The organism is Ferrimonas gelatinilytica, assembly GCF_039544205.1.
In the GTDB taxonomy this organism is placed as follows: Bacteria; Pseudomonadota; Gammaproteobacteria; order Enterobacterales; family Shewanellaceae; genus Ferrimonas; species Ferrimonas gelatinilytica.
This window is the reverse complement of sequence record NZ_BAABLF010000009.1, coordinates 1-113,654: the sequence shown is the minus strand read 5'-3', so window position 1 is coordinate 113,654 and position 113,654 is coordinate 1. Positions and strand designations below refer to the sequence as shown.

General features: G+C 58.7%; 97 protein-coding genes, 3 tRNA genes and 1 riboswitch. Of the genes, 32 read left to right on the top strand and 68 right to left on the bottom strand.

All coding sequences use genetic code 11. The features are described from left to right. The first annotated feature begins 416 nt into the window (after positions 1-416). From ABD997_RS09015 to ABD997_RS09000, 4 genes are all read left to right on the top strand, one after another. Entirely contained in the window at positions 417-1,382 is a 966-nt protein-coding gene (locus ABD997_RS09015; RefSeq protein WP_345316680.1) for an integron integrase, read from the top strand. A 101-nt stretch (positions 1,383-1,483) separates the two neighbouring features. Then, positions 1,484-2,794 carry a DASH family cryptochrome gene (locus tag ABD997_RS09010; protein ID WP_345316679.1) on the top strand — a complete coding sequence of 437 codons (1,311 nt, stop codon included), beginning with the start codon at positions 1,484-1,486 and terminating at the stop codon, positions 2,792-2,794. Next, positions 2,791-4,335, top strand: a complete 1,545-nt coding sequence (locus ABD997_RS09005) for a cryptochrome/photolyase family protein (protein ID WP_345316678.1) — start codon at positions 2,791-2,793, stop codon at positions 4,333-4,335. Before ABD997_RS09010 ends, ABD997_RS09005 begins: the two co-directional genes overlap by 4 nt. Positions 4,336-4,739: 404 nt before the next feature. Then, complete coding sequence (locus ABD997_RS09000; RefSeq protein WP_345316683.1) at positions 4,740-5,624, top strand: LysR family transcriptional regulator; 885 nt, start codon at positions 4,740-4,742, stop codon at positions 5,622-5,624. Positions 5,625-5,796: 172 nt separating this feature from the next. On the opposite strand, the gene ABD997_RS08995 is transcribed toward ABD997_RS09000, so the two are convergent. Next, positions 5,797-6,318: a DUF3087 family protein gene (locus ABD997_RS08995; protein ID WP_345316677.1), complete on the bottom strand. Its 522-nt coding sequence runs from the start codon at positions 6,316-6,318 to the stop codon at positions 5,797-5,799. 158 nt (positions 6,319-6,476) lie between these two features. Next, positions 6,477-6,576, top strand: a riboswitch (purine riboswitch). A gap of 63 nt (positions 6,577-6,639) precedes the next feature. Between ABD997_RS08995 and ABD997_RS08990 the strand changes: the two genes are divergently transcribed. Both ABD997_RS08990 and ABD997_RS08985 read left to right on the top strand, forming a co-directional pair. Continuing rightward, a complete protein-coding gene (locus ABD997_RS08990) occupies positions 6,640-8,010 on the top strand; it encodes an NCS2 family permease (protein ID WP_345316676.1) in 1,371 nt (456 codons plus the stop codon). A gap of 19 nt (positions 8,011-8,029) precedes the next feature. Next, positions 8,030-8,599, top strand: coding sequence for a xanthine phosphoribosyltransferase (locus ABD997_RS08985; RefSeq protein WP_345316675.1), 570 nt, complete (start codon positions 8,030-8,032; stop codon positions 8,597-8,599). Between the two features lie 218 nt (positions 8,600-8,817). On the opposite strand, the gene ABD997_RS08980 is transcribed toward ABD997_RS08985, so the two are convergent. The 3 genes from ABD997_RS08980 to ABD997_RS08970 form a co-directional block, all read right to left on the bottom strand. After that, positions 8,818-9,201 carry a VOC family protein gene (locus ABD997_RS08980; protein WP_345316674.1) on the bottom strand — a complete coding sequence of 128 codons (384 nt, stop codon included), beginning with the start codon at positions 9,199-9,201 and terminating at the stop codon, positions 8,818-8,820. A 189-nt stretch (positions 9,202-9,390) separates the two neighbouring features. After that, entirely contained in the window at positions 9,391-9,819 is a 429-nt protein-coding gene (locus ABD997_RS08975; protein ID WP_345316673.1) for a DsrE family protein, read from the bottom strand. A 164-nt stretch (positions 9,820-9,983) separates the two neighbouring features. Then, the gene (locus tag ABD997_RS08970) at positions 9,984-10,595 is read right to left on the bottom strand and encodes a YitT family protein (RefSeq protein ID WP_345316672.1); all 612 of its coding nucleotides are present in this window, start codon (positions 10,593-10,595) and stop codon (positions 9,984-9,986) included. Between the two features lie 443 nt (positions 10,596-11,038). Here ABD997_RS08970 and ABD997_RS08965 point away from each other — a divergent pair, with 443 nt between their 5' ends. The 5 genes from ABD997_RS08965 (at position 11,039) to ABD997_RS08945 (ending at position 17,776) form a co-directional block, all read left to right on the top strand. Further along, entirely contained in the window at positions 11,039-11,860 is an 822-nt protein-coding gene (locus ABD997_RS08965) for an alpha/beta hydrolase (protein WP_345316671.1), read from the top strand. Positions 11,861-12,064: 204 nt separating this feature from the next. Beyond that, on the top strand, positions 12,065-13,708 hold the full coding sequence (locus ABD997_RS08960; protein WP_345316670.1) for an amidohydrolase family protein: 1,644 nt from the start codon (positions 12,065-12,067) through the stop codon (positions 13,706-13,708). Positions 13,709-14,083: 375 nt separating this feature from the next. Then, positions 14,084-14,320, top strand: a complete 237-nt coding sequence (locus tag ABD997_RS08955) for a hypothetical protein (protein ID WP_345316669.1) — start codon at positions 14,084-14,086, stop codon at positions 14,318-14,320. A gap of 556 nt (positions 14,321-14,876) precedes the next feature. After that, positions 14,877-15,692, top strand: a complete 816-nt coding sequence (locus tag ABD997_RS08950) for a right-handed parallel beta-helix repeat-containing protein (protein ID WP_345316668.1) — start codon at positions 14,877-14,879, stop codon at positions 15,690-15,692. Between the two features lie 626 nt (positions 15,693-16,318). Next, positions 16,319-17,776 (top strand): YfcC family protein, encoded by a 1,458-nt coding sequence (locus ABD997_RS08945; protein ID WP_345316667.1) that lies wholly within the window; start codon positions 16,319-16,321, stop codon positions 17,774-17,776. 186 nt (positions 17,777-17,962) lie between these two features. On the opposite strand, the gene guaA is transcribed toward ABD997_RS08945, so the two are convergent. Next, the gene (guaA, locus tag ABD997_RS08940; RefSeq protein WP_345316666.1) at positions 17,963-19,537 is read right to left on the bottom strand and encodes a glutamine-hydrolyzing GMP synthase; all 1,575 of its coding nucleotides are present in this window, start codon (positions 19,535-19,537) and stop codon (positions 17,963-17,965) included. Positions 19,538-19,611: 74 nt separating this feature from the next. Beyond that, on the bottom strand, positions 19,612-21,075 hold the full coding sequence (guaB, locus tag ABD997_RS08935; protein ID WP_345316665.1) for an IMP dehydrogenase: 1,464 nt from the start codon (positions 21,073-21,075) through the stop codon (positions 19,612-19,614). A gap of 127 nt (positions 21,076-21,202) precedes the next feature. Between guaB and xseA the strand changes: the two genes are divergently transcribed. Continuing rightward, on the top strand, positions 21,203-22,558 hold the full coding sequence (xseA, locus tag ABD997_RS08930; protein WP_425557063.1) for an exodeoxyribonuclease VII large subunit: 1,356 nt from the start codon (positions 21,203-21,205) through the stop codon (positions 22,556-22,558). 98 nt (positions 22,559-22,656) lie between these two features. On the opposite strand, the gene ABD997_RS08925 is transcribed toward xseA, so the two are convergent. The 9 genes from ABD997_RS08925 to rlmN all read right to left on the bottom strand — a co-directional run bounded on the left by ABD997_RS08925 (position 22,657) and on the right by rlmN (position 33,068). Then, positions 22,657-24,042, bottom strand: a complete 1,386-nt coding sequence (locus tag ABD997_RS08925; RefSeq protein ID WP_345316663.1) for an FAD-binding oxidoreductase — start codon at positions 24,040-24,042, stop codon at positions 22,657-22,659. A gap of 253 nt (positions 24,043-24,295) precedes the next feature. Then, the gene (gene der, locus ABD997_RS08920) at positions 24,296-25,780 is read right to left on the bottom strand and encodes a ribosome biogenesis GTPase Der (RefSeq protein ID WP_345316662.1); all 1,485 of its coding nucleotides are present in this window, start codon (positions 25,778-25,780) and stop codon (positions 24,296-24,298) included. Between the two features lie 70 nt (positions 25,781-25,850). After that, complete coding sequence (bamB, locus tag ABD997_RS08915) at positions 25,851-27,038, bottom strand: outer membrane protein assembly factor BamB (protein WP_345316661.1); 1,188 nt, start codon at positions 27,036-27,038, stop codon at positions 25,851-25,853. An 11-nt stretch (positions 27,039-27,049) separates the two neighbouring features. Continuing rightward, complete coding sequence (locus ABD997_RS08910) at positions 27,050-27,670, bottom strand: YfgM family protein (RefSeq protein WP_345316660.1); 621 nt, start codon at positions 27,668-27,670, stop codon at positions 27,050-27,052. Between the two features lie 10 nt (positions 27,671-27,680). After that, on the bottom strand, positions 27,681-28,958 hold the full coding sequence (hisS, locus tag ABD997_RS08905) for a histidine--tRNA ligase (RefSeq protein WP_345316659.1): 1,278 nt from the start codon (positions 28,956-28,958) through the stop codon (positions 27,681-27,683). Between the two features lie 68 nt (positions 28,959-29,026). Beyond that, positions 29,027-30,142, bottom strand: coding sequence for a flavodoxin-dependent (E)-4-hydroxy-3-methylbut-2-enyl-diphosphate synthase (ispG, locus tag ABD997_RS08900; protein WP_345316658.1), 1,116 nt, complete (start codon positions 30,140-30,142; stop codon positions 29,027-29,029). A gap of 5 nt (positions 30,143-30,147) precedes the next feature. After that, the gene (locus ABD997_RS08895; protein ID WP_345316657.1) at positions 30,148-31,149 is read right to left on the bottom strand and encodes a RodZ domain-containing protein; all 1,002 of its coding nucleotides are present in this window, start codon (positions 31,147-31,149) and stop codon (positions 30,148-30,150) included. Further along, positions 31,149-31,922: a type IV pilus biogenesis/stability protein PilW gene (pilW, locus tag ABD997_RS08890; protein ID WP_345316656.1), complete on the bottom strand. Its 774-nt coding sequence runs from the start codon at positions 31,920-31,922 to the stop codon at positions 31,149-31,151. Before pilW ends, ABD997_RS08895 begins: the two co-directional genes overlap by 1 nt. Positions 31,923-31,949: 27 nt before the next feature. Continuing rightward, positions 31,950-33,068 (bottom strand): dual-specificity RNA methyltransferase RlmN, encoded by a 1,119-nt coding sequence (gene rlmN / locus ABD997_RS08885; RefSeq protein ID WP_345316655.1) that lies wholly within the window; start codon positions 33,066-33,068, stop codon positions 31,950-31,952. Positions 33,069-33,225: 157 nt separating this feature from the next. Here rlmN and ABD997_RS08880 point away from each other — a divergent pair, with 157 nt between their 5' ends. Further along, complete coding sequence (locus ABD997_RS08880) at positions 33,226-34,290, top strand: CNNM domain-containing protein (protein ID WP_345316654.1); 1,065 nt, start codon at positions 33,226-33,228, stop codon at positions 34,288-34,290. 126 nt (positions 34,291-34,416) lie between these two features. Here ABD997_RS08880 and ndk read toward each other — a convergent pair whose 3' ends face one another. From ndk to trmJ, 11 genes are all read right to left on the bottom strand, one after another. Next, positions 34,417-34,848: a nucleoside-diphosphate kinase gene (gene ndk / locus ABD997_RS08875; protein WP_345316653.1), complete on the bottom strand. Its 432-nt coding sequence runs from the start codon at positions 34,846-34,848 to the stop codon at positions 34,417-34,419. A gap of 149 nt (positions 34,849-34,997) precedes the next feature. Continuing rightward, a complete protein-coding gene (locus ABD997_RS08870) occupies positions 34,998-35,540 on the bottom strand; it encodes a hypothetical protein (RefSeq protein ID WP_345316652.1) in 543 nt (180 codons plus the stop codon). Positions 35,541-35,794: 254 nt separating this feature from the next. After that, positions 35,795-35,989: a Fe-S cluster assembly protein IscX gene (iscX, locus tag ABD997_RS08865; protein WP_345316651.1), complete on the bottom strand. Its 195-nt coding sequence runs from the start codon at positions 35,987-35,989 to the stop codon at positions 35,795-35,797. Between the two features lie 33 nt (positions 35,990-36,022). After that, positions 36,023-36,364 (bottom strand): ISC system 2Fe-2S type ferredoxin, encoded by a 342-nt coding sequence (gene fdx / locus ABD997_RS08860; RefSeq protein WP_345316650.1) that lies wholly within the window; start codon positions 36,362-36,364, stop codon positions 36,023-36,025. Positions 36,365-36,373: 9 nt separating this feature from the next. Beyond that, on the bottom strand, positions 36,374-38,224 hold the full coding sequence (gene hscA / locus ABD997_RS08855) for a Fe-S protein assembly chaperone HscA (RefSeq protein WP_345316649.1): 1,851 nt from the start codon (positions 38,222-38,224) through the stop codon (positions 36,374-36,376). Between the two features lie 17 nt (positions 38,225-38,241). Further along, positions 38,242-38,757, bottom strand: a complete 516-nt coding sequence (gene hscB, locus ABD997_RS08850) for a co-chaperone HscB (RefSeq protein ID WP_345316648.1) — start codon at positions 38,755-38,757, stop codon at positions 38,242-38,244. Between the two features lie 10 nt (positions 38,758-38,767). Continuing rightward, entirely contained in the window at positions 38,768-39,091 is a 324-nt protein-coding gene (gene iscA / locus ABD997_RS08845) for an iron-sulfur cluster assembly protein IscA (protein WP_345316647.1), read from the bottom strand. 12 nt (positions 39,092-39,103) lie between these two features. Continuing rightward, the gene (iscU, locus tag ABD997_RS08840) at positions 39,104-39,484 is read right to left on the bottom strand and encodes a Fe-S cluster assembly scaffold IscU (protein ID WP_345316646.1); all 381 of its coding nucleotides are present in this window, start codon (positions 39,482-39,484) and stop codon (positions 39,104-39,106) included. A 74-nt stretch (positions 39,485-39,558) separates the two neighbouring features. Beyond that, positions 39,559-40,773, bottom strand: a complete 1,215-nt coding sequence (locus ABD997_RS08835; RefSeq protein WP_345316645.1) for an IscS subfamily cysteine desulfurase — start codon at positions 40,771-40,773, stop codon at positions 39,559-39,561. 66 nt (positions 40,774-40,839) lie between these two features. Next, positions 40,840-41,307: a Fe-S cluster assembly transcriptional regulator IscR gene (gene iscR / locus ABD997_RS08830; protein ID WP_345316644.1), complete on the bottom strand. Its 468-nt coding sequence runs from the start codon at positions 41,305-41,307 to the stop codon at positions 40,840-40,842. 333 nt (positions 41,308-41,640) lie between these two features. Continuing rightward, positions 41,641-42,393 carry a tRNA (cytosine(32)/uridine(32)-2'-O)-methyltransferase TrmJ gene (gene trmJ / locus ABD997_RS08825; RefSeq protein WP_345316643.1) on the bottom strand — a complete coding sequence of 251 codons (753 nt, stop codon included), beginning with the start codon at positions 42,391-42,393 and terminating at the stop codon, positions 41,641-41,643. Between the two features lie 214 nt (positions 42,394-42,607). On the opposite strand from trmJ, the gene suhB reads away from it, so the two are divergent. Both suhB and ABD997_RS08815 read left to right on the top strand, forming a co-directional pair. Continuing rightward, positions 42,608-43,411 carry an inositol-1-monophosphatase gene (suhB, locus tag ABD997_RS08820; RefSeq protein WP_345316682.1) on the top strand — a complete coding sequence of 268 codons (804 nt, stop codon included), beginning with the start codon at positions 42,608-42,610 and terminating at the stop codon, positions 43,409-43,411. Between the two features lie 396 nt (positions 43,412-43,807). Beyond that, positions 43,808-44,227, top strand: coding sequence for a phosphate-starvation-inducible protein PsiE (locus tag ABD997_RS08815; protein ID WP_345316642.1), 420 nt, complete (start codon positions 43,808-43,810; stop codon positions 44,225-44,227). Here the strand turns inward: ABD997_RS08815 and ABD997_RS08810 are convergent. Next, on the bottom strand, positions 44,224-44,463 hold the full coding sequence (locus ABD997_RS08810) for a YecH family metal-binding protein (protein ID WP_345316641.1): 240 nt from the start codon (positions 44,461-44,463) through the stop codon (positions 44,224-44,226). The two genes, ABD997_RS08815 and ABD997_RS08810, sit on opposite strands and share 4 nt — an antisense overlap. A 115-nt stretch (positions 44,464-44,578) precedes the next feature. Between ABD997_RS08810 and ABD997_RS08805 the strand changes: the two genes are divergently transcribed. The 4 genes from ABD997_RS08805 to ABD997_RS08790 all read left to right on the top strand — a co-directional run bounded on the left by ABD997_RS08805 (position 44,579) and on the right by ABD997_RS08790 (position 49,244). Continuing rightward, positions 44,579-46,276, top strand: a complete 1,698-nt coding sequence (locus ABD997_RS08805; RefSeq protein ID WP_345316640.1) for a LytS/YhcK type 5TM receptor domain-containing protein — start codon at positions 44,579-44,581, stop codon at positions 46,274-46,276. Beyond that, on the top strand, positions 46,273-46,989 hold the full coding sequence (btsR, locus tag ABD997_RS08800; protein WP_345316639.1) for a two-component system response regulator BtsR: 717 nt from the start codon (positions 46,273-46,275) through the stop codon (positions 46,987-46,989). The genes ABD997_RS08805 and btsR overlap by 4 nt, the downstream gene beginning before the upstream one ends. Before the next feature lie 93 nt (positions 46,990-47,082). After that, positions 47,083-47,373: an integration host factor subunit alpha gene (locus ABD997_RS08795; protein ID WP_345316638.1), complete on the top strand. Its 291-nt coding sequence runs from the start codon at positions 47,083-47,085 to the stop codon at positions 47,371-47,373. Between the two features lie 416 nt (positions 47,374-47,789). Beyond that, entirely contained in the window at positions 47,790-49,244 is a 1,455-nt protein-coding gene (locus ABD997_RS08790) for a carbon starvation CstA family protein (protein WP_345316637.1), read from the top strand. A 71-nt stretch (positions 49,245-49,315) separates the two neighbouring features. Here ABD997_RS08790 and ABD997_RS08785 read toward each other — a convergent pair whose 3' ends face one another. The 8 genes from ABD997_RS08785 to ABD997_RS08750 form a co-directional block, all read right to left on the bottom strand. Next, a complete protein-coding gene (locus ABD997_RS08785; protein WP_345316636.1) occupies positions 49,316-50,254 on the bottom strand; it encodes a precorrin-2 dehydrogenase/sirohydrochlorin ferrochelatase family protein in 939 nt (312 codons plus the stop codon). After that, the gene (locus ABD997_RS08780) at positions 50,254-50,562 is read right to left on the bottom strand and encodes a putative signal transducing protein (RefSeq protein WP_345316635.1); all 309 of its coding nucleotides are present in this window, start codon (positions 50,560-50,562) and stop codon (positions 50,254-50,256) included. The genes ABD997_RS08785 and ABD997_RS08780 overlap by 1 nt, the downstream gene beginning before the upstream one ends. Positions 50,563-50,701: 139 nt before the next feature. Further along, positions 50,702-51,646 (bottom strand): protein translocase subunit SecF, encoded by a 945-nt coding sequence (secF, locus tag ABD997_RS08775; RefSeq protein WP_345316634.1) that lies wholly within the window; start codon positions 51,644-51,646, stop codon positions 50,702-50,704. Between the two features lie 11 nt (positions 51,647-51,657). Then, on the bottom strand, positions 51,658-53,502 hold the full coding sequence (gene secD / locus ABD997_RS08770) for a protein translocase subunit SecD (RefSeq protein WP_345316633.1): 1,845 nt from the start codon (positions 53,500-53,502) through the stop codon (positions 51,658-51,660). A 63-nt stretch (positions 53,503-53,565) separates the two neighbouring features. Continuing rightward, entirely contained in the window at positions 53,566-53,889 is a 324-nt protein-coding gene (gene yajC, locus ABD997_RS08765) for a preprotein translocase subunit YajC (protein ID WP_345316632.1), read from the bottom strand. A 33-nt stretch (positions 53,890-53,922) separates the two neighbouring features. Beyond that, the gene (tgt, locus tag ABD997_RS08760; RefSeq protein WP_345316631.1) at positions 53,923-55,047 is read right to left on the bottom strand and encodes a tRNA guanosine(34) transglycosylase Tgt; all 1,125 of its coding nucleotides are present in this window, start codon (positions 55,045-55,047) and stop codon (positions 53,923-53,925) included. Between the two features lie 152 nt (positions 55,048-55,199). After that, positions 55,200-56,264: a tRNA preQ1(34) S-adenosylmethionine ribosyltransferase-isomerase QueA gene (gene queA / locus ABD997_RS08755; RefSeq protein ID WP_345316630.1), complete on the bottom strand. Its 1,065-nt coding sequence runs from the start codon at positions 56,262-56,264 to the stop codon at positions 55,200-55,202. Between the two features lie 96 nt (positions 56,265-56,360). After that, complete coding sequence (locus tag ABD997_RS08750) at positions 56,361-56,549, bottom strand: hypothetical protein (protein ID WP_345316629.1); 189 nt, start codon at positions 56,547-56,549, stop codon at positions 56,361-56,363. Positions 56,550-56,646: 97 nt separating this feature from the next. Here ABD997_RS08750 and ABD997_RS08745 point away from each other — a divergent pair, with 97 nt between their 5' ends. Further along, a complete protein-coding gene (locus ABD997_RS08745) occupies positions 56,647-57,249 on the top strand; it encodes an acyl carrier protein phosphodiesterase (RefSeq protein ID WP_345316628.1) in 603 nt (200 codons plus the stop codon). A 128-nt stretch (positions 57,250-57,377) separates the two neighbouring features. Here ABD997_RS08745 and ABD997_RS08740 read toward each other — a convergent pair whose 3' ends face one another. The 5 genes from ABD997_RS08740 to ABD997_RS08720 form a co-directional block, all read right to left on the bottom strand. Continuing rightward, on the bottom strand, positions 57,378-60,512 hold the full coding sequence (locus tag ABD997_RS08740; protein WP_345316627.1) for an efflux RND transporter permease subunit: 3,135 nt from the start codon (positions 60,510-60,512) through the stop codon (positions 57,378-57,380). Beyond that, on the bottom strand, positions 60,509-61,615 hold the full coding sequence (locus tag ABD997_RS08735; protein WP_345316626.1) for an efflux RND transporter periplasmic adaptor subunit: 1,107 nt from the start codon (positions 61,613-61,615) through the stop codon (positions 60,509-60,511). Before ABD997_RS08735 ends, ABD997_RS08740 begins: the two co-directional genes overlap by 4 nt. A gap of 680 nt (positions 61,616-62,295) precedes the next feature. Continuing rightward, the gene (locus tag ABD997_RS08730; RefSeq protein WP_345316625.1) at positions 62,296-63,891 is read right to left on the bottom strand and encodes an isocitrate lyase; all 1,596 of its coding nucleotides are present in this window, start codon (positions 63,889-63,891) and stop codon (positions 62,296-62,298) included. A gap of 10 nt (positions 63,892-63,901) precedes the next feature. Next, the gene (aceB, locus tag ABD997_RS08725) at positions 63,902-65,533 is read right to left on the bottom strand and encodes a malate synthase A (RefSeq protein ID WP_345316624.1); all 1,632 of its coding nucleotides are present in this window, start codon (positions 65,531-65,533) and stop codon (positions 63,902-63,904) included. Positions 65,534-66,376: 843 nt separating this feature from the next. Beyond that, the gene (locus ABD997_RS08720) at positions 66,377-66,634 is read right to left on the bottom strand and encodes a DUF3081 family protein (RefSeq protein ID WP_345316623.1); all 258 of its coding nucleotides are present in this window, start codon (positions 66,632-66,634) and stop codon (positions 66,377-66,379) included. 208 nt (positions 66,635-66,842) lie between these two features. Between ABD997_RS08720 and ABD997_RS08715 the strand changes: the two genes are divergently transcribed. The 3 genes from ABD997_RS08715 to ABD997_RS08705 are packed head-to-tail and all read left to right on the top strand — an operon-like array spanning position 66,843 to position 69,795. Next, positions 66,843-67,700, top strand: a complete 858-nt coding sequence (locus tag ABD997_RS08715; protein WP_345316622.1) for a putative selenate ABC transporter substrate-binding protein — start codon at positions 66,843-66,845, stop codon at positions 67,698-67,700. Then, complete coding sequence (locus ABD997_RS08710) at positions 67,700-68,353, top strand: ATP-binding cassette domain-containing protein (protein WP_345316621.1); 654 nt, start codon at positions 67,700-67,702, stop codon at positions 68,351-68,353. The genes ABD997_RS08715 and ABD997_RS08710 overlap by 1 nt, the downstream gene beginning before the upstream one ends. Continuing rightward, entirely contained in the window at positions 68,350-69,795 is a 1,446-nt protein-coding gene (locus tag ABD997_RS08705) for a PhnE/PtxC family ABC transporter permease (protein ID WP_345316620.1), read from the top strand. Before ABD997_RS08710 ends, ABD997_RS08705 begins: the two co-directional genes overlap by 4 nt. A gap of 81 nt (positions 69,796-69,876) precedes the next feature. Here the strand turns inward: ABD997_RS08705 and fabV are convergent, their stop codons facing one another. From fabV to ABD997_RS08655, 10 genes are all read right to left on the bottom strand, one after another. Next, on the bottom strand, positions 69,877-71,076 hold the full coding sequence (gene fabV, locus ABD997_RS08700) for an enoyl-ACP reductase FabV (protein WP_345316619.1): 1,200 nt from the start codon (positions 71,074-71,076) through the stop codon (positions 69,877-69,879). A gap of 177 nt (positions 71,077-71,253) precedes the next feature. Beyond that, entirely contained in the window at positions 71,254-73,113 is a 1,860-nt protein-coding gene (locus tag ABD997_RS08695; RefSeq protein WP_345316618.1) for a SurA N-terminal domain-containing protein, read from the bottom strand. 170 nt (positions 73,114-73,283) lie between these two features. Beyond that, complete coding sequence (gene hupB, locus ABD997_RS08690) at positions 73,284-73,556, bottom strand: nucleoid-associated protein HU-beta (RefSeq protein WP_298441218.1); 273 nt, start codon at positions 73,554-73,556, stop codon at positions 73,284-73,286. Positions 73,557-73,832: 276 nt separating this feature from the next. Further along, positions 73,833-76,190: an endopeptidase La gene (gene lon / locus ABD997_RS08685; protein ID WP_345316617.1), complete on the bottom strand. Its 2,358-nt coding sequence runs from the start codon at positions 76,188-76,190 to the stop codon at positions 73,833-73,835. A gap of 125 nt (positions 76,191-76,315) precedes the next feature. Continuing rightward, entirely contained in the window at positions 76,316-77,596 is a 1,281-nt protein-coding gene (gene clpX / locus ABD997_RS08680) for an ATP-dependent protease ATP-binding subunit ClpX (RefSeq protein ID WP_345316616.1), read from the bottom strand. Between the two features lie 67 nt (positions 77,597-77,663). Next, the gene (gene clpP / locus ABD997_RS08675) at positions 77,664-78,281 is read right to left on the bottom strand and encodes an ATP-dependent Clp endopeptidase proteolytic subunit ClpP (RefSeq protein ID WP_345316615.1); all 618 of its coding nucleotides are present in this window, start codon (positions 78,279-78,281) and stop codon (positions 77,664-77,666) included. 96 nt (positions 78,282-78,377) lie between these two features. Then, on the bottom strand, positions 78,378-79,679 hold the full coding sequence (gene tig / locus ABD997_RS08670; protein ID WP_345316614.1) for a trigger factor: 1,302 nt from the start codon (positions 79,677-79,679) through the stop codon (positions 78,378-78,380). A 243-nt stretch (positions 79,680-79,922) separates the two neighbouring features. Next, positions 79,923-79,998 (bottom strand) — tRNA-His (locus ABD997_RS08665). Positions 79,999-80,009: 11 nt separating this feature from the next. Next, positions 80,010-80,086, bottom strand: a tRNA-Arg gene (locus ABD997_RS08660). Between the two features lie 96 nt (positions 80,087-80,182). Next, a tRNA-Pro gene (locus tag ABD997_RS08655) sits at positions 80,183-80,259 on the bottom strand. 502 nt (positions 80,260-80,761) lie between these two features. On the opposite strand from ABD997_RS08655, the gene folD reads away from it, so the two are divergent. After that, positions 80,762-81,625 (top strand): bifunctional methylenetetrahydrofolate dehydrogenase/methenyltetrahydrofolate cyclohydrolase FolD, encoded by an 864-nt coding sequence (gene folD / locus ABD997_RS08650; protein WP_345316613.1) that lies wholly within the window; start codon positions 80,762-80,764, stop codon positions 81,623-81,625. 235 nt (positions 81,626-81,860) lie between these two features. On the opposite strand, the gene cysS is transcribed toward folD, so the two are convergent. Continuing rightward, the gene (gene cysS / locus ABD997_RS08645) at positions 81,861-83,246 is read right to left on the bottom strand and encodes a cysteine--tRNA ligase (protein ID WP_345316612.1); all 1,386 of its coding nucleotides are present in this window, start codon (positions 83,244-83,246) and stop codon (positions 81,861-81,863) included. 142 nt (positions 83,247-83,388) lie between these two features. On the opposite strand from cysS, the gene ABD997_RS08640 reads away from it, so the two are divergent. After that, the gene (locus ABD997_RS08640) at positions 83,389-83,883 is read left to right on the top strand and encodes a peptidylprolyl isomerase (RefSeq protein ID WP_345316611.1); all 495 of its coding nucleotides are present in this window, start codon (positions 83,389-83,391) and stop codon (positions 83,881-83,883) included. 7 nt (positions 83,884-83,890) lie between these two features. After that, complete coding sequence (locus ABD997_RS08635) at positions 83,891-84,640, top strand: UDP-2,3-diacylglucosamine diphosphatase (RefSeq protein WP_345316610.1); 750 nt, start codon at positions 83,891-83,893, stop codon at positions 84,638-84,640. Between the two features lie 57 nt (positions 84,641-84,697). Here ABD997_RS08635 and ABD997_RS08630 read toward each other — a convergent pair whose 3' ends face one another. Next, positions 84,698-85,432: a MiaE family protein gene (locus tag ABD997_RS08630; protein WP_345316609.1), complete on the bottom strand. Its 735-nt coding sequence runs from the start codon at positions 85,430-85,432 to the stop codon at positions 84,698-84,700. 229 nt (positions 85,433-85,661) lie between these two features. On the opposite strand from ABD997_RS08630, the gene ABD997_RS08625 reads away from it, so the two are divergent. Beyond that, complete coding sequence (locus ABD997_RS08625; protein ID WP_345316608.1) at positions 85,662-86,261, top strand: Yip1 family protein; 600 nt, start codon at positions 85,662-85,664, stop codon at positions 86,259-86,261. 88 nt (positions 86,262-86,349) lie between these two features. On the opposite strand, the gene purF is transcribed toward ABD997_RS08625, so the two are convergent. The 10 genes from purF to fabB form a co-directional block, all read right to left on the bottom strand. Further along, positions 86,350-87,864 (bottom strand): amidophosphoribosyltransferase, encoded by a 1,515-nt coding sequence (gene purF, locus ABD997_RS08620; RefSeq protein WP_345316607.1) that lies wholly within the window; start codon positions 87,862-87,864, stop codon positions 86,350-86,352. A 41-nt stretch (positions 87,865-87,905) separates the two neighbouring features. Beyond that, positions 87,906-88,394 carry a CvpA family protein gene (locus ABD997_RS08615; protein WP_345316681.1) on the bottom strand — a complete coding sequence of 163 codons (489 nt, stop codon included), beginning with the start codon at positions 88,392-88,394 and terminating at the stop codon, positions 87,906-87,908. A gap of 138 nt (positions 88,395-88,532) precedes the next feature. Beyond that, the gene (locus ABD997_RS08610; RefSeq protein WP_345316606.1) at positions 88,533-89,102 is read right to left on the bottom strand and encodes an SPOR domain-containing protein; all 570 of its coding nucleotides are present in this window, start codon (positions 89,100-89,102) and stop codon (positions 88,533-88,535) included. A gap of 14 nt (positions 89,103-89,116) precedes the next feature. Next, entirely contained in the window at positions 89,117-90,388 is a 1,272-nt protein-coding gene (gene folC / locus ABD997_RS08605) for a bifunctional tetrahydrofolate synthase/dihydrofolate synthase (RefSeq protein ID WP_345316605.1), read from the bottom strand. Continuing rightward, complete coding sequence (accD, locus tag ABD997_RS08600; protein ID WP_345316604.1) at positions 90,385-91,275, bottom strand: acetyl-CoA carboxylase, carboxyltransferase subunit beta; 891 nt, start codon at positions 91,273-91,275, stop codon at positions 90,385-90,387. The genes folC and accD overlap by 4 nt, the downstream gene beginning before the upstream one ends. A 222-nt stretch (positions 91,276-91,497) precedes the next feature. After that, on the bottom strand, positions 91,498-92,289 hold the full coding sequence (truA, locus tag ABD997_RS08595; RefSeq protein ID WP_345316603.1) for a tRNA pseudouridine(38-40) synthase TruA: 792 nt from the start codon (positions 92,287-92,289) through the stop codon (positions 91,498-91,500). Between the two features lie 190 nt (positions 92,290-92,479). Next, entirely contained in the window at positions 92,480-94,246 is a 1,767-nt protein-coding gene (locus tag ABD997_RS08590) for a FimV/HubP family polar landmark protein (protein WP_345316602.1), read from the bottom strand. A 62-nt stretch (positions 94,247-94,308) separates the two neighbouring features. Continuing rightward, positions 94,309-95,316, bottom strand: coding sequence for an aspartate-semialdehyde dehydrogenase (locus ABD997_RS08585; protein ID WP_345316601.1), 1,008 nt, complete (start codon positions 95,314-95,316; stop codon positions 94,309-94,311). A 22-nt stretch (positions 95,317-95,338) separates the two neighbouring features. After that, positions 95,339-96,454 carry a 4-phosphoerythronate dehydrogenase gene (locus ABD997_RS08580; protein WP_345316600.1) on the bottom strand — a complete coding sequence of 372 codons (1,116 nt, stop codon included), beginning with the start codon at positions 96,452-96,454 and terminating at the stop codon, positions 95,339-95,341. 177 nt (positions 96,455-96,631) lie between these two features. Then, a complete protein-coding gene (gene fabB, locus ABD997_RS08575) occupies positions 96,632-97,855 on the bottom strand; it encodes a beta-ketoacyl-ACP synthase I (protein ID WP_345316599.1) in 1,224 nt (407 codons plus the stop codon). Between the two features lie 125 nt (positions 97,856-97,980). On the opposite strand from fabB, the gene mnmC reads away from it, so the two are divergent. Next, positions 97,981-99,999: a bifunctional tRNA (5-methylaminomethyl-2-thiouridine)(34)-methyltransferase MnmC2/FAD-dependent 5-carboxymethylaminomethyl-2-thiouridine(34) oxidoreductase MnmC1 gene (gene mnmC, locus ABD997_RS08570; RefSeq protein WP_345316598.1), complete on the top strand. Its 2,019-nt coding sequence runs from the start codon at positions 97,981-97,983 to the stop codon at positions 99,997-99,999. Between the two features lie 96 nt (positions 100,000-100,095). Here mnmC and ABD997_RS08565 read toward each other — a convergent pair whose 3' ends face one another. The 5 genes from ABD997_RS08565 to prmB all read right to left on the bottom strand — a co-directional run bounded on the left by ABD997_RS08565 (position 100,096) and on the right by prmB (position 104,213). Next, positions 100,096-100,365 (bottom strand): YfcL family protein, encoded by a 270-nt coding sequence (locus ABD997_RS08565; protein WP_345316597.1) that lies wholly within the window; start codon positions 100,363-100,365, stop codon positions 100,096-100,098. Positions 100,366-100,376: 11 nt separating this feature from the next. Further along, on the bottom strand, positions 100,377-101,534 hold the full coding sequence (locus ABD997_RS08560) for an ATP-NAD kinase family protein (protein WP_345316596.1): 1,158 nt from the start codon (positions 101,532-101,534) through the stop codon (positions 100,377-100,379). Beyond that, positions 101,516-102,064: an elongation factor P hydroxylase gene (locus ABD997_RS08555; protein WP_345316595.1), complete on the bottom strand. Its 549-nt coding sequence runs from the start codon at positions 102,062-102,064 to the stop codon at positions 101,516-101,518. Before ABD997_RS08555 ends, ABD997_RS08560 begins: the two co-directional genes overlap by 19 nt. Positions 102,065-102,137: 73 nt before the next feature. After that, positions 102,138-103,238 (bottom strand): chorismate synthase, encoded by a 1,101-nt coding sequence (gene aroC, locus ABD997_RS08550; protein ID WP_345316594.1) that lies wholly within the window; start codon positions 103,236-103,238, stop codon positions 102,138-102,140. A 42-nt stretch (positions 103,239-103,280) separates the two neighbouring features. Beyond that, the gene (gene prmB / locus ABD997_RS08545) at positions 103,281-104,213 is read right to left on the bottom strand and encodes a 50S ribosomal protein L3 N(5)-glutamine methyltransferase (protein ID WP_345316593.1); all 933 of its coding nucleotides are present in this window, start codon (positions 104,211-104,213) and stop codon (positions 103,281-103,283) included. 93 nt (positions 104,214-104,306) lie between these two features. On the opposite strand from prmB, the gene smrB reads away from it, so the two are divergent. Continuing rightward, the gene (gene smrB / locus ABD997_RS08540) at positions 104,307-104,840 is read left to right on the top strand and encodes an endonuclease SmrB (protein WP_345316592.1); all 534 of its coding nucleotides are present in this window, start codon (positions 104,307-104,309) and stop codon (positions 104,838-104,840) included. 96 nt (positions 104,841-104,936) lie between these two features. Here smrB and sixA read toward each other — a convergent pair whose 3' ends face one another. After that, positions 104,937-105,419, bottom strand: coding sequence for a phosphohistidine phosphatase SixA (sixA, locus tag ABD997_RS08535; protein WP_345316591.1), 483 nt, complete (start codon positions 105,417-105,419; stop codon positions 104,937-104,939). Positions 105,420-105,607: 188 nt separating this feature from the next. Here sixA and ABD997_RS08530 point away from each other — a divergent pair, with 188 nt between their 5' ends. The 3 genes from ABD997_RS08530 to ABD997_RS08520 form a co-directional block, all read left to right on the top strand. Then, positions 105,608-108,394: an insulinase family protein gene (locus tag ABD997_RS08530; protein WP_345316590.1), complete on the top strand. Its 2,787-nt coding sequence runs from the start codon at positions 105,608-105,610 to the stop codon at positions 108,392-108,394. Positions 108,395-108,494: 100 nt separating this feature from the next. Then, positions 108,495-112,835 (top strand): EAL domain-containing protein, encoded by a 4,341-nt coding sequence (locus ABD997_RS08525; protein WP_345316589.1) that lies wholly within the window; start codon positions 108,495-108,497, stop codon positions 112,833-112,835. A gap of 62 nt (positions 112,836-112,897) precedes the next feature. Then, positions 112,898-113,654, top strand: a 757-nt coding sequence (locus ABD997_RS08520) for a hypothetical protein (protein ID WP_345316588.1), incomplete at its 3' end; no start/stop codon positions are given.

Below are 113,654 nucleotides of genomic sequence, written 5' to 3'. Positions count from 1 at the left end.
CTCCCTGCTTGTCGATGCTGGCATGCCAATCCGGATAAATGAGGTGGTAAAACGGTGATAACCCGTCGTAGAAGTCTTGCACTTAACTTTCCAAATCTGCCTAACAGTATATTACTTTGAATTCCGAATAAGTCCGGCAGGCTCATTCAGAGCACTATGCCCAACTCTCTGTGATCCCACATGAAAACGCTTTTCTTATGCCGCACTCATTGGCCAAAGTCGGAACGGTGGCGAAACCTATCCACATTCGATAGTGGATACTTACGTTTAACCTAATGAAAAAGATAGCTTTTATGTTTAAGCGCGCCGTTTTGGTGGCAAGCTAAGCCCGACACGGGACGTGCGCAACGCCTTGATCTTTTCCGGAAGCCACTTATAACTGTATATACATACAGCCTTATGGCGACGAGGGGAACATGAGTTCGAGCCCTTTCATCCAGACGGTGCGGCAAGCGCTTCGTGTGCGCCATTACGCTCTTCAGACCGAGAAAAGTTACCTGTACTGGATACGGTATTTCATCCGTTTCAACAACTTACGGCATCCAAATACGCTTAGCAACCCTGAGATTGAAGGCTTTCTGACGCATCTGGCCAATGAACGACGTGTGAGTGCCGCCACCCAGAACCAGGCACTCTGTGCGCTGATTTTTATGTATCGTCACGTGTTGAATCAGCCTATTGAGGGGCTGAAGTTTGGCATGGCCAGTCGCCCGAAGTGTTTGCCAACGGTGTTGTCGATGGCCGAGGTTGAGCGCGTGTTGTCTTGTCTCCACGGGGACTACTGGCTCATTACCTGTTTACTCTACGGCGCAGGACTTCGCATCCACGAAGCGCTGCGCTTGAGATTAAAAGACGTGGATCTCGACGGTCGCTCGTTGTTTATTTTTCGCAGTAAACGGCAAAAAGATCGCTATACCTTGCTGCCCCACTGCACGCTCAAGCCATTGCAGGCGCAAATTGAAAGTGTCAAAGCACTGCACCAGGATGACCTGGATAATGGCGAGGGGATGAGTTCGGTGCCGCCAGCACTCTACCGCAAATATCGTGGCACGCTAAAAAGCCCGGCATGGCAATACCTGTTTCCCTCAAGCACGCTCTGCATCCACCCCTACGATGGGTATCTCTGTCGGCATCACAAGCACCACTCCGCCTATGCCAAACAGCTTCGCAAAGCGGTATTGGCGTCCGGCGTATGCAAACGGGTTACGGCGCACACGTTTCGCCACTCCTTCGCCACCCACCTGCTGGCCAACGGAACGGATATTCGTACCGTTCAGACCCTGCTCGGGCACAGTGATCTTCGCACTACGGAGATCTACACTCACGTCGCCGGGCAGCGACATGCCGGGATGCTTAGCCCGGTTGATCGCCTGCTTAGTTAGCGTCCCCATCCAACGGGGGGGCTTATCCCCTCCGCTGGCCGCCGGTGAGCCTATCGGCCCGTCACTCCGTATTGAGACGAAATCATCAACAAGAGATTGTTATGACCCGTACCCTCCTCTGGTTTCAGCAGGACCTCAGGCTCATGGACAACCCCGCCCTGCGCGAAGCGGTTAAGGGCACCCATGAGCTCACCTGCCTGTACTGTGCCGATCCCGCCTTACGCCGCCCGGGGCGTTACCACTGTAAACCGGTAGGGGACTTGCCCTGGCGCTTCATCCTCGATAGCCTCGATGACCTTGCCCGTAGCCTGGTGCAATTCGGGCAGCGTCTGTGGCTCCGCCAGGGCGATCCACTGACGGTCTTGCCGGAGATCATCAAGCAGCGCCAGATTGATCGGGTGGTGGTTTCCGCACCCATCGGCCTTGATGAACGCCGACAGTGGCAAACGCTCATGGAGCGCCACCCCGACGTCGTCTTCGAGGCAGTTCAATCCCACACCCTGTTTCGACTTGACCAACTGCCCTTCTCCCTCGATAACCTGCCTGGCACCTTCAGCCAGTTTCGCAAGGCCATGGAGGCTGTGCCGGTCCGTCCCCACTGCCGGCCGCCGACCGTCCTGCCGCCACCGCCAGGCCGATTGCGTAATGACCCTCTCATCCCGCCCCGTGCTCCCTCCAACAGCCCCTTTCGAGGCGGCGAGAGGCCGGGACGGCGGCACCTCAACCGCTATTTTGCTGGTAGCGCACCGCAAAGTTACAAACAAACCCGAAACGCGCTGGATGACTGGCGGAGTTCGACCAAATTCTCGCCCTGGCTCGCCCGGGGCTGCCTGTCCGCAAGACAGGTCTGGGCGGCACTGTCCCGGCACGAGCACTACCGGGGAGCCAATGAGTCCACGGCGTGGATCCGTTTCGAGCTGCTGTGGCGGGAGTACTTCCAGTGGTACGCCCTGGCCCACGGCAGCAAGCTGTTCGCCTTTACCGGAATACAGAACATCCGCAGACCCACCACCTTTTACGCCGAACGGTTCAGCAAGTGGTGTCGGGGCCAGACCCCTTTCCCCATCGTCAATGCGGCCATGAGCCAGCTCAATGCGACCGGCTATCTCTCCAACCGGGCCCGGCAGATCGTCGCCAGCGCCTTTGTTCACGAACTGGGGTTGGACTGGCGCTACGGAGCGGCCTACTTCCAGCAACAGTTGCTGGATTACGACGTCGCCAGCAACTGGGGAAACTGGCAATACCTGGCAGGCGTCGGCGCAGATCCCCGCGGTTGGCGTCACTTTGACCTCGCCAAGCAGACGGAAATCTACGATCCGGACGGGGCGTTTATCCGCCGCTGGGCACCAACCCAACCGTCTGCGCCACTGGACAGCCATGACGAGGCAGATTGGCCAAGGCGGGCGCCATGAGCCAGGTTCACACCCTGAGGCTGATACTGGGTGACCAGCTCAACGCCCACCACAGCTGGTTTCGCCAACAGGATGACGGCGTGCTCTACCTGATCGCAGAGCTTAAGCAGGAGACAGGGTACGTGCGCCACCACATCCAAAAGCTCTGTGCCTTCTTCGCCGCCATGAAGGGTTTTGCCGATGCGCTGGAAGCCGCAGGGCACAGGGTGCGACACCTCACCCTGGATGACAGCGCCCAGTATGAGGATCTCCCCGCGCTTATCCGTGCCCAGTTACAGGAGAGCGGTGCGCAGCGCTTCGAGTATCAGCGTCCCGATGAATACCGCCTTCTGGCCCAGCTGAGCGATCTCGACCTGCCGGTGGCGGTCCGGCAGGTCGACAGTGAACACTTCCTGCTCCCTTTCGATGAGATCGATGCCCATTTTGAGCGGGGCAAAGCCCACCGGATGGAGCCCTTCTATCGCAAGATGCGAGTTCGCTTTAACCTCCTGATGGCCGATGGTAAGCCCCTGGGGGGCCAGTGGAACTACGACAAGGAGAACCGCCACCGACTACGGGAAGTGGACTGGGCCTCGGTGCCGGAGCCGCTCTGCTTCGCCAACTCGGTCGACGACATCCTGGCACGGCTTGAGCGACACCAGGTCACCTCTATCGGCACCCTGGAGGGCCCGCTACTGTGGCCGGTGAGTCGGGCCCAGGCCCGGGAGCTGCTTGGCCACTTCTGCCGCCACTGCCTGGTGCACTTTGGTCGCTTCCAGGATGCACTCTCCAACCAGGCACCCCATCACTGGAGCCTGTTCCATGCCCGCCTGAGTTTCGCCCTCAATACCAAGATGCTCCATCCGCTGGAGGTGATGGAGGCAGCCATCGACGCATACCAGGAGAACGACGACGTGGACCTGGCCCAGATCGAGGGGTTCGTACGCCAAATTCTCGGCTGGCGCGAGTATATCCGGGGGATCTACTGGGCCAACATGCCCGGCTACGAGCAGCACAACCATTTCGATGCCCGGCGTCCATTGCCCCCCTGGTTCTGGAGCGGTGAGACCCGCATGGCCTGCCTGAAGGATGCCATCGACCAGTCACTTCAATACGCCTACGCCCACCATATCCAGCGGCTGATGATCACCGGCACCTTTGCCCTGCTGTTCGGCGCCGACCCCGACGAGGTGGATGCCTGGTACCTGGGGATCTATATCGATGCCATCGAGTGGGTGGAGCTGCCCAATACCCGGGGGATGAGCCAGTACGGCGATGGTGGCCTGCTGGCGTCCAAGCCCTACGCCGCCAGCGGCAACTACATCAACAAGATGAGTGATTACTGCGCCAGCTGTCACTACGAGGTCGGGGAGAAAGTGGGTGAGCGCGCTTGTCCCTTTAACAGCCTCTATTGGCACTTCATGGAGCGCCACCGCGAGCAACTGGCCAACAATCCTAGGGTCGGGGTGGTCTACCGCAACTGGGACAACCGCGGTGATGAAGAGAGAGACGCCGTGCTGGAACGCGCCCAGTGGTGCCTGGATCACGCCGAGAAACTCTGACCGGCAGAGCCCTGCCCTGCGCGAGGTGCCTCGTTCCGGGGGTCGGCCCCCTATCTATGGCCGCGCTTATCGACAGTCCGGTTTGGTGCCCAGGAACACAACAGCCGGTCCTGGATAGGCTCCCAGTTTGTATAAGCCCAGAACGATCTGGCTTGGCTCCGGCTCTTAGGAACCAGATCCTAGAGCCTCGTTGCTAGCTCCTAGCTCCTAGTTCCTAGTTCCTGGTTCCTGGTTCCTAAGAGCGCCGTGCCCCACTGCGCCCGCTTATCCCCAAAACAGGCGGGGTGAAGCACAATTCGGAACAGTAAGTTAAGAAGTCGAAACCCGGCTTGCGCTCTCGCCTCGGGCAGCGGAAACTGGCAACAGAAACTTATCCAATGCTCTGATAATGATTAAAGGTGGTTATGGTTAACCTCGGCTGGCTGCAAACCTTCTGCACTCTGGTGGAAACGGGCCACTTTACCCGTACGGCGGAGAAACTGGCGATGACGCAGCCCGGCGTCAGCCAGCAGATCCGTAAACTGGAGCGGCACTTCGGCCAGAACCTGCTGCAGCGGGAGGGCAAGGGGTTCACTCTCACCGAGGCGGGAGAACGGGTCTACCAGCAAGCCCAGCAAACCCTGTTTCAACTGGATGCGCTGGAGCAGGGGCTAAAGAGGGACAGTGATATCGAGGGGCGCTGCCGCCTGGCCAGCCCCGGCAGCCTGGGGCTGCGTCTCTACCCGGGGCTGCTGGATCTCCAGGTCGCCCATCCCGGCCTCTGCATCGAGTACGCCTTCGCCCCCAACCACAGCATCGAAACCCAGCTGGCCGGTCGCCAGCTGGACCTTGGGCTGATCACCCGCCCGGCGCAGCTCCCAGAGCTGGCCAGCCGTCCCTTCGCCGAGGAGCCGCTCTACCTGGTGACACCCGCCGATCTGGAACGCCCGGACTGGCTGACCCTGATGGATCTCGGTTACATCGACCACCCGGACGGCGCCCACCACGCCAGCCTGTTGCTAAGCGACAACTTTCCAGAGTTTGAGCAGGTCAGCCAACTGCCCCGTCGGGGCTTCTCCAACCAGATCGGCCTGATTTTGGAGCCGGTGGCCAGGGGACTGGGCTTTACCGTGCTGCCGGCTTACGCGGTAGCGGCCTTTGCCCATCAAGAGGGGATCCGTCATCACCGTCTGACCAACCCGGTATCGGAAACCATCTACCTGGTTCAGCGTCGCCACCAACGCCTGCCCAAGCGCTTCGACCGCATTATCAATACCATGACCCAGCTGCTGGGGGACCACATCCAGTAACCCGGCTCTTAGGAACTAAATAACTGTTCCGAATTGTGCTACACCCTACCGTTCGCGAGGGCAACCTGATGCAGTGGAGCACAAAGCTCTTAGGAACTCGGTTTTAGGCCCTCGTTCCTAAGAGCCGGAGAAAAGCCCAGGGAGCCAAAGCTTTCACGAAAGTGGAGCATATTTAGGAGGTCAGCATTTTGGGTTCAAACGCCGCGGCCATCTCCTCCACAGTGCGTGGTGCCACCTGCTTTTCCAGGCGCTGGATACGCTGCTCCACCTCGCTGAGGGTGAGGGTATTGTCGTCGAGCTGATAGACCTGTTTCTGTGCCAGCGCATAGAAACAGAGCACCTTCAATGCCTCCTCGCTCCCCTTTTCTGCCCGCGCCTCCAAGGATTTGTACTGGCGATAGATGCGATTCATCATCTGCTTGAGCCGCCAGACGTAAAACACCTCGGTCAGGTAGGGGTGGTGACGAAAACGGTGAAGCACAGCACTGCACAGGGCCAGTGCCAGCAACACGCCGATCAGGTTGAGCCCGAAGTTGCCGGTGGAGCCATCAGCCCGGGGCGCGTCATAGCCAAACAGGGTGATCAACAAGCTTCCCAAGGCCACCGAGAGCACAGCCAGGCTAACCACGAAAAGGGTGATTACCCGGTTGACCCGTTGACGATAGCGTCTCTTGTCCACCTCCATTAACTGCATCTCGCGTCTCTCCTCTATCCCGAAAAAAGGCGAGTATACGTCACTACTGCGCCCGGGGCGCCGTTACCCTCGCCAGCGTTTAAAAACACCAGTGAATGTGACCGAACCGGGCATAAATGCGCTTTGCGGTTGCGATCAATGGTGCTGCTGATAGAATCCGCGACCAACATTTATTGAGCTGTATATCTCCGGTGATTTGGACCGGAAGTTTCTACCGCGGGACCTAATCCTGCGACTACAGTCCAATCCCCCTGCCTGGCAGGGCGCCCCGTATGCGGTTCAGTAAATATCCGATGATCAACCGAACAAACAGGTTACGCTGTGAACATCACCACCTTACTGAAACGCGCCGAAAACGGCACGGTGCTCGAATCCACCTTTAAGATCCAGCAACGGGGTTCCACCCTGGGCACCGAGATCTACGCTGGCTTTATCACCTTCCTGGCCATGAGCTACATCCTCGCGGTCAACCCCGCCATTCTCGGTGGCATTGAGGGAATGGACAAAGGCGCGATCTTCAGCGCCACCGCCATCGCCGCCGCCTTCGCCACCCTGGTGATGGGGCTATTCGGCAACTACCCGGTGATGCTCGCCCCGGGCATGAGCATGAACGGCTTTTTCAAGGGGATGCTGCTTTCCGGCTCCGTGGCCCTGGTGTGGCACGAGGCGCTGTTTGGGATCTTCCTCTCCGGACTCATCTACGTGGCGTTCTCCCTTACTCAGGTGCGCAAAACCATGATCGAGGCGATCCCGGAAGATCTGAAGCTCTCCATCACCGTATCGCTGGGCTTTTTCATCTCTTTCCTGGGACTGAAAAACGCAGGGATCGTCGTAGACAACCCCTTCGTCCTGGTGGGCATGGGCGATATCACTCAGCCCCAGGTAGCGATCGCCATGATCAGCCTTCTGGTGGCCCTGGCCTGCATGGTGCGAAACATCAAACTAGCCACTTTCATCGCCTTCCTGGTCTCCTTGCTGCTCTCGCTGACCAGTGATGCCCTGTTGGGAACCCAGTTTGCGCCGCTGCCGGAGCAGTGGATGGCTGCCCCGCCGAGCCTGGCCCCCTCTTTCGGCCAGATCTTCAACTTCGATTCATTCAGCGCTGACAAGCTGCTGGACCTGATGTTTATCGTCATCATCTTCTTTATCATCGACTTCTTCGATGGCCTCTCCACCATCGTCGGCGTAGGCCGCGACGCGGGGATCATCGACAAGGATGGTAAAGTGCCCAACGCCCGCTCAGCCCTGATGGCCGACGCCGGCGGCACCGTGGTCGGAACCGTCCTGGGGACCACCTCCATCACCGCCTACTCCGAGTCCGGCATCGCCTCCTCCCAGGGTGCGCGTACCGGTTTGGCTGCGGTGGTGGTGGCGGGACTCTTCCTGCTGTCCCTGTTCCTCTACCCGGTCTTTTCCCTGTTCTCCACCGCCATCGTCGCCCCTGCGATGATCGTCGTGGGGATCTACATGGTGGGCCACCTCGGTAAAATCCAGTGGGAGAAGCCTGAATCGCGCATCGCCGCCTTCTTTACCCTGATCTTCACCGTGCTCACCTTCTCACCGGCCAACGGCATGGCGATGGGGTTCATTAGCTACGCCTTTACCATGGTGGTGTCCGGTCGTGGCCGCGACGTTCACCCGCTCATTTATGCCCTGTCGGTCATCTTTCTGGCCTACCTGCTGATGCTGTAAACCCTCAAGGAGAATCAAGATGAACCCATTACAACAACGGATTTTGAAAGATGGGGTGGTCAAGAGCGCCAGTGCTCTGGATGCCAGCGGCTTTCTGACCAAGCAGGTGGACGTGGCACTGCTCAATTGGTGCGCCCAGGCCATCGCCGAGCACTACCGGGATGCCGGCATCGACAAGGTGATCACCATCGAGGCCGGCGGGATCGCCATCGGTACCCTGACCGCCCTGGCGCTGAACCTGCCTCTGGTGGTGTGCAAAAAAGCCGCCAGCATCCTCGATAACGACGAGCTCTACACCGAAAGCGTGCAGAGCTTCACCAAGAACACCCAGTACACCCTGACCTGCGATAAGCGCCATCTGCAGGGTGGGGAGCGGGTCCTGTTCGTGGACGATTTTCTCGCCCACGGCCAGGCGTTGCTGGGGATGAAGAGCCTCTGTGATCAGTCCGGCGCCACGCTGGCAGGCCTTGGGATCGTGGTGGAAAAATCGTTCCAGGACGGCCGCGGCATCGCCGACCAACTGGGCCTGCCGCTGCACTCGCTGGCCCGCCTTCATTCCCTGGAAGGGGGGATCTCCTTCGCGGACTGACCCCCGCGGCGAAGGATAAAAAACGCCACGGTGGGGATACTCGCCGTGGCGTTTTTGCATCATTTCGGGCTAGGTTCTAGGTTCTAGGTTCTAAGTTCTAAGTTCTAAGTTCTAGTTGCCGGTTGCCAAGTTCTCGGCTCTGAGCTCCTGCTCTTAGTGCCTAGTACCTAGGCTCTAAGGAACTCGATACTCTCGACCCAGGAACCCCCTCCCCCGCTTTACTGCTTCGAATGCAGGCCGATGGTGTTGCCGTCGGGATCCGTCACCAGGCTAATGAAACCGTACTCCCCGATGGCGATCTTCGGGCGGACTACCTTGCCCCCTGCATCGTTCACCCTGCCCTGCTCCACCGCGCAATCTTCGCACCTGAAGTAAACCATCACGCTGTTGCCACCGGGGGACACGCCCGCCATCTTGCAGATGGCCCCGCCGGCCCCATACGCCTCGTCCACCCAGGGGAAGGCCCACATCTCGGGACTCTGGTCATCCCCGGCGCTGAGCTGCTCCAGGGTGGTCTCAAACACGGTCTGGTAGAAATGTTTGGCCCGCACCATATCGGTAACGTAAATTTCAAACCAGCCCACGGCATTGCTGTTCGCCATCTTCTCTCCTCAACTTCTGCTGACGTAAGACGCCTTTGAGCTTAGCCGAGCCCGATGGGGCGGAGGCGAACGGGGAAGAGTAGGTTCCAGCCACAGGTGCAGGTAGCCTCAGGTGACCGTCACGCAGCGCGGTGATGAAGACGAAGACCGCCCCGGTCCAGTGCGTTTCTCGCCATATGCTGAGGCTACTCAGGGCTTGAGGTAGGCGTAATGCTCCTGCGTTTGAAGACGGATAATTTCGAATGTCCCGGAGGGCACGAGCACGACCCCGGGCAGCACTTGCCCTTTATCGATCTCGCGATATCTCAAGGTGGCGGCACAAACCCGAAACTGGACACCTCGCGCCATCAACGCCTGCACGTCCGAGGCGTAAAGCCGCTGCTGGCGATCCTGCTCACCCTGCAGAAGAAAATCCACACCGGCGGCGTAGGCCACCACCGTGATGGCGATCTGGGGATCCAACTCCAGGTGATCCGCAGCCAGGTGCAGCGCAAAGCGCCCCATGCGGGCATCGTCGATGTGGTACAGGACCCGGTTTTCTGACTCGAAGGTCTCCGCCAGGATCGGCGGCGGCAAAAATCCTGCGATCAGTATCAAGGTAAAGAGAACGGGTTTCATAACAACCTCCACGGCGTATTCAGCCATAGGTAACCATAGTGCCCTATGACCGCGGCTTGGCCGCGCAATGGTTGCAAAGCGTGTCGGTCGAGGATGCCCCTGCGTGGAGAGGAAAAACGTCAAAACCGGGGACAGATCGCCCCCGGTTTTGACCAGGGAGAAACTCAGGAGAACAGGGGTGGCTGAGCCTGGTAACGGCCGGGACGGTGATTGAAACCCAGCACCAGGTTGGTCAGGATCACGCAGAGTGTCGACGCCAACAGGGTCTCGACACTGAACAGTAGCGCGGTGATCAACAGGATAAGCAGGTCCAGACCCATCTGCAGGTAACCGGCACGCAGGCCAAACCTTTCCTGGCCATAGAGCGCCAGCACATTGAAGCCGCCGGCACTGGCATTATGGCGAAACAGCGCCAGCAGCCCCATGCCACAGAAGATCCCACCGATGGCGCCAGCCATCATCGGGGTCAGCCCCTGGAACTCGATGCTGTGGTTGAGAAAGTCCGTCAACCAGGATATCAGGGCTACTGCCACCAGGCTTTTGAGCGTAAACATCCGGCTCATGCGGAACCAGGCCATCAGGTAAAAGGGGGCACTGATGGCGAAAAAGAGCAGGCCAAATCCCAGATCCGTTAATCGATGTACCAGCAGGGCCACACCCGCCACGCCCCCCACCAGGACACCAGTCTGTTTCAACATCACCAGAGCAAAGGAGAGCAACAGGATGCCGATACTCAGGGAAAACAGGTCTTCATACAGCGAGTGGGAGGTGTTCAATGGAGGCCTCAATAAACAGCAGGGCGGATTTTGGCGCCGATCCTAGTGATCCTGGGACAAATAACAATTACGCAAAAAAGCGAATTACTCTGGATAGCACCAACAAAAATCGCAATAACCCCAGACCGAACCAGTCAGGAAGCGGGCGCAGGTGAATGCAGCACCCAAAGCGGCAGATCGTTCCGAATTGATGATTGAAGACAGCTTTCACCTCCACTGTGTCAAGCCAGTGTTCAGCGAGGTTGACAGGCACCCGGTTCTGCCCGCTGCAAGGCCCACTTCAGGCGGACAGCGAGAACCAACGGGCTAATGCGGTACCGGGTAATCCAGCTACAACAACCCGATAACGCTGAGTACACTGTTAAAAAGTCCTGGCAAGGAGTGCCTGGACAGCGCAGGGCCGAGGCCTGCGCCCGCACGGAGCAAGATTGCAGGAGGCAAAGATGAGCGTGATCCCGATGATCAGCAGCCGGCAGGGGTTCTACCAGCCCAGCTGGCAAAGCAAAATGGACAGGATCCGGGCCGTCGACCTGATCGACAGCCGACCCACCCACACCCTCCTCATGAGCCGGGAAACCCTGGCCCGGCAGATCCAGGGCAAACACCTGGTGCTGCTGATTCACGGCTACAACAACAGTTACCGACGGGTCTGTGCCGCCTACCAGAGGATCATCGACCTGATGGCGCAGGCCAACGTCGAGCACGATGCCGTGGTCGGCTACCTCTGGCCCGGTGGGGATAAAGAGCTGGGTTACTGGTCCGCGCGCAGTCGTGCCCGCAGGATCTCACGGCGTATGGGGGACCAACTGGCCTTCTTGACCGCCCACGCGGCCCGGGTGGATATCATGGCTCACAGCATGGGGTGCTACCTGGCCCTGCGTGGGCTGCAAAAAGCCCGTCTGTCGGACCCGGCCAAGCTGGGCAACCTCTACCTGATGGCCGCCGCCGTCAAACGCAACCGGCTCAGCGACGCCCGAGGTTTTGCCCTTCCGGCACAACGGGCCCGGGGAATCTACATATTTCATTCCAAAGAGGACGAAGTGCTCAGGTTCGCCTTTTTCATCGCCGCCGGGGGTGAGAAAGCCCTGGGCTACAGCGGTCCCAAACCCTTCGACACCCTGGTGAGCAATGCCAGGGTGATCGACTGTACCGCTGCGGACTTTGACCACGGCAGTTACTCCAAGCGCAAGGTCACCTTCGAGTTTATCGCCGCCAACCAGGCGCCAGTCACCACCGCGCAACGACACACCTTGAAGGACGACTGAACGGCGCCGCCGCTCTACCGGCGTCACCATGGCAGAACCGACCTGGTGGCGGGCCGAGAGGAGGGCCTTCCGGCAACGGTCCGGTGGCCAAGCGAGTGCCTCCACCTCTGTACTTGGCAGCCTAGATCCTGCACTCGGTGCTGAATATTTCAACGGAACTGGCTTAGGATGGCAACTGCAGGAAAGCCACTTCAAAGAGTACTTATGGATATGTTTAATCACCGTTTTCGTTCGGCGTGCAAAGGACTGACGCTTGGCCTGGTCTCCCTTTTAATCACCGGCACCGTCTCCGCCAGGATATTACCCGGCGAGGAGGCCCGCTTCGTGGTAGGGGACTCCATCTACCACCAGCCGACCATTCTGCCGGAGTCGCAGCGCCGCCCGGATAAAGGGCTGCTGATTCGGAACATCTACATCATCGACGGCACAGGGTCCCCCCCATATGGGCCGGTAGATATCCGGGTCGACAACGACCGTATCACGGCCATCAAATCGGCGCTGGCCGGTGCGGGCGTGGGCGTCTCCCTCGGAGGCGACAGCAATGACGAGGGGATCCGAGTCATTGATGGCAGCGGCAAGTATGTGATGCCGGGCTTCATCGATGCCCACGTCCACACCGATGTTGCCCACCACAGCGACTTCGGCGAAGTGCCGACGGTGGATTACGTCTTCAAGCTGTGGCTGGGCCACGGCATTACCACCGTCCGGGATGTGGGCGCCTTTGGCGGCCTCGGCCAGTACATGGAGTACAAGGAGCTCAGCGAGCAAAACGCCATCATCGCTCCCCGGATGAAGATCTACCCCGCCTACCCCATGGGGATGATCCCCAACCCGGAAACTGCGGCCAACTGGGTCAAGGCGATCAGAAAACGCGGTGCCGATGGGGTGAAACTCTTAGGAGGCCGCGCGGACAACCTGAAAGCGGTGATCGAGACCGCCAACAGCCTGGGGATGAAAACCGCCTTCCACCACCCCCAGGTGGGGGTCAACCAGGCCAACGCCCTGGACTCCGCGCTGTGGGGCAACGCCAGCATTGAGCACTGGTACGGCATTCCCGAGGCGATGTTCGAGGATAAGCGTATCCAGCGCTACTCCCTGGATTACAACTACTCCAACGAGCAGGATCGCTTCGGTGAGGCCGGAACCCTGTGGGCGCAAACTGCCAAGCCCGGTTCCGAGCGCTGGAATGCGCTGATCGACAAGTTCATCGAGCTTAACGTCACCCTGGACCCCACCCTCTCCGTCTACGAAGCCAACCGGGATCTGATGGCGGTCAGCCGCCGGGAGTGGTTCGACGAATTCGTCATTCCCGCCATCGAAGAGGCGTTCCAGCCCAACTACAAGATCCACGGCTCCTACTTCTTCGACTGGACCACCCAGGATGAGATCAACTGGAAAAACAACTTCAACCTCTGGATGGCCTTCGTCAACGACTTCAAGAACCGGGGCGGCCGGGTCACCGTCGGCAGTGACGCCGGCTTCATCTACAACCTGTTCGGCTTTGGCTATGTCCGCGGCCTGGAGATGCTGCAGGAAGCCGGTTTCCACCCACTGGAGGTGATGCAGGCCGCGACCCTAAACGGCGCCGAACTGCTGGGCATGGCCGACGAGGTCGGAACCCTGGCGGTGGGCAAGAAAGCGGACATGGTGATCGTCGAAGAGAACCCGCTGACCAACTTCAAGCTGCTCTACGGCACCGGGCACACCCGACTGAACCTGGAAACCCACCAGCGAGAAAAGGTTGGCGGCGTTCTCTACACCATCAAGGATGGCGTGGTCTACGACGCCAAAGCCCTGCTGGAAGAGGTCAAAGCCACGGTGCGGAAGTTGCGGGCAAAACAGGCCTAGGGCAGCTCACTCGTGGTCTCCAGTAATCCCTTTACACACTGGTCCCTTAGGCTCAGGCCAGATCCATTTTCGGCGTGCTGTTGAAGTAATTACGATACGCCCGGGTAAAACTGGGCTGATCGCGAACATCCACCACCGCTGCAGCAGCCCACAGATCCCGAAGCCCCACCACTTCTGCTCTTCGCCGACTCGGCAGGCCCGAAGCAGAAAAGGCCCGAAGCAAGATTCAGCGCCATCGGTGGCGCGAATGACCAGAGAACACAAACACGGGTGCCGCGATTTGGGGCTTTCCTCCTGCGCATTGTTGTTCATAGTGAAGAGAATGGAACAAAGGGGTTAGAGTGGGTTGGAGCCCGTGCCCAAAGGAGTGCAAAAGTGACAGACGCCAAGCTTGTTGTGATCCTCAAGTGCTGCATCGCCTCAGGTCTTCTCTTGATCCTGCTCGGGATCTACCTCCACAACTTCAGTGACTCGATCGACGCAATGGGCGTCACTGGGATCATCATCAGCGCCGTATGCGTCGCTGTCGGTATGGCCCTGTCGCTGCCAACAAAGATGTACTTAACCTTTATCCTGGTAAAGCGCGAAGCGGACAAAAAACAGACAAAATAATCGTCTGGGGCCTGCCACTGCCAGCGCGATAACCCTCCAAAATAATCTCCGGGCCAGCGACCTTTAGAACTGCTTCACCGTTAACCGTAAAGGGCTCTCTCACCAGTACAGTGGGCAACCGGCATGGTCTACAGAGAGCCAAAGTTCAGGATCGGATTACAGAGGCCAGGGATTTTGCTCATGAATAACCTAAATTTTTTCATCAGTATAGGAGTGGACACATAAATCTCCTGCCGATTGAATAACCTGAATTTTATTTTAATCAGACTTTAAGAACTTGATGCATGTCAAAGAGACAAGGGTAGAGCTGCTATCTTGATGCACGCTTTACTATTATTTGTAGAGGCGCTCGATAGGGAGGCGCGAGACAGGTGTACCACTGTCCGGGAGGGATGTGTGCGCATGTAATCCCGCCAAGCGGAAATCATGCGCTGCAAAATTATCAACCGGGGGTTAAGATGAAAAGTATAACCACTCACTGATATATGCATGTCTATTTGGCACATTGAGCATACACACTCAAGCGCTCTGTGCAGAATCTTTGGAATGTGGCACCGTGGTCACAGATGACATCACTCTCACAGGAGATTTGCTAGGTTGCAATATTGGGCTGGTTGTAGGCAAGAGCAATATAACCATTGATGGGGCAGGCCATACCCTTAGCGGTAATTGCGCAAACCCGGCTAACTGCGGTGCAACCTATGGATACGGAGTACAACTGTACAACTACGATGGCGTTACAATTAAAAACTTGGTGATCAAAGGGTTTGGCGGAGGCGTAAGCCTGTATCAAACCGAAGGGAGCACTATCAGAGACAATGCTATTATCGATTCTAATATCGCTGTGCGCGTGGCTGGTGCGGAGTCCGAAAAGAATATTATAATAAATAACGATTTCAAACATAACCACCAAGCGATAAGATTAGTATTCGACACTCATGACAACACCATTATCTCTAACAATATATATGACACTATCGCAAATGCGATAAATATAGATTCAAATGGGAATCAGATAGAAAAAAACTATCTTTCAGGGAATGCATGGGGAATTTCGCTTTATGATTCGGATGACAACCTTATTCTGAACAACAGAATACTCAACACAAGGGGAGACGCGATAAAATTAACTAACCATTCATCTACAAACACCATTTTGAGGAATACGGTGAAGTACAGCAGGAATGGCTACTACACTGATTTTCTCAGCGAGAGTAACCATTTCATTAATAACAAATCATTTTATAGTGATGAGTATGGGATGTGGGATGAGACTGGCGGAGGCACGGGTACGGCAGGTACGGATAACTTCTACAGCAACAACAAGTGCAAGTCTGATGTAGATTCAATGCCTGCAGGCCTGTGTAAATAATGCACCGCCCGCCCTTTCGCCGACTCGGTGGGCCCGCAGCGCAGAGGCCTTAAACCGGAGTGAGCGCCATGGATGGCGCGAATGGCCAGTCGAGCAGGGGTTAACGCCGTAAGGCGTAAACGCGAAGTCAAGGATGACTAAGCCGGGCTTTTGAACGAAGCATGGACGGCACAGTGAAAAAGCGAGTCTAGCTTGTCCCGCCGCGTAGGCCTTGAAAGCACAGGCGCTTGCCCACCGCCGGTGGCATAGGTTGTTGGGAAGCCCCTGACCGGGCACCGGGCCGCGCCCGGCCAGTCAATTGACGGGCCACCACAAATCCGCCACTGCGCCAGCGGCCCGGCAAACTCAAAGCCCCACCGTTTTTTCGCTTCGCCGAGTCGGAGTTGCGCAACGAAGCACTGAGGCCAAATTCGTGCGTTCCAAAGAGACCTGTGATCACTTATTGAGCAGCAGATATCCAATAGCAGCGCACTTTTTGAACCGACCGATGGTTTTGTGTTCAACGCAGGTGAGTTTTATATGATTTTGCTAATACTTGATAAAACGCTCGTTAAGAAAAAGCCTTTTTTTTATCTTTTGGATGATTAGACTAGAGAGTCGCGTTAAAGGTTATTTGCGGACAAAAAATGGAAAACATAATAAGAACAACAGAAGCAACAAAAACAACAAAAATTCCACATACCCTTATTTTACTCCTAGGCATGATGCTAGTGGCGTATATCGCCACATGGTTAGTGCCTCAGGGGGCGTTCGAGATGGTGGCTAACGATTCCGGTCGCCTGTCGGTTGTGCCAGGGACCTACCAGATCGTTGAAAGCACCGCCAACCTGACTCCATGGGACCTGTTGCAGGTGATCCCAAGGGCCTTTGCAGCGGCGCAAGACGTGATCTTCTTTGTTTTGATCGTCGGTGGGGTGTTGGCGGTGGCGCGGGCCACCGGCACCGTGGATGCCTTGATCGGCCGTATGTTGGAGCGTTTTGGTGACTCGCCGCAAAAGCTGATCTTCGCGGTGGTGTTTGTCTTTGCAATGGCCTCCAGCAGCATCGGCACTGCTGGGGAGTACATTCCCTTTGTGCTGATCTTGGTGGCCTTGTGTAAAGCGATGAAACTGGACGCCATGACCGCGGTAGGGATGATCGTCGCCGGTTATGGGATCGGCTACGGTGTATCGGCGTTTAACCCCTTTACTGTCCTGATCGCCCAGCAGATCGCCGAGATCCCGGTGTACTCTGGGATCTGGCTGCGCTTCGCTATTTTCCTCCCCTTTGTGTTGATCGGCTTTCACCACGTTTGGCAATACACCCAACGGGTTCAGAAAGCGCCACACACCTCTATGATGGCCGGGATCCCCTGTCCACTGGATAACAAGCCAGTGCACACCTACCCGCAGTTAAACGGCCGCCATAAACTGATTTTGGCCAGTTTTGTCGCGGCCCTGGCCATTGCCGTGACCGGGATCGCCACTCAAGGCTGGTATCTGTACGAGCTGGGTGCGGTGTTTATTGCCTGGGGGATCGTAACCGCCGTTATCGGTGGTCTGGGGGCCGATAAAGCGGCCAACAAATTCATCGAAGGGACGTCCGAGTTGGTGATGACGGCGGTGCTGATCGGGGTGGCCCGCGGCATTGCCCTGGTGATGGAGGATGGCCAGATCCTGCACACCTTGGTGCACGCCATGAGCATGCCGTTGTCTCACGTCAGTGCCGAGCTGTCGGCGGTGGGGATGCTGGTGATCCAAACCGTGCTTAACACCTTTATCCCCTCTGGCTCCGGCCAAGCTTACGTCACCATGCCCCTGATGGCGCCGCTGGGCGATCTGGTTGGTGTGCCTCGCCAAGTCGCCGTATTGGCTTACCAGTTTGGTGATGGCTTCTCCAATATGATCATTCCGACCAATGCTGTATTGATGGGGATCATCGGTATGGCGGGCGTACCCTACAGCCAGTGGTTTAAATTCTGCCTGCCCCTGCTGGCCAAGCTGATGCTGGCCTCCGCCCTGGTGCTGGTGGCCGCGACCCTGTTTGGCTATGGCCTGGACGTTCAACCGCAGATCAGTGCGGTGGTAGAGGCGGCCAACGGCTAACCCAAAGCCCGGGAGCGGCTATCAGTGCCGCTCCCGACTCACTCTGGCAGCCCCTTAAACCACACCCACGGCGCCAGCCATCCCCTACTCTCAACCAACGCACATTAAAAAAGCCCTGAGCTCAATGCTCAGGGCTTTTTCCTTTGGCCGTTAGGCCGCTAAATCAACTGGACTCACTCGACGAGCTTATTCCCACTCGATGGTCGCCGGCGGCTTGCCGGAGATGTCGTAAACCACCCGGGAGATCCCGTCGACCTCGTTGATGATGCGGTTGGAGACCCGGCCCAGGAACTCGTAGGGCAGATGGGCCCATACGGCAGTCATGAAATCGATGGTTTCCACCGCACGCAGGCTCACCACCCAGTCGTACTTGCGGCCATCGCCCATTACGCCCACAGAGCGTACCGGCAGGAAGACGGTAAAGGCCTGGGACACCTTGTCGTAGAGCTGCGCCTTGTGCAGCTCTTCGATGAAGATGGCGTCGGCACGGCGCAACAGGTCGCAGTACTCCTTCTTCACCTCGCCGAGGACGCGCACACCCAGACCCGGCCCCGGGAAGGGGTGACGGTAGAGCATGTTGTAGGGCAGACCCAGTTCCAGGCCGATCTTGCGCACCTCGTCCTTGAACAGCTCGGTGAGCGGCTCCACCAGACCCAGCTCCATATCTTCCGGCAGGCCACCCACGTTGTGGTGCGACTTGATCACATGGGCCTTGCCAGTGGCGGCGCCAGCGGATTCGATCACATCCGGATAGATGGTGCCTTGGGCCAGCCACTTCACGTCCTGGATCTTGGATGCTTCTTCGTCGAATACCTCGATGAAGGTGTGGCCGATCGCCTTACGCTTGGCTTCCGGGTCAGCCACCCCTTCCAGGGCAGCCAGGAAGCGCTGCTCCGCATCGACGCGAACGATGTTGAGGCCGAAGTGATCACCGAACATCTCCATCACCTGGTCGCCCTCGTTGAGGCGCAGCAGGCCGTTGTCAACGAAGACGCAGGTGAGCTGGTCACCGATGGCACGGTGCAGCAGCATCGCCACCACGGAGGAGTCGACACCACCGGAGAGGCCCAGGATCACCTTGTCCTGGCCCACTTTGTCCTTGATGCGGGCGATGGCGTCATCGATGATCGCCTCGGAGGTCCACTTGGCTTCGCAGCCACAAATGGTCAGCACGAAGTGCTCCAGCATCCGCTTGCCCTGCTTGGTGTGGGTCACTTCCGGGTGGAACTGCACACCGTAGAAGCGGCGGGATTCATCCGCCATGGCGGCGAAGGGACAGGTTTCGGTCTTGGCCACCTGCACGAACCCCTCGGGGAGGGTGGTCACCTTGTCACCGTGGCTCATCCACACGTCCAGCAACGCGTTGCCATCTTCGGCAATGGCGTCCTCGATGTTGGCGAACAGCTGGGTCGCTTCCAGCACCTCGACCTGGGCGTAACCGAACTCCTTCTTGTCAGAGCAGGAAACCTTGCCACCGAGCTGTTCGGCCATGGTCTGCATGCCGTAACAGACACCCAGTACCGGCACGCCGGCGTTGAACACGTACTCCGGTGCCCGGGGGGAGTTGGCTTCGGCCACGGACTCCGGGCCGCCCGAGAGGATGATCCCGGTGGGGTTGAACTCACGGATCTGCGCTTCGGTGACATCCCAGCCCCAAAGTTCACAGTAGACGCCGATCTCCCGGGTACGTCGGGCCACCAGCTGGGTGTACTGGGAGCCGAAGTCCAGGATCAGGATGCGGTGGTCATGAATGTTGCTCATGAGGGTACTTCTCTTGTTATCAGATATTAAACAGGCATGAGCTGTGCTCATGCCTGTCGTAGGATTGGAAGGGCTTAGCCCAGACGATAGTTCGGGGCTTCCTTGGTGATGGTCACGTCATGGACGTGACTCTCCTTGATGCCGGCCCCGGAGATGCGAACAAACTCCGCCTTGGTACGCAGCTCCTCGATGGTGGCACAACCGGTCAGCCCCATGCAGGAGCGCAGGCCGCCCATCTGCTGGTGGATGATGGACTTGAGGTGCCCCTTGTAGGGGATCCGCCCTTCGATCCCTTCCGGCACCATCTTGTCTGCGGCGTTATCGCTCTGGAAGTAGCGGTCTGAGGAACCCTTGCTCATGGCGGCGACGGAGCCCATGCCACGGTAGGATTTGAATGCCCGGCCCTGGTAGAGCTCGGTTTCCCCAGGGGACTCCTCGGTACCGGCGAACATGCCACCGGCCATGATGCAGGAAGCGCCGGCCGCCAAGGCCTTGGCGATATCACCGGAGAAGCGGATGCCGCCGTCGGCGATCACCGGAATGCCGTACTGGTCCGCTACCGAGGCGGCCTCATTGACCGCGGTGATCTGCGGGACGCCCACACCGGTAACGATTCGGGTGGTGCAGATGGAGCCCGGGCCGATCCCCACCTTGACGGCATCCACGCCGGCGTCGATCAGCGCCTTGGCACCTTCGGCGGTCGCCACGTTACCGCCGATGATCTGCACCTGGGGGAAGGCGGCGCGGGTTTCGCGGATCCGCTGCAGGACCCCTTCGGAGTGACCGTGGGAGGAGTCGATCAGGATAACATCGGCACCGGCCGCCACCAGGGCAGCAACCCGCTCCTCGTTGCCGGCACCGGCCCCGACGGCCGCGCCACAGCGCAGGCGGCCCAGTTCATCCTTACAGGCGTTGGGCTTCTCTTCCGCTTTTTGGAAGTCCTTGACGGTGATCATCCCCTTGAGCTTGTAGGCCTCATCCACCACCAGCACCTTCTCGATGCGGTTCTTGTGCATCAGGGCCTGGGCTTCGATAAGGGGGGAACCTTCGATAACAGTCACCAGACGCGCCTTGGGGGTCATCATCTCGGCAACCACTGCATCCGGGTTGGTGGCGAAGCGCACGTCACGACCGGTGATGATCCCAACCAGCTCCTGCTCATGGGTTACCACCGGGAAACCGGCGAAGCCGTGCTGTTCATGCATCTCACGCAGCTCGCGCATGGTCACATCCGGGGTTACAGTCACCGGATCCTGCACGATACCTGCCTCGTACTTCTTCACTTTACGAACCTCGGCAGCCTGCTGCTCGATGCTCATGTTCTTGTGAATAAAGCCCATCCCCCCCTCCTGGGCCATGGCGATCGCCAGGCGCGCTTCGGTCACTGTGTCCATGGCGGCGGACAGCAGGGGCACATTGAGGCGGATGGTTTTGGTCAGTTGGGTGCCAAGGTTGGCGGTGTTAGGCAGAACGGTCGAGTGGGCAGGGACGAGCAATACATCGTCGAAGGTCAGGGCTTCTTGCTTGATACGTAGCATGGCAACATTCCACCTAAGAGGTTAGCGTGTGAGGATTGAAATATTGCGGTCGGATTATAACGATGTGGCCTTGCTTCCACAACTGGAAATTGATACCAATACCCCACTCTTTTTGGCCGCTTCAGGGATCCCTGTGAACCCACCCGTTTTTACCGTTTCCACCCTCAATCGCCAGGTCAAAGCGCTGCTGGAGCAGAACTGGAGCCAGATCTGGCTCTCGGGGGAGATCAGCAACCTCGCCACCCCCGCCTCCGGCCATCTTTACTTTACCCTCAAGGACGATCGCAGCCAGATCCGTTGCGCCATGTTTCGCAGCCGCGCCACCCGGGTGACCTTCCGCCCCGAGCATGGCATGCAGGTGCTGGTGCGGGCTAACCTGACCCTCTACGAGCCCCGGGGCGACATCCAGATGGTGGTGGAATCGATGCAACTGGCGGGAGATGGCCTGCTGCAGCAGCGGTTCGAGGCCCTGAAGATGCAACTGGCCGCCGAGGGGCTGTTCGCCACCGAGGCGAAGCAACCCCTGCCGGATACCATACGTCGGTTGGGGGTGATCACCTCCCCCTCTGGGGCCGCCATTCGGGATGTCCTCTCGGTACTGAAGCGCCGTGACCCGACCCTGGAGGTGGTGATCTACCCCTCCCCGGTCCAGGGCAGCGAGGCGGTGCCGCAGTTGATACGGATGATCCGGACCGCCGACGAGCGGGACGAAGTGGACTGCCTGCTGCTGACCCGGGGCGGCGGCTCGCTGGAGGACCTTTGGTGCTTCAACGATGAGCGCCTCGCCCGCGCGGTGTACGCCGCCCGCCTGCCGATCGTCAGTGCCGTTGGCCACGAGGTGGACACCACCATCTCCGATTACGTCGCCGACCTGCGGGCCCCGACCCCCTCTGCAGCGGCGGAGCTGCTCTCCACCGACAGCAGCCACCATCGGCGGCAGCTGGCCCAGCAGAAGCAGCGACTGCAGCAGGCCTGGCAGCAGCATCGCCGCCATCAGTCCAGCGCCATCGCCCTACTGGCGGCCCGGCTCCGTGCCTGCGATCCCAAGGCGCAGCTGGCAACCCACAGCCAACGACTGGATGAGCTGGCCCTACGTCTCACCCGGGCCGCTGATGGCCAGCAGCGAAGCAAACTGCATGCGCTGGCACAGCTCCAGCAGCGTCTGGCCAGTCAGCATCCGGACCGGCAACTGGCCATCCTTCGCCAACGCGTCGCGGATCTTCAACACCGGCTGACGAGGGCCTCCCGGGCCGGCATCGATAATGCGCGACTTCGCCAGCGGGCCCAGACCCAGGCGCTCGACGCGGTAAGCCCCCTGGCGGTGCTGTCCCGGGGCTACAGCATCCTGCAGGATCCGCAGGGACATACCATCAAGGACAGCGACCAGGTAGAGATCGGCGAGCGACTGGAAGCCCGCCTGCACCGGGGGACCCTGGCATTGGCGGTAACGGCAATCGACCCCACCAAGGAGAGCTTGGAATAAAAGTCCCCCCGGACCACAGCAAGCAATAAAAAAAGCGCCCCGGCCATCACCGGAGCGCTTTTTCATTTCACCCTACCATCGCCGTGTTGGGGGGACGCTCAATCCGGCTGGATATTCTGGTTCAGGTGCAAACGATTGTGGGGGTCGAAGCGGCGCTTCACCGCCTTGAGTCGCGCATAGTTTTCCCGGTAGGCATCCTCGACCCGCCCCCCTTCATCGTCGGTCATGAAGTTCACGTAGGCGCCGCCGGAAGCATAGGGCTCACTGGCCCGAAACAGCGCCCGGGCCCAATCGATGCATGAGCCATCGTGAGTCGGCTCCTGCCAACGGGCATGGACGTTCATCACCACCTTGGCGTCCCGGCAGGGCCAGGCGGTGGCATCGGTGGCGACGGTATTGGCCTTGCCGGCAATCAGTCCAAAAAACACTTCGCACTCTGGCCCCGGTAACTGCTCGGCAAAATCTACGGCCACGGTGATCATCTCATCACTCAGTTCGGTAAAATTGTGGGTTTTCCAGTAGTTGCGGGCACCTGGGGCCAGCAGAGGGTCAAACGCCTGTTGCCACTGGTCAAAGGGCATGGGGCCGACGTGGGTACCGACCGGGGAGCCGAAAGCCTCCAGCTTGGCCGCCCAAGCTTTGCCCTCCTCGATGTCGCCGGTACAGCACAGTGCCAGGATCACCACCTTAGTACCATGCACGGACTCCTCCAGGAATGGCAGTGGCGGTGCATGGCGCATGACCACCCAGGCATTGCACTCCAGCGGGCTGTCGATCACCTGTTCACGGTACTGCTTCAATATGGACTCCGCCTGTTCCAGCGGGAACACCAGCAGACCGGCCAACACCTGGTCGGCCAGGGGATAGGCTTCGAAATCGAAGCGGGTCACTATGCCGAAATTGCCGCCACCGCCTCTCAGGGCCCAGAAAAGATCCGGCTCTTCGTCGGCACTGGCGTAGACGATGCCCCCCTCCACGGTCACCACTTCGGCGCCGACCAGAGAATCTACCGTCATACCGAAACGTCGGGTCAGCCAGCCGAATCCGCCCCCGAGAGTCAGGCCGGCGATCCCGGTGGTGGAGTTGATCCCGGTGGGCACCACCAGGCCATGCTTGGCGGTGGCGGCATCCAACCCACCCAAGGTGACACCGGGCTGGACGTAGACCCGCCGCGCGCCTGCATCCACCTCCACATCGGTCATCAGGGAGAGATCGATCATGATGCCACCGTCGCAACTGGCGTTACCGGCGATGTTGTGGCCGGCGCCGCGGACGGCGATCTCCATCTGGTAGTGGTTGGCAAAGTTCAGGGAGGCCAGCACATCGGCGCGATCCTGGCAGCGTACGATGTACGCAGGGCGCTTATCGGCCATGGCGTTCCAGAGTTGTCGAACCTCATCGTAATCAGCGCTTTCTGGGGTAAGGAGGGGGCCGGAAAGGGAATCTTCAAACTGCTTTAGCTGTTCGGGGTCGGGTTGCTGCATAGGAAAATCCTCAGGGCAAAGTTCGGGACGCTGAGACGCACCTCCCTTCCACCATGAAGAACTCGCTATCCGCTTTGAACACCCGTCTCAACGCCTGGGACAACATTTCCCGGCAAGCCTAGTCCAGTGGCGCAATTTTGCACAGCCATGATCCCACCGGTTGACACCTCGGCCCCGCGAGTACGCGCACTCCATGCACGGTAAACCAAAACAAAAGGAGGCCCGAGGGCCTCCTTTTGTTTATCCATGGTCCTTAACGGCTGCCACGGTTCTTGATGTGGCTCAGGACCCTGCGCCGCTTGCGCTGCTGCAGCGGGGTCAGCTTTTCGCGCTTGCCGTCGAAGGGGTTCGCCCCCTCCTGGAACATCACCTTGATCGGCGTTCCCACCACCTTGAGGGCACGACGATAGTAGTTCATCAGGTAGCGTTTGTAGGAGTCCGGCAGGTCCCGCACCTGGTTGCCATGCACCACCACGATAGGGGGATTGTAGCCACCAGCGTGGGCGTACTTAAGCTTGACGCGACGCCCACGCACCATCGGCGGCTGGTGATCATCCTGGGCCATCTGCATGATCCGAGTCAGCATGGCGGTAGAGTGACGCTGGGTGGCACTGTCATAGGCCTCCTGCACAGACTCGAACAAGTGACCGACGCCGGTACCATGCAGGGCAGAGATAAAGTGCAGGCGGGCGAAATCCACGAAGCCCAGGCGACGATCCAGCTCCCGCTTGATCTCCTCCTTGACCTCTTTATCCAGACCATCCCACTTGTTGACCGCCAACACCACGGCACGGCCGGCGTTGAGGGCGAACCCCAGCAGGGAGAGATCCTGGTCTGCAATACCGGTTCGGGCATCCACCACCAAGAGCACAACGTTGGCGTCTTCAATTGCCTGCAGAGTCTTAATGACGGAAAACTTCTCGACAGCCTCGAAGACACTCTTACGACGACGCACACCGGCAGTATCGATCAGCACATATTCGCGCTCATCACGCTCCATTGGGATGTAGATGGAGTCCCGGGTGGAACCGGGCATGTCATACACCACCACCCGCTCCTCACCGAGGATGCGGTTGGTCAGGGTGGATTTACCCACGTTGGGGCGGCCGATGATGGCCAGCTTGATGGGCTGATTTCGCAGGCGCTCCGCCTCCTCGGCGGCGGTCTCCTCGGTGGGGGCCTCGGCCTCCTCCTGCGCCCACTCATCCTCCTCCCCGGCCTCAATGCCGTGAGCCTGCTCGAACTCCTCTGCCCATGGGGCCAGGGCGTAGTTGATCAGGCTGGTGACACCGCGGTTCTGGGCGGCGGCGATCTGGTGGATCTCACCCAGACCCATGGAATAGAACTCCGCCACGGCGGCGTCCGCATCGAGACCGTCGGTCTTGTTGGCCACCAGCAGCGTGGCCTTTTCGCGACTGCGCAGGTGGCCGGCGATCGCCTCGTCGGCGGCGGTCAGGCCGGCCCGCGCATCCACCAGGAAAAGTACCACGTCGGCCTCTTCGATGGCCATCAGCGACTGCTCGGCCATCTTGGTTTCGATGCCCTCTTCGCTGCCATCGATGCCGCCGGTATCGATCACGATAAAGTCGTGCCCGGCCAGATTGGCCTGCCCGTACTTCCGATCCCGCGTCAAACCGGGAAAATCCGCCACCAGGGCGTCTCGAGTGCCGGTTAGGCGGTTAAACAGGGTGGACTTCCCCACATTAGGGCGTCCGACCAGGGCAACCACTGGGATCATGTTATCGATACCTCATTCATCAAACGAAAACGCCCCCGACAGGTCGGGGGCGCCATAGTGTACAGGGTGTTTACGGAATTGTCACCGCGGCGATTCGCCCGCTGCGACTCTGTACATAGAGGGTGTCCCCGACCTTCAGGGGTTGTGCATACAGGCCACTGGCGTCTATCCGAGTGTAGCCCAGCAACTTGCCGCTGCTGCGCTCCAGGATATGCAGGTAGCCTTCATAGTCTCCCACCACCAGGTAATCCCCAAACACCTGAGGTCCGGTAAGCATACGCCCGGTCAGCTCGGTGTTGGCCCAGTTTTCCAGGCCATTACGGCGGTCGATGGCGTAGATGGAGCCGCGGGCGTCGGTCAGGTAGATGCGGTAGCCCTGGATCGCCAACGGCGTGTAGACCGAGTACTGTCGGCTCCAGAGAACACGGCCGCTGCGCAGCTCGATGGACGCCAGGTTGCCGTTGAACGCGGCGGCATAGACGTTCTCGCCCAGCACCACCGGCTTCACATCCGCATCAACCACCCGCTCCAGCTCGTTGCTGCCACTGGCCTCGGCGATGCGGGCTTCCCAGATCGGGGTACCGCTATCGGCGAACAGTGCAGACACCTTACCATCCGGCGTACCCAACAGGGCCGCGCCCTGGGAGGAAGCGATCCCGGAGGTGCCACGCAGCATCAGCGGCGGCACCGAAAGGTCCATCTGCCACTGGAACTCACCACTGTCCACGTCGAAAGCCTGGACCTTACCCGCTGCGGTGTTGACCACCACCAGGCGACCGATCACTGCCGGATCGGAGAGCACCTCTCCACGGGTCAGGGCCTCCCAGGCGACGCTGCCATCTTCGGCATTGAGGGCAAACAGGGCGCCGTTCTCGCTACCGATAAATACCTTGTTGAAACCAACGGTGACGCCACCGGCCAGGCGGGCACCTTTGTTTTTCTTAAGGATCCCGTCCGAAAACGCCCGGCGCAGGTTGGTACTCCAGATCTCCTTGCCATCCTCCAGGGAGAGCGCTGCCACCTTACCGAAGCGTTCGGCAATGAACAGTTTACCGTAACCCTCGGTGGGAGAGAGCGAGGACCAGAAATCCTCGATTCCTCTGCCAAACCGCTCCTTCCAGACCACCTGGGCCTCAAGGGGGTTCTCCAGCTCAGGCAGTGGGGAGATCTGCACGGTTTCCTCATCGCTGGATGCACAGCCTGCCAGCACCGCAGCGCTCAACAGGCCAGCCAGCCATCCTTTTCTTACCAGCAACATGGTTTTGCCCCTTAGCTGGCTTGCGCCAGACCATCCAACTTCAGCTGCAGGGCCGGACTGGCCATGGCGCCACCGGCTTGCATGGCGGACTCGTAGGCCGCTCGGGCACCTTCCAGGTCGCCCTGCTGCTTCAGCAGGTCACCCTTGAGCTCATCACGCAGAGCCGCGAACGCCTCATTATCGATGGCAGCTAGGGTGGCCTGGGCTGCTGCCAGCTCCTCCTGAGCGGCCTGAACCCGGGCCAGGCGCAACTGGGCCAGCGGGCGAGTGCTGCTATCAAGCTTGGCCACCGCATCCTTGAGCAGCGTCTCCGCTTTGCTCAGATCACCGCTGTCCACGGCGACCCGCGCCTGCATCAGGTCCACCAGGGCGTTATACCCCGCTTCATTGTGCTCGGTACGGAAGGTCTCAGCCGCCGCCTGCATCTGCTCGGTGCTGCTGGTGTTCTGCATCAGCTCCGCGAACGCCGCAGAAGCCGCCTCTTGCTGGCTTTGCTGATGGTCCTGCCAGGCATTCCAGCCAAACAGTCCACCCAGGCCCAAGGCAGCACCACCAATGATGGAAACGCCGTACTCTTTCCAGAAACGCTTCAGCGCTTCAACCTGTTGCTCTTCTGTGCTGTAAATTTCCACAACCTTCCCCTTAAGCCTGTACTAACGACGCTAACGCTTCGGTCAACTCGTCCCGGGACAGCTGACTCTGTTCACCGCCGCGCAGCGGCTTCACGGTCACCAATCCCTGTTTCAATTCGTCTTCTCCCAAGATCAGGGCCACCACGGCCCCGCTCTTGTCGGCGCGTTTCATCTGTTTTTTAAAGTTGCCGCCACCGCAATGGCTCATCACCTTAAGCCCTGGCAGGGTCTGACGCAACTCCTGTGCCAGCTGCAGGCCCGCGGCGACTGCGCCGTCACCGGTGGCGCAGAGGTAGACATCCACCGCGGCGGGCAGATCATCGAACTTACCCAGGGTATCCAGCAGCAGAACCAGACGCTCGATCCCCATGGCAAAACCCACCGCCGGGGTATCCTTGCCACCCAGCTGGCCTACCAGGCTGTCGTAGCGACCGCCGGCCAGCACAGTGCCCTGGGCACCGAGGCTGTCGGTGACCCATTCGAATACGGTGCGGTTGTAGTAGTCCAGACCGCGCACCAGGCGAGGATTGACGTTGTACTCAATCCCCGCGGCGTGCAGCAGCTCGCACAGGGTATCGAAGTGCTCCCGGGATTCCTCGCCGAGGAACTCCATCAGAGTCGGTGCCTTGGCCAACAACGCCTGAACACCCGCATCCTTGGAGTCCAGAACACGCAGCGGGTTGGCATGCATGCGGCGTCGACTGTCCTCGTCCAACTGCGCTACATGCTGCTCAAGGAAGGCCACCAGGGCCTCCTTGTACGCGGCGCGCTCTTCACTGCTGCCCAGGGTATTGAGCTCGAGACGGACATGCTCGCTCAGCCCTAACTGGGCCCAAAGCGCGGCTGACATCATCAGCACTTCCGCATCGATATCCGCAGTCGCGAGGCCATACACCTCGACGCCAAACTGATGGAACTGACGATAGCGCCCCTTCTGCGGACGCTCGTGACGGAACATCGGCCCCATGTACCACAAGCGCTGCTCCTGGTTGTAGAGCAGTCCGTGCTCGTTACCGGCACGCACCGTGGAGGCGGTGCCTTCCGGACGCAGGGTGAGGGAGTCGCCATTACGATCCTCGAAGGTGTACATCTCCTTCTCAACGATGTCGGTGACTTCACCGATGGCGCGCTTGAACAACCCGGTCATCTCGACGATGGGGGTTCGGATCTCCTGGTAGCCGAAGCTGGCTACCAGCTGACGCAGGGTGGATTCCACCCGCTGCCATTTTGCGGTGTCTGCCGGCAGGCAGTCGTTCATACCGCGGATCGCTTGGATCTGTTTTGCCACAATAAACCTGTTTAGATTGTCACTGATTCGAATAGAAACCCCGGCGCTTTCACCGGGGATACATGGGTTCAGTCGTCCGATTCCTTGACATCGATGCGCTGCTGCTTGATGGCGATCTGTGCGCGAATGCGGCGCTCCAGTTGATCCACCAGGTCATCGTTGTCCAGTCGCTCCTTCTGGCGCTCGCCGCCGACATAGAGTCCACTCTTCCGGTTACTGCCGGCCAGGCCGAGATCCGACACCAGGGCCTCCCCGGGACCGTTAACCACGCAACCGATGATGGAGACATCCATCGGCGTGATCACATCCTCGAGCCGCTGCTCCAGGGCGTTCACGGTGCCGATAACATCAAACTCCTGGCGCGAGCAGGAGGGACAGGCGATAAAGTTGATGCCGCGGGCCCGGATCCTGAGACTCTTAAGGATATCAAACCCGACCTTCACCTCTTCCACCGGATCCGCCGCAAGGGAGACCCGAAGGGTATCGCCGATCCCCTCCGACAGCAGCATCCCAAGGCCGATCGCGGACTTAACCGAGCCCGCCCGAGCCCCGCCCGCTTCGGTGATGCCAAGGTGCAGGGGCTGGACAATCTGCCGGGCCAGCTGACGATAGGACTCCACCGCCAGGAACACATCGGACGCTTTAACACTGACCTTAAACTGGTCAAAGTTAAGGCGATCCAGGATCTCCACGTGGCGCATGGCAGACTCCACCAGCGCCGCGGGGGTCGGCTCACCGTACTTCTCCTGGATATCCCGCTCCAGCGAGCCGGCGTTCACGCCGATCCGGATGGGGATATTCTTATCCCGGGCGCAATCCACCACCGCCCGAATCCGGTCTTCCCGGCCGATGTTGCCCGGGTTGATGCGCAGGCAGTCAACGCCGTACTCCGCCACCTTAAGGGCGATGCGGTAATCAAAGTGAATGTCGGCCACCAGCGGGATCGAGGTCTTCTGCTTGATCAGCCGAAACGCCTCCGCCGCCTCCATAGTGGGCACGCTGACCCGGACGATGTCGGCACCGGCACGCTCGATCGCCTTGATCTGGGCGACCGTGGCCTCAACGTCTGTGGTACGGGTGTTGGTCATGGATTGAACCGAGATGGGGGCATCGCCCCCAACGGGTACATTACCCACCATAATCTGGGTCGACTTGCGTCGTTGGATCGGAGTTTCCTGGTGCATGATAGTTACTGCGGTAGGGTCAAACGCGCCACGCGTCCGGCGCGATATGAGGAGAGATCGATGGCGTCGCCATTGAATGAGAGGGATACCACTTGCGGTGCGCCGATGCGCAGACTAAACGGGGCCTTACCGCTGACTTCTCCACGGTAACCACCGCGTTTCAGCCCCTCCAGCAACACCTTGCCGTCGGCATCCTGGATCAGCATCCAGCAATCGTCGCTGAGGGACACGGCGATGCTGTCCTGCACGATGACATCGGGGACAGTGGCCTCAGCAACCGAGGTCACCTCTTCGTTCATCGGTGCTTGGGCAGCGGTCGCCTGAATAGGCGTCTGCTGAGCGTCTGCCTCTCGAACCTTGTGAGTGTCTTGAGACAGTTCAGCCACCGGCTCTTGAGGCGCACTGGCTTCGATGCTCTGCGCTGCTGTGGATGTTTCGCTGGCAACCGGCTGGTCGGAAACAACAGGCTCTACCGCGGGCAGGGCGGCTTCCTCTTCAACCGCCTGTTCCGGAACGGATCGCTCCAGGGCCGGCACCGCTGCCGAGTCACTCAGCGAGCTCTCGGTGGTCAACTCCGCCTGGGGTTGCTCCCCCTCCGGCAGCGGAGCGTTACGGCCAAAAATAGCCCACACCACGGCGCCAGCGAACAGGAAAAAGATCGCCCAGCTGATCATCGTCCAGCGGCTGTCGCTTTTCTGGCGATGGGTTCGGCCAGAAAAGCTCTGCATCTCGCTGGTGGTTTCAGGTTGCCGCAATTGCGCCAACGCCCGATTCAAGCGCTCCTCATCGAGACCAACGAGTCGCGCGTAGTTGCGGATGTAGCCCCGCACGTAGGTGATCGACATGTTGGACTCGTAATCGTCCTGCTCAATGCCGCTCACGACGGAGTGGCGCAGGTTCAGACGCTGCGCCACTTGCTGAGTGGTTAATCCTGCCTGCTCTCTGGCCTGCTTTAGCATGGGGCCAGGTGTTTCCGGCCCCTGTTCGTTCTGTCGTTCGTCAGTCATCAGTAATACTTCGTTCGATAGGTTTTCGCCTGCTCAGAACCGGGGAACTTTGCCAGCAATAATACCCCATAGCGTCGCGCCTCATCGGCGTTGTGGGACTGGAACGCCAGTTCCGCCGCCAGCAGGAGACTGTCGGCACTCTCATCACCGTATTGGTGATAACGCTTGAGGTGTCGGCGGGCGGGCTCAATGCGTCCGGCCGCAAAGTCCAATTTTGCCAATTCCAGCAGGGCTACGGCACGGCGGCCATCATAATTGAGAGCCTTCTCAAAGTAACCGGCAGCCTTATCGGTCCAACCCGCTTCCAGGGTGCACAAGCCCAGGTTTTCGTAGGTTTGTGCCATCCGGATATATCCGGGGGTCTCCACCGCTTTGAGCAACCAGCGCTCCGCCTCAGGATAACGCCCATGGCGGCAGTAGAATACGCCCAGGTTATTGGCGGCGTCGGCGTTGTCAGACTTGGCATCCACCGCCTTGCGATAGTAGATCTCGGCATTTTTTTCATCCTGAACCGAGTCGTAGTAGTAAGCCATCGCCAGCAGGGCATCGCTCAATTTCGGCGCATGCTCCAGGGCCTTCTCAAGGTTGAACTTGGCCTGTTCCGCCTCACCCCGATCCAGGTAGGCCAGCCCGAGGGAGATCCGATCACGCGCCGCGGCATTGGCATCGTACCTCGCTTCGGCCACCTGAGTGTCCGTGCCGCTATAAGTCGTGTTCTGCACACAGCCGGCAAGGCAACCGGCGACTAAAATGGTGCTAAAGAGTCTCATCATTTCCTTGATGTTTTAGCAAACAAAGACTTAGGTCATTGTGACCGAAATGCCATTCTCTTGCATGCGTTTTTTCAGCAACCGCTTGGTGCGATCACGCACATCGCCCACCAACTGACCGCACGCCGCATCGATATCATCGCCGCGGGTTTTGCGCACGATCACCGTCATACCATAATCCATCAGGACCTTGGCGAACCGGTCGATACGGGAGTTGGAGCTCTTACCGTAAGGGCTGCCGGGATAAGGGTTGAAGGGGATCAGGTTGATTTTGCACGGCGTATCCTTCATCACCTTGGCCAGGGCATGGGCCTGATCGGTGCTGTCATTGATGTGATCGAGCATCACATACTCCACCGTCACCCGCCCCTTGTTGGCCAGGGATTTACCCAGGTAGCCTCGAACCGAGCTGAGGAAACGCTCAATGTTGTACTTTTTGTTGACCGGCACCAGCACATCACGCAGGGCATCGTCCGGGGCGTGCAGGGAGATCGCCAGGGCCACATCGATCTGATCCCCCAGTTTATCTAGGGCGGGGACCACACCGGATGTGGAGAGGGTCACCCGACGCTTGGAAAGGCCAAAGCCGTAGTCATCCAGCATGATCTTCATCGCCGGAACCACGTTGGTCAGGTTGAGCAGAGGCTCGCCCATGCCCATCAACACCACGTTGGAGATGGGACGCTCGCCGGTTTCGGTCTTCAGGCCCAAGTATGTGGCGACTCGCCAAACCTGGCCGATGATCTCCGCCACGGTCAGGTTACGGTTGAACCCCTGTTGGGCGGTGGAGCAGAAGCTGCACTCGAGGGCACAGCCGACCTGAGAGGAGATGCAGAGGGTGGCGCGATCCGTCTCGGGAATATAAACGGTTTCCACCTGCTGACCGTTACCCACATCGATGGCAAACTTAATGGTGCCATCGCTGGAGTGCTGACTGGTGGCGATCTCCGGAGCCTTGATCTCCGCCTTGGCCTGCAGCTTAGCGCGCAACCCCTTGTTGATGTTGGTCATCTGATCGAAATCATCACAGCCAAAATGGTAGATCCACTTCATCACCTGATCGGCGCGGAAGGGCTTTTCCCCCATATCGGTGAAAAAGGCGCGCAAACCGTCGCGGTCCAGGTTCAGTAGATTGATTTTGTCAGTCATCGGATGCCTCATCTTACAGGCCGAAAATGGCGCGCAATTGTACAGCCAACGGCCCCCTGCCGTCCAGCGCCGCCCCAAGCCCTAGTGACCCAAGCCTGGGATTGACGCTATCATGAGGCTGTGGTTTTTGCCCCTACTGCGCGGAGTGTGCTAACGCATGTTACTGCTTTCTATCTATATAGCTCTCGCCATCGGCGTCTCCTTCCTTTGCAGTGTGCTGGAAGCGACCCTACTGAGCGTCACACCCGCTTACATTGCGGGTTTGAAGAAAAAGCGTCCCAGGGCTGCAGCGAAGCTGGCAAGACTAAAAGAGAACATCGAATCGCCTCTGGTGGCGATCCTGACGCTTAATACCATCGCCCACACCGCCGGCGCCGCCGGGGCGGGCGCTCAGGCCACCGCGGTCTTTGGCAGCCAGATACTGGGGGTGTTTTCGGCGATCCTCACCTTAGCCATCCTCTTTCTCTCCGAGATCATCCCCAAGACCATAGGAGCCAACTACTGGCGGCAGCTGGCCCCCTGGTTTGCCCGGCCACTGCAGTGGCTGGTCTGGCTCTGCAGCCCGTTGATCCGGCTGTCGACGTTGGTTACCCGCTTGTTCAGTCGCGATGGCGAGCACTTCCATATCCGCTCAGACATGTCGGCCATGGCGGATGTGGGCGCATCAACCGGCGAGCTGAATCGCCAGGAGTCCGACATTCTCAAGCAGATGCTCAGGGCCAGAGAGGTGCCAGTCAGCGCCATCATGACCCCGCGTACCGTCATCCACTCCCTGGATCAGGCGATGACCTTCAGTCAGTTCTCCCGCATCGCGGCCCACAAATGTTTTTCCAGGATCCCCCTGTACGACAAAGATCCCGATGAGATTGTCGGTTATATCCAGCGCTCCGACGCTCTCCTGGCCGACAAGAGTCAGCCGGATGCACAACTGGCCAGCATCAAGCGCCCCATTATTGCCCTGCCAACCCAGGCAAAGCTGATGACGGTGTTCGAACTGCTACTGACAAAGCGCGCCCAGATCGCAGTGGTGGTGGATGAGTATGGCGGCGTGCGGGGGCTGGTCACCATGGAGGATATCGTCGAGTCCCTGTTGGGTCTTGAGATCATCGGCCGGGACGATCCCGCCGACGACATGCAACAGCTGGCGAAACGTCTCTGGAAGCGAAGGCAGAAACAGCGGAAATTTCGCCTCAGTGATGATGACGTCAATGAGGACCCGTAAGCGGGGACAGAAGCGCGGGGGTTAGCCGGCAGGGCGTTGCCCATATCGGCAAGAGAAACGACCGACTGGAATGGGCACGAAAGACGAAAAAGGCGCCCTTAGGCGCCCTTTAGCTCACCGAATCCCTTAACGGGTGCGGGGGCAGATCTCTTCATTTGTGAAGAAGTAGGCGATCTCACGCTCGGCAGAGGCCAGGGCATCTGAACCGTGTACCGCGTTCTCATCGATGCTGTCCGCGAAGTCGCTACGCAGAGTACCGCGGGCAGCGTCCGCCGGATTGGTGGCGCCCATGATCTCACGGTTCGCCAGAACGGCATTCTCGCCTTCCAGGACCTGCACCATGATCGGGCCAGAAGTCATGAAGTCCACCAGGGCAGCAAAGAACGGACGCTCTTTGTGCTCGGCATAAAACCCTTCCGCCTGCTCGCGGCTCAGGTGAACCATTTTGCTGGCCACAATCTTCAAGCCCGCGGCTTCAAATCGGCTGTAGATGGAACCGATCAAGTTTTTTGCAACCGCGTCCGGCTTAACAATAGAAAAAGTACGTTCGATGGCCATTGTCCACTCCATTATTTATTAATAGGACGGCTTATTCCCGGCGCGGATTATATGGCATTTAAACAGGAAAATCCCACCCCAATCACAGGTGAGAAAATTGATTGCAGATCAAGCTCACACTTTGCGCACAAACCGGGCCCAGATTTGCGTCAGCGGCTGTACTTTACCCCTATCCAGACACAGTGCTTGTCGCAACAACGGCGGTAACGAGAAGCAAAGCCAGTGCGGCCAGCTTCGGTAACCAACTGGCGTAACTGCGCGGTGAATTCATCGCCCTGCGGCAAAGCCAGCATCACACGCCCGCCCTTTCGAACCCGTCGCCAGGCGGCATCCAGATAAGCCTCGGATGGGGCGCTCAAGGTATGGGGGGTGATCACCACCGCATCATACTCCTGCGCATCCTGGGTGGGGCCCGCCTGCATCATCACGACCTGTGGCGTCTCCCGCCCGAACCCCAGCGGCGTCACTGCGCCATCCGTCGACTCCTGCAACAGCGTCACACAGCCCGAGTTGCCAACCGATGCAGCCAGTTGAGCCACGATTGCCGCATCTGCCTGACCATGAACCAGGATCTTTTCCCCCCGGCGAACCGCGAGTTTATGCAGTAGAAATCGGGCCTGTGCCTGACGGTCGAAGGAGCTCGGACTCGCCTCTTGGTCCGGGGCGCCAAGGGAGCGGAGGATCAGGGTCATAACTGTGTCACCGTTTTAGCAATGCGTCTGAATTGCGTTCCCACCCAGGTTCTTGTAAGAACAAGACTACAACCCATTAGGGCAACATAACATTGACAAACATATGCCGATTGTCTAACAAATGAAACCCCGACGCCGGGATTTTCTGTGACCCTGCATGCCCGCACTTAGGGATGCGGGGCAGAAACCGACAGTGCGCCGTAAAGTAAAAACGGCCCCGAGGGGCCGCTCTGTCAGTCACAGGATGAATTAGCTCAGTCCACCTCATCCATCCACGCCTGCTGAATGGCCTCCAGCACGCGCTCACCACAGTGGGCGGGGTCATCATCAAAGTTGTCCAGTGCCAACACCCACTCCCGCAACTCCGTAAAGCGCAGTTGCCGGGGATCCTGCTCCGGATGCCGCTCGGACAACTCGATGGCAATCTCCTGTACGTCGGTCCACTTCATGATGTTCCCCTCTCCTTAGCGCAAAACGCTCTTTTAGTGGTGATTCTCCGATACCTGGTTAATGGTGTAGCGCGGGATCTCGATCACCAGATCCTCATCCGCAACCCGTGACTGGCAGGAGAGGCGGGACTCCGGCTCCAGGCCCCAGGCCTTGTCCAGCATATCGTCCTCAAGCTCATCGCTCTCCTCCAGCGAGTCAAACCCCTCCCGAACCACCACATGACAGGTGGTGCAGGCGCAGGACTTCTCACAGGCGTGCTCGATATGAATGCCGTTACGCAGTGCCACATCCAGTACGGACTCACCGCTTTGAGCCTCCACTTCCTTCCCTTCCGGGCACAGCTCAGTGTGGGGCAAAAAAATGATTTTCGGCATGGTTTCCTCTTATACGTTATCAATGGACCGGCCGGAGAGCGCGCGGCGAATGGAGAGATCCATCCGCAGGGCAGCAAACTCGCCGCTGGCCTTGTCCAGTGCCTCGATGGCATCCTTGATCGCCTGGCCATCATCGCCGGCACAGAGCGTGTTGAGCGCCGCCATCTGGTCAGTCAGCTGTTGGATCTCCGCATCGCTCAGCAGGGTTTTACCATCCTGCTCCAGCGCCTTGCTCAGGCTTTCAATCACCCGGCCCGCCTCAATGCGCTGCTCGGTCAACATGCGCTTGGCAAAGTCCTCTTTGGCATGGGTCATGGACTCCTTGAGCATCTCGGTGATCTCATTATCGCTGAGACCAAAGGCAGGTTTCACCTCGATGGAGGATTGAACGCCCGTAGTCTTCTCCATGGCGGTCACACTGAGCAGGCCATCGGCATCAACCTGGAAGGTGACCCGCACCACGGCAGTGCCGGCCGCCATCGGGGGCAGTCCCCGCAATTCGAACCGGGCAAGGGAGCGGCAGTCGGCCACCATCTCACGCTCACCCTGGACCACATGGATCGCCATGGCGCTCTGGCCATCCTTGTAGGTGGTGAACTCCTGGGCCCGCGCAACCGGAATGGTGGTGTTACGAGGGATCACCTTCTCCGTCAGGCCCCCCATGGTTTCCAGACCTAATGACAACGGCAATACGTCCAGAAGCAGCATATCGGAGTCAGGTTTATTGCCTACCAGAATATCCGCCTGAATCGCAGCGCCGATGGCGACAACCCGATCCGGATCGATGGAGGTCAGCGGCTCACGGCCAAAATAGCGGCCGATCTGCGTCCTGACCGTCGGCACCCGGGTGGAGCCACCAACCATCACCACCTGCAACACCTCGTCGGCACTGATCCCGGCGTCCTTGAGGCAGCGGCGGCAGGCCATCAGGGTGCGTTTTACCAGCGGCTGGATAAGGGCATCGAAGGTTTCGCGCCCTATCTCGCCCTGCCAGTCACCCAGGTTCGCGACAACGCTTTCCTGATCGGTCAGTGCTTCCTTGACCCGGCAGGCCTCGTTCATCAGCAGGCGCCGCTGCTTGGCGGTCTCCACAGCCACGCCGGACTGCTCCGCCAGGTACTGCGCCAGCAGGTGATCAAAGTCATCGCCGCCCAGGGCGGAATCGCCACCGGTGGCCAGAACCTCAAACACGCCCTGGTGCAGCCGCAAAATGGAGATGTCGAAGGTGCCGCCGCCCAGATCGTAGACAGCGATAATCCCCTCCTGGCCGCTGTCCAGCCCGTAGGCGATGGAGGCGGCGGTGGGCTCGTTAAGCAGGCGCAGAACCTTGACCCCCAGCAGCTCAGCCGCATCTTTGGTGCCCTGGCGCTGCGCGTCATCGAAGTAGGCCGGCACAGTGATCACCGCGCCGGACAGCTCTCCCCCCAGGGTCGCTTCCGCCCGTTTGATCAGGGGACGCAGTACCTCGGCGGAGATCTGGATCGCATTTTGCGGGCCCTGTCGGGTGATAAACAGCGGCAGACCATGATCCGACGCGCTCAGTTGGTAAGGCTGCTGAGGGTAACGGGCCTGCACATCCTCCAGGGAACGTCCCAGGTACCGTTTCACGGAGATAATGGTATTTTCCGGATCGGCGCCAGCCTCGGCCTTGGCGCCGTAGCCGGTTTCAATTCCCTGCTCGGTATAACGGACCACAGAGGGAAGTCCGTGGCGCCCAAGCTCGTCCGGCAGGGTCTCGGCTTGGCCGCTGCGAACAGCCGCAACCAGTGAATTGGTGGTGCCCAGATCGATGCCGACCGCCAGCTTGTGCTGATGCGGTGCGGCGCTCTGACCCGGCTCTGCTATCTGCAGTAGTGCCATAGTAAGTTATCCGGTTATTACAGTTCCCACTGCTCTTCCAGCAGCGCCAGTTCCTGCTCCAGTTTCTGAACGAACTTGAGCTTGCGCACGGTGACCGCAGCCTCCTCCCACTGTTGCTGCAACAGCTGACTCTCCAGCTGTGCCATCAGGGTCCGATCCAGGCTGCGAAACTCCTGCTCAAGGGCGATCGCTTCCTGCTCAGGATCGTTCGAGGAGGCCAGCGCCTCCAAAGCCTCGCGCAGCTCCATCTGCTGCATCAGAAACAGGGGATCGTTGATGGTGGCGGTTTCGCCGCGCAACTCGATGCCATTGAGGCGTAAGAGGTATTCGGCACGGCTTAGGGGGGATTTGAGGGTTTGAAAGGCGTCGTTGACCTCGGCGGTCTTCTGCATCGCCATCATCCGGTCCCGATCGGAACCGGAGGCAAAGTTATCGGGATGCACCGCCCTCTGCAGCTCACGATAGCGACTGGCCAGGGCGGAACCATCCAGTTGGAAGCCCTCCGGCAGGCCAAAAAGCTCAAAGTAATTCATGGCCATGCTGTCAGACCGTGAAGCTTTCGCCGCAGCCGCATTCGCCGGTGGCATTGGGATTGTCAAACTTGAAGCCCTCGTTGAGCCCCTCTTTGACGAAATCCACCTGCAGACCGTCCATGTGGATCAGGCTCTTGGCATCGACAATCAGGTTCACCCCGTGCTCTTCGAAAACTTCATCGCCGGGTTGCAGTTCATCGACAAACTCCAGCACGTAAGCCAGGCCGCTGCAGCCGGAGGTTTTCAGCCCCAGTCGCAGTCCAATGCCTTTGCCACGATTCGTCAGGTAATTTTTGACGCGCTCAGCGGCGGCTTCGGTCAGGGTAATGGCCATCTCTTCTCCAGATTACTTCTCTTGCTTGCTCTTGTAGTCGCTGATCGCGGCCTTGATGGCGTCTTCCGCCAGGATAGAGCAATGGATCTTCACCGGCGGCAGTGCCAGCTCCTCGGCGATGGCGGTGTTCTTGATCTCCGCCGCCTCTTCCAAAGTCTTGCCCTTGATCCACTCGGTCACCAGTGAGCTTGAGGCGATGGCACTGCCACAGCCGTAAGTCTTGAACTTGGCGTCTTCGATCACACCGTCGTTGATCTTGAGCTGAAGCTTCATCACATCACCACAGGCCGGGGCACCGACCATGCCGGTGGCCACGTTAGGATCGTTCTTGTCAAACGACCCCACGTTGCGCGGGTTTTCATAGTGGTCAATTACTTTTTCACTGTAAGCCATAGTGTTAGCTCCTTAGCTCGCCGCATCCGCGGCGCTGGATCCCGCCGACATCTCGGCGGGATAGGATTGATCGGTTAGTGGGCGGCCCACTCTACTTTGGACAGGTCCACGCCCTCTTTGAACATCTCCCACAGCGGGGACATCTCGCGCAGCTTGCCGATGGACTCGTTGATGATCTTCACCGCATGATCCACCTCTTCCTCGGTGGTGAATCGGCCGATGCTGAAACGGATGGAACTGTGTGCCAATTCGTCGTTCAGGCCCAGGGCACGCAGCACGTAGCTCGGCTCCAGGGAGGCGGAAGTACAGGCAGAGCCCGAGGAAACCGCCAGATCTTTCAGCGCCATGATAAGAGACTCACCCTCGACGAAGTTGAAGCTGACGTTGAGGTTGCCCGCTACACGCTGCTCCAGGTCGCCGTTGACGTAGACCTCTTCCATATCCTTGATGCCATTCCAGAGGCGGTTACGCAGAGACAACAGACGATCGTTCTCGGTCGCCATCTCTTCGCGGGCGATGCGACAGGCTTCGCCGAGGCCGACCAGCTGGTGGGTCGCCAGGGTTCCGGAGCGCATGCCGCGCTCATGACCGCCGCCATGCATCTGGGCTTCGAGGCGGATACGCGGCTTACGGCGCACGTAAAGGGCACCGACGCCCTTGGGGCCATACATCTTGTGACCCGAGATGGAGATGAGGTCCACCTGCATCGCTTTCACATCCAGCGGGATCTTGCCGGCGCTCTGGGCCGCATCCACATGCAGGATGATCCCCTTGCTTCGGCAAAGCTCACCGATCGCCGCAATGTCATGGATGACACCGATTTCGTTATTTACGTGCATGATGGAGACGAGAATGGTGTCATCACGCATGGCGTCTTCGAAACGGGACAACGGGATGATGCCGTTGCTGTCCGGATCCAGGTAGGTCACCTCGAACCCTTCGCGCTCCAGTTGACGACAGGTATCCAGCACCGCTTTATGCTCGGTCTTGCTGGTGATGATGTGTTTGCCCTTCTTCTGGTAGAAGTGCGCCACACCTTTGATAGCCAGGTTGTTGGATTCGGTCGCCCCGGAGGTAAACACGATTTCTCTAGGATCAGCGTTGAGAAGCTCGGCCACCTGGTTACGGGCCACGTCGACGGCTTCCTCCGCCTGCCAGCCAAACCGGTGGGAACGGGACGCCGGGTTACCGAAGGTTCCATCCAGCGTCAGGTTTTGCATCATCTTCTCTGCAACACGCGGGTCAACCGGTGTCGTGGCAGAGTAATCGAAGTAAATGGGGAGTTTCATAGCTTCTCCGCTTGCGAGCCGGTCACCATGGCACCGGCGAATGTAATGTCTATGTCTATTCGTGAATCAGGCCCGAACACGAGCATGATTGCGAGCCTGGGCCTCTTCCTGCCGCAAACTCACGATTTTCACCTGCCGATCCTGCATTAGGTCAGCCAAACTGATGCCATCAAGGAAACTGGCGATACGCTCACTGAGATCACCCCAGAGGGAGTGGGTCAGGCAGCGCGCACCACTTTGGCAATTACTCTTGCCACTGCACCGCGTGGCGTCCACCGACTCGTCGACGGCATGGACCACCATGCCGACGGAGATCGCCTCCGCGGCCTTGCCCAGCAGGTATCCGCCGCCGGGGCCTCGGACACTGGAGACCAATCCCTGTTTGCGCAGCTTGGCAAACAGCTGCTCAAGGTAAGAGAGGGAGATCCCCTGCCGCTCGGAGATATCGGCCAGTGGCACTGGGCCATCTGGGGTGTGCAGGGCCACATCCAGGATGGCCGTGACCGCATAGCGGCCTTTCGATGTAAGTCGCATTGCCAGTTTCCTTCCGAAATACTAACCCCAGTCTACATACCCGACCATTTCAGTCAAGTATTTAACCTAGGAAACCAGTCGGGAATGTCTGCAGCGCTGGAGTCTCTCCTTGACGTCGTCCGGTATACCCCAGCGGCGCGCAGCGGTATTTAACCCTATTGACCACTCGGGATCAATTGCCCCGGATCACACTGTTGCCCGACTTCGCCGCCGGCGCCGCAATGAATAGGCTCGGTGTGGAGCGAAATCACATCAACCGAAGCGAAAACAGGATCCTGTGCCACCCACTGCCTCTTCCTAGGCCCCTTTGCAGGGAGACCCGGCTAACCGAGATTAGGCATCACCCCTATCGCTTTTCTGACTGCGCTCCGGGCCTGCGACGCGCTCGACGGAGGTGAGGATCCCACGCAAGATGTTCAACTCCGTCGTCTCTGGCCGAGCCCGGCCGAACAAGCGGCGCAACTTGTTCATGATCTGACCCGGGTGGGCCTTGATGATGAACCCTGTGGCCAACAGGGCGCGCTCCAGGTGCTGATAGAAATGCGCCATCTGCTGGGCAGTGGGGTATTCCACCGGCTCCGCCTCTGAAGCGGGCACCTCCGCCAGGTGGGCCATGCGGATCTCATAGCTGAGCAGCTGCACCGCCTGGGCCAGATTCAGGGAGCTGTATTCCGGGTTGGCCGGGATGCAGACATGAAAGTCGCACATCTGCAGCTCTTCATTATTAAGGCCATGGTTCTCCCGACCGAATACCAACGCCACCGGGCCACGACCGGCCTCCTGGGCCAGCTTCTGCCCCGCTTCACGGGCATCCAGCATCGGCCAACTCAGTGTCCGGCTGCGGGCACTGGTGCCGATCACCAGGCTGCAGTCGGCAATAGCGCTGGCCAGATCGTCGGTAACGACCACCTGCTGCAGGACACTGGACGCACCGGCGGCCAGCGCCATGGAGTGGCCATCGATCTCGGTGCGAGGCTCAGCCAGCACTAAACGAGAAAGGCCCATGGTTTTCATGGCCCGCGCCGCAGAGCCAATGTTTCCTGAGTGAGAGGTGCCCACGAGAATGATGCGAATATTATCGAGCATGAACGGGAGTCCGCTGACGGTTAAAAAACAGGGCAGGGATAGTAGCACAGACACGGGCTATGCTTGAGGCTTACCGCCACCCGGGTCGCTGACGTTGACCGGGTAGGTTGCTCAATAACGCTTGCCATGAGGCGCGGTTTTGTTAGACTCTCGCGCCTACTGCCGGGGTCCAACCCGAGGCACCGCGTTCTTTTACATCCTGGGGTATCGATTTATGCATCCGATGCTGAACATCGCCGTACGCGCTGCGCGTACCGCTGGCAACGTCATTGCCCGCGCTTTTGAAGATCTGGACAAAGTTGAAGCCGAACAGAAAGGGCTCAACGACTTTGTCACCAACGTTGACCGTGACGCCGAAAACGCCATCATTGCGACCATTCGCAAGGCCTATCCGGATCACACCATCATCAGTGAAGAGTGTGGCACCCAAACCGGCGCCCACGACGAGTTCCGCTGGATCATCGATCCCCTGGATGGCACCACCAACTTCATGCGGGGTATCCCCCACTTTGCCGTCTCCATTGCTCTGCAGATCAATGGCAAGGTTGAGCACGGCGTGATCTACGATCCGCTGCAAAACGAGCTGTTCAGCGCCAGCCGCGGCGCCGGTGCGCAGCTGGACAACCGTCGTCTGCGGATCCAGCCCAAGCGTGACCTGAACGGTACCCTGCTGGCCACAGGCTTCCCCTTCAAGGCCCGTCAGCACACCGAAACCTACTTTGAGATCTTCAATGCCCTGTTTGCCGATGCCGCCGATGTGCGCCGTGCCGGCTCTGCGGCGCTGGACTTGGCTTATGTTGCTGCCGGCCGCCTGGACGGTTTCTGGGAGATTGGCCTCAAGCCCTGGGACTTCGCCGCCGGCGAACTGCTGATCCGCGAAGCTGGGGGCCTGGTATCCGACTTTACCGGCGGCCACAACCATATGACCTCGGGCAACATCGTTGCCGGTGGCCCGAAGATCACCGCAAACATCGTCAGTAAGATGCGCCCACTGCTCAGTGATGCGCTAAAGCGCTGAACAGCGCTTGCGGGACAGCAAAAAGCGCAGCCCTAGGGCTGCGCTTTTCTATTCGTCGATACCAGGCTCATGTGCGGATGGAGGGAGTTCGCCTCCTAAAAAGGCGCAGCAATCGCGTCACAAGAAAGTAGGCTAAGAGCCCAACCCCCACCGCCGGTGCCGTCAATAGGCATAGCAGGCCGACCCAGAGATAAGGCAGCTGCCTAGGGTGCAACCATCGCTGGTGCCGCCCGGGCGCCCGCTTTTCTACGCCGTTATCCATTACTCCACCACCTCGCATCCGCCTCTTTGGGCCACTCCATCGTGACCCAGCTCTCAGTTTACTCAAGGAAACATACTTGGGTAAGGGGACTAAACTTACACTGACGCCCGAAATTGCGCTGAGAATCCTTTAAAATGAGCAACCTATATCAGAAGTACGGCACCAAATCCTTAAAGTTCTTTGAACACGCCATCCTGGTCCTGATCGCACTCAGCACCCTATTCGCCATCGGTGAGGAGGTACTGACGGTGATCGACAACGGTCGCGTCACTCTGGCGGACCTGCTGCTGATGTTCATCTACCTGGAAGTCCTGGCCATGGTCGCAAACTACGCGGAAGTGGGTAAACTGCCGATCCGGATGCCGGTCTACATCGCTATCGTGGCGCTGGCCCGATACATGATCCTGGATATGAAAGCGATGGATGAGTGGCGGGTTTTGGCAGTCTCCGCTGCAGCCCTGATCCTGGCTCTGACCGTGTTGGTGATCCGCTACGGCCAGATTGCCTGGCCCTACCCAAGAGAGCCGATGAATCGGGATAAAACCGACCTTTAATGGTTGCAGACGCGCGCCCGGTTGAGCACGTAGCCTTGCTGCTCGGGGACGATCTTTTCCATCTTGATCAGAAACGCGAGCAGCGCCTCGGGCTCGAGGTCCTGCAGCTTACAGGTGTGGAAACGAACCGACTCGCCAAACTGCCGGTGCGCGAGCGCCACCAACTGAGGCAGGCTCTGGGGGCTGTCGGCTTCACCGATCAGCGACAAAAACTCATGGGCGTGGATGCTGGCCATGGAACGGCTCCTTCGAAGATAAAGTTGCATTACGTTAGCACCTTTGTCTTCGAAGGAGCGGGATCCGGATCATCTTTTCCTTCCCTTGGTCCAGTTACAACCATACCGGGATACCATGTCACCCAGTCCGCTTGAAACCGTCGAGCTGATCATCAAGCTCACACAACAGATGAGTCTCTACCTGGTACTGGCGTACCTGCTGACCAAGACGCCCGTGCTGCGGCCCATGGTAGACCTGGCGGTACACCTGCCACACAAGCTGATTCTCTACGTTACCTTCTCCATATTCTGCATTCTTGGAACTTACTTCGGGGAGCAGACCCAGGGAGCCATTGCCAACACTCGGGCGATGGGGGCGATCCTCTCCGGTTTGCTGGGGGGGCCCGTAACCGGTTTTTTGGTGGGCCTGACCGGCGGATTACATCGATACAGCCTGGGCGGTTTCACCGACTTGGCCTGTACCATCTCGACCACTGTCGAAGGGCTGTTTGCCGGCCTGATGCACCTAAGGCTAAGACGCTCTTTTCAACTGGAGCAGCTGTTCAATCCGTTTCGGGTATTCGCCGTGGCCGCCGTCGCCGAAGTGATGCAGATGGTGATCATCCTGCTTATCGCCCGACCATTTGCCGATGCCTGGGCACTGGTTCAGACCATCGCCATTCCGATGATCCTGGTTAACTCCCTGGGGGCCGCCCTGTTCATGAGTATGATCCGGGACCAGCGCACCATGGCGGAAACCCTCTCCAGCACTCACTCCGCCAAGGCGCTAAAGATCGCCGAGCGCACCGTGGGGATCCTGGCCAGCGGGTTCAACCAGCAGAGTACCGCTAAGATCGCGCGGATCATCTTCGAGGAGACCCATGTCAGCGCCGTCGCCATCACAGATACTGAGAAGCTGCTCGCCTTTATCGGCACCGGCGACGACCACCACAAACCGGGCACCCCCATCTCTTCCGCCCTCACTATGGAGGCGATTGAACAGAACCGGGTGGTGTTCGCCGACGGGGTCCAGCGGGAGTACCAGTGCTCCCTGTCTCGGCATTGCCAATTGGGCTCAAGCCTCATTGTGCCGCTCAACGGCGACAACGGCGTCATAGGCACGGTCAAGCTTTATGAAAAGAAACAGCGCCTGTTTCTTCACCTCAACCAGACCCTTGGGGAGGGGATTGCCCGGGTGCTCTCCAATCAGATTCTCCATGGCCGTTACCTGGAACAGAAGTCCCTATTGACCCAGGCGGAGCTCAAACTGCTTCAGGCGCAAATCAGTCCCCACTTTCTCTTCAACGCCCTCAATACATTGGCAGCCATCACCCGCCGAAGCCCGGATAAAGCCCGCCCCCTGATCCTGGACCTGGCTGCCTTTTTGCGTGCCAATCTTAAGCGGGGTACCGGCGAGATCAGCCTCAAGGAGGAGCTCGAACATATCCGAACCTACCTCACCATTGAGCAGGCACGGTTTGGCGATCGCCTGAGTGTGGAAATTAGCGTACCTGAGGCTCTGCATGACGCCCGTTTACCGACCTTTACCCTCCAGCCTTTGGTGGAGAACGCGATCAAGCACGGCACCTCAACCATTCTGGAGCCGGGTAAAATTCGGATCTGGGCCAAGCCCACGGCCAGCGAGCTCGTGCTTACGGTCGAGGACAACGCCGGGGCCTTCCCGGAGCATCCCAAGGAGTCCGAAGGGCTTGGGCTCAATATTGTCCACCGACGGATCCAGGGAATGTACGGTCCGGAGTTTGGTCTTCATGTTGAGTGTGAGCCGGGAGAATACACCCGCATCCAGGTTCGTCTGCCCAGGAGAAGTGAATGAGCTTAAAGACCCTGATCATTGATGATGAGTTGCTGGCCCGTGACGAGATGGCCAGTCTGTTGGAGGCGCACGAAGATATCAAGATTGTCGGTGAAGCCGCTAATGCCATCGAGGGGATGGCCCTGATCAATCAGTTGCAGCCGGATCTGGTGTTTGTGGACATTCAGATGCCAAAGATCACCGGGATAGAGATGTTGGCCATGCTGGACAGCGATCGCATGCCCTACATGGTCTTTGTCACCGCCTACGACGAGCACGCCATCAGCGCCTTTGAAAACAACGCATTTGATTACCTTCTCAAACCCGTGGCGCCCGAGCGTCTGGCCAAAACCCTGAATCGGGTCCGACAAGCGGAGCAGCCACGAGACCTAACCCCGCTGATGGAGAGCGTTTTGACCCACTTGCCCTGTGTCAGCGGCAAAACCCTCAAGATCGTTCCCTGCGATGAGGTGGAGTATGCCTTCTCCGATCTTTCGGGTGTCCATATCGCCACCCGATCCGGTACCTTCCACACCCACCTCACCCTGAAAACCCTGGAGCAGCGCAGTCCGCTGATGCGCTGCCACCGGCAATACCTTGTCAGCCCGGACAGCATCGCTGAAATTGAGCTTCAAGAGGGGGGTGGCGGAGAGATCCACACTCGGTCCGGCCAGGCGATCGCAGTAAGCCGACGCTACCTAAAAGCCATTAAGCAGCAATTTGGTTTTCAATAGTGTGATTTTTTAGTCACATCCACCAGCGCAAACTACACTGTATCGAAGCCCCACCCAGACACAGTTTCAATGCAGGTATTGAGAGGTAACGGCATGTCTCTGACCAAAGCCGATTTGACCAACCATTTGGTCAACCAGCGCCATATGAAGGTGGCGGACGCTCGTGAGCTGGTCGACAGCTTCTTCGAAGAGATCCGTCAAACGCTGGAGCGCGGTGAAGATGTCAAACTCAGCGGGTTTGGTGTTTTCCACCTAAGGGAGAAAAATGCCAGGCCAGGCCGTAACCCCAAGACCGGCGAGGAACACCAGATCTCCGCCCGTCGCGTGGTGACTTTTGCCGCTGGCGGAAAACTCAAAGGGCGCGTCGCCTCCTTAAAGGAGTGAGCGCTCGCTGACGACAAAATGGGCCTCTGTATCAAGGTGCAGGGCCCATTACCTTGGCGACCCATCGGTCCATTAATTTCCCAAAGGCCTAGCTCTGAGGCCCGTCAGGTTTTGCACGTGCCCTGCGCCATCACTATCGTCATTTCTCCGCCGGTCTAGACCAAAAGCCAGTAACTGGGGGCAAGCAGCTGGCAACAACAAGAAAACCGACCAACAACACCGGCGCAACAGGCGCGTTCTCGCCAACAACCGCACGCTCCATACTCGACGCCGCTTAGCCTCTGTGCCGACCGCTTACCCCTTCGCTAAAGCCGCTAAGGCAACTTCCGATGCCCCCTCATCCTCCACCGCTACAATGCCGCCACTAACACGTACCTATCGATTCCAATCTACGTTCTCAAAGGGAAGAGTGATCCATGCTTTGGTTCCTATTTTGCGTTGCGCTGCTGATCGGCGGCTACTTCATCTACGGCGCCTTTGTCGAGAAGGTGTTCGGCATTAACGAAAAACGTCAAACACCGGCCATGACCAAGGGGGACGGTGTGGACTACGTCCCCATGCCCAAGCACAAGGTCTACCTGGTTCAGCTTCTCAACATCGCAGGCGTAGGTCCGATCTTCGGCCCCATCATGGGGGCACTCTACGGTCCCGCTGCCATGCTGTGGATCATCATCGGCTGCATCTTTGCCGGTGCAGTGCATGACTACTTCTCCGGTATGCTTTCCGTCCGCAACGGCGGCGCCTCCGTCCCCAGCATCGTCGGAAAGTACCTCGGCCGCCCTGCCAAGCACTTCATGAACCTGTTCGCCATTGTGCTGCTGCTGCTGGTGGGCGTGGTGTTCGTTTCGGCGCCTGCGGGCATGCTGACTAACCTGATCAACGAGCAGTCAGAGCTGACGGTGACTCTGGGTACCATGGTCGGCATCATCTTCACCTACTACGTGATCGCCACCATCGTTCCTGTCGACAAGATCATCGGCCGCTTCTACCCCTTCTTCGGTGCCCTGCTGATCTTCATGTCTGTTGGCCTGATCACCGCTCTGGTACTCTCCAGCGAACATACCCTGCTGGGGAACTACGAGGTGGCGGACATGTTCAGCAACCTGAACCCCAACGAAATGCCCCTGTGGCCGGCACTGTTCATCACCATCGCCTGCGGTGCCATCTCCGGCTTCCACGCCACCCAGTCACCGCTGATGGCGCGCTGCATGGAAAACGAGAACAACGGCCGCTTCGTCTTCTACGGTGCCATGATCGGTGAAGGTGTTATCGCCCTGATCTGGTGTGCCCTGGCCCTCTCCTACTTCGGCAGCATGGAGTCCCTGGCGGAAGCAGTCAGCAACGGTGGCCCAGGTAACGTGGTTTACAGCGCCTCCTTCGGCCTTCTGGGTGTGGTCGGTGGCATCATCGCCTTCCTCGGCGTGGTTATCCTGCCCATCACCTCCGGTGACACCGCGTTCCGCTCCAGCCGCCTCATCCTGGCCGAGTACTTCAATATGGATCAGGTCAAGATCAAGAACCGTCTGATCATCGCCGCCCCGCTGTTCCTGGTTGGCGGTATCCTGACCCAGGTGGACTTCGGCGTGATCTGGCGCTACTTCGGCTTTGCCAACCAGTTGACCGCCGTAATGATGCTGTGGACCGCCGCGGCCTACCTGGCCCGGGCAGAGAAACTGCACTGGATCTGCACCCTGCCGGCGATGTTCATGACCTCCGTGGTGGTCACCTTCATCCTCAACAACGCCACTCTGGGCTTCGGCCTGCCGATGGCCGTCTCCACCGCCTGCGGTGTGGTCACCGCCTTCGTGGTTGCCTTCAGTGTGGTCGCCATCCTCGGCAAGCAACCTCTACCCGCGGATGCCCAAGCCTGACGCTTGGCCTAAACGGCAAAACGGGACCTAGGGGTCCCGTTTTTTGTGCTAGTGGACAGCGCTGGGCAGGGCTATTCAACAGTGGCATCAAAAAGCTCCATCCGGCCGCTGCTGAAGCGCGCCACGCAGACGCTGTTCAACTCCCGCTGCCAGATCGCCCCTTCCGCTTCCCCTACCACCAACAAAAGCTTTTCGCCTTCAGCCAGCCAACGACGCACCTCGGCAACCTGGGCCAAACTGACCTGGTGCTCACTGGCATCACGGCGACAGTAGTCCCGTAACTGTGCATCCGGCCGCCGGATAAAGAGCAGGCGATCGATCTGCTGCAGCAACGGCAAGGCATCAATGGGCAGCAGACCCGGCTGCTGTTGCGGATCAATGAGGTAGAGTTTCCCGGCGGAAATCGTGGCCCGCTCCGCCGCCGCCAAGTGTTCGACACTGTCACTTTGCCATGACAGGCCGTTGGCCTGGAGAAAGCGCTCCCAGACACCACGGGGGTCATCATGCTGCTTCTGTACCCGCAATCGCTCACCACCGATAAACTGCGCCAGTCGCCCAAGGCTGCGGGGCAAGCTACTTTCCAGCCAGGCCCGCAACATCCGGACCAATACCGGAGCGGTGCCTTCGCTGCCGATGGCAACCAGGATAGGGCTGCGATCCACCAGCGCCGGAGTGATAACACTGCACGCTGCCGGATCATCCACCACGTTAACCCAGGCACCGGCCTCCCTTGCCTGCCGGGCAACATCTCGGTTCAGGTGAGGGTCATTGGTCGCCGCGATGACCCCGCCAAAGCCACGCAGCAGTTCCCGGTGAAAGAAGCCATTCTGGTGCACTACCCGCCCCTCGGCCACCAGCGCCTGGATACTCGGAACCAGGGTTGGAGAGATCACCGTGAGGCTCGCCTGGGTTCGGGCCCAGAGGCTGAGTTTGCGGGCCGCCACCTCTCCGCCACCGACCACAAGCACTCTAAGATCCTGGGTGTCATGAAAAAGGGGAAAGTAGCGCATCAGGATTCGGGCACCGCGCCGCAGCGCCAGCAGGTTTCGAAATGGCCATCGTTCTGTTCGCCGCAGTCGGCACACTGCCAGGGCACCAGGCTTTGCTGGTAATGCGCAAGCAGCTCCTGGGCCCGAGGCAAGGCGCACCGCTCCACCAGCAAACGCACCTCCTGTGTCTCCATCGGCAGTTCACCAGCACCGCCGCCCAACGCTTCGCCCAGCAGGCGCACCATCAGTCCCTGATGCTCCAGCGCCCCCTTGATGGCATTGGCTTCCAGCACGTTATTGGCTCGATATAACTCGATAAAACTATCCATGTCGAACATCCTCCTCGTCTTCATGGATACAGGCTCACACCCTGCTTCGCTAAGTCTACGCCGGATCCATCCGGCCCGCTTTCGACCTGATAACAAAAAGCCACCCCGAGGGGTGGCTTGTCAAGTTTACTTGGGACGTTCAGGGGATCAAGGGGTCCTGATCCGCGCCCTCCTTCTCAATCACCACCGGCATCATATGCTCCTTGGTGATCCCAAGGGCAATGGAGGTGTAACTGGCGACGTAGATGGAGGAGTAGGTCCCCACACCGATCCCGAGCAACAGCGCCGTGGCAAAACCGTGGATCATGCTGCCCCCAAGGGCAAACAGCGCGATCACCACAAACAGGGTGGTCCCGGTGGTGATGATGGTGCGACTCATGGTCTGGGTCACCGAGGTGTTGACGATGTGCTCCGGAGTCCCTTTGCGCATCTTGATGAAATTTTCCCTCACCCGGTCAAACACCACGATGGTGTCGTTCAGGGAGTAACCCACTACCGCCAGCAAAGCGGCCAGTACGGTCAGGTCAAACTCCAGCTGCAGTGCCGAGAACACCCCCATGGTGATGATGACGTCATGCACCAGGGCAACCACAGAGCCGGCGGCAAGGCGCCACTCGAAGCGAAACGCCACGTAGATGAGGATACAGATGATCGCCGCGATCACCGCCAGGCCACCCTGCTCCACCAGCTCCTGTCCAACCTGCGGGCCAACAAACTCCACCCGTTTGACCACGGCGTTGTCACCGGCGGCCTTGGCCCCCGCTTCCACACTGGCTACCAGGGCATTGCCTTCACCGGATTTGGGCGGAACCCGAACCAAAATGTCCCGCGGGCTGCCAAACTGCTGCACCACGGCCCCATCGATCCCTTCCGCTTCCAGCGCCTTTCGCACCACGCTGGGCACAGTCGCATCGGCGTAATGGATCTCCACCACAGTGCCGCCGGTAAAATCCAGGCCCCAGTTGATGCCGCGAACCCCGAGGCTCACCAGAGAAGCCAGGATCAGGACAGCGGAGAGCATGACCGCAGCTTTACCGTGCTTGAGGAAGTTGACAGTGCCTTTGATATCTAAGATCTGAAACATGGTTATACCCCTTAAATATCCAGCTTCTTCAATCGCTTACCGCCCCAGAGCGCGTTAACAACGGCTCGACTGGCAACAATCGCAGTGAACATGGAGGTGGCGATACCGATCATCAGGGTGACGGCAAAGCCCTTAACCGGCCCGGTACCGACGGAAAACAGGATCAGCGCGGTGATGAAGGTGGTCAGGTTGGCATCGGCAATGGTGGAGAGTGCGTTGCCGTAACCCTCGTTGATCGCCTGCTGAATGCTTCGCCCACCCCGCAACTCTTCACGTATCCGTTCGAAGATCAATACGTTGCCATCGACCGCCATCCCCACGGTGAGTACGATCCCCGCGATACCCGGCATGGTCAAGGTCGCCCCGGGGATCATCGACATCACGCCGACAATCAGCACCAGGTTGGCGCACAGGGCACCGACGGCGATGAGACCAAACTTGCGGTAGTAGATGGCCATAAAGACCACCACGGCGATCATGCCCCAGATCAGGGCCGCCATACCGTTATCCACGTTCTCCTGGCCCAGGGAGGGACCGATGGTACGCTCCTGAACAATGGTGATCGGGGCGATCAGGGCACCGGCACGCAGCAGCAGCGCCAGATTCTGCGCCTCGGCTGGCGAGTCCAGGCCGGTGATGCGGAAGCTGCGGCCCAGGCGAGCCTGGATGGTGGCGACGTTGATCACCTCTTCGAGCCGATCAAACTGCGGAGAGCCATCGGGATTGCGCTCCTCTTTCGCCTTAAACTCGATAAAGACGGTAGCCATCCCTTTGCCGACCTTATCCCGGGTCCAGTCCGCCATCTTGTTACCGCCGGCGGCATCCAGGTTGATGCTCACCTGCGGACGGCCGTTCTCATCGAAGCCGGACTGAGCCCCGGTGATGTGGTCGCCGGTCAGGATAACCTGGCTGTCGAGCAGTACCGGCCGGCCATCGCGATCTTCATACAACTTGCTGCCTGGCGGTACCAGGCCACGCATGGCAGCACCCAGGTCGGCGTTTTCGCTGACCATGCGGAACTCCAGGGTCGCAGTGGCCCCCAGGATCTCCTTGGCGCGAGCCGTATCCTGCACGCCCGGCAGCTCCACGGTGATCCGCTCGGCGCCCTGGCGCTGAACCACCGGCTCCGCCACACCCAGCTCGTTGACCCGGTTGCGGAGGATGGTGATGTTCTGGCTAAGGGCGTACTCCTTGATCTCCCGGAGATACTCTTCGCTCAACGCCGCCACAAAGGTGCTGTTGTCCTTGCTGGAGAACAGTAGGTTGCGATTCTTATTGCGCAGGTAGTTCAGGGCTTCCTCGGCTACCTGGGGATCCCGAAAGCGCACCTCCACCCCGTCCGGGGCGATGCGGACGCCGGAGTAGCGCAGGCGCTGCTCCCGCAGGTCGGAGCGGAAGTCAGCGACGATCTGCTCCTCCTGCTTGCGGATCGCTTCGTTCATGTCCACTTCCATCAGGAAGTTGACACCGCCGCGCAGATCCAAGCCCAGTTTCATCGGGTTACCGCCGATGGAGGCCAGCCATTCCGGCTGGGCCGGGGCCAGGTTGATGGCGACGATATAATCATTACCCAACGCCTTCGACACCACATCCTGTGCACGGCTTTGGTCTTCGGTGTTGGCGAAGCGGGCTTCGATCTGGCCCTCTTTCATCACCACACGCTGACTGTTCAAACCTGCCGCTTCGAGGGAGGAGCGCACCGTCGCCAAAGTGGCGGTGTTGATCTCGCTGTTCCGGGTGGCAGAGATCTGCAACGCCGGATCCTCTCCATAGAGATTGGGCAGGGCGTAGAGTGCCCCGATGGCGATGATCAGCACCACCATCAGGTTCTTCCACATCGGGTATTTGTTCAACACTCCGTTGTCCCCTAATACATAGATAAAACTACGCCGCCGACCTGGGGTCGGCGGCTACATCGCTTACAGAGACTGGATGGAGCCCTTTGGCAGCACCGCACTCACAAAGTCTTTCTTGATGGTCACTTCGTTATTGTCGTTCAGCGCAACCACCAGGTAGTCGTGATCGGCGGAAACCTTAACCACTTTACCCACCAGGCCACCGGAGGTCAGTACCTCATCGCCCTTGGAGAGGCTCTCCACCAGGCTCTTGTGCTCCTTCACCCGCTTGTTCTGCGGGCGCAGGATCATGAAATAGAAGATCAGACCAAACACCACCAGCATGATCAGGGGTGAAAAGGCGTCTCCGGCCGGTGCCGTGCTGGCATAAGCATTTGCGATAAACATTAAGGCAGTCCTCTCTTTAATTCACTTAGTTGGTCAGTCGTTTAGCGGCGGCACATCGCGACCTTGCTTGGCATAAAATTCTGCCACAAAGTCGTCTAGATTACCGTTCTCAATGGCGCCCCGCAAACCCTCCATCACCCGCTGGTAGTAACGCAGGTTATGGATGGTGTTAAGCCGGGCACCGAGGATTTCGTTGCACTTATCCAGGTGATAGAGATAAGCGCGGCTGTAGTTTTTACAGGTGTAGCAATCGCATTCTGCATCCAGCGGCGACGTATCGTCACGATGCTTGGCGTTACGGATCTTGACCACACCTGTGGTCGTAAAGAGATGACCGTTACGGGCGTTGCGAGTCGGCATAACGCAATCGAACATGTCGATGCCGCGCCGTACCCCCTCCACCAGATCCTCCGGCTTACCCACCCCCATCAGGTAACGGGGCTTATCGGCGGGGATCTGAGGGCAGGTATGCTCAAGGATCCGATGCATATCCTCCTTGGGTTCCCCCACCGCCAGGCCACCCACGGCGTAGCCATCGAAGCCGATATTCAGCAGCCCCTGCAGCGACTCATCCCGCAGGTGCTCGTACACCCCGCCCTGGATAATGCCAAACAGGTTATTGGGGTTGCCTAGACGGTCAAACTCGTCCCGGGAGCGCTGGGCCCAGCGCAGTGACATCCGCATGGAGTCCGCGGCTTCCTGCTCGGTGGCCGGATAAGGGGTGCACTCATCGAAGATCATCACGATGTCACTGCCCAGGGAGTACTGGATCTGCATCGACTTCTCCGGGTCCAGGAAGATCTTGTCGCCGTTGATGGGGTGACGAAAATGCACACCCGCTTCGGTGATCTTACGGATATGGCCCAGGGAGAACACCTGGAATCCGCCGGAGTCCGTGAGGATCGGCTTGTGCCAGTTCATGAAGTCATGGAGGTCGCCATGCTTCTCCATGATCTCGGTGCCCGGTCGCAACCACAGGTGGAAGGTATTGCCCAGGCAGATCTGGGCACCGGTGGCCTCCACCTCTTCCGGGGTCATCCCCTTAACGGTGCCGTAGGTGCCCACCGGCATAAACGCCGGCGTTTCAACCGTGCCCCGCTCGAAGGTCAGGGTACCGCGGCGGGCACGCCCGTCGGTGGCTTTCAGTTCAAATTTCATAGCAGCCTCTTACCAGAGAAACAGTCCGGTGATGCAAAAGTTTAGCGCCGCAGGGCGGCGCATCTTGGTAAAGATGGGGATCCCGGGCGCAGGCTTCAAGCCGCCCGGAAGAAAAGAGGGGGAATTCGTGAACCACGCCCTGTAGAGGGGACCTAGTCGCCCCTCTCGGTACTGTTGGAACGGCGGGTAACAAACATGGCGTCACCATAACTGAAGAATCGGTAACGCTGCTCCACCGCGTGCCGGTAGGCGTTCATCACATGCTCCTGGCCGGCGAAAGCAGACACCAGCATGATCAGGGTGGACTCCGGGAGATGGAAGTTAGTGATCATCGCATCCACCACGTGGAAGGGCTTCCCCGGGTAGAGAAAGATGCTGGTATCGCTGGCAAAGGGGGCAAAGGCCTCTCCCTTTGCCCGGGCAGCCTGGGCGGCGGACTCCAGTGAGCGTACCGAGGTGGTCCCCACTGCGATAACCCGGCCACCACGCTCACGGGTGCGTCGGACCGCTTCCACCACATCGCTGCCCACTTCGGCAAACTCGCTGTGCATCTGGTGCTCTTCGACCTTTTCTACGCGTACTGGCTGGAAAGTACCGGCGCCCACGTGCAGGGTCACGAAAGCGGTCTCCACCCCCTTTTCCGCCAGGGCAGCCAGCATCGCCTCATCGAAGTGAAGCCCCGCCGTCGGCGCCGCTACGGCACCGGGCCGACGGTTGTAGACGGTTTGGTAACGCTCCCGGTCGCTGCCCTCATCCGGGCGGTCAATGTAGGGCGGCAGGGGCATGTGGCCGATCCTGTCCAGAATCGACAGCACCGGCTCTGCGTTGCCGAAATCCAACTCAAACAGGGCGTCATGCCGGGCCACCATAATCGCTTCGACCCCCTGTTCAAACTGCAGCAGGGTACCGGGCTTAGGGGACTTGGAGCTACGAAGATGGGCCAATACCCTGTGGCTATCCAGCACCCGCTCTACCAGGACTTCAATCTTACCCCCTGATGCCTTTTTGCCATGCAGCCGCGCCGGTATCACCCGGGTGTTATTAAACACCATGAGATCACCGGGCCGCACCAGATCCAGCAGGTCCGGAAACTGGCCATCGCGCAAGCGGCCACTGTTGCCATCGAGATGCAGCAACCGCGACGCCCGCCGCTCCTCGGTCGGGTAACGGGCGATCAGCTCATCGGGGAGGTCAAATTGGAAATCGCTTACCTGCATGGTCTCTTCACAGTCATTACACCCTCACAGGGCGGGGGCGCTAGTCTATGAAGAGCAGGGGCGAGTTTCAAGCGTTAGCGGGCGACTCAGCGCCGTTTAGAGATCCTTGGCGTCATCGCAGGTCTCGTCACCGCGGTTCTGTATCGACGCGGCGCGCTGGGCATTGTACTGCTGCAGGACCCGGTCGAGCTCCTCGGGCACCCGGTGGCTGACGATAGGAAGTTGCAGGCTAGCTGACTGGGACTTGTTACCGCCCCAAAACGAAAAAAACCGTTTGAACGTCATTGTGATCCATCCTTGATCAGAAGACAGGGTATGTACGGCAGGCCATCCATTGGCACTGCCTAGAGATTAACCAGTCATTCGCAAAGGAGCAAGGTGATTGAATTTTTTAGCGCATCTTTATATTGCCGAGCACACCAGTACGGATCTGGCGGGTTCGGTGGCGGCGGACTTCGTCCGTGGCCCCCTGGCCCCCTGGCCGGAACCCCTGCGTACCGGCATGGCGCTGCACCGCTTCGTAGATGCCTGGGTTGACCGTGCCCCGGAGGTGCTGGCGCTCAAGGGCGCCTTTCTGCCTCAGCACCGACGGGTGGCGGGGATCTTGCTGGACCTGGCGTTCGACCACCAGTTGGTTCATCACTGGCCACAGCTCCATTCCAAGCCGCTGGATCTCTTCATTGAGCGCAGTTACCAGGGACTCCTGGGATCCTCGCAACTGCCAGCGGGGTTTGCGCCCATCGCCCACAGGTTGGCCCGGGAGGATTGGCTCAGTCACTACCACCCGAGGCCGCGCCTCGAGGCAACCATTGCCCGCGTTGCCCGGCGCCTTTCCCGCCCGGAGATGCTCACCGATGCCCAGAATGAGATATGGCGCCTCGACGGCGCCATATCATCCAGTTTCCTCGTACTCTGGCCTCAACTGCTCGAAGCCTGTCACCACTATCTCGGTGACCGAACAGGCCCCGGCCGGCATTTGCCTTGAGGCATCCTCAGGTCAACTGACCCGTAGAAGCGCAAGGGAGTCGATTGCCACCAGGATGGCAAACGAAAGCTGGCCATCCCAGAATCCCTTTCCTAAGTGGCGACGTCGCCTACCAGCGGCCCATGGCGTCAATCTGCCAATACTTGCGCCTCGGCAGAGCGCGGCTTGACCCGCTCACGCATCCGCTGGAACAGAGCGAAGAAGCCCGGGATGAAGCAGGTACCCACCACGAGCACACAGATCAATCCCCCGGAGAGGGTCCAACCCAGGGACCACTGGGAGATCTCACCGGCACCGGAGGCCAGCACCATAGGGATCATGCCGCAGATGAAGGACCAGGAGGTCATGTTGACCGCGCGAAAACGCAACTTACCCGCTTCCACCGCCGAGGCCTCCACGGAGCGTCCCTCCTCCTCCCGCTTCTGACGGGCGAACTCGACAATCAGGATCGCGTTCTTCGCCGCCAGGGCGATCAGCAGCACCAAACCCATCTGGGCATAAAGGTTCAACGGCAGGCCGGAATAGAGAAGGGCCACCATGGCACCCAGCACCGCCATCGGCACCACCAGCAGGATCGCGGTGGGAATGGTCCAGGACTCGTACTGGGCCACCATGAAGAGGTAGATAAACAGCAGGGCCAGGCCGAAGGCATAGATCGCCAGGTCGCCGGCGGTCTTCTCCTGGTAAGCCATGCCGGTCCACTCGAAAGTGTACCCATCCGGCAGTCGCTCCGCCGCCAGCCGTTCCATCGCCGCCAGGGCCTCACCGGAGGCGTACCCAGGGGCCGGTTGTCCGATGATGGTCGCGGCGTTGTAGAGGTTGTAGCGCCAGGCTACGTCCGGTGCCAGGGTCGGCTCCAGATGCACCAGGGTCGAAAGCGGGATCATCTCACCGGTCACGCTGCGCACATGAAAGCGCCCCAGATCCGCGATATCCCGACGAAACTCCGCCTGGGCCTGCATGTTCACCCGATAGGACTTGCCATACAAGGTCACATCGTTGACCCGCATCGCCCCTAAGTTGGTCTGCAGGGTGCTGAAGATGTCGGTGATCGGGATCCCCAGCTGTCGGGCCTTGAGGTAGTCGACGTCGACGTAGTAGTGGGGCACGTTGGCACGGAAGAAGCTGAATACCGAGGTCACCTCCTCCATCTGGTTAGCCGCCAGCATGAAGTCCTCCATCACCGCCGCCAGCGCCTCACGGGGACGCCCTTGGGTATCCTCCAGCATGAACTCGAAGCCGTTACCGTTACCAACGCCGGGCACCGCCGGGGTTCCGAACGCCATCACCTGGGCATCGTGGTACTGGGTTGCTGCCCAGACGTTGAGGCGGTGAGTGATCTCCTTCAGACCCGCTTCCCGCTCAGACCAGTCGTGCAGACGGACAAAGAAGGTGGCGGAGTTGGACTGCAGAGAGAAGGAGAGCAAACCAAACCCTCGGGCACTGCCCACGGAAGCCACCTCGGGATAGCTCAGCAGGGTCGACTCCAACTCGGTGGCGACCTCCTGGGTACGGCGCAAGGAGGCGCCATCCGGCAATTGGACGTTCACCAGCATCATCCCCTTGTCCTCTTCCGGCACGAAACCGGTGGGAATGCGGGGACTGATCACCGCCAGCAGGGCAAGCGCCAACACAAAGAACCCCATCAGCAGACCGGATTTGCGAACCAGCACACCTGCCAGTTGACCGTAGCGCTCAGTAAGACGATCGAAGAAACGGTTAAACGCCTGATACCAGCGCGGCCCCGGGCCCGAATCCGCCCTCAAAAGCAGCGCACAGAGCGCGGGGGACAGGGTCAGGGCGTTGACGCTGGAGAGCACCACGGAGATTACGATGGTCACGGCAAACTGTGCGTACATCTCGCCGGTGATCCCAGGCAACAGGGAGACGGGAATGAATACCGCCAGCAACACCAGGGTGGAGGTGATGATCGGCCCGGTCACCTCTTTCATCGCCACGATGGTGGCCTGAGCACCACTGAGCGCCGGGTTCTCGCGCATGTTGCGCTCGACGTTCTCGATCACCAGGATGGCGTCATCCACCACGATACCGATGGCCAGGATCAGACCGAACAGGGTCACGGTGTTGATGGTAAAGCCCATCGCCAGCATGAAGGCGAAGGTACCGATCAGAGATACCGGGATCGCCACCAGGGGCACCGCCGTCGCGCGCATCGAGCCCAAAAACAGGTAGGTCACCAGAACCACCAGCACCACCGCCTGAACCAGGGTCGCCAGTACTGCGGAGATAGACTCCTCCACGAACACCGTGGTGTCGTAGACGATGTCGTAAGCCATATCCTCGGGGAAGTTAGCTTCCGCCTGCGCCAGGAATGCCTTCACCCGTTCCCCGGTTTCCAGCGCGTTGGCGTCCGGCTGCAGGGAGAGCGACAGCATTGAGGCCAGCTGGCCATTTCGGGTCGCCTCGAAATCGTACAGCTCTTTACCCAGCTCAATGGTGGCCACATCCTTCAGGTAAAGGGTACGGCCATCGGCACCGGCACGAACGATCACATGTTCAAACTCCTCGACATCCTTGAGGCGCCCCTGGGTCACCAAGGGAACTGTCATAGCGGGCTGGTCAAGATCCGGGGCGCCGCCAAGACGTCCGGCGGGCATCACCACGTTCTGCTCCGCCAGGGATCCGTACACATCCGCGGTGGTCAGGCCATAACGGGCAAGACGTTCAGGATCCAACCACACCCGGATGGAGTAGCGTGCACCACCCAGCAGCGAGACATCGGAGATCCCCGGGATCCGCTTGAGCTGCTCCTCCAGATTGAGCGCCACATAGTTGGTCAGGAAGATGTCATCATGGGTGCTGTTCGGGGAGTAGACCGCCATCGCCATCAGCAGATCCGGCGACTTCTTAGCCACTTTCACCCCACGTTCACGCACGTCCACCGGCAGTCGCGGCGTCGCTTCGTTAACGCGGTTCTGTACCAGTACAGTGGCCATATCCGGATCCGTACCGATATCGAAGGTCACCTCAAGGAAGTAGCCCCCGTCGTTGGCGGAGCGGGAACGCATGTAGAGCATGTTCTCCACCCCGTTCACCGCCTCCTCAATGGGCTGCGCCAGGGTCTGCTCTACCACCTCGGCATTGGAGCCCGGGTACATGGCCGACACCTGTACCACAGGCGGAGTGATACGGGGGAACTCATTAACCGGCATGGTGCGCATGGCGATCAGCCCCACCAGGATCAGCACCAGGGCAATGACGATCGCAAACTTCGGACGGTGAATGAAAAACTTGGAGATCATTCCTGCTCTCCTGCGACGGTCACCTTACCGCCGGCACGGGTTCGGTGCAGGCCGGCCACCACGACACGCTCACCCGCTTCCAGGTTGCTCAGCACCACGATATCCTGGCCCAGACGTTCACCCAGCTCGACGTTGCGACGCTCGACCACCTGCTGGTCGTCGACCACCATCACGAAGCTGCCCTGCTGGTCGCTTTGCACCGCAGCGTTGGGGATCATCAGCCCCTCCAGTGTGCCCTTGGGCCGCACCTGTACCTGAACATACTGCCCCGCCATCAGCAGGTGTTCCGGGTTGGCAAAATCCGCATGCATCGCCAGGGTCCCTGTGGAGGCTTCGATCCGGTTATCGATAAAACTCAACAAGCCAGGGTGGGAGTAGGTCTGCCCCTGCCCCAGGTCCAGCATTACCTCGATCTTATCGTTCTCCATCAGGCCATTAACCACCAGGGCCAGGCGTTCCCGCTCGGAGATACGAAAGCTGGCGCGCATGGGGTCCTGCTGTACCAGGGTGATCAGCGCACCGCTTTGCGGCCCCACCAGGTCGCCCACGCTGGCGTTCGCCGCCCCGACCTGCCCGGCAATAGGAGCCAGCACCCGGGTGTGATGCAGGTTCAGTTCCGCCATCTCCCTGGCCGCTTCCGCCTGCAGCACCCGGGCCTCAGCCATCGCCAGGGAGGCCGTCAGGTTGTCGATGTCCGACTGGCTGACACTGCCTTTGCCGAGCAACTGACGGTTACGCTTCAAGTTGATCTTAGCGATATCACGGGCCGCCAAGGCTTCGGCCAGGCTGCCTTTCGCGGCCTCGAGGGCCGCGTGATAGGGGCGGGGATCAATCTCGAACAGCGGCGCACCGGCCTCCACCCACTGACCATCCTCAACCCAGCGCTCGGTCAGGTAGCCCGCCACCTGGGCACTGACCCCAATATCCTCGATCGCCTCAATTCGACCCGAAAAGCGCTTCACCGGCTGGTATTGCGATGCCGTGGCCGACACCACCTCGACGGTGGGGGCCGGCAACGCCATTGACTGTGTGTCCGACTCACATCCGGACAGCAGGACGCTGGCCAGCACGGCCACTAAGGGCAACCGGTGGAAACTCTTCATCAGGCGAAACTCCCATTACTACGCAGGCGCTCAAATAGCGCCACTGACTGAAAATCAAGGAAGAATAAGCGAACAAGCCTGAACGTAAACCCAACGGCAGGGGAAAAATGTGGTTAGGAGCGATAAAACTTCAATGAATGTGAATCATCTCACTTTTTGGCGGCCACCATGGGCAGTATTCTAGATGGCGTTATGACTCGCCGACCGTCATCATCGGCACACAAGGTAACAGGCCAACCCCCTCAATAATCAAGGACTCTCCGAGCTCTCAACAGGCTTGAAACACAGCAGAAGAGCGGCGGGGTCATCATCCACACTCTCACTGTTTATGGGTTGGTGTTTCGCTCACAGCCCGCTGCTGTACACCGAGTGGGTCATCCAGCGCCTCCCTGCACTCACGGCATCCATGCCTCCGCTGGCCTTTCGGACCCTCTTGGCCCTCTCCCTTGCCTTACCGGGACCTCACTCGGATACCTCTAAGTCGGCCTAAAAGCGGGTGGGGCATTCACCTTTGAGCCATGAATGGCTAATGGTAACAGAGCGGCTATTTCAAACTTTCCAATGCGAATCTATTCGTCTGCCGCGCAAGTCCGCGAAGAGCCCAAAAAAAGGGGATGGCTTGCGCCATCCCCAACTGGGACCTCGAAAAGTACCACGGGTACACGGGATCGATTTAAGGCTTAGCCGAACTGGTTCATGGTGTTGTCCTCACCGGCGGCTTTGAGCGCCGCATCGCCGGAGAAGTACTCCTTATGGTCATCCCCCATATCCGAACCCGCCATGTTCTGGTGTTTCACACAGGCGATCCCCTGACGGATCTCCTTACGCTGAACATTGGCCACGTAACCCAGCATCCCCTCGGCACCGAAGTACTCCTTCACCAGATTATCGGTGGAGAGCGCCGCAGTGTGGTAGGTGGGCAGCGTAATGAGGTGGTGGAAGATCCCTGCCTCCCGCGCCGCGTCCCTCTGGAAAGTACGGATCCGACTATCCGCTTCCTGCGCCAGTGGGCTGTCGTCATACTCCGCCCCCATCAACTGGTCACGCTGGTACGCGGAAATATCCTTGCTCTGCTCGGCCCAGTCATCCAACACCTGCTGACGGAAGCTCAGGGTCCAGTTGAAGGAGGGGCTGTTGTTGTACACCAGCTTGGCGTTGGGGACCACTTCACGGATCCGGTTCACCATACCGGCAATCTGGCCGACATGCGGCTTCTCGGTCTCGATCCAGAGCAGATCGGCGCCGTGCTGCAGAGAGGTGATGCAGTCCAGGACCACCCGGTCCTCGCCGGAGCCCGGTTTGAACTGGAACAGGCCTGAGGGCAGGCGCTTGGGCTTGAGTAGCTTGCCATTGGCCTTGACCACCACATCGCCATTGGCAATCTCGTCGGCGGAATTAACGTAATCTCCGTCAAGGAAGCTGTTGTACATGTCACCCAGGTCCCCGGGCTCGCTGGTGACCGCTATCTGCTTGGTCAGACCTGCCCCCAGTGAGTCTGTCCGGGCCACGATCACCCCATCGTCAACCCCGAGTTCGAGGAAGGCGTAACGAACCGCGCGGATCTTGGCGAGGAAGTCGGCATGGGGCACAGTGACCTTGCCATCCTGGTGACCACACTGCTTCTCATCGGAAACCTGGTTCTCAATCTGGATGCAGCAGGCACCGGCCTCGATCATCCGCTTGGCCAGCAGGTAGGTGGCCTCCTCGTTACCGAAGCCCGCATCGATGTCGGCGATAATCGGCACGATATGAGTCTGAAAGTTGTCGATCTTATCCTGGATCTTGGCCTCGGCCGCGCTGTCGCCGGCGGCGCGCGCCTTGTCCAGCTCCCGGAAATAGCCACCAAGCTCCCGGGCATCTGCCTGCCTGAGGAAGGTGTACAGCTCCTCGATCAAACCGGAAACGGCGGTCTTTTCATGCATGGACTGATCCGGCAAGGGGCCAAATTCACTGCGCAGTGCCGCCACCATCCAGCCGGACAGGTAGAGGTAACGCCCCTTGGTCGAGGTCAGGTGCTTCTTAATGGCAATCATCTTCTGCTGACCGATAAACCCGTGCCAACAGCCCAGAGACTGGGTGTACTGGGCCGGATCGGCATCATAGGCGGCCATATCCTCGCGCATGATCTTGGCGGTGTAACGGGCAATATCGAGGCCACTCTGGAAGCGATTCTGCGCCTTCATCCGCGCGACGTTCTCGGCATTCACGCCCCAGCTCTGTCCCTGGCTGTCGAGCAGGGACTGTGCGGCAGTACGATCGGTTTGGTATTGGGACATGGGGACTCCTTTAGGTACGGTTATCCATACGGGTCGATTCGGTCAGGATCTCGTACCCGGGCAGTGTGAGAAAATCGGTCAGTTGTTCGGCACAAGTGAGGGAGCGAAACAGGTTCGCGGCTTCATCGAAACGGCCCTGGTCATAGCGCTGGGCCCCCACTTCGCCTCGCACCACAGCCAGCTCCTCCGTCAACATCTGTTCAAACAGTGCTTTGGTGACCAGCTTGCCGTTATCCAGCACGGTGCCGTGACGGATCCACTGCCAGATGGAGGCACGGGAGATCTCGGCGGTCGCGGCATCCTCCATCAAGCCGTAGATGGGGACACAGCCGTTGCCGGAGATCCAGGCTTCCATGTACTGGACGGCGATGCGGATATTGGCACGCATCCCCGCCTCCGTGGCCTGGCCCTCGCAGGGTTCCAACAGCTCCTCGGCGGTGATCGGCGGATCCTCCTCCCGGGTCACATGCAGTTGATTGGGCCGGTCACCCAGATAACGGTCCATTACCGCCATGGCGGTTTCCGCGAGGCCAGGGTGGGCGATCCAGGTACCATCGTGACCGTTATGGGCTTCCAGCTCCTTGTCTTTGGTGACCTTCTGCAGTACCAGTGCCTGTTGCTCCGGATCCTTGGCGGGAATGAACGCCGCCATCCCCCCCATGGCCAATGCGCCGCGTTTGTGGCAGGTCTTGATCAGCAGGCGGGAGTAGGCGTTCAGGAACGGCTTGTCCATAGTGACTGCCTGACGGTCCGGCAGCACCCGGTCCGGGTGATTTCGCAGCGTCTTGATGTAGCTGAAGATGTAATCCCAGCGACCGCAGTTCAGGCCGACGATGTTATTGCGCAGTTCGTAGAGGATCTCATCCATCTCAAACACCGCGGGCAGCGTCTCGATCAGACAGGTGACCTTGATGGTCCCCGGTTGCAGGGCATAGCGCTCCTCCGCGAAGGCAAACACCTCGGCCCACCAACGCGCTTCCAGGTGGCTCTGCAGCTTGGGAATATAGAAGTAGGGCCCACTGCCCTTGGCCAGCAGAGCCTCATGGTTATGGAAAAAGTAGAGGGCAAAATCCACCAGGGCACCGGGGATCGGCTCCCCATCCAGCTCCAGGTGCGACTCGTCCAGGTGCAGGCCGCGCACCCGGCAGATCAATACCGCGGGGTCCTCCCGCAGGGTGTACGCTTTGCCGCTGTCGGGGTGAACAAAGTCAATCTCTCCGCGCACTGCGTCCGCAAGGTTGACCTGCCCCTGAACCACCTTGTCCCAGGCCGGGGCCAAGGAGTCCTCAAAATCCGCCATAAACACTTTGACGTCAGCGTTGAGGGCATTAATCACCATCTTTCGCTCGACCGGCCCGGTGATCTCGACCCGGCGATCCTGCAGATCCGAGGGGATACCGAGGATCTGCCACTCTTTCTTGCGAATATCCGCCGTTTCCGGCAGAAATCCCGGCATCGCACCGGCATCAATCTTCAGCTGGCGCTGTGCTCGCAGTGTCATCAGCTCGTTACGACGAGCACGAAAGCGTCGCGTTAACTCCGCCAGTAGCAGCAAGGCATCCGAGCATAAGATCCGCTCGGAACCGGGTTGCTCCGGCCCGAGGATACGGATCCCATGATGCTGCGCACCCGATTCGGCCATATCTGCCTCCCTGTGAATACATATGTAATTTTTAAACCACTCGGTGGCAGCCCCAAAATGAAACAACCCACTAAAAACTCATTCGCGACTGCTCATTAAATCTGCGATAGGGCTGGGCAAAGATCAACACATAATCCACCACAAAAATACAAAACAGCGACAAATTGCTGCTGCACAAAGGCAAAGCAGAACAATAATGATTTGAACGCCCAATTCAAACGGTCGTTTAACAGCAATAGTGCCGAGTTGCCCAATTATCTGTTTGACGTAACCACAGATCGTAATTTTATTACAGGTTGGCGAAATGCCGCTGTCAGTGGCTGCGGGCGCCCCCTCCCTGCGTATCAAGATTGCTTACGGATAAGGCCCCTGTCATATGGGGAGAGTCCAAAAAAATCCTTTAACTATCGTAAAGTTAAAATAATTACTCTAAAAAGGGGCGTTTTGAGTGACGACAAACTTAACGTTGACGTCAAGCCTGAGAGCCGGCGGCAGTGACGCCAACGTCAACCGTAAGAAAGACAAAATCGGAAAGGAAAATACAGCCCGTTGAACGCAGGCGAGCGATATTGGAAAAGATGTCTGACCAAAAAGAAACGCGGAACTCTCAGCGGGCGTTCCGAGTGTTATAACCAATGCCCCTCTTTGAGCGACAATTTCGACCAAAGGGCCGGTTTCCGCCCTTAGCATGACAGTGCAAGATCCCGACGCACCGGCCGCAAGGCTCAAGAGCCACCTCTTAGACACAGCGCCAAAGTCGATGGGGCACAGGGTCGGGCTTTAGGGCTAGAGGTCGCCCGAACGGATACCCCTGCCCCGTAGATAGCCCCTCACTGGCCAATCTCAGTAATGCTGGTCAATCCACTCCAGACGCTGCAGGAACTGCGTCATTGCCTGCTCATCCTCACTGTCAAGCTGGTAGCGGTTATGAAACTGGAGCAGCAGCTTGCTCTGGGCATCCTGCACAGCAACGCTGTAGCCATCCACCAAAGGTTCAACCGTCACCCCGTGGAGGTGGTAACTTTCCCCCGCTTTCTCGCCGTAACGCGTGGTCTTATCACAGATCCTCAGCGCCATTCGGACATCCAGTCGATTTTTCATTACCGCCCCCTCGACCCTTTACGACTCATCCCACGAGTATGTGCCTCCTCGGTCGCGTTTAGGATGATCCAGATCAGGTGGCGCTCAAATATTAAGCGCGACGCATCCTTGCATGATGGCCCGGCGTTTGAGCGTGATTTCTCAGGATCCGGCGGACAGGTTACAATTCGCCGCGCCCCTCTTCCCCTAAGCTATCAAGGAGTGACTCATGTTATCTGCCCTTCGCCGTGCGGCGGTCCTTACCCTGTTCGCCGTTTTGCCCCTGCAAGCAGAAACTCTGATGTTTACTGCCATTCCCGACCAGGATGAAACCCAACTTCGCACCCGCTTCGAGCAGGTCGGCCGCTACCTTAGTAAAGAGCTGGGTATCACGGTGGAATATGTTCCGGTGAAATCCTATGCCGCCGCCGTCACGGCGTTTCGTAACAACCAGGTTCACCTTGCCTGGTTTGGCGGCCTCTCCGGCGTTCAGGCCCGGCGCCTGGTCCCCGGCTCACAGGCAATTGCCCAGGGCGAAGAGGATCCGAATTTCATGAGCTACTTCATCGCCAACACCCAGACCGGTCTGACCGAGATGGAAAACCTGGATGCAGAGCGCTTCCATGGCTTGACCTTTACCTACGGCGCCAAGAGTTCCACCTCTGGCCGCTTGATGCCGCAATACCACATCGAGCAGGCGATGGGACCGGCAGAAGCCATCTTCTCGCGGGTGGGCTTCTCCGGCGATCACAGCCGAACCATCGCCCAGGTTGAAGCCGGGGTCTTTCAGGTAGGGGCGGTCAACTACAAGGTGTGGGACCGGGCGGTGGCCGATGGCCGCGTTGACCTGACCAAGGTACGTAAGATCTGGACCACCCCTGGCTACCCCGACTACCACTGGACTGTCCGTGGGGACCTGGATCCGCGCTTCGGTGAAGGCTTTACGCAGCGACTGCAGCAGGCCCTGCTCGACCTGGATGATCCCACCATCCTGGCGGCATTCCCCCGCAGCGGGTTCATCAAGGCGGACAATGACGATTTCGAGGCCATTGAGCAGGTTGCCCAATCCCTGGGACTGCTGCGCTGATGACCCTGCTCGCCCTGCCCGCGACCGAGATCCTGCGCGGCAACAAGCCCATCCTGACCCTGCCGGGCTTGACCATCGCGTCGGGGGAGAGGGTCGCCCTGCTGGGCCCCTCCGGTGCGGGGAAGTCGACATTGCTGGATGCCCTGTACCGCCTTCGGCCCCGGGAGATCGCCTGGTGTCCGCAGCAACTGGGCCTGGTGGAGCCACTCTCCCTGTTTCACAATGTCTATATCGGTGCCCTGGCCCGCCACTCCCTGCCCTACCATCTGGTCAACCTGGCCCGCCCCTGGCCAAATCGCTATCGGGAGATCCAGGAACTGATGACTCCCCTGGGACTGGCGGACCGCCTAGAAAGCCGGGTGGTTCACCTCTCCGGCGGCCAGCGCCAGCGTACCGCGTTGGGGCGGGCGCTCTACCGGCAACAACCCACCTTCCTGGGTGATGAGCCGATTACCGGTATCGATCCGGTCCAGGGCCCCGACATCCTCAGGCGGGTACTGGAGGCGCACACCACCAGCGTCGTGGCCCTGCACGATGCTGAACTGGCCAGGACCTGCTGTCATCGTCTGATCGGACTCAAGGCGGGTCGAATGCTGTTCGATAAAGCTGCCGGTGACGTCACGGACGGTGATCTGAACCGGCTGTACCGATGATCCCGAGACTGCGCCAGCACCCCTTTTTTACCACCCTCTTGCTGCTTGGCCTGATCGCTGCCCTGGGAGGCGACTGGCAGTGGAGTGCCACCGATCCCGCGGCGGAACTGGGCCGGGTTTTCGAGGGGCTCCTGAAGCCGGACTTCTTTGCCACCGAGTTTCTGTTCGATGCCCTGCTCACGACCGTCAGCATCGCGATACTGGGGATAGCCCTAGGGCTTGCTCTTGCACTCGGGTTGGTTCCCCTCTACCGCTATGCGCCAGTGCGCCTGCTCTGCACCGCAGTGCGGGCCGTCCACGAACTGTTCTGGGCCCTGCTGTTTCTGCAACTGTTCGGCCTCTCCAGCCAGACCGCCCTGCTCGCTTTGGCGCTGCCCTACGGCGCAACCTTTGCGCGGGTGTTCAGCGGCATCCTGGCGCAGGCGCCCAGCAGCATCGCGCTCGCTCTGCCGGCAGGCTCCAGTCCGCTGACCCGGCTCATCTATGGCCAGATCCTGCCGGTCTGGCCCGCGCTGCTCAGCTACACCCGCTACCGCTTCGAGTGTGCCCTGCGGGCCTCGGCGGTCCTGGGATTTGTGGGCTTGCCGACCCTGGGGTTTCATCTTGAGACCGCATTTCGACAGGGTCACTACGCGCAGGGCGGCGCCCTGCTCTGGCTGTTCCTGCTGCTGATCGGCAGCCAGAAATGGTGGCTCAACCGCTTTTCCCTGGTTCCCCTGTTTGTGGCGTCCCTGCTCTGGCTACCTTGGCAATGGCACCCGGACCTCACCTGGGCCAGGCAGTTTCTTGGCCAGGAGATCTGGCCCCAGTTGCAATACACCCAAGGCTCATGGTTGCTCTGGGTGAAGTCCCTCGCTCAGCAAGCCCTGCCCGGACTCTGGGCCACCTTGATGATGGCCTTCATGGCGCTGATGCTCAGTGGCTTAATCGCTGTGCTGGCGTGGCCGCTCGGCACCGGCCGCCTCTGGCCCAGCCTGGGTCCGATAAAGGGCGTATGGCTGGGACGGGGCGCACTGCTGGTGGGCCGTTCACTGCCGGAATTACTGCTGGCCTTCATCCTACTGCTGGTGTTCGGTCCCTCGATGCTGCCCGCGGCGGTGGCACTGGCTATCCATAACGGCAGTCTGATTGCCCACCTGGTTTCCCAACGGGCCGACAGCCTGCCCCTGCGCGCCGACTGTGGCCGAAGCCCCGCGCATTGGCTTTACGAGTACCTGCCCCGCCTGGGCCCTGGGATCGCCGATCTGCTCACCTACCGGTTTGAGATCATGCTCAGGGAGACGGCGATGCTGGGGATGCTGGGGGTGGCAAGCCTCGGGTTTTATGTCGACAGCGCCTTCGAGCTGTTCCAGTTCGACCTGGCCTTTGGCCTCATCCTGGTCACCGCCCTGCTCAATATCCTGGTAGCCGCACTCTGCCGACGCCTGGTTCGGACACAGTAGCGCCATCGAGACAAAAAATTCAGCCCCTCACATTGGAGGGGCTGAGTCATCACGCCAGTTCGGTTAACCCACCGCAGCGGTTCAGAGCTCGATCACATCGAAAGGCACCACGGGATCAACGTCCGCATCGTAGTCGATCCCTTCAAGGCCAAAGCCGAACAGGCTCAGGAACTCCGCCTTGTACTCCCGGTAATCGGTTAACTCCGCCAGGTTGTCATCGGTCAACTTTGGCCACAGGGCCCTGCAGTGCTGCTGGATCTCTTCACGCAGCTCCCAATCATCCAGGCGCAAGCGGTTCTCTTCGTCAGTGGGTAACTCGCCGTCGGCGCGGTAGAGGCGATCCCGCAGCATTCGCCACACCTGCTCGATGCAACCCTCGTGCAGCCCCTCCTCCCGCATCTTCTTGAAGACCATGGCGATGTATAACGGCATCACCGGGATCGCGGAAGAGGCCTGGGTCACCACCGACTTCAGAACAGCCACGTTGGCACCACCGCCAATACCGGCAAGCTTCTGATCCAGGGCCTTAGCGGCCCGGTCCAGATCCTTCTTCGCTTCCCCCAGGGCGCCGTGCCAGTAGATCGGCCAGGTAATTTCCGTCCCGATGTAGCTGTACGCCACCGTACGGCAGCCCTCAGCCAGGACACCGGCCTCCGCCAGGGCGTTGATCCAGAGCTCCCAGTCTTCACCGCCCATCACGGTCACGGTGTCTTTAACCTCCTGCTCAGTAGCTGGCTCAATGCTGGCTTCGAACAGGGTGTCCTTGTTGGTGTCCACGGCAGTCGCGGTGTAGGTTTGGCCCATCGGCTTCAGGGAGGAGCGAACCAGCTCGCCACTGTCCGGCAGTTTGCGTACCGGCGAGGCCAGTGAGTAAACCACCATGTCGATCTGACCCAGATCCGCCTTGATCAGCTCGATCGCCTTCTGTTTGGCCTCGTGGGAGAAGGCATCGCCGTTGATGCTCTTCGCGTACTTACCTGCCTCATGGGCCGCTTTATCAAAGGCGGCGGCGTTGTACCAACCCGCGGTCCCCGGCTTACGCTCAGTGGCCGGCTTTTCGAAAAATACGCCGATGGTCGCCGCATCGCTGCCAAAGGCTGCCGAGATCCGCGAAGCCAGGCCGTAGCCGCTGGAGGAGCCCACCACGAGGACCCGCTTGGGGCCATTCTCAAGCTTGGGCTGGGACTGTACGTAGGCGATCTGGTCACGCACATTTTTCTCGCACCCCAGCGGGTGGGTGGTGGTGCAGATAAAGCCGCGAATTTTCGGTTTGATAATCATCGATATTTCCCTAAGCGCAGATGCATGCACAACCGCTATGCGACTGCATACAGACAGATTTTCACGCAGGCAAGGTTACCCCAAAGCCCGAAGGCAACCAAGCTGCGCCATGCTGATCAGACCAATACAAAACAGAAACGGCGGCCCGAAGGCCGCCGTTTTACAGATCCTGATCCCTTACTGCTTGTTGCCAGCCAGGTACAGGATAGAGGCTTCCGCACGCAGGCTTTCCAGCAACGCCTGGTAGCCGGCTTCACTGAGCTGCTGAGTCAACTGACTCTGCAGCTGTGCCGCGTTGTCCACCTCGCTGGGCAGGTTCACCTGGTCCAGTGCTACTACGGCGATGTCGCCATTGGTAAGCGGGGTAGTTTCAAAGCGGGCACCAGTATCAGCGGGCACCATCTTGAAGATGTGCTGGACCAACGCAGGATCCAACTCGGCGGTGCCCATTCTCGGTACGGCATCCAGTTCAATGACCGCTTCGGGCTCGCTGCCCTGCTGCCACTGGGTGAGAACCTGCTCCGCCTGCTCTTCCGCCAGGGCGGAGGCCTTCTCGTTCAGCAGACGCTGCTCGATATCACCACGAACCTGATCCAGAGGCAGGGTTCCCTGCTCGATATGTTCCTCGACACGCAGCACCAGCACGTGGCCGTTATCGACCTCGACCAGATCGGAGTTCATGCCATCCAGCAATACGCTGTCAGAGAACGCGGCGGATTGCACACGAGGATCGTCGAACGGCGTCGGGGCAGTATTACGGGAGAACAGAGCGGTCTCCTTCACCTCAGCATTGACCGCCTTGGCGGCCTCAACCAGGGAATCCGGCACTTCGAAGCTCACGTCCGCCAACGTCTGCTGCAGGGCATAAAATTCGCGCTGTGCCTTATCGGTTTTCAGGGTCTCGACGATCTCCGCCTTCACCTCAGCAAAGGGACGGACGGTCTTCTCTGCGATCGCCTTGGCCTGAACCAGCTGGAAGCCAAAGTCGGTCTCGATAACGTCGGACACCTCGCCCTGTGCCAAACCGAACAAGGCTGTATCGAACTGGGGATCCATGGTACCCGGGCTCATCCAATCCAGTTCCCCGCCATTTTCAGCGGTGAAACTGTCATCGGAAGCTTCCTTTGCCACGTCGGCAAAAGCCTCACCAGCACGTACCCGGGCCAGAGCAGCCTCTGCCCGAGCTTTGGCATCGTCACCCTCAAACAGCATGTGGGCAGCCAGACGGCGCTCCGGCTGCGTGTAGTGCACAGATTGGGCGTCGTAGTATTGCTGGGCTTCCTCGTCGGTCACATCGAACTGACCGGCCATGTCGGTAACACTCAGCTCAACATAACTGGCCCGGATCTGCTCCGGCTGGACGAACTCCATCGGGTTGTCGTTGTAGTAAGCTTCCACCTCCGCCGCATCGACGCTGACCTGATCGCGAAACGCTTCAGCACCCACGGTGACATAGCGGAAATCCCGGGTCTGCTGAAGCAGTTGCGCCAGGCTGGTGACTTCAGGAGCTGTGGTAAATTCACTGCCCAGCAAGCCGTTCATCAGCTGCTGACGGCTCAGGTCCTGGCGCAACAGTGCCGCCAGGCGGGGGCCGTTCAAGCCGCTTTGACGCAGTACCGCTTGGTAGCGGTCATTATCGAAACGACCATCCACCTGGAACTCCGGCATCTGCACGATCGCCTGTTGGACCTGGGCATCGGAAACCCGCAGACCCATTTCGGCCACCTTCTGATCCAGCAGGCGCTCCGCAATCAAGCGGTCCAGCACACTCTGGCGTAAACCGGACATGTAGTTGGCGTCGGCCGCCAAGCTATCAAACATTTCGCCGAGCTGAGCGCGCATACGCTGTTGCTCCTGCTGAAAGGCCTGGTCCAGATCGTAACGGCTGATCTCTTCCCCGTTGACTTCAGCGGCGAGCTGCTCGGCATTACTGCCCAAGTAGCTGTACACACCGGTCAGAGCAAAAGAGAGGATCACCGCACCAAGGATGATCTTGGCAATCGGCCCCTGGGAGCCTTCACGGATCTTTTCTAACATCTACCTACTCTATTTCTGGTTCTGGGTAATCGATAATAAGGGTGTCGGATAGTAACAAAAAAAGCGCACCTTCGCAGGGTGCGCTTCATCGCTTTTAGTTACGCTCATACACGCATCACTAAAACAACAACGCCCAAGTCGATGCTTGAGCGTTGAAGAGTAAACTGTGCTTAGTTTACGGCGTCTTTCAGCGCTTTACCGGCTTTGAAAGCAGGGATCTTAGCAGCTGCGATCTTGATCTCTTTACCAGTCTGCGGGTTGCGACCGGTGCGCTCAGCGCGCTCACGAACTTCGAAGGTGCCGAAGCCTACCAAAGAGATTTTATCACCGCTCTTCAGAGACTCAGTGATGGAATCGATAAAAGAGTCCAGAGCGCGACCTGCTGCCGCTTTGGAAATATCAGCACCGGAAGCAATTTGATCGATCAGTTGAGATTTGTTCATTTCATCCCCTTGAATTCTATTTTTCGCACCGCCGCACGTCCTAATTCTGTACGGTCTGCGGAGGTTTTATAACAAGCTTGAATTTGAAGTTCAAGCACCATCCAGACAGCTAAGTCCATTTTTCGGATACGGCTCAAACCCAGCACTGCCGCGGTCTGTAGCGCAGTTAAGGTTTGTTCGTTGTCTACACTACCACGTATTTTGACGTTGAAAAGCCCTTTTGAGCTGGATCCATTAAAAAATGCGCCTAGGAAGGCGCATTTTTTATTTAGCCGCTTAAGATTTGGCTTTTACCAACTCAAAACCCGCCGGGGCATTCTCCAGTGCCAGCTCTAGAACCTCGTCAATCCAGCGTACCGCTTTAATTTCCAGGTCCTGTTTCACGTTGTCCGGGATCTCCTCCAGATCACGCTCGTTCTCCTTGGGGATCAATACACGCTTGATGCCGCCACGATGGGCCGCCAGCAACTTCTCCTTGAGGCCACCGATAGGCAGTACCTCACCGCGTAGGGTGATCTCCCCGGTCATCGCCACATCGGAGCGAACCGGGTTCCCGGTCAGGGAGGAAACTAGCGCCGTACACATGGCGATCCCCGCAGAGGGACCATCCTTCGGGGTCGCGCCTTCTGGCACATGCACGTGGATGTCACGCTTCTCATAGAAGTCGCTGTTAACGCGCAACTTCTCGGCCCGAGCCCGAACGACGGTCATCGCGGCCTGGATCGACTCCTGCATCACATCCCCGAGTGACCCGGTGTAGGTCAACTTACCCTTACCGGGTACCGAGGTGGTTTCAATGGTCAGCAGGTCCCCCCCCACCTCGGTCCAGGCCAGCCCGGTTACCTGGCCAATGCGGTTACTCTCCTCCGCCTTGCCATAATCAAAACGCTGTACCCCGAGGAACTCCTTGAGGTTGCTGGCATCGACCCGAACCGGCTTCTTCACCATGCCCAGCAGCAGCTGCTTCACCGCCTTGCGACAGATCTTGGAGATCTCCCGCTCCAGGCTACGAACCCCCGCTTCCCGGGTGTAGTAGCGGATGATGCCGATGATCGCCTCATCGGTGATCTCCAGCTCGTCCGCTTTCACCCCGTTACGCTTCAACTGTTTATCCAGCAGATGCTGCTTGGCAATATTGAGTTTCTCATCCTCGGTATAGCCGGAGAGACGGATCACCTCCATCCGGTCCAGCAGCGGGCCGGGGATGTTCATCGAGTTGGAGGTCGCCACAAACATCACGTCGGAGAGGTCGTAATCCACCTCAAGATAATGATCGTTAAACGCGCTATTCTGCTCGGGATCCAGCACCTCCAGCAGCGCCGAGGCAGGATCACCGCGCATGTCCGAACTCATCTTGTCGATCTCATCGAGCAGGAAGAGCGGGTTCTTCACCCCGACCTTGGACATCTTCTGAATCAACTTGCCCGGCATGGAGCCAATGTAGGTGCGACGGTGACCACGGATCTCCGCCTCGTCACGAACGCCCCCCAGCGCCATGCGCACATACTTGCGTCCCGTCGCGCGGGCGATGGACTGACCCAGGGAGGTTTTCCCCACCCCCGGCGGGCCAACCAGGCAGAGGATCGGCCCCTTCAGCTGTTTGACCCGGGCCTGGACCGCGAGGTACTCCAGGATCCTGTCCTTCACCTTCTCCAGCCCGTAGTGGTCCGCATCCAGAATTTCGCTGGCCACCGCCAGGTCCTTCTTCACCTTGGAACGCTTGGTCCAGGGCACCCCGACCATCCAATCGACGTAGCTGCGCACCACGGTGGCTTCCGCGGACATCGGCGACATCATCTTGAGCTTATTGAGCTCTGCGGTGGCTTTCTCCTTGGCCTCCGCCGGCATCTTGGCCTCTTCAATCTTCTGAGCCAGTGCCTCGAATTCGTCTGGCGCATCATCCAGCTCACCCAGCTCTTTCTGGATCGCCTTCATCTGCTCGTTGAGATAGTACTCCCGCTGGCTCTTCTCCATCTGCTTCTTCACCCGGCCGCGGATCTTCTTCTCCACCTGGAGAATGTCGATCTCCGACTCCATGGTGGCCATCAGGAACTCAAGACGCTCCGTCACGTCCACCATCTCAATCACCGCCTGCTTATCTTCCAGCTTCAGCGGCATATGGGCGGCCATGGTGTCGGCCAGGCGGGCAGCTTCATCGATGCCGTTGAGCGAGGTCAGGACCTCAGGCGGGATCTTCTTGTTCAGCTTGATGTAGCCTTCAAACTGACTGATGGCGGTGCGAACCAGCACCTCCTCTTCCCGCTCCGGCACCGGCTTGAAGGGCAGGAATTCAGCATCCGCCACAAAGAAAGGGTCCAGATCGGTAAACTCGGAGATGCGGGCACGCTGCCCCCCCTCTACCAGCACCTTGACCGTACCGTCGGGCAGTTTTAACAGCTGCAGGATGGACGCAACCGTGCCGACCGGGTAGATGTCATCTTGCTCCGGATCGTCCTGATCCGCTTCACGCTGAGCCACCAACAGAACCTGTTTATCCTGTTCCATCGCAGCTTCGAGACAACTGATTGATTTCGGGCGTCCCACGAAAAGCGGGATCACCATGTGGGGGTAAACCACCACATCCCTTAGGGGGAGCACGGGAATGACAACGTGATCAGATCGCTCTAGGGTCATCGCTTACGTCCATATTTGCTGCAGGAAGGTTATAACCCAGTATATGGGGCCGGATCTTTCAGATTCAATCATTTGGGTACAAAAAAGGGGCCAAGTGGCCCCTTTACAATCAATTACCTGGACGCTTAACCGTCAGAGGAAGCAGCCTGGGTGTCGTTGCGGTAGATCAGCAGGGGATCAGATTCCCCATTGATCACCGACTCATCCACCACCACCTTCTCGACGTTGTCGATGGAGGGCAGGTCGTACATGGTGTTGAGCAGCGTACCCTCAACGATGGAGCGCAGACCCCGTGCACCGGTTTTACGCTCCATCGCCTTACGAGCGATGGCACGCAGCGCGTCTTCACGAAACTCCAGTTCCACCCCTTCCAGGTCAAACAGGGCGCCATACTGCTTAGTCAGCGCATTTTTCGGCTCCTGCAGGATCTGGATCAGCGCCTCCTCATCCAGCTCCCCCAGAGTCGCGAGTACAGGTAGGCGGCCGATGAATTCGGGGATCAGGCCGTACTTCACCAGATCTTCCGGCTCCACCTGAGCGAAGGCCTCGGTCAGAGACTTACCATCATCCTTGCTGCGCACCTCGGCGCCGAAACCGATCCCGGTGCCAACGAAGGCGCGCTGCTCCACCACTTTATCCAAGCCGGCAAAGGCACCACCACAGATAAAGAGGATCTTGGAGGTATCCACCTGCAGGAACTCCTGCTGAGGGTGCTTGCGCCCGCCCTGGGGCGGAACCGCGGCCACTGTCCCTTCGATCAGTTTCAGCAGCGCCTGCTGCACCCCTTCTCCGGAGACATCCCGGGTGATGGAGGGGTTATCAGATTTGCGCGAGATCTTATCAATCTCATCGATGTACACGATGCCACGCTGCGCCTTCTCGACGTCGTAGTCGCACTTCTGAAGCAGCTTCTGAATGATGTTTTCAACATCCTCACCCACATAACCGGCTTCGGTCAGGGTGGTGGCATCGGCCATGGTAAAGGGCACATCCAGAAGACGTGCCATGGTCTCCGCAAGCAGGGTCTTACCCGAGCCGGTGGGACCGATCAGCAGGATGTTGCTTTTCCCCAGCTCAACCTCGGCGTTAACACCACCGTGGCGCAAACGCTTGTAGTGGTTGTACACCGCGACGGACAGTACCTTCTTCGCTTGCTCCTGACCGATGACGTAATCATCCAGGTGAGCACGGATCTCATGAGGGGTTGGCAAACGATCGGCTTGACGCTTCGGCGTCAGCTCTTTTACTTCTTCGCGGATAATGTCGTTACACAGCTCAACGCATTCATCACACACATAGACAGAAGGGCCGGCAATCAGTTTGCGCACTTCATGTTGGCTTTTGCCACAAAAAGAGCAATACAACAGCTTGCTGTTGTCGCCATCACCCTTATGAATATCACTCATTCATTACCCCTTCATTCAGGCGCGTTGCAGTCTTTATACAGTCTACGACAGGGTACACGCTTTTGCGTTACTCCGTCACCCGACGTGACAGGACGGAATCGACCAACCCATATTTGACCGAATCTTCCGCACTCATGAAATTATCACGGTCGGTGTCGCGTTCGATCACGTCCAGTGGTTGCCCGGTATGCTCCGCCAGTAACGTGTTCAGTTTGTGCTTGATCCCCATAATCTCCTTGGCATGGATGGCGATATCGGACGCCTGTCCCTGGAAGCCGCCCAGAGGCTGGTGGATCATCACACGTGCGTTCGGCAGACAGTGGCGCTTGCCCTTGGCGCCGCCCGCCAGCAGGAAAGCCCCCATGCTGGCCGCCTGTCCCATACAGACAGTACTGACATCCGGCTTGATGAACTGCATGGTGTCATAGATGGACATGCCCGCGGTGACCGAGCCACCCGGTGAATTGATATACAAGTAGATATCTTTATCCGGATTCTCAGACTCCAGGAACAGCAGCTGAGCCGCCACCAGGTTTGCCATATGGTCTTCCACCGGGCCGGTCAGGAAGATGACACGCTCCTTCAGCAAGCGGGAATAGATGTCGTAAGAGCGCTCGCCCTTGGCAGTCTGTTCCACCACCATCGGGACTAAGGCGTTCAAAGGAGAATCTTGCAAATTCTGCATGGTATGTCGTTTCCCTAACAAAATGGCTCGTATGAGTGAAGCCTCATACGAGCCATTATATGATTGGCCTAAGCGGCCAAGTCAAATCACAGAGAATTAGCGCTGCTGATTCATGAACTCTTCGAAGTTCACTGGCTTCTCAGTGACTTTAGCGTCCGCCAGCAGAGCTTCAACCGCTTGCTCTTCCAGGGCGACGTTGCGCATGTTCTGCATCATCTCCTGGTTCTTGGCGTAGTAGTCTTTCACTTCCTGCGGATCTTCGTAAGCGGACGCCATTTCGGCGATCAGCGCTTCAACACGCTCGTCATCCACTTTCAGCTCTTTGGTCTTGATCACTTCGCCCAGCAACAGGCCGACTTGAACACGACGCTTAGCTTCATCAGCAAAGAGTTCCGCCGGCAGCTCAGGCATGTTGTTGCCTTGGGCACCGCCGAAACGCTGCATCGCCTGCTGGCGCAGCTGGTTCACTTCCTGATCGATCAGGGCAGACGGCATGTCGATGTCGTTAGCCTTAACCAGACCTTGGATCACTTGGTTTTTAACCGCGTTTTTCAGCGCTTGCTTCAGCTCACGCTCCATGTTCTTACGAACTTCCGCGCGCAGGGCTTCCACACCGCCTTCGGCAATACCGAACTTGACAACGAAGTCGTCGTTCAGCTCCGGCAGGGCCTGGGCTTCAACGCTGTGCAGCTTGATGGCGAACTGAGCGGCTTTGCCTTTCAGGTTCTCGGCGTGGTACTCCTCGGGGAAGGTCACGTCGATGGTGAACTCTTCACCCGCTTTGTGACCCTTGATGCCCTCTTCGAAGCCAGGGATCATGCGGCCGGAGCCGATCACGATATCGAAGTTCTCGGACTTGCCGCCGTCGAACTCTTCGCCGTCGATGGAACCGGTGAAGTCCAGCTTGACGCGATCGTCGTCGCCCGCTTCGCGCTCTACCAACTCAAAGGTGGCGTGCTGCTTACGCAGGGTTTCCAGCATGTTGTCGACGTTTTCGTCGGTCACTTCGCAGGTCGGCTGTTCCACTTCGATGGCATCCAGACCGCTCAGTTCCACTTCCGGGTACACTTCGAAAATGGCGGCAAACTCCAGGTCTTTGCCCTCTTCGGAGCTCAGCGGCTCGAACTTCGGCATACCGGCAGGGTTCAACTTCTCGTCCATAACGGCTTTGAAGAAGCTGTGCTGCATCACGTCACCCATAACCTGGGCACGGATGGCGCTACCGTAACGCTTTTTAAATACGGAAACCGGCACCTTGCCAGGACGGAAGCCGTCCAGACGGACACGCTTGGCTTCTTTCTTCATCTCTTCTGTCACCTTGGGCTCGAACTCGGTCGCTGCCACGGTGATGGTCATGCGGCGTTCCAGGCCCTGGGTGGTTTCAACGGAAACTTGCATTTCGTTACCTCAAGTACTCGATGTTCTTTTGCATCCCGCAGGCATGGCCCACAGGTAAAAATCTGGGCCCGATCTGCGGCATCAAACACCGAAAACCGGGCTGGCAGGCGTCCACGCCTTTCCAGTTACCTAAATTAAGGACGCGCCATTATAGCGACAGCCCTCGGCGGAGTACAGACAGCGGCGGCCCGGGCAAGAAAAAAGGGGAGATGCTTCGGCATCTCCCCTTTTTCGGGTATAGGGTGGGGTGGCTAACGGGACTTGAACCCGCGACAACCGGAATCACAATCCGGGACTCTACCAACTGAGCTATAGCCACCACAATTTGAATGGCACGCCCGGCAGGATTCGAACCTGCGGCCATCCGCTTAGAAGGCGGATGCTCTATCCAACTGAGCTACGGGCGCAGAGAATACGGCTGATGCGTACCTTATGCGGTTATCAACGCCATCATGGGTTGATGATACATAGGTTGCCGCAATGGCTGCGACAACAAGCAATGGTGGTCGGTGAAGAGGGATTCGAACCCCCGACCCTCTGGTCCCAAACCAGATGCGCTACCAAGCTGCGCTATTCACCGACAAGTTCTGTTATTCGGTCCCGTAACAGGCGGGTCGCCCTCTAGTCCACTCATCCCACAATCCAGGATGCGCTACCAAGCTGCGCTATTCACCGACAAGTTCTGTTATTCGGCCCCGTAACAGGCGGGTCGCCCTCTGATCCACTCATCCCAAAATCCAGGATGCGCTACCAAACTGCGCTATTCACCGACAAATTCTGTTGTTCCGGTCCCGCAACAGGCGGGTCGCTTCCAGTCCACTCGTTCCACATTCCTGAACAGAGCTGACTGATTCTAACGCGCACTCTACCGATAATGGCTGATGACGCTCAACGTCGCCAATCAACGGAGGCGCATATTAGCCGCCGACACAGAGAGGGTCAACGCTTTTTTGCCCCTGTCGCGCTATCTGTACAGCCTTTATCCGCGCATTCCTCCGACCACGTGATCTGCGCCAAGGGCACTGATAAAATGCGCCCAACTTCACAATCTTGCCACTTGAAAAGACGAGAGCGACAGCCATATGACGGCCCAAATTATCGATGGAAAAGCGATCGCCGCGTCGCTGCGGCAACAGTTAAAGCAGCAGGTAGCCGAACGTCAGGCAAAGGGCCATCGCGCCCCGGGACTGGCGGTAATTCTGGTGGGACACGATCCGGCTTCCCAGGTTTATGTCGGCAGCAAACGCAGGGCCTGCGAAGAGGTGGGGTTTGTCTCCCGAAGTTACGATCTACCCAGCGACACCACGCAAACCCAACTGCTTGAGCTCATTGACCAGCTGAACCAGGACAGCAGCATCGACGGGATCCTGGTTCAGCTGCCCCTGCCCGCACAGATCGACAGTACCGAGATCATCGAGGCGATCCGGCCGGACAAGGACGTAGACGGCTTCCATCCCTACAACATCGGCCGCCTGTCACAGCGGATCCCGGTGCTGCGTCCCTGTACCCCCATGGGGATCACTACCCTAGTGGAGTCCACCGGTACCAAGACCCAAGGCCTGCATGCGGTCATCGTCGGTGCCTCCAACATCGTGGGCCGTCCGATGACCTTGGAACTGCTGTTGGCTGGCTGCACCACCACCACCTGCCACCGATTTACCGCGGACCTTGAGCACCATGTGCGCCAGGCAGACCTGTTGGTCGTGGCCGTCGGCAAACCGGGCTTCATTCCCGGCGAGTGGATCAAGCCCGGCGCCATCGTCATCGATGTCGGCATCAACCGGCTGGACTCAGGCAAGCTGGTCGGGGACGTCCAGTTCGACCAGGCAGCACAGCGCGCCGGCTATATCACGCCCGTCCCTGGTGGCGTCGGTCCCATGACCATCGCTTGCCTGCTTGAGAACACCCTCTACGCCTGCGAGCGCTACCACGATCCACAGCGCTGAGGCGCCTGCCGTTTGAGCCCGCCCTCCCAGCGATAATGCCGCCCCCGTTTTAAGCGCAAAGCAAGCGGGGGCATTTTTTTAGCGCAATCAAACGCCTCGCCCTTCACCCCATCAAGCCTCGACTCCGACCACTGACCTGGTACCACTTTTGAGTTGCTCTGAGGCCATGAAAAAGGGAGCCTCAATGAGGCTCCCTTTTTCCGAGCGTGGCCCGGCTTCAATCGACAGCGACCGTTTATTTTCGACGCCAGCTGGTGCCACCAGCACCGTCTTCCAACACGATACCCATGTCGTTCAAGGCATCGCGGGCGGCATCGGCGGCGGCCCAGTCGCGATCTGCACGGGCCTGGTTACGCTGCTGGATCAGGGCTTCGATCTTTGCCACCTCCGCATCGTCGCCCCCACCCTGCAAAAAGGCTTCCGGCTCCTGGCCAAGCAGACCCAGGATACTCCCCAGCTTCACCATGAGGCCTGCCAGCTGTGCAGCCTGCTCCGATTCACCATCCTCCTTGGTGATGTTCAGCTCCCGGGCCAGGTCAAAGAGCACCGGCAGCGCTTCTGCGGTGTTGAGATCGTCCTTCATGGCCGCTTCGAAGCGCCGCGCATGGTCACTGTCCATGGCCACCTCGGTGGCGGGGGTGACCCCCCGCAGGGCCGTATAGAGTCGCTCAAGGGCAGCATGCGCCTGGTCCAGGTTCTCTTCCGAATAGTTCAGCTGACTGCGGTAGTGGCTGGAGAGCAGGAAGTAGCGCACGGACTCCGCCTGGTACTGGGTCAACACATCCCGGATGGTGAAGAAGTTCCCCAGGGACTTGGACATCTTCTCCTTGTTGACCTGCACCATGCCGGAGTGCATCCAGTAGTTCACGTAGTGGTTATCGTTGGCGCAGCAGCTCTGGGCCACCTCGTTCTCGTGGTGCGGGAACATCAGGTCGGAGCCGCCACCGTGGATATCAAACACTTTACCCAGGTGCTTGCTGCTCATGGCGGAACATTCGATGTGCCAGCCGGGGCGGCCATGGCCCCATGGGGAGTCCCAGCTGGGCTCACCGGGCTTGGCACTCTTCCAGAGGGCAAAGTCCATCGGGTTGCGCTTACTCTCATCCACCTCCACCCGGGCACCGGATTGCAACTGCTCCAGGTCCTGGCGCGACAGTTTGCCGTAATCCGCGAAGGTGTTGACCTCGAACAGCACATCCCCGGCGTCGGTGACATAGGCGTGCCCCTTCTTCACCAGGGCGTCGATGATGGCGATGATCTCATCCATATGCCCGCTGACAGTAGGCTCAATGTCCGGACGCAGCAGTCCAAGGGCATCGAAGTCCTCATGCATCAGCGCCACATTGCGGGACACCAGGTCCTGCCACTTTTCACCATTCTGGTTGGCCCGGTTGATGATTTTGTCTTCCACATCGGTAATGTTGCGCACGTAAGTCACATCGAACCCCAGGTGACGCAGAAAACGGACGGTGGTATCGAAAGCGACATAGGTCCGGGCGTGACCGATGTGGCAGAGGTCGTACGTCGTCACCCCGCACACATACATGCCCACTTTGCCGGGCACGATGGGTTTGAATTCCTCTTTCTGACGGGTCAGGGTGTTGTAGATCTGCAACATCATTACGCTCTTTGTTCCGGATGGGTCGGGATAAAAATCGAAAGGCGCTATTCTAGCATGACCACCGGGCGATTCGATCCGCTTTTTCCCCACCCCGGGATCGGTTAGGATCCGCCTCTAACTCGCAATCAAGAGACTGACCATTATGGTTACTTTGCATACCAACTTCGGTGACATCACCCTCGTCCTCAACGCTGAAAAAGCGCCGATCACCGTGGAGAACTTTCTCCGCTACGCCAAAGACGGCTTCTACGACGGCACCGTATTCCACCGTGTCATCGACGGCTTCATGATCCAGGGCGGTGGCTTCGACGAGATGATGCAACAGAAGCCCACCCGGGAAACCATCCAGAACGAAGCGAGTAACGGCCTCTCCAACAAGACCGGTACCATCGCCATGGCCCGCACCCCGGATCCACACTCCGCGTCCGCCCAGTTCTTCATCAACGTCAGCGACAACACCTTCCTCGACTTCAAAAACGAGTCGATGCAGGGCTTTGGCTACTGCGTATTTGGTGAAGTCTCCGACGGAATGGATGTGGTCGAGAAGATCAAAGGGGTCGACACCGGCAACCGCGGTATGCACCAGGACGTTCCGCTGGAATCGGTAATCATTGAGCGTGTTACCGTTGCCGAATAAGGCATCCATGCCCTGGACACCGACCGCGGGGGCAGTCCCGTCTGGCTCCCGCGTACTGGTGATCGGGGACCTCCACCTCTGCCCCAGCCGGCCGGACATCACCCAAGCGTTTCGCCGCTTCGTCGAAACTCAGCTTGCGGGGTGTGACGCGCTGTATATCGTCGGCGATCTGTTCGAGTTCTGGATAGGCGACGATGACCACAACGCCTTCACCGAGGAGGTGGCGACCCTACTGCGCAGTGCCAGCGATCAGACCCAGGTGTTTTTCCTTCACGGCAACCGGGACTTCGCCGTCGGCAAGCGCTTTGCAAAGCGCTGCGGTCTGACCCTGCTGCCGGAGGTCGCCCGGATCGACCTGTTTGGCACCCCGGCGGTGATCCTGCATGGCGACAGCCTCTGCACCGACGATGTCGAGTACCAGAAGTTTCGCCGCCTCCGTTGCCGGCCCTGGTTCCTGCCGCTGACCCTGGCGCTGCCGCTGAAGGTGCGGCGCTACCTCTCCGATCGGGGACGGGCCCAGTCCAAGCAAAAGGCGACCCAGGCAGATTACAAGCCGGTGGACGTGACCGCGCAAGCCGTTGAACATCTGATGGCCGAGCAGGGGGTGGACGTGATGATCCACGGCCACACCCACAGGCCGGCGATCCACGAACTGGACAACCAGCGCCGGCGCCTGGTGGTGGGAGACTGGTACAGCCAGGACAGCGTGCTGGAGCTGACGCCCCAGGGGGCCACACTCCACAGCCAGCCGCTGTAACCCCAGCACTGACCAACTTTAAGCGCCCCGCCAAGGGGCGCTTTGTTTTGCGACGCCTCAGGTCATCGGCACCCCGGAGTGAAAGCGCACCGACGCCTCCCCAGCCAGGATCAGCTCCCCTTCCACCTGAACCAACTCCGCCACCCTCTGAGATACCTGCGCAGGGTCGATGGCATTCGCCAGCGCCAGGTAATCCTCGAAATGCCGTGCCTCACTGCGCAGCAGCGAGCGATAAAAGCAGGCCAGGGTCTCATCGACATTGGGTACCAAAGCGGCGAAGCGCTCACAGGAGCGGGCCTCGATCAACGCCCCGACGATACAGAGATCGATCTGCCGGGCAGGCTCATGATGGCGACAGTGCTGACGCAGTCGCGCCGCATAACCTCCGGCAGGCAGATGCCGGTATGGGATCTGCCGCTGCGCCATCAGAGCCACCACCTGGCGAAAATGGTGAAGCTCCTCCCGAATCAACAGGTGCAACTTATCCACCATGGGCGAACGCGTGTTTGGGCTGGGCAACCGCTGCTGGCCAACGGCGGTCTCGAACTCCACCATGCTGCAACGGCCAAAGGCGAGGGCCTCGTAGGGTTTCAGCGCCGTCAGCCAGTCAGTGTCATCGTCGCTGTAGTGACGCAACAGCCTCACCGCGGACTGCGCGGCCTTGAGCTCACAGTTCGCATGGTCAATCAGCAGCAGGGAAAGATCTTCCGTCGCCTGTCGCAACCAGGCGTCAGGGGTACGGCAGCTGAGAAATCGAAAAACCGGCTGCAACAGGGTTTCCACAGCATCCATGGCGAGTGATCCTCTCCTTAGGCTCATCAATTCAGGTCTGGGTGGGCGCGCAGTATACCCCAGCCCCGCTCCACTCCTGCAGAAACGGCTTGACTCTGACTAAACATTCACCAATAACTAGATCTAAGGTCGCTCGGGGCCGCCCCGTTCGAGCTATCGCTGTACAGAAGTAGTTGTAGTGTCTGACGTAACGACACTGGCCATAGTGACTAAGAAAAGGACTATAACTATGATTTTGAACCATTTATGGGGACTCTATGCTCACCCTAGACGCGAGTGGAAGAGCATCGAACGCAGCCACGAAGGCCTCTCCTCCAGCCTGATCCACATCCTGATCATCGCGCTCATACCGAGCATCTGTGGCTATTTTGCCGCCGCACACATCGGCTGGGACATCGGAGCCGGCGATCCCATCTACCTGACCAAGGCCAGTGCCCTGAAAATGGCCGGGGCCATGTACGTCGCTCTCATTGTCGGTGTGTTCCTGCTGGCCTACCTAACCCACTGGATGGCCAAGACATTCGGGGCCCAGCCTCAGTTTTCACAGGCCCTTGAGCTGGCCGCCTACACCGCAACGCCCATGTTCATGGTGGGCTTTGCCGCACTCTACCCGGTTCTGTGGTTCCTCATGGTAGCGGGCTTGGTGGGGATCACCTATTCGGTGTACCTGCTCTACTCCGGCGTTCCCATCCTGATGAACATCCCGGAGGAGCGCGGATTTATCTACGCCAGCTCCCTGGTAACCTGCGGCTTAGTGTTGCTGGTGGGGATCATGGCCAGCTCCGTGATCCTCTGGAATTACGGTTTCGGGCCCGCCTACGTGGGCTGACGACCTGACTCTCCGCATGGGCGGGTTGATCACCAGTCAGCATAAAAAAGGCCCCGACGGTTGTCGGGGCCTTTTTTATTGTCCGGGATCAGGGGTGGCAGAGATTGTGGATCTCGAGGTTGGTGCTCTGCTCGCCGGATTTTGCTGCCTTGGCGTCATCGCTGCGGCTGGCATTGAGGCGATCCAGGTAGGTCTGGTCAATATCACCGGTGACGTAGGAGCCGGTGAACACCGAGGTTTCAAAGTGCTCGATCGAAGGGTTGGCCTCCCGTACCGCCGCTTCCAGGTCTTCAATATCCTGGAAGATCAGCCCATCAGCACGGATCTTGTCACAGATCTCGTCCACGTCTCGGCCATAGGCGATCAGCTCCTCGGAGGTGGGCATATCGATACCGTAAACGTTAGGGAAACGGATCTCCGGAGCCGCCGAGGCGAAATACACCTTCTTCGCCCCCGCTTCCCGAGCCATCTCAATGATCTGCTCCGAGGTCGTGCCGCGAACGATGGAGTCGTCCACCAGGAGCACATTCTTGCCCTTGAACTCCTGGTCAATCGCGTTGAGCTTGCGACGAACCGACTTCTTGCGCTGAACCTGGCCCGGCATGATGAAGGTACGGCCGATGTAGCGGTTCTTCACGAAGCCTTGGCGATAGGGCAGGTTCAACTCGGTGGCAATCTGCAGGGCGATATCGCATGAGGTTTCCGGGATCGGGATCACCACATCGATGTCATGATCCCGCCACTCCCGAGCGATCTTGGCGCCCAGCTTGGTCCCCATGTTGACCCGACTGCCGTAAACGGAGATCTGATCCAGGGTCGAGTCCGGTCGGGAGAAGTAGACGTACTCGAAGATACAGGGCACGTGGTGGACCTGGTCTGCACATTGACGGGTAAACAGTTGCCCGTCGTTATCTACGAAGATCGCCTCGCCGGGCATCACATCGCGCATCGTGGCGAAACCGGACGCATCCAGTGCTACCGACTCGGACGCTACCATGTACTCATAACCTTGCTCGGTCTTTTTCTTGCCAAGAACCAGGGGGCGGATCCCGAAGGGATCGCGAAACGCCACCATGCCCACTCCGATGATTAGGGCCACCGCCGCGTAAGCGCCTCGAACCTGACGGTTGAGCTGGGTTACCGCGTGGAACACCTCGTCGGCACTGGGGCGCTGCCCGCCTGACTGCTGGAGCTCGTGCGCCAGCACGTTGAGCATCAGCTCCGAGTCGGAGCCGGTGTTGATATGACGACGCATCACCGCCATCAGGGCCACCAGCTCATCGTAATTGGTCAGGTTGCCGTTGTGAGCCAGGGTGATGCCAAAGGGCGAGTTGACATAAAACGGCTGCGCCTCTGAGGAACTGGAGCTGCCGGCGGTGGGGTAGCGCACATGACCGATACCGGTCGACCCTTGAAGGCGGTGCATATGCTTGGTTTCAAAAACGTCCTTGACCAAGCCATTGGCCTTTCGCAGGCGGAAAGCTTCACCATCAAGCGTACAGATCCCGGCGGCGTCCTGGCCGCGGTGCTGCAAAACGGTCAAGGCATCATAGATCAGCTGATTCACAGGAGAATGGCCAACGATACCGACAATACCACACATGATTGAGGGTCCTCACAAAGGTCGATGTTCTAATGTAGGGGTTATATTTCTTTCAGGAAGCTGGAAGATTGCTCTATATGTTCGAAAAACCACTGGATAACTATGCCAAACTCCGGGATTAGGGTGGAATCCTGCCACCAGAGTGCCGATGACGCGGTGGTGAAACTGTCGAGGAAAAAGAGCACCGCGCTGACCACAAGGACACCGCGCAGGGCGCCAAAACAGGCGCCTAAGACCCGGTCGGTGCCGCTAAGGCCGGTCTTTTCCACTAACTGCCCAACCAGGTAATTCACCAAGGCGCCGATAACCAGGGTGGCCACAAACAGGATGGCGACGGCCGCTCCCTTCTTCAGCATCGGCTCGTTGATCTGGGTCAGGTAGACCGCCAGATCCTCGTAAAACCGACTGGCAATAACGAAGGCCCCGATCCAAACCGCCAGTGACATCGCTTCGCGGACAAACCCCCGCACCAGGCTGATGATGACCGACAGAGCGATGACCCCGAGAATTGCATAATCGATCCACACCATGGTTTCCATAGTCCCTTCTTGAGCAATCATTTTTGGCGGGCGAGTTTACCAGAGCCGACCCGTTTTCACACCGCTTCGGGGAAAAACACACAGCCCCTCGGCGTAAAGCAAAAAAAACCCGCCAAAAGGCGGGTCTGTTCATATTTTTAAGGGATCATAACGCTCCAGGCGTCCCTTCAGTGAGCGTTGCCGCTCCAGTTTGTCCTGCATAGCGGCCAATACCTTACGGTCGATCTCAGGACCGATGTAGACCACCGTCAGTTCCCCCTCAACCGGCGCCGACGGCACACTGTAGGCAGGGTACCCCTTCTCCCGCAGCTCCTGGACCAGTCGCTTTACATTCTGCGCACTGCGAAAGCTGCCCACCCTCAGGGTCCAGCCGGCAGTCTCTGCCTGGCTTTGTGCCTTGGGTCGCTCGGTGGAGGGGCGAGGCTTGGGTTGAGGTTCGACAGAGTCGTTGTCGGGGCGATCCTGTGACGCCTGCGTTGCCGGCTCCACCTCCTCCTCCAACTCAGGCAGTACCGGAGCAGCTTGCGCCTCGATAGGCGCAAAGGCGTCCTCCGGCGTAGAGATGGCGGCGGTGTTGGGGCGCAACGGGATGGTGGCAAATTGCTCCTCCACCCTCGCCTTTTCACCGTTGAGCAAATCCGGCAGGAACAGCGCCCCCAGGGCGGTCAGTACCATCAATCCCACCAGTCGATTTTGCATCGGGGTTGCCAATCCTAACTCCTCGTTCGCCAATACGCTTTTGCTTCGGCCACAGTGTAAAATGACCCGAACAGGATCACCAGCTCCCCGTGACGGGCCCGACTCAGCGCTTCCGACAACGCGGCACTGACAGAATCGAAGCATTGTGGCGTCGCCACTGGCCCCGGCGCGTCGTTCAAGGCAAAAAGCAACCGGGAAGCGGGGGCGCCCCGCGGCACATTCAGGTCCGCCAGGTACCAGCGCAGCGGCAGCTCCCCCAACGGGGCCAGCGTCGCCTTCACATCCTTATCCGCCAACATGCCGCAAACCGCATGGATCCCGTCGTAAGACTGACGCTTGAGCCACTGGGCCAGGTAGGCTCCGGCCTGGGGGTTGTGCGCCACATCCAGTACCAGATCCGGAGCGTGACTCAATACCTCGAGTCGCCCCGGAACCCGCACCTGCGAAAGCCCCCGTCGAATCGCCGTTTCGCTGACACCTCCCTCAAGCTGGCGCAGTGCGGTGATAGCCGTCGCGGCGTTATCCAGCGGGATGGCCGGCAACGGGAGCGCACCAAAGCGATAGCCCGGACTTTGATACGTCCATTGGTCATGGTCGGCAACAAGTTCAAACGCCTCGCCCCGTTGCAGCAAGATCGCACCGAGCTCGGCGGCACAAGTGGCCACCGATTCCGGTGGATTGGGATCGCCGCAGATGACCGGGCGCCCGGCGCGCATAATCCCCGCCTTCTCGCGCCCCACCTTCTCACGGGTATCACCGAGATACTCCTGGTGATCCAGGTCCACCGTGGTGATCACCGCAATATCAGCGTCGATAAGGTTGGTAGCGTCGAGGCGTCCACCCAGGCCCACCTCCAGCAGCACCACATCGGGGCGCTCGCGGGCAAATAGCCAGAGTGCCGCCAGGGCGGAATACTCGAAAAAGGTGAGGCTGGTGTCCTGCTGCGCCGCGGCAATAGCGGTAAAGGCATCGACGTGGTCCTGGTCCGGCAACTCCTGCCCGTCGATGCGAACCCGTTCGTTGTAGCGCTCGATATGGGGCGAACTGAACACACCGACCCGGTGACCATCCGCCATCAGGATCTGCTCCATCAGGGCACAGGTGGTGCCCTTGCCATTGGTGCCGGCGACGGTGATCACCTGGCTATCGGGGAGCGCGGTGAGCCCCATCCGCATCGCCACACGACGCAGACGGGTCAGGCCCAGATCAATCTCACTGGGGTGCAGCTGCAGGATCTTCTCCAACCACACCGCCAGGGAATCGCTGGCGTCGAGCCCAGGGGTCATGCGGGGGCCAGCTCGTTAGGCTCAACGGTTTCCATCGGGGTCTGGTGAGTCAGCTTGGCCAGGTTACGGGCCAGGGTTTCCCGCATCTCGCGGCGATCGATGATCATGTCGATGGCGCCCTTCTCCAGCAAGAACTCACTGCGCTGGAAACCTTCCGGCAACTTTTCACGAACGGTCTGTTCAATCACCCGGGGACCGGCAAAGCCGATCAGGGCATTGGGCTCCGCCACGTTGAGATCACCGAGCATCGCCAGGGAAGCGGAAACACCGCCCATGGTGGGGTCCGTCATCACCGAAATATAGGGAATACCCTGGTCGCGCATCCGTGCCAGCGCTGCCGAAGTTTTGGCCATCTGCATCAGGGAGAACAGAGCCTCCTGCATGCGGGCACCGCCACTGGCAGAGAAGCAGACCAGCGGGATCCGCTCCTCCAGCGCCACTTCAACCGCACGAACAAACCGTGCGCCCACCACGGACGCCATGGAACCTCCCATGAAGGCAAACTCGAAGGCACACACCACGATCGGCATCCCCATCAGCTCACCGCGCATCGCCACCAGCGCATCTTTCTCGTCGCTGCTTCGGGTCGCCTGGACGATCCTGTCTTTGTACTTCTTGGAATCACGGAACTTGAGGATATCCTGGGGTTCCAGCTCGCTACCCAACTCCTGTCGGTTGCCCTCATCGAGGAAGGCCTCCAGGCGCTCCCGGGCGGTGATCCGCATATGGTTGCCACACTTGGGGCAGACCTGCAGATTACGTTGGAGCTCCGCACCGTACAGGATCTGGTCGCACTTACTGCATTTGTTCCAGACCCCTTCGGGCACACTACGGCGTCGGTCGGATACGGTTTTACTTTTCGGCAGGATCTTTGTTAACCAACTCATCGTGGTCCTGTCTCCATTTCGGCAATTTTGACCTTTCTGGCGGGGAACGTGTCGCTATTCGCTGGGCAATGTGCCCCTATCGTGCGTTTCTGGCTGCCACCGCCGGCGCTAACATGGCAGCCATTAAACCACAAGGGACTTTAGGCGGCTAACGAAAACTGGTCATACCCTCTAAACATCTGTATCAACAGGCACTTATGGCATGAATATACCGCTTCCTACCTACAGGGGGTCGGGCAGGAACAGGGGACCGGCCGGCGTCTTCGGCAGACTGAACTGGGCCGGGTAATCCACCTCGACCAGGTAGAGGCCCTCCGCCTTGGCGGTTGCGGCGGCCAGGTTACGATCCTTGGCGTTGAGCAGGTCCGAGATCCAGCTCTTTGGCTGGTTGCCCTGTCCGACCTCCATCAGCGAGCCAACGATATTTCGGACCATGTGGTGCACGAAGGCGTTGGCCTTGATGTCCACAATCACGTAGTCACCCTGGCGACTGACCCTGAGGTGGTGCACGTTTCGCCAGGGACTCTTGGACTGGCACTGCACCGCCCGGAAGGCGGAGAAATCCCGCTCGCCCAACAGCAACTGGCCAGCTTCATGCATCTTCTGTTCATCCAGGCGCTGATGGTAGTGGCTGACGCCATGGCGCAGGATCCCGGGACGCAAGCGGTGGTTGTAGATGATGTAACGGTAGCGGCGGGCGGTTGCGGAGAAACGGGCATGGAACTCATCGCTGACCGGCTGGGCCCAGCGGACGGCGATGTTGTCCGGCAGGTGGGTGTTTACCCCCAGAGTCCAGGCCGCTGGCCGACGATCGAACTGACTGTCGAAGTGCACCACCTGGCCGGTACCGTGAACGCCCGCATCCGTGCGGCCGGCGCAGATCACCTCCACAGGATGATTCGCCACCTTGGCCAGAGCCTCCTCCAGCCGCTGCTGGATCCCGACCACTTCCCGCTGTTTTTGCCAGCCAAAAAAGCCATGGCCGTTGTACTCAATCCCCAGTGCGATGCGCATAGTGCCCCCTCGTCATGTTCGGGCGCGCATTATAACGGCCCTACTCCCAAGCTTCACCGTTTTCTGCCCCAGACCGGGCTCCGCCCAGCCCTTCCATGCCGGGACCGAAAAGCCACCAGGGTTAGCGGAAGCGTCTGGAATAAAAAAAACGGTGGCCTAAACCACCGTTTTTTCCCAAAAACGCTTAGGCTTACAGTTGATTGAGCAGTGTCTGGGCCTCGCCGCGCTGGCCATCACTGCCCTCTGCGCTGACCTCTTTGAGCAGGGCCCGGGCACTGTCCTTGTCATCGATCTCGATGTAGGCACGGGCCAGATCCAGCTTTGCCGAGACCCCAACCTCATTCATCGGCGTCTCAGGCATCGCGATCATCGACTCCCGCTCATCGTCACCCGCATCTTCGACAAAGGACAAGTCACTCTCCTTGAGCAGCTCATCAATATCGATATAGTCAGCTGACTGTTTCTGGCCCCCGATGGGCGCATCTGCCGTCGCAGGCGCACTCTCCATGCCAGACAGCAGCTCATCAAAGTCGATCTCCTCCTGGACCTCCCGCTTCTCGTCAGCGCCCTGAGGTTGATGCCTCGCCTCACCCAGATCGCCATCGAACTCCATCGTGAGCAGTTCCGCAGACTTAGCATCCCGGGCCAGTGGTGACAACTCCGTCTCATCCACTTCGGCCTCCACTTGATCCGACTCATTCGCCCAAGCAGCAGGCTGATCCCAGGCGGGGAGGTCAGAAGAGAATTGTTGAGGGGGCGATGAGGTGTTCTTCTCCTCCTCGTCGACAGGCTCGTTAGCTTCAGTGGCAGAGTGCATCTCTACCGACTGGCTCACCTCAGCCACCGCAGTCTCCTCAATCGCCTCGAAAGGTTTTGGCTGCACCTCGGTGAGGTTCGCCTCGCTCTCCCTCTCCGTCGCCACCGGTTCCTGGACGTTCGTCGATGGGGTTTGAGCACTGGGCTCGGTCAACGGCAGTTCAACCCGATCGGCGCTCGTGGCGTATGCCTCCTCCTGCTCGACGCTTTCCTGATCCTCCTCCACAAAAGCTGAGGATTCCTCTTCAGACTGCGACCGGCGACGCCAGAACAGCAGTACCGCGAGCAGCAGCGCCAGAGGCACAGCGGCGAGTGGCGCCACCTTCATGGGATCGGCCAAAAAGGCTGACCAGGGTGACGCAGAGTTGGCGGTGGTCGGCTCATTCACCACGGCATCCGTCACCGCGGGCTCATTCACCACGGCATCCATCACCGGGGACTCTGCCACGTTGAGCTGAGCATCCAGCTCCTGCGCCAGATCACGGTTGGCCCCCTGCTGATCATCCAGGGCGCTACGCAGCAGGTTCAGCTCATTCTCAAGGGCAACTACCTGGGACTTGAGCTGCGTATTTTCTTCACGCAGAAAGTTCGCCTCCTCGGATTTAACCGCCAGTTCCTCACGCAACCTCTGACGCAGCTCTGCCTGCTGAGTCACTTGGGCCTGCGCCGCGGCCAAACGCTCGTTAAGCTCGGCGTTACTCTGGGTCAGTTGATCGACCTTGGTCGACAGGCTCTCGGCGATGTCGGCGGCGGACACGGACTTCCAGCTCTGGTCATGCTGACGAGCCTTGGCCATCGCTTCGGTGGCAGGCTGAGACAACATCACCGATTTGGCGGGGATGGTCAGCGTCCGGTTGCGCTCCAGAGAGTTGAAATTGGAGCTGGTGAAGGCATGGGGGTTAGCATTGTACAGCGCCTGCATCACCTGATAGATGGTCACCTCGGAGTCCGGACGGACCTGATTGGCGATGCGCCAAAGCGTATCGGTACGGGTAGTGGGACCGTACTGCGCCAATGGCTGCTCAGCCACCTCACTAACCTGAGCCTCTTCCGTCAGCGTTTGCGCCGCCAGGGATGTTAATACCAGGGCGCCACCAAGGGCCGCGATGCGGGAGGCACGAGTCAGAGTTTTATTTGTCATTCCCACTTACCTTCTCGTTGAAACTCAGGCTCTTTCGGAGCCTGAGTATGGGTTATCTAGCGTTAAAGATAATCCTGCACCAAAAGCTCGGCAATTTGTACTGAATTCAACGCTGCACCCTTACGGATGTTGTCCGCGACGACCCAGAGATCCAATCCCTGTGGGTGGCTGATGTCCTGGCGCACCCGGCCAACGAAGACATCGTCCTGCCCCTGGGCGTTGCCAAACTGGGTCGGGTACTCCTCATCTTCTGCCATCAGCGTCACGCCCGGTGCCGATGCCAGCAGTGCCTTGGCCTCCTCCACCGACGTGGGCTGGCGGGTCTCAATGTGGATCGCTTCCCCATGGCCATAGAACACCGGCACCCGGACAGCAGTAGGATTCACCTTGATATCCGCATCGCCGAAAATCTTCTGGGTCTCCCACACCATTTTCATCTCCTCCTTGGTGTAACCGTTGTCCATGAAGACATCGATCTTGGGGAGGGCGTTGAAGGCGATCTGCTGCTCGAACGCTTCACTGGTGGCCGGAAGCCCCTGCAGCAGTTGGCTGCACTGCTTGGCCAACTCCTCAATAGCTCGCTTGCCGGCACCGGAGACTGACTGGTAGGTACAGACGTTGATTCGCTCGATACCGAAGGCATCGTGCAGCGGCTTGAGGGCGACCAGCATCTGGATGGTGGAGCAGTTGGGGTTAGCGATGATATTGCGGTTACGGAACTCTGCCAACGCATGGGGGTTGACCTCTGGCACCACCAGCGGGATCTCCGGGTCGTAGCGGAAGTGGGAAGTGTTGTCGATCACCACGCAACCGGCATCGGCGGCGATGGGCGCCCACTTTTCAGAGATGCTACCACCGGCGCTGAACAGGCCGATCTCCGCCAGGCTCCAATCAAAGCTATCGACATCGATAACATCGATCTCCTCGCCCTTGAAACTGATGGTTTTACCGACGCTGTTGGCACTGGCCAAAGGGAACAGCTTGGCAACGGGGAAATCCCGCTGCTCCAGGATCTCGATCATGGTCTGGCCTACCGCACCGGTAGCCCCTAAAACGGCAACGTTATACATATTCTCTCTTCTCTTCGTTTACTTATTCGGTCAATGAAAAACCCAGCGCCGACAACACCGTTCGCTGCGTGTCGTCAACAGGACGCAGAGTCAGGGCACTGCACTCCCGTCGGGCCAGATTGGCTTTGCGCCGGGCATCGAATCCCCCGGGTAGGGCCGCTCGAAAGCGTTCATCCTCCCTCTCGAGATCAAACACCTGCTGCAGAAGACCAAGCAGGCTCTGGTCATCCAGAGTGGTCGGCGCCGCCTCCGCGGGCTTCGCCGGAGCGTCGAGCAGCTCCGCCAGCGCGGGCGTTCTCACCTGCCCCCGGGTCAAGGCGCAATGCAACATCAAGCTGCCACGGATCTTGCCCTCGAGGGAGTAGCCTGCAATATGAGGCGTCGCGATATCCGCCAGCTCAACCAACTCCGGCATCGGGAGAGGCTCCTGCTCCCACACGTCCAGTGCCAGTTTCAGATCCGGCCGGCGTCGCTTCTCGGCGACTAAGGCCCGGTTGTCGATCACTTCGCCCCGGCTGGCGTTGAGCAGCCAGGCGCCCTCCCCCAGCTGAGCCAACCGTTGTTGATCCAGCAGTGCACGGGTCGCGTTTGCTCCCCCTTCTACCAGGGGCACATGCAGCGTGATGCCATCGCACTGTGCCAGGAGCTGGTCAAGGGAGAACCAGGGGCCGGAGTCCCCTGCGGCCTGGCGCAGGGGATCGCAACACAGCACCCTAACCCCGAGCGCCTTCAAGCGCCTGAGTACGGCGCTGCCCGTATTGCCCACACCGACGATGCCCAGGGTGCAGTCGCGCAGAGCGCGGCCGCTGCGCAGAGCCAGCACCAGCAAGGCCTGGAGTACCCACTCCCCCACCGCCTCAGCATTGCAGCCCGGCGCATTGGCCCAGCGGATCCCCCGCTCGGAAAGCGCGGCCAGATCCAGGTGATCTGTTCCTATGGTGGCGGTACCAACGAAGCGCAATTTGGGCGCTGCGGCCAGCAAAGACGCATCCACCCGGGTCACCGAGCGGACCAGTAGGGCTTCCACATCTGCCATATCCGTCGCCGATATGTCGCGGCCCGGCAGGGCACGTAACCGCCCCAGGGGAGCAAACAGCGGTGTCAGTGCAGCCATGTTTTCGTCGGCTAAGAGGTTCATCTTTTTCAGGTAGTGGGTACAACAGAGCCGCCAGTGTAACGGATGCGAAGTCTCAATTCAGCCATCACCCCAACGCCAACTCAGCGGCAGCGTCAAGCAAGCCTGTCACTGCGTCTGAACGACGATAAAAAAACGCCCCGGGGCCTGGGCTCCCGGGGCGTTTTTTATTGCTTCGGATCAGTCCATTTTGCGGAAGATCAGCGCCGCGTTGGTTCCCCCGAAGCCGAAACTGTTGCTCATCACTGTGGTGAGCGACCTCTCCAGTGTCTTGGTGACGATGGGCATCCCCTCGGCATCGGGATCAAGGTTATCGATGTTGATGGAAGGGGCAACAAAACCGTGCTGCATCATCAGCAGGGAGTAGATCGCTTCATGGACCCCGGCGGCCCCAAGGGAGTGCCCCGTCATTGACTTGGTGGCGCTGATCAACGGTGCCTTGTCACCGAAGGTTTCGCGGATCGCCGCCAGCTCCCGGGTATCGCCAACCGGCGTAGAGGTGCCGTGGGTATTCAGGTATTCCACCTCTTTGGCACCGGCCGCTTCAGCCTGGGCCAGTGCCTGCTTCATGCAGCGCACCGCGCCTTCGCCAGAGGGAGCAACCATGTCGTAGCCATCGGAGTTGGCACCGTAGCCAACAACTTCGGCGTAGATCTTCGCGCCGCGAGCCAGGGCATGCTCCAGCTCCTCCACCACGAGGATGCCGCCACCTGCGGAGATCACGAAACCATCGCGGTCCACATCGTAGGTGCGGGAAGCACGGGTGGGGTCCTCGTTGTACTTGGTGGAGAGGGCACCCATACCGTCAAAGCCCATCGCCAGGGTCCAGTGCAGTTCGTCAGAGCCACCGGCAAAGACGATATCCTGCTTGCCAAGCTGGATCTGCTCCACTGCATTGCCGATGCAGTGAGCACTGGTGGCGCAGGCAGAGCTGATGGAGTAGTTCACCCCTTTGATCTTAAACGGGGTTGCCAGACAGGCAGAAGCCGTCGAGGCCATGATCCGCGGTACCATGTAGGGTCCGACGCGGCGCACCCCTTTTTCCCGCAATGTATCCGCCGCCAGTACCTGGTTCTGCCCCGACGCACCACCGGTTCCGGCAATCACCCCGGTGCGTTCGTTACTGACCTGGCTTTCATCCAAGCCGGCATCGGCGATCGCCTGCTCCATCGCCAGGTAAGCGTAGGCGGCAGCGTCACCCATGAAGCGCATCACCTTCCGATCGATGTGATCGGCAGGGTTGATCTTCAAATCACCCCAGACACGGCTGCGCAGCCCCATCTGTTCAAACTGTTCGGAGTATGTGATGCCACTTTTTCCCGCACGTAGGGAAGCCGTGACCTCTTCGGCGTTGTTACCGATACTCGAGATCACCCCAATCCCGGTAATGACCGCTCTTTTCATCTGTTCGTCCTATATCTCGACCTGTTTCAACCGTCGCTATGGTAGCCCGAAGCCCAGCCTGAACTGGTCGGCTCTCACCAAGAGGCGGTAGAATACCGGTTCCATTGTGAAAAATGAGAGTGATCGTGAGCACCCTGACCCACGCCAGCATCGATTGGTCCAACCCCGCTGCCCCGGTTGCCACCGAGTTTGACGACGTTTACTTCTCCAGTGACGATGGTGTCGCCGAGACCGAGTACGTGTTTTTGCATCACAGTGACCTTCCTAAGCGGCTGGCTCACCATCCCCGGCGCCACTTTGCGGTGGCAGAAACGGGCTTTGGTACCGGACTGAACCTGCTGGTGTTATGGCACCACTTTCGCCAATTTCGTCGCAAAATGCCAGCCTCAACCTGCCGTCGACTCCATTTCGTCAGCGTTGAGAAGTTTCCCTTGAGTATCACGGACCTGGCCCGAGCCCATCGCCCCTGGCCTGAGCTGGCGGAGATCTCCAAGACTCTTCGTCACCACTACCCCCAGGCCCTGAGCGACGGTTGCCATCGCCTGGTGATGGATCAGGGCCAGGTGGTGGTGGATCTCTGGTTCGGCGACCTCTGCGAGCGTTTACCACAGATGGCGCGGGGCCAGGAGGGGGTATTTGATGCCTGGTTCCTCGATGGCTTTACCCCAAGCCGAAACCCCCAGATGTGGCAGCCGCCGCTCTATCGTGAGATGGCCAGGCTCTCCCGGCCCGGCGCAAGCTTTGCCACCTTTACCGCCGCAGGAGATGTCCGTCGTGGCCTGCAGGGGGCCGGGTTCGAGGTCCATAAGGCCCCGGGGTACGGGGTGAAACGGGAGATGATGTACGGCACCTTGACCGCTTCCGTCTCCCCGGAGGCCACACCGGATCCTGAGGATACCTCCCCGACAGTCATCATCGGCGCCGGCATCGCCGCCGCGGCCCTGGCCCGAAGCCTCTGTCGACGAGGCAAACCGGTCACCCTCTACTGCCAGGACCCTGAGCCGGCCCAGGGGGCATCGGGCAATCGCCAGGGGGCACTCTATCCGCTGCTCAACGGTGGCGACGATGATCTCAGCCAGTTCTACCGCCAGGCCTTTCCCCTGGCCCGTGCCCAGTTGTTGAGCCTGGCCGAGCGGTACTCTATCGCACACGAACTGTGCGGCGTCCTCCAGCTCCCGGTTGACCCTCGCAGCCAGGCCAAGCTGGATAAGATCCGTGACAGGGGGTTCGATCCCGCCCTGGTCCATGGGGTTAATGCCACCGAGGCCAGCGAGATTGCCGATCTGCCCCTGGAGAGAGGCGGGCTCAGCTACCCGCTGGGCGGTTGGCTCTGTCCCGAGCAACTGACCCGGGCAATGCTTGCCGATGCCGAGGCCACCGGACTCCTCACCTGTCACTATCAACAGCGCCTGACCCAATTGGAATACAGGGAAAGCACGGTTTCATCAGGCCGCCCCCCTTGGCAGCTCACCTTTAATGACGGCGCCACGCACTGCGAAGCGCAAAGTCTCGTTCTGGCCATGGGGGCCCAGAGCACCGCCTTCAAAGCCACATCGCCCATCCCTCTCAATCCCATTCGCGGGCAGATCGCCTACCCCAGCGCGGGCCCAGAGACCCGTGCGCTGAAAACCGTGCTCTGCGCCGATGGCTACCTGGTGCCCCAGTGGCAGGGACGGTTAACCTGTGGTGCCAGTTTCGGTCGTGGCGACGACCGTAGTGACCTCCGACCTGAGGATAAAACCGAGATTGAACAGCGGATGCGGCGCAGTTTCGGGCAGCAGGGGTGGTGCCAGGAGTTGTCGCAAACCGGCTACGATGAGGGCCGTGCCGCCGTACGGGCAGCAGTCCGTGACCATTTGCCGCTGGTGGGGGCGGTTCCAGACTGGGCTGAACTGCCAGCGGCTCAACCGGGCATCGAACCCGGCCCTCTGCCGGCGCAACCGGGCCTCTATATGGTCAGCGGCCTGGGCTCACGGGGACTGTGCTCCGCGACGCTGTGTGCGGAGATTTTGGCCAGTCAGCTGTGCCACGAACCCCTGCCCCTGAGCCAGTCCCTGCTGGCACAGCTGGATCCGGGCCGTTTTGCCCGCCGACAGCTGCGCAAAGGCCAAGCGCCTGGCAGTGGCCCAGAGCGTCAGGACTAAACTCCGCGGGACAAGGCATCACCCAAAAACAGAAACAGCTAAGGCCGGGCATGCCCGGCCTTAGCTGTTTGTCTGACGGAGTGTGGCTTGAGTGCCTTAGGCTTGCAGCCGCTGCGCCAGTTGCCCCCACGCCGCTTGGATGAGCGCCAGGTCCGACGGTGCCAGCTCCGATCGCGCAGCACTGAGCTTCTGCTCCAGGCTCGCCTTCAGATCGGCCCACTGAGGTGCCTCATTCTGCTCCAGCTCAGAGAGCGCTACGGCGAAATGGCCCTGCAGGTAGCCGCTGGCAAACACCTCGTCATCGCTACCGGTCTCCAGCAACTGGGCCACCCACTGATGGCAGATCTCATCCCAACGTTCCAACATTCGTCACTTTCCTATACCACAGGTTCATCGTCTGGCTCGGCCAGGGGGTAGAGTACCGCATCTCGGTAACCGGTGGTAATCCGATAGTGCCCTGTTAAACGGCGGTCCAGATCAGGCGCGCCGCTGTCCGCCAGCATGGGGCGTCCCTCCAGGGCTCGCAACTTGCTCTTGGTGGCCACTATCCAGAAGTTCTCCCGACCGATCTGCTCAATCACCGCCGGCGACAGCTGTTGGTTACCGCGCCCCAACAGGTGGCCCTGGCCCCCGATCAGGGTAATAACGAGCTTGGTGGGCCGCTCCCGGCAGGCGTTTAGCAGCTGTGTCGCCGTGAGATCCTGGCCTGCCAGGAAGGGCAGCCCCTGCTCAAATCGCACCAGATCCACGCCCAGCAGGGTATTCTCCAGGCCCAGCTCGGCCATGATCGCGGCCACCGTAGAACCGGACCCCATGATGAACTGGCACTCCGGTGTCGCCTCTACCGCCTCCTGCATCCTCTCCACCGTCTCGGCCGCGATGTCCGCCAGCACCAGGGAGGTCTCCTCGCGCCCCCCCATCTTGACCGCCTGCAGGTAACGCAGATCCTCCGGCACCATCATCTGACCAAAGTAGCGTGCACGCACCTGTCCGGCGCGAAACGCTGTCTCGTCAATGTCCCGTACCTCCGCGTCGGTCACCGAGAGCAGTTCACCCCGGATCATCTTGGCGGCGACCCGTCCGGCCGCGACCGGACTGATGGCATAGACACCGGAGTGGATCTTCACTCCCGCCGGCACACCCAGTACCGGTTGCGGCCGCTCGCCAAGTACGGCGCAAAGATCCCGTGCGGTGCCATCGCCGCCGGCAAAGAGGATCAGGTCCACTCTGCCCGCCAGTCGTTCAGCCAAGACACGGGTGTCCTCTGCCGAGCTGGGCGTGGCAGGATGGTGGCAGATCACCGTTTCAAACCCCATATCCCGGGCAAGGTCGCCCCCCATCTCACCATCACCGGTGTGGATCACCAGCCCGGAGGGCAGGGGCTGAAGCCACTCGAGAGCCAGCCGGGTTCGCTCCTGTGCCCGGGGCGTCGCGCCGAGAGCCAACGCCGCCTCGGCAACGCCATCGGACCCCTTGAGGGCTACACTCCCCCCCACGCCCGCCAGCGGATTGATGATCAGTCCCAGTTTGAACACAGCTTCTCCTCGGGCCAATAAAAGTCCTGTTCTTCGGCGATATGGCCCTGTCCCAGACACGCCATATCCCGAGCCAGCTGTACCGCCCGGGTTGGCCAACCGCAGTGGCAGTAGGCCTGCGCCGCCGCCTGCACCGCGCGACGAAATGCGGGCCGATCGGTTTCCAGACTCAGGTTATCGGCGCTGACATCAAAGGTCCGCCCCCAGGCCAGACTCAGGTACCACTCGATCGCCTGAGGCTTGGCCTCATGGGCTTCGAAGCGCTGTTGCTGCTGCGCAGTACGCCCATCCGCCTCATACCAGTAGCCGTAATCCACCTGCAAGCGCCGGGCAGGCCCGGCCTGGCACCAGTGAGCCAACTCGTGCAGGGCACTGGCGACGAACCCGTGGGCAAAATAGATCCTGTGGTAGGGGCAGTACTGATCCGCCGGCAAGTAGAGTGGCTCATCTTGGCCGTGCAACAAACGGGTCTGGGTGGCCTGACCCAGCCCGTGGTTGAACAGTTTGATAAGGAGTTGAGCGTTATCCATAAAAACTCAGATCTGGACAGTGAAACAAGCTAACGTGGATTTGGCCCAGGCAGGGAACCAAAGATCACTATCGTCACCCTTCCCGCATCGACAGAGTCGGCGTATCTACCTGTACATCACCGCATTGGGCACGATGACGCAACAGGTGATCCATCAGGGTGATCGCCACCATGGCCTCAACGATGGGGACCGCCCGGATCCCGACACAAGGGTCGTGCCGGCCCCGGGTAACCATCTCCACAGGCTCCCCACGGACATTGATACTCTGTCCGGGGACCATGATGGAAGAGGTGGGCTTAAAAGCGACCTCCGCCTGCAGGGGCTGACCGGAGGAGATCCCGCCCAACACGCCGCCGGCGTGGTTACTGGCGAAACCATCGGGGTAGAGTTCATCCCGGTGTTCCGAACCTTTTTGGGTCACCACATCGAAACCATCACCGATGGAGACCGCTTTGGCGGCATTAATCCCCATCAGAGAGTGAGCTAAATCGGCATCGAGTCGGTCAAATACCGGCTCTCCGAGGCCAACGGGCAAGCCGGTGGCCACCACCCGCACCTTGGCCCCAACCGAATCCCCCGCCTTTTTCAGGGCACGCATGTATTCATCCAGCGCCTCCAGCTGCGAGGCGTCGGGAAAGAAGAAAGGATTTTGCTCCACCTGCTTCCAATCGTACTGGCTCGCTACTACGGGGCCTAACTGGCTGACACAGGCACGGATCTCGACACCGCATACCTGGGCAAGGTATTTCTTGGCGATCGCCCCCGCGGCAACCCGCATAGCGGTCTCCCGGGCGGAGCTGCGACCGCCACCACGATAGTCGCGATGGCCGTACTTGTGGTGGTAGGTGTAGTCCGCATGGCCTGGCCGAAACAGCTCGGCGATGTCGGAGTAATCCTTGCTACGCTGATCCTGGTTTTCGATCAGCAGGCCGATGCTGGTGCCCGTGGTTTTACCTTCGAACACCCCGGAGAGGATCTTGACCTGGTCCGCTTCTCGTCGTGCAGTGGTGTAGCGTGAGCTGCCGGGCCGACGGCGATCTAGGTCTCCCTGGAGGTCGGCCTCCGTCAGCGCAAGGCCCGGAGGCACACCGTCGACGATAGCACCAAGGGCGATGCCGTGGCTCTCTCCGAAGGTGGTGACAGTAAACAGGGTGCCAATACGATTGCCGGCCATGGCCAGACTCCTTTGCCTTTGGGTTAAGTGTCGATATCCCGGTTAGCGGTAAGCAGCGAGCTCAGCGTCCGCTTCCAGCAGCTGTTCACGGGTAAGCATAAAGACGCCATGACCGCCCCGCTCGAACTCCAACCAGGTAAAGGGCAGTGTCGGGAACTGCTCATTCAGCGCCACCATAGAGTTACCCACCTCGACAAACAGCAAACCACCCTCATTGAGGTGCTCCGCCGCTTGGGCCAGTATCTGCCGGGTCAACTCCAGGCCATCGGGCCCGGAAGCCAGTCCCAGTTCCGGTTCGTGATGGAACTCCTCGGGCAGATCCGCCATATCTTCCGCGTCAACGTAGGGCGGGTTAGAGACAATGAGGTCGTATTTCTGACCCTTGAGCACGGCAAAGCCGTCGGACTCGATGGGATAGACCCGGTCCAGCAAGCCGTGGGACTCGATATTGATCTGGGCCACCTGAAGCGCTTCCGGGCTGATGTCCACCGCATCCACCTGGGCCTCGTCAAACTGGTGCGCACAGGCGATGGCGATGCAACCGGAGCCGGTGCAAAGATCCAGCACCTGATGCACCTCCTTGTCGCCCAGCCAGGGCTGGAAGCCCTGCTCAATGAGCTCGGCAAACGGGCTGCGCGGAACCAGTACCCGCTCGTCGACAAAAAACTCGTAGCCGGCAAACCAAGCGCTGTTGATCAGGTAGGGCACAGGCACACGCTCACGGACACGACGGATCGCCAACTCAATGATGCGCTGCTTTTCGCTGCTGGTCAGGCGCGCAGAACGCACCTCATTGCCCAACTCAGTCGGCAGATGCAGGGTATGCATCACCAGCGAAATCGCCTCATCCCAGGGATTATCGGTGCCATGGCCGTAGTAGATCCCGGCGGCATTAAAGCGGCTGACACACCAGCGCAACATGTCTTCGATGGTGTGAAGCTCGCTGACGGCTTCATCGATAAAGATCTTTTCCACGTCCTGCCCTTTTTGGCTAGAAATTCAAAGTCGGACCATTGTAGCGGGAGAAAGCGTGCCTTTCCTATCCTGGCTGGCGTAAAATAGCGGGCTATGAAAGAGTCCAGCCCATTCGATGACGATGATTTCGCCCTGTTCCGGCAAAGTGTCGCGGGGGTCAAGCCGCTGCATCAGGACAGCGTCAACCACAAGCCCTCTGTTCCCACACCGGATAAGACCCGCGCCAAACAGACGCGCAGACTCGCGGATCACTACTTTTCAGACAGCTACCAACCGGCTTTGCCCACAGAGGGGCCGATGCGCTTTGTCCGTGACCCCGAGCAGAGCTTTGAGCTGAAGCGGTTACGGCGAGGGGATCACACGCCGGAGCTGCTGCTGGATCTTCATGGGATGACGCAACAGGAAGCACGCCACGAGTTGATCGCCCTGATCGACGCCTGTAAACGGCAGCAGATCCCTTGCGCCAGCGTGATGCACGGTCTCGGCAGCGGCGTACTGAAAGCCCGGGTCCCCGCCTGGCTGGCCCAGCACCCCGATGTGCTCGCATTTCATCAGGCGCCGCTGGAGTGGGGAGGCAACTCGGCCCTGTTGATTTTGATCTCCGTCGGTGAGCATCACCGCCGCTAGTACGGCCAAACGCGCCGTCTCCAACCTGGTGACGTTGAGCCCTGAAAAAGCGGCTGTCGCGGTTGTATCCGGTGTCAGTTCCGACCCCTCTTCAGCTCAAGCCACCAGATCATGAGGCGCGAGGTGGGAAAGCAGCTGACTGGGAGAGGCAAGGGTTTGATCGTATTGCACATGGGCCACCGCAGCGGTGGCGAACATCATGGGGATCTGACCGGGCACCAGCTGCGATATCAGGTAACCCACCAGCGGCATGTGAGAAACCACCAGCACATTCTTGGCCCCCGCCAACTCCGCCGTCGCAATGATCACATCCGCCGCAAGCGAAGGGTCTGTTTCCGGTACCAACTCTGGCACTACCTGGGCAGAGATGGTTTCCGGCAGTTGCGCCCGCATCGCCTCCCAGGTTTGCCAGGTCCGCACGTAGGGACTCACCAGCACCAGATCCAGTTCCTGCCACTGAGGCAGGTAATGATGGACCAGGGCAAGGCTTTGCTGCCGCCCAAGCTCCGTTAAAGGGCGTTCAGGATCCGAAGGGGCATCAAAACCCGCCTCACCGTGACGCATAATGTATATGTTCATTCTCTATGGTCTTATTACCACTTTGTCATACTCATCTTAGCCCGACCCGGGCACCTTTATCACCCCCTCTGGCAGCAAAGGGTGGCACCGGATCTGGCCGCAGATGATTGCACAGCTTGGAATCTACGCGCACACTAACTTTCATTCGTTGCAGAGCAAAGGACGATCCGGGACGGATCGCACCAGAGATGACCGAGACCCTGACACTCAGCCCCAATGATCCGCGGCAATACCGGTACGAGAAACTGGACAATGCCCTGCGGGTACTCTGGGTTCAAGATCCTGCGGCCAGTAAATCCGCCGCAGCACTATCGGTTCGAGTCGGCCACTTTGACGACCCTGAAGACCGGGAAGGGATGGCGCACTTCCTTGAGCACATGCTGTTTCTCGGTACGGAGCGTTACCCCAATGCCGGCGAATACCAGCAGTTCATCAGCCAAAATGGCGGCAGTCACAACGCGTGGACCGGACCGGAATTCACCAGCTACTACTTTGACATCAAGGGCAACGCCTTCGACGAAGCACTGGATCGCTTCAGCCAGTTTTTCACCGCACCGCTTTTTGACAACGATCTGGTAGAGAAAGAGCGCCAATCGGTCGATTCCGAGTTCAAGATGAAGCTTCGGGACGATATGCGACGCTTCTACCAGGTACACAAAGAGACTGTGAACCCGGCCCATCCCTTCAGCAAGTTCTCCGTCGGGAACCAGCAGACCCTCGCAGACCTCCCCGATCGCCCGGTTCGCGAAGCGTTGCTGGCCTTTTACCGACAACACTACTCAGCCAACTTGATGACCCTGGTGCTTGTAAGCCCCGAGTCATGGGACGACTACCGGGAGGCGGTCACCGAACGCTTCGGGGCCATCCCCAACCTTGAGCTGAGTAAAACCTTGCCTGATGTGTCGCTCTACATCAGTGCTCAACAGGGGATCCAGATCGAGATCCAGCCACTGAAAAAAAGTCGCCAGCTCACCCTCTCCTTTGCTTTAGGTGCAATCGACCAGTGGTATCGCCACAAGCCGCTGACCTACCTCTCCTACATGCTCGGTTACGAAGGCCCGGGCAGCCTGCTGTCGGTGCTCAAATCGGAAGGTCTGGTCAGTCAGCTTTCCGCCGGGGGAGGCGTCAATGGTTACAACTTCAAGGATTACAACATCAGCTATCAGCTGACTGAGTCCGGGCTGGCGAACCAGGACAGGATCCTGGCGCTGACCTTCCAGTACATCGATAAGATTCGACAGGAGGGAATCGATGACTGGCGCTACCGTGAACGACAAACCTTGCTGCAAAGGGCGTTTCGTTATCAGGAACCGGTCAAACCCCTGGATCTCGCCAGCCACCTCACCATCAACATGCACCATTACGACATCGAGGACATTGTGTTCGGTGACTACCGCATGGATGGACTGGATCGCGATGCAGTCAGCTCGATCCTGGATAAAATGAATGGTGACAACTGCAGGCTCACCCTAGTGGCGCCGGAATGCCGGGGCGAGCGCAAAGCCAAATGGTATGACACGCCCTACCGAATCTCTCCCATCGAGCCGGAGCGCCGGGCGCGATGGCAAGCGGAACCGCTTAACATGGCGTTGGCCCTGCCCGAGGCAAATGAGTATATCGGCGACCTGCTGGATCCAAGATCCGAGCCCTCGCCCCACCCTCACCCGGTGCCGATCTATCGGAACAAGAGCTTTACCCTGTGGCACAAAAAGGACGACGAGTTTCAGGTGCCCAAAGCACACCTTTTCGTGTCTCTGGACAGTGAACCCTGCCATGACTCACCTCGACGAGCCGCCCTCACACGGCTCTACATCGCCCTTTTGCTGGACAGCCTCAGTGAACTGACCTACCAGGCGGAGGTCGCCGGACTCAGCTACAACATCTACCCGCACCAGGGAGGACTCACACTCCACCTTAGTGGCTTCACCGGCGGCCAGGAAAAGCTGCTCGAGCTGCTGCTTCGCCATGCCCGAAAGCGGCAATTCAGCGAGAGTCTGTTTAACGAGACCCGGGCTCAACTCCAGCGCAACTGGAATGGGATCCGCATCGGTCGCCCCGTGGCTCGCCTCTTTAACGCGCTCACCTGTACTCTGCAGCAACGCAGTTTCGACCCACTGCTGATGGCAGAAGAGCTCCAAACCGCCACGCTACCGGAGCTCCTAGAACATATCGAAACCATTTATCAGGAGGTTCACGCCGAAGGGATGGTGTATGGCGATTGGCTGGAAGAGGAGGCTCGTGGCTTGGGCCAGCGGCTGACACACACCTTAAGGGAGGTGGGCGAGCCTGGAAAAGAGGTCAAGAGGCAGTTGGTCAGTATTGAGGGTAAGGGAACAGTGCTGCGAGAGATCGAGAGTGACCATCAAGACAGCGCCATATTGGTATACCATCAGTCACGCGCCAACTCCCAGGAGAAAGTGGCCCTGTTTAGTCTGCTCAACCACACGATTTCCAGTGATTTTTTTCATGAATTACGAACCAAGCAGCAACTGGGCTACATGGTCGGCACGAGCTACGTACCGATGAACCGGTGTCCGGGCATCATCTTTTACATACAGAGTCCCGTTGCTGGTCCACTGCAGCTTCTCGAAGCGATCGACCAGTTCATTGCTGACTTCGGCTATGCGCTAATGCAGATCTCGAGCCGCGACTGGGAGAGCACAAAAAGGGCCCTCACTCACCAGCTCCTAGAACCGGACAACAATCTCAAGGCAAGGGCTCAGCGCAGTTGGATCAGCATTGGCAACAAGGATACCGAGTTTGATCTGAGGGAAAAGATCGCCCAGCAGATCATGAAACTTGATCGTGCCGACCTGATCCGATTCATGATGGAGAGAATGCGCTGCAGCAATCCGGATCGTCTGGTGCTTTATTCCGCTGGCCAGTCACATACCGAGCATGAACCCTTGGTGGGAGAACGCCGAATCCTCGACATCGACCGGTTTAAAGACCAGAGCAATTTGATTGATTTCTGATGAGGAATTCCCCCCTATCCCGGGCTCAAAATCGTAGATAACCGCAAAGGCAAATGTTACCTTCTCGACAACACCAGGTTAAGGAAGATTGGTAATCTCGATGAGAAGATGGATCGCACTGCTTTGGCTCAGCTTGTTACCCTGGACTCTGCTCGCAGAGGAGGACACCGGGGTCAAGCTAAAGCAGATCCACAAGTTCCAGCAGTATGGCCTCAAGGAAAACCTGTCCGAAGGCACAGTGACCAGCATCGCACAGGATAAGCTTGGCTTTATCTGGGTGGGGACCATCAATGGATTGAATCGCTTCGATGGCTATGAGTTTGAACAATTTAAGAGTGACAATGCAGCGAAACACGGCATTACTGAAAATCTGATTGTCGATCTTATTACTTATAATGACGTACTGTGGTTAATAACAAATCGAAACGTCTATAAACACGATACTGAAAATAATAATTTCGTGAAAATGCTGTCCCAGCCTCACCTAGTTTGGGGTGGGGGAATCGTCGGAGGGAAGTTGAACTTCTTCTCTGATAAAGGAACTTACATCTATCAAAGCGAAACCCTGATTCTCTCGGAACGAAGCTCTTATACTGATACAATTGGATATAAACTTCATGACGTTTCAAATGGAAAGCATTATATAAGGTCTTCGTTTAACGGCGATGCCATTATCAACTATGGCATGTTTAATATTGATAACTTGGAAAACATCGGAATTATCAACAAGACATTAACAGTTGAGGGAGGAACTGTACTTGGAACCACGAAAGGATTGTTTGCCATCAAGGATGGAATCAGCAAGCAACCTTTCAGGGTTGGGACAATAAAAGATATTGTCGACATGGAGAGAACTGAAGATTATATTTATATAGCATCTTCAGATGGGATATATAAGGTCAGTGTCAACAATATCGATAATGAGTCAGAAATAAGCTCTCTCACCAGTGAGCCAAGCAACTCCGTTTTCATTGATGAAAATGAGAACCTTTGGTTTGGCACCATTGGCTCAGGAGTAATGACAAAGTCATTGGAAACCGGAGAAATTGTTACATATAACCTTTCCACCGAGCTGAATTCTTCCAATCAGGTTTGGTCATTATCAAAATTAGAAGAAAAGATTGTCATAGGGACAAGTTCACCGGAACTTTTTATTGCCAACAAAAATTTCAGTATAGAAGAAAAGATAACAACCAGAATAACAGGGCCAAAGTCTATAACCAATGCATTAGGAGATATTGTTGTTGGTGGTTCTGGTGGTGTTTACTTATTAGAAAGAGAAAAAAACAAATCTTGGACTGAAAAAAAGATTTTAGAGCATACAGCAACCAGCTTCACAAAAAATAAAGATTCCATATTTATAGGGACTTTTAGTAACGGCCTTTATGTTTTTGAAAAATATGAATCCATCAAGCAATTTGAACTGATTCCTAAATTGAGCTCTCCGATCTTTCACAGTTTAAAAAATGATGGGAAACTTTTCGTTGGCGCTCAATCTGGACTTCATATTTATAGAAGAAACAAAGAAAGTAATAATGAAGTTTCATGGTATTTGGAAAAAAAACTATTCGACGAAACGATTGTTTCTTCCATTGCTATAACGAAAAATGGACTGTTGGTCGGGACGGTCTCTAGTGGGCTCTATTTAATAGACGAGAATTCAGATTATAAAAGGCTGGAACTGTTAAAGAATACTTCAATCTATGGGATATCAAGAACAGAAAATAATATATATGTAACTTCATCAAATAAGATTTACTTATTGGACAATGAAACGCTAGAGCTAATCAAGGTATACAGCGTCATCGATGGAGGGCAACCAGAATATACTGGAATGGCTTCAACAATTGATGGAAACACATTATATTTTGGCGGTTCTTTAGGGGTGTCTCTTATTAATGAGCCGGACACAAAGAGAAGTGAATATATAAGTCCCCCTGTGATAACATCTGTCAAGGTTTTTAATGAATCGCTGCCTTTTTTTAATCCTTACAAGGCAAATGATAGCGAAGCTGTTATTACTTTAAAGCATAGCGACTACCCTTTTTCATTCTCATTCAGCAGTCTCCTGAATGCATCGCATATGACAACACTATACGAATACCGGTTGTCAGGTTTTAACGAGACTTGGATACCTACCAACAGCAACCATCGCTTAGCGACTTATACGAACATTCCATCTGGAAAATACATCTTTCAGGTTCGAACGCGTTCACCTCATGGTAACTATCATAGTTCTCCGATTAGTATCTCAATAGAAATCTTGCCGCCCTGGTGGTTTTCAGAGAAGGCCAAAGCAGTATATTTTTCCATTTTATTATTGATCGCATTTGTTTTATATAAAGAGTCACAGAGAAGAAAGTTTATTCAGCATAAAATTGCTCAAAGTGAAGAACGACTCAAGCTTTCACTATGGGGTAGCGGCGATGAAATGTGGGACTGGGATATAAAAGCTGGAAAAATATATCGTTCCAATATGTGGGAGTCTTTAGATTTTGCAAGCTCCAGAAGCCAAAGTGGTGGAAAAAATATACATCCACATGATAAAGATCGAGTCGGCAGTCTCTTAAAAGCACACTTCGATGGAAAATCAGACCATTTCGAAGCAACTTATCGAGTCCGAGGAAAGAACCGTGACTGGGTATGGATTCTTGACCGAGCAAAAATCGTTGAATGGGACCAGGATGACAAGCCTATCCGAATGACAGGAACCATAAAAGACATTAACAAAATAAAAGAAACAGAGGAGCGACTGTCTCTCTTTGCCAGGGCTCTGACAAATATTTCTGAAGGGATGTTAATCCTCGGCTCAACTCGGGAAATAATAGAAGTAAACAAGGCGTTCTTGACCATCACTGGGTTTGATAAAGAATATCTCATCAACAGCGAGATGGAGCTTAATGAATACCCAAAGAGTCATCTGAATGACATATTTTCCATCGTTAACACTCATGGAAGGTGGAAAGGCGAGCTTGATTTTAGGAAAAAAAATGGCAGCCTTATTCAGATCGAACTTACCATCGATCGGCTAAACGACCTGCAAGGGCATGAGTGCTTCTATGTCGGTGTTATCACAGATATTACACATCGCAAATTGGCGGAAGCGGAACTCCGCCGACTTACCAACACCGACACGCTGACCGGCCTTCCAAACCGCAGCTATCTTCAAGTGAGTATCGACAAGCTACTGCGATTAAAAACACCGTTCAGCTTGACCCTCTTTGACTTAGACAATTTTAAGCGCATTAACGATTCACTGGGTCACGAAATTGGCGACAATCTCCTCTGCCACATCGCTAATCGATTGCAAGGCCGTGTACCTCAAGAGGCGACTCTACACCGCTTAGGGGGAGATGAGTTCGCCATTATTTATGAAGGGAAGGCGGCTGTATCAACCAGTTCCTTCGTAGCACAAACAGTATTGGATGTTTTCAAGCAGCCATTTACACTTGCAAAGCAAGAAATATTGCTTAACTGCAGTATTGGGGTCGCGACTTATCCAGAAGATGATGATCAGAGACAAAGCCTGATAAGAAAAGCTGACCTGGCAATGTATCACGCGAAGAGCCAGGGAGGACACCGTTATCAATATTACAACGAAGCACTTAACTTGGCGGCACTCTCACGGCTGGAAATGGAAGGGCTTATTCGACAAGCTTTAAAGGAAGATTGGTTCGAAGTCTACTATCAGGCGAAGGTTGCCAACGGCTCTCACCATATTATCGGTGCAGAGGCATTAGTACGATTAAACCACCCTGAGCGCGGACTTATCAGCCCCATGGAGTTCATTCCTTTGGCCGAGGAAAGCCAGCTCATCATCGAGATCGGTGAGGTCGTCATGCGTAAGGCGTGCTTTGCGGCCCAGAATTGGCGCCAAAAAGATCTGTTCAAGGGACACATCGCCGTAAACCTCTCTTCCAAGCAGTTTGCTCTGACCGACCTTGTCGACAGGGTACAGCGAGTGCTCTCCGTCACTCAGTTACCCGGAAATAGCCTGGAGTTGGAGATCACAGAGGGCAGCGTGATCAGGCAACCGGAAAAGGCCGTCGAAGCGATGATGAGCCTCAAACAGCTTGGGATCCGGATAGCGCTGGACGACTTTGGAACAGGTTACTCTTCACTCTCCTATTTAAAAAGTTTCCCAATAGACACGCTCAAGATTGACAAGTCATTTATCGACGACCTAGTTAACTCCCATTCCGACAGGATGATGGTCTCTTCCCTTATTACCATCGCTAAAAACCTGGACTTGAATGTCGTTGCCGAGGGTGTCGAGTGTTTGGAGCAGGCAGAAGCACTCGACAAACTTGGCTGTGAAACGATGCAAGGCTTCTTCTTTAGCAAGCCCGTCAGCGAGAAAACGTTCGAACAGGTGCTTATCGAAGCTAAAACGCATGAAGAGGAAAAGGTTAAAAAACGGAGTCGTCAAGAAACCGTCTAAAATGTGGCACGATCGTTGCTTTTGTGTGATCAGGTTATTTCAGAACACATCAGGGACCGATCATGAAAACTGTACTTAAAGCTGCTTCCATTGCCGTTATCGTCGCCATTTCCGGCTTTACAAGCGCTGCCTTTGCTTGGCCACATAACAAAGACCAAACAGTCCAACAACAAGCTGAGGCTCGTACCAAGGTCTATCAAGATGAACGTCAAACCGCCGGGTTCCCCTGGATCCGCCACAGCGAAGTTCAGACCGCAGGCTTCCCCTGGATCCGCCACGACGAAGTTCAGACCGCAGGGTTCCCCTGGATCCGCCACAGCGAAGTTCAGACCGCAGGCTTCCCCTGGATCCGCCACAGCGAAGTTCAGACCGCAGGCTTCCCCTGGATCCGCCACGACGAAGTTCAGACCACAGGCTTCCCCTGGATCCGCCACGACGAAGTTCAGACCGCAGGCTTCCCCTGGATCCGCCACGACGAAGTTCAGACCGCAGGCTTCCCCTGGATCCGCCACGACGAAGTTCAGACCGCAGGCTTCCCCTGGATCCGCCACGACGAAGTTCAGACCGCAGGCTTCCCCTGGATCCGCCACGACGAATTGCAGACTGCAGGCTTCCCCTGGATCCGCCACGACGAAGCTCAGACCGCAGGCTTCCCCTGGATCCGCCACGACGAAGTGCAGACCGCAGGCTTCCCCTGGATCCGCCACGACGAAATTCAGACCGCAGGCTTCCCCTGGATCCGCCACAGCGAAGTGCAGACCGCAGGCTTCCCCTGGATCCGCCACGACGAAGTTCAGACCGCAGGCTTCCCCTGGATCC

Bases quoted from the DNA above. Each gene is read 5' to 3' on its own strand.
- ABD997_RS09015 (WP_345316680.1), top strand. From the start codon at position 417: ATGAGTTCGAGCCCTTTCATCCAGACGGTGCGGCAAGCGCTTCGTGTG.
- ABD997_RS09010 (WP_345316679.1), top strand. From the start codon at position 1,484: ATGACCCGTACCCTCCTCTGGTTTCAGCAGGACCTCAGGCTCATGGAC.
- ABD997_RS09005 (WP_345316678.1), top strand. From the start codon at position 2,791: ATGAGCCAGGTTCACACCCTGAGGCTGATACTGGGTGACCAGCTCAAC.
- ABD997_RS09000 (WP_345316683.1), top strand. From the start codon at position 4,740: ATGGTTAACCTCGGCTGGCTGCAAACCTTCTGCACTCTGGTGGAAACG.
- ABD997_RS08995 (WP_345316677.1), bottom strand. From the start codon at position 6,318: ATGCAGTTAATGGAGGTGGACAAGAGACGCTATCGTCAACGGGTCAAC.
- ABD997_RS08985 (WP_345316675.1), top strand. From the start codon at position 8,030: ATGAACCCATTACAACAACGGATTTTGAAAGATGGGGTGGTCAAGAGC.
- ABD997_RS08980 (WP_345316674.1), bottom strand. From the start codon at position 9,201: ATGGCGAACAGCAATGCCGTGGGCTGGTTTGAAATTTACGTTACCGAT.
- ABD997_RS08975 (WP_345316673.1), bottom strand. From the start codon at position 9,819: ATGAAACCCGTTCTCTTTACCTTGATACTGATCGCAGGATTTTTGCCG.
- ABD997_RS08965 (WP_345316671.1), top strand. From the start codon at position 11,039: ATGAGCGTGATCCCGATGATCAGCAGCCGGCAGGGGTTCTACCAGCCC.
- ABD997_RS08960 (WP_345316670.1), top strand. From the start codon at position 12,065: ATGGATATGTTTAATCACCGTTTTCGTTCGGCGTGCAAAGGACTGACG.
- ABD997_RS08945 (WP_345316667.1), top strand. From the start codon at position 16,319: ATGGAAAACATAATAAGAACAACAGAAGCAACAAAAACAACAAAAATT.
- guaA (WP_345316666.1), bottom strand. From the start codon at position 19,537: ATGAGCAACATTCATGACCACCGCATCCTGATCCTGGACTTCGGCTCC.
- guaB (WP_345316665.1), bottom strand. From the start codon at position 21,075: ATGCTACGTATCAAGCAAGAAGCCCTGACCTTCGACGATGTATTGCTC.
- ABD997_RS08925 (WP_345316663.1), bottom strand. From the start codon at position 24,042: ATGCAGCAACCCGACCCCGAACAGCTAAAGCAGTTTGAAGATTCCCTT.
- der (WP_345316662.1), bottom strand. From the start codon at position 25,780: ATGATCCCAGTGGTTGCCCTGGTCGGACGCCCTAATGTGGGGAAGTCC.
- bamB (WP_345316661.1), bottom strand. From the start codon at position 27,038: ATGTTGCTGGTAAGAAAAGGATGGCTGGCTGGCCTGTTGAGCGCTGCG.
- ispG (WP_345316658.1), bottom strand. From the start codon at position 30,142: ATGCACCAGGAAACTCCGATCCAACGACGCAAGTCGACCCAGATTATG.
- ABD997_RS08895 (WP_345316657.1), bottom strand. From the start codon at position 31,149: ATGACTGACGAACGACAGAACGAACAGGGGCCGGAAACACCTGGCCCC.
- pilW (WP_345316656.1), bottom strand. From the start codon at position 31,922: ATGATGAGACTCTTTAGCACCATTTTAGTCGCCGGTTGCCTTGCCGGC.
- rlmN (WP_345316655.1), bottom strand. From the start codon at position 33,068: ATGACTGACAAAATCAATCTACTGAACCTGGACCGCGACGGTTTGCGC.
- ABD997_RS08880 (WP_345316654.1), top strand. From the start codon at position 33,226: ATGTTACTGCTTTCTATCTATATAGCTCTCGCCATCGGCGTCTCCTTC.
- ndk (WP_345316653.1), bottom strand. From the start codon at position 34,848: ATGGCCATCGAACGTACTTTTTCTATTGTTAAGCCGGACGCGGTTGCA.
- ABD997_RS08870 (WP_345316652.1), bottom strand. From the start codon at position 35,540: ATGACCCTGATCCTCCGCTCCCTTGGCGCCCCGGACCAAGAGGCGAGT.
- iscX (WP_345316651.1), bottom strand. From the start codon at position 35,989: ATGAAGTGGACCGACGTACAGGAGATTGCCATCGAGTTGTCCGAGCGG.
- fdx (WP_345316650.1), bottom strand. From the start codon at position 36,364: ATGCCGAAAATCATTTTTTTGCCCCACACTGAGCTGTGCCCGGAAGGG.
- hscA (WP_345316649.1), bottom strand. From the start codon at position 38,224: ATGGCACTACTGCAGATAGCAGAGCCGGGTCAGAGCGCCGCACCGCAT.
- hscB (WP_345316648.1), bottom strand. From the start codon at position 38,757: ATGAATTACTTTGAGCTTTTTGGCCTGCCGGAGGGCTTCCAACTGGAT.
- iscA (WP_345316647.1), bottom strand. From the start codon at position 39,091: ATGGCCATTACCCTGACCGAAGCCGCCGCTGAGCGCGTCAAAAATTAC.
- iscU (WP_345316646.1), bottom strand. From the start codon at position 39,484: ATGGCTTACAGTGAAAAAGTAATTGACCACTATGAAAACCCGCGCAAC.
- ABD997_RS08835 (WP_345316645.1), bottom strand. From the start codon at position 40,773: ATGAAACTCCCCATTTACTTCGATTACTCTGCCACGACACCGGTTGAC.
- iscR (WP_345316644.1), bottom strand. From the start codon at position 41,307: ATGCGACTTACATCGAAAGGCCGCTATGCGGTCACGGCCATCCTGGAT.
- trmJ (WP_345316643.1), bottom strand. From the start codon at position 42,393: ATGCTCGATAATATTCGCATCATTCTCGTGGGCACCTCTCACTCAGGA.
- suhB (WP_345316682.1), top strand. From the start codon at position 42,608: ATGCATCCGATGCTGAACATCGCCGTACGCGCTGCGCGTACCGCTGGC.
- ABD997_RS08815 (WP_345316642.1), top strand. From the start codon at position 43,808: ATGAGCAACCTATATCAGAAGTACGGCACCAAATCCTTAAAGTTCTTT.
- ABD997_RS08810 (WP_345316641.1), bottom strand. From the start codon at position 44,463: ATGGCCAGCATCCACGCCCATGAGTTTTTGTCGCTGATCGGTGAAGCC.
- ABD997_RS08805 (WP_345316640.1), top strand. From the start codon at position 44,579: ATGTCACCCAGTCCGCTTGAAACCGTCGAGCTGATCATCAAGCTCACA.
- btsR (WP_345316639.1), top strand. From the start codon at position 46,273: ATGAGCTTAAAGACCCTGATCATTGATGATGAGTTGCTGGCCCGTGAC.
- ABD997_RS08795 (WP_345316638.1), top strand. From the start codon at position 47,083: ATGTCTCTGACCAAAGCCGATTTGACCAACCATTTGGTCAACCAGCGC.
- ABD997_RS08790 (WP_345316637.1), top strand. From the start codon at position 47,790: ATGCTTTGGTTCCTATTTTGCGTTGCGCTGCTGATCGGCGGCTACTTC.
- ABD997_RS08785 (WP_345316636.1), bottom strand. From the start codon at position 50,254: ATGCGCTACTTTCCCCTTTTTCATGACACCCAGGATCTTAGAGTGCTT.
- ABD997_RS08780 (WP_345316635.1), bottom strand. From the start codon at position 50,562: ATGGATAGTTTTATCGAGTTATATCGAGCCAATAACGTGCTGGAAGCC.
- secF (WP_345316634.1), bottom strand. From the start codon at position 51,646: ATGTTTCAGATCTTAGATATCAAAGGCACTGTCAACTTCCTCAAGCAC.
- yajC (WP_345316632.1), bottom strand. From the start codon at position 53,889: ATGTTTATCGCAAATGCTTATGCCAGCACGGCACCGGCCGGAGACGCC.
- tgt (WP_345316631.1), bottom strand. From the start codon at position 55,047: ATGAAATTTGAACTGAAAGCCACCGACGGGCGTGCCCGCCGCGGTACC.
- queA (WP_345316630.1), bottom strand. From the start codon at position 56,264: ATGCAGGTAAGCGATTTCCAATTTGACCTCCCCGATGAGCTGATCGCC.
- ABD997_RS08750 (WP_345316629.1), bottom strand. From the start codon at position 56,549: ATGACGTTCAAACGGTTTTTTTCGTTTTGGGGCGGTAACAAGTCCCAG.
- ABD997_RS08740 (WP_345316627.1), bottom strand. From the start codon at position 60,512: ATGATCTCCAAGTTTTTCATTCACCGTCCGAAGTTTGCGATCGTCATT.
- ABD997_RS08735 (WP_345316626.1), bottom strand. From the start codon at position 61,615: ATGAAGAGTTTCCACCGGTTGCCCTTAGTGGCCGTGCTGGCCAGCGTC.
- ABD997_RS08730 (WP_345316625.1), bottom strand. From the start codon at position 63,891: ATGTCCCAATACCAAACCGATCGTACTGCCGCACAGTCCCTGCTCGAC.
- aceB (WP_345316624.1), bottom strand. From the start codon at position 65,533: ATGGCCGAATCGGGTGCGCAGCATCATGGGATCCGTATCCTCGGGCCG.
- ABD997_RS08720 (WP_345316623.1), bottom strand. From the start codon at position 66,634: ATGAAAAATCGACTGGATGTCCGAATGGCGCTGAGGATCTGTGATAAG.
- ABD997_RS08715 (WP_345316622.1), top strand. From the start codon at position 66,843: ATGTTATCTGCCCTTCGCCGTGCGGCGGTCCTTACCCTGTTCGCCGTT.
- ABD997_RS08710 (WP_345316621.1), top strand. From the start codon at position 67,700: ATGACCCTGCTCGCCCTGCCCGCGACCGAGATCCTGCGCGGCAACAAG.
- ABD997_RS08705 (WP_345316620.1), top strand. From the start codon at position 68,350: ATGATCCCGAGACTGCGCCAGCACCCCTTTTTTACCACCCTCTTGCTG.
- fabV (WP_345316619.1), bottom strand. From the start codon at position 71,076: ATGATTATCAAACCGAAAATTCGCGGCTTTATCTGCACCACCACCCAC.
- ABD997_RS08695 (WP_345316618.1), bottom strand. From the start codon at position 73,113: ATGTTAGAAAAGATCCGTGAAGGCTCCCAGGGGCCGATTGCCAAGATC.
- hupB (WP_298441218.1), bottom strand. From the start codon at position 73,556: ATGAACAAATCTCAACTGATCGATCAAATTGCTTCCGGTGCTGATATT.
- lon (WP_345316617.1), bottom strand. From the start codon at position 76,190: ATGACCCTAGAGCGATCTGATCACGTTGTCATTCCCGTGCTCCCCCTA.
- clpX (WP_345316616.1), bottom strand. From the start codon at position 77,596: ATGAGTGATATTCATAAGGGTGATGGCGACAACAGCAAGCTGTTGTAT.
- clpP (WP_345316615.1), bottom strand. From the start codon at position 78,281: ATGCAGAATTTGCAAGATTCTCCTTTGAACGCCTTAGTCCCGATGGTG.
- tig (WP_345316614.1), bottom strand. From the start codon at position 79,679: ATGCAAGTTTCCGTTGAAACCACCCAGGGCCTGGAACGCCGCATGACC.
- folD (WP_345316613.1), top strand. From the start codon at position 80,762: ATGACGGCCCAAATTATCGATGGAAAAGCGATCGCCGCGTCGCTGCGG.
- cysS (WP_345316612.1), bottom strand. From the start codon at position 83,246: ATGATGTTGCAGATCTACAACACCCTGACCCGTCAGAAAGAGGAATTC.
- ABD997_RS08640 (WP_345316611.1), top strand. From the start codon at position 83,389: ATGGTTACTTTGCATACCAACTTCGGTGACATCACCCTCGTCCTCAAC.
- ABD997_RS08635 (WP_345316610.1), top strand. From the start codon at position 83,891: ATGCCCTGGACACCGACCGCGGGGGCAGTCCCGTCTGGCTCCCGCGTA.
- ABD997_RS08630 (WP_345316609.1), bottom strand. From the start codon at position 85,432: ATGGATGCTGTGGAAACCCTGTTGCAGCCGGTTTTTCGATTTCTCAGC.
- ABD997_RS08625 (WP_345316608.1), top strand. From the start codon at position 85,662: ATGATTTTGAACCATTTATGGGGACTCTATGCTCACCCTAGACGCGAG.
- purF (WP_345316607.1), bottom strand. From the start codon at position 87,864: ATGTGTGGTATTGTCGGTATCGTTGGCCATTCTCCTGTGAATCAGCTG.
- ABD997_RS08615 (WP_345316681.1), bottom strand. From the start codon at position 88,394: ATGGTGTGGATCGATTATGCAATTCTCGGGGTCATCGCTCTGTCGGTC.
- ABD997_RS08610 (WP_345316606.1), bottom strand. From the start codon at position 89,102: ATGCAAAATCGACTGGTGGGATTGATGGTACTGACCGCCCTGGGGGCG.
- folC (WP_345316605.1), bottom strand. From the start codon at position 90,388: ATGACCCCTGGGCTCGACGCCAGCGATTCCCTGGCGGTGTGGTTGGAG.
- accD (WP_345316604.1), bottom strand. From the start codon at position 91,275: ATGAGTTGGTTAACAAAGATCCTGCCGAAAAGTAAAACCGTATCCGAC.
- truA (WP_345316603.1), bottom strand. From the start codon at position 92,289: ATGCGCATCGCACTGGGGATTGAGTACAACGGCCATGGCTTTTTTGGC.
- ABD997_RS08590 (WP_345316602.1), bottom strand. From the start codon at position 94,246: ATGACAAATAAAACTCTGACTCGTGCCTCCCGCATCGCGGCCCTTGGT.
- ABD997_RS08585 (WP_345316601.1), bottom strand. From the start codon at position 95,316: ATGTATAACGTTGCCGTTTTAGGGGCTACCGGTGCGGTAGGCCAGACC.
- ABD997_RS08580 (WP_345316600.1), bottom strand. From the start codon at position 96,454: ATGAACCTCTTAGCCGACGAAAACATGGCTGCACTGACACCGCTGTTT.
- fabB (WP_345316599.1), bottom strand. From the start codon at position 97,855: ATGAAAAGAGCGGTCATTACCGGGATTGGGGTGATCTCGAGTATCGGT.
- ABD997_RS08565 (WP_345316597.1), bottom strand. From the start codon at position 100,365: ATGTTGGAACGTTGGGATGAGATCTGCCATCAGTGGGTGGCCCAGTTG.
- ABD997_RS08555 (WP_345316595.1), bottom strand. From the start codon at position 102,064: ATGGATAACGCTCAACTCCTTATCAAACTGTTCAACCACGGGCTGGGT.
- aroC (WP_345316594.1), bottom strand. From the start codon at position 103,238: ATGGCCGGCAATCGTATTGGCACCCTGTTTACTGTCACCACCTTCGGA.
- smrB (WP_345316592.1), top strand. From the start codon at position 104,307: ATGAAAGAGTCCAGCCCATTCGATGACGATGATTTCGCCCTGTTCCGG.
- sixA (WP_345316591.1), bottom strand. From the start codon at position 105,419: ATGAACATATACATTATGCGTCACGGTGAGGCGGGTTTTGATGCCCCT.
- ABD997_RS08530 (WP_345316590.1), top strand. From the start codon at position 105,608: ATGACCGAGACCCTGACACTCAGCCCCAATGATCCGCGGCAATACCGG.
- ABD997_RS08525 (WP_345316589.1), top strand. From the start codon at position 108,495: ATGAGAAGATGGATCGCACTGCTTTGGCTCAGCTTGTTACCCTGGACT.